Below are 104,945 nucleotides of genomic sequence, written 5' to 3' on the forward strand. Positions count from 1 at the left end.
AAGCGCCAGACCATCCAGACAAGACGCTTGCAGCACCACCTGCAAGCCGCATAGCCTTAAACCCAGATGAGCCAGAGCCTCCCTTCCTGAGGCCCGAAATCAGTCTCAAATCATCTGACGACGGACACTGGAGACCGACTGCAACGGCGTTGGCCGCGGATGCCGACACATCGGTGCCGATGCCGATGGCGCTCTGTGCGCTGGCGCCTGCTCCGAAGGTGCGCGAGCCGAGATAGATGGAGTTCAACCCTGACGCGCTCGCCGAGACGCCGACGGCGATCGCATTCGTGGCGCTGGACGCGGCGCCGATGCCGAGCGCGGTGCTGGCGATTCCGCTGGCATTGGCGCTGACGCCGGCAGCGAAAGAATTGTCTCCCGACGCATTCGCGCCGGACCCGAAGGAGGAGGCGTTCTGGCCGCTGGCAATGGCTGTGTTGCCAACCGCCGTGCTTGCAGCGGCAGTCGCGTTCGCGGCAGTGCCCATAGCGGTGCTGGCAGCCCCGGAGGAGACCGCGTTGGTGCCGACCGCGATGCTGTTGGGCAGAGCCGTGTTGGCCTGCACACCTGCGACCGCGCCGAGACCGAGGGCGATGGACTGGTTGCCCCAGGCGCTGGCGTTCCGGCCCATCGCCGTGGCGCTCGTGCCCGTCGCCTGGCTTTGCCGGCCGATTGCGGTGGCATCGACCTCAGACGCTCTCACATCCGTGCCAATGGCGATGGCGCTCTCTTGAAGGGCGCCTCCCCCCGCAACAGTCCGGTTACCAAGATTGACCGAGTTGATCGCGGTCGCTGTCGCCTGGAAGCCGATCGCGATGGCGTTCTGGCTGCTTGCGATTGCGTTATTGCCTTGGGCAAACGAATCCAGTCCGGATGCGGTCGCCCCATGCCCGAGTGCGGTGGCGCGCAGCCCGGTTGCCCGGGTGACATAGCCGATCGCCGTCGACTCCAATCCGTCGGCACGCGCGTTCAGGCCGAAGGCGGCCGAGCCTGCGCGTGCAACCGAGTTGACGCCGATGGAGCTTGCTCCCTCCCCAACGGCCTGGGCGTTTCCGCCGATAGCAAGAGCGTTGGTGCCGCTCGCGCCCGAAATGACACCGATAGCGATCGCATTGAGGCCATTGGCACTCATCGAATCGCCGATGGCGATCGAAGCGTTGCCCGTTGCACTGTTATTGGCACCCAACGCCACGCTGGTCGCACCATTCGCTTGGGTACCGGTACCGATGGCGACGGCGTTGCCGCCTGTCGCCGAACCGCCCCATTGTGCATTTTGCGCCTGCGCCTGCGCCGAGAAGGTCAGCACGGCGAGCGCGGCCAGGCCGCTGATCGCACCGGCCGAACGTAACCCTCCGCCAATCCCCAATGTCCCAAGCCCCAGCCCCTTGCGGCTGAGGCCGAGCACGCGATGGGCCATGCGCAGCACCGCCATCAGCCGGCGCCGCAGAGCGCGGCCGTCGCCGCCTGAAACCCAGTTGCCGGTGAAGCCGCCGCGCAATCCACCTGGCGTGCGTCTATTCGTGCAGTCGGTCATCAGCCCACGTGCTCCTTGGCCCCGCTCGAAAGCTCTCGATGTGCCGCATCGGCTTTGGCGTTGATCTGATCGGTTTGGTCGCGCTGTTCCTTCAGCGTCGCAGCAATTTTTGTTCCGTGCTCTTCCGCCAGATCGAAGGCTCGTTCGATCCATGGCTCGCCGGCTTTCGGCACGGTGCGCAAGGCCGCGTGAGCGCGCTCGGGCGGCAGCTTCCGCCCGACGAGGGCATTGCAGGCCGTGAAATGGAGAGCCGGCTCCCGCTCGGCGTAGAATGGGGCGGTCAGGCCAAGGACAAGCCGTGCGAAGAGGAAATCAATCTCCGGGGCTGTCAGCCGATCAGCGTATTGCCGCTGTAAAGCGGTCCATGCCATATCGGATTTCGAGCAAATTAATTCAAATTCTGAAGTTATTTCGCTCATATGCCAAGTCGACCGCCATGCAGATGACCATTTGGACATCTGTTGCTACTCATGACTGTGCGTCTGCGTAAAGCGCCAATTTTGCCTCTTTGAAGACACGAAATTAGCGCATTGCGCCGCAGCATAGGTTACGGCTCATGAAAAGCGGCAAACGTTAGCCGCGAGGCGCTTTGCATGCGCCTTGCGCCTGATTGCCATGCTTTATGCGCATGAATTGCTTCTCATCGACGGCGGGGTGAGCGCCTGCGCATGCCTCGCCATTTAGGCCTCAGCGGCTCGACTCTTCCTGATGCGCCGCGGAATCACCCGACGGTCAGGGTCTTTCCTTCCCCGTCTTTGCCGGAGCGGGATTCGCGTTGCTCGAACGCTCTCAAGGCATCGCATACGGCTGCAGCGAACGCCGCAGCGGCCGGCGACAGGTCGCGGTCGGGCAATTTGCAGCAGGCGAGCACATTCCGCGAAAGAAGAGCGTCGTCGATTTCGACATGGCTCAGTCGCCCCCGATCCTCCTTTTGCTCTCGCCCGGTCACGACGCTGACCCCGACCCCGCATTCCACAAGCGAATGGATCAGCTCGAAGGAGTTCGTCTGCACGATCTGGTTGACCCGTGCCTTGGAGCCGCCGAACGCGATATTGAATATCTGCCGTATAAACCCCGAGCCATCGGGCAAGATGAGATTGTGTCCGCCGAGGTCTGAAAGCGTGACGGACGGACGCGCCGCGAGAGGATGATCAGGCGAGGCGATCATATACATCTTGAGAGGGATGCTCTCCATGTATGAAAGCTCTGCTTCCGGGGAGAAATTATAAGCAACTGCGAAATATATATCGCCATCCTTCAGCCGCGAAACGAGCTCCCGCGTGCTGTCGACCTTGACGTCGAAGGTTATATTCGGATGGGCCTGATGAAAACCTTTGATTGCCTCGGGCAATATGGTGTTTACGATCACATCGTTGAATCCGACCGTCACGTGCCCGCGCCCGAGACCCTGCAGCGCAATAATTTCATCGTTTGCCATGCGCAGTTCGTTGATCGCCGAACGCAGGCGGGACTGCAGGATGCGTCCCGCTTCCGTCAGTTGCAGCCCGGCTCGACCGCGCGCCCTTTCGAACAATTTGACGCCGAGGTCGGTCTCGAGATTGCTGACCTGCCGGTTGATCGCCGACGCCGCGATGCGCAGGGATTCCGCCGCAGCGCGAAAGGAGCCACGCTCGGCCACCTCGGAGAAGTAGCGCAGCGTGGTCGAACCCACCAATTTAGGAATCACCGGATGCTCCGATAGCCATGCAACCGCCTGGTTTCCCGTCAAAAAGTCATAGGGATTGCGATCCTGATGGCGAACAGCTCTCGCCATTCCGTCCATAAGGCGCGATTACGTTAGGCGACTGTCAATCGGTGGGCTTGTCCCGGCACGCATCGGCGGGGCAGGTTGCAGTTTGAGGTGCGTCATCGCAATCACCGCTCGCTCCCTCGTCGGTGTCCGCTTCCGGGCAGTGACCCAATGTCTGGTTGTGGCGCTCGGTTCCCGGGAAATCGTTCTGTTGCCGTGGGTTACGCTTCCCGATGGCTGCCGTCGCAGTCCCTATCTTCGCCAGACACTCAGGTCGCGCCGACTTTCTGGAGGAATGCTCCCAGTCGTGACTGCGCTGCGCGACCCGCGAGTTCCGCCGGTTTACCACGCTCGATCACCCTGCCGGTTTCCATGAACCAAATCTCGTCCGCGACCTCGCGGGCGAAGCCGATCTCGTGGGTGACGCAGATCATGGTCATACCCGCGGCTGCGAGCCGCTTCATTGCGGCCAGTACCTCGCCGACCATTTCGGGATCGAGCGCGGAGGTCGGCTCGTCGAACAGCATGACTTCCGGGTCCATCGCCAGCGAGCGGGCGATGGCGACGCGCTGCCTTTGCCCGCCCGAGAGCAGGCCGGGCATCTCGTTTGCCTTCTCGGTCAGCCCGACTCGGGCAAGTTCCTCCATGGCGCGCTCGCGTGCCGCCGCCTTCGACAGGCCGTGCAATTTGGTCAGGCCGAGCGTGATGTTGCCGAGCGCGCTGAGATGCGGGAACAGGTTATAGGCCTGGAAGACGAAGCCGATGCGCTGGCGCAGGCGGTTGATGTCAAGGCCGCGTGCGGCGACATCGGCACCATCGACCAAGACGCGCCCGCCCTGGATCTTCTCCAAGCGCGTGACGGTCCGGATCAGGGTCGACTTGCCGGAGCCGGACGGGCCGACCAGCACCTTGACCTCGCCGCGGCTGACCTCGCCGGAGATTCCGGCGAGCACCTGGAGCGTCCCGAACCATTTGTCGACGTTTTCAAAGCGGATCATGGCTTCCTCACGCCGCGACGACGATGCCGGGCGCGCCGCCACGGCCGGCCGAGATGCGCCGCTCGATCAGGCGCGCCAGCGAGGTCAGCGCGAAGCAGAGCGCGAAATAGGTCAGCGCCAGGATGCCGTAGACCTCGAAGGGCTGGGTCAGCAGGACGTTGTTGACCTGCGCCGCCGCGAAGGTGAGCTCGTGGGCGCTGATGACATAGCCCAGCGAGGTCTCCTTGATGGTCGAGACGAACTGGCTGACCATGCTCGGCAGCATGTTGTGAAGCGCCTGCGGCAGCACGACCTTGATCGTCGTCGGCCAGTAGCGCAGGCCGAGCGAGGTCGCCGCCTCGGTCTGGCCCTTGGGCAGCCCCTCGATGCCGGCGCGGATGATCTCGGAGAGATAGGCGGCTTCGTAGACGACGAGCGCGATCACCAGCGTCTCGACCCCGCCGACCGCCCGACCGATGATCAGCGGCGAGAAGAAATAGGTCCAGAAGATGAACATGATCAGCGGCAGGCCGCGCACCGTGTGCACGATCGCGGTCGCCGGCAGGCGCAGCCAGCGATAGGGGCTGAGGCGCGCCAGCGCCAAGCCGATCGCGAAGGGAAAGCACAGCGCCAGGGAAAGCGCGGCCATGAACAGCGTCATGACGAGGCCGCCGATCGGCCCATGCGGATACTGCCCGACCAGGAAGAGCAGCCAGTTGTTCTGCAGGATCTCGAGCATCAGCGCGTCTCGAGCCTGAGGCGCTGGCCGGACCAGCTGCCCAGCGCCATGATACCGAAGGAGATGGCGAGATAGATCGCGGTCGCGACCGCGAAGGCCTCGAAGGTCTTGAAGGTGTAGCTCTCGACCTCGCGCGTCCGGTAGGTCAGCTCGCCGACGCCGATCGCCATGGCGAGGCTGGTGTTCTTGAACAGCAGCAGGGTCTGGTTGATCAGCGGCGGCACGGCGATGCGCAGCGCCTGCGGCAGCACGACATAGCCCATGGCGCCGAGATAGCCGAAGCCCATCGAGCGGGCCGACTCGTACTGGGCCTTCGGGATCGAGCGAATACCGCTGCGGATATCCTCGGCGACATAGGCCGCCGCAGCGAGGCCGAGCGCGATCGCCGCCAGCAGGAACTCGCCGTGATGGGCGTTGATCCACTGCCGGGCAGGGCGCGGCAGCAGCGAGGGCACGCCGAAATACCAGACGAAGATCTGGACCAGCAGCGGCACGTTGCGGTGGTACTCGACATACAGAGCCACGAACCAGCCGAGCGGCGGGAACGGAATCATCCGGACAAGCGTCAGGACGATCCCCATCGCCATGGCGAGGCACCAGGCGACCGCCGTCAGCGCCAGCGTTGTGGCGATGCCGATCAGGAACCAGTCGAGATATTTCCCGGTCAGCACGCTGCCGATATCGAAGACATAGCCCATCGATCGGCTCCCCTCCGATGCCCTGCCGTCAGATCAGCCCCTGATCTCTTCGATCTTGTAGTCGCGCTTGATGTCGAAGGCCGTGCCCGGGCCGAACCACTTCGAGAAGATCTTGTCGATCTCGCCGGAGTCTGCGGCCTTGGCGAGGGTTTCGTTGACCAGCGTCTTGAAGGCCGTTTCGCCCTTGCGCAGGCCGAGCCCCCAGGGTTCGACGAAAAGCGACTTCTCGATCACGACCATCGGCACCTTCGACTGCTTGGCGAGCTTCACCAGGATGAGCTCCGAGCCGCAGAAGGCATCGACCTTGTCCTGCGCCAGCGCCAGGAAGGCGGAGGAGGTGTCCTGGAAGGTCACGGTCTCGGCAGTCGGGATCAGCCGGCGCACGCCCTGTTCGGAAGACGAGCCCTTGATCGCCGTGATCTTCTTGCCGGCCAGCCCTTCCAGCGAGGTGATGCCGGTTTCCTTGGTGGTCAGCAGCTTCTGCTGGCTGACGAAATAGGAATGGGAGAAGTCGATCTGCTGGGCGCGCTCGGGCGTATAGCCGAGATTGGCGGCGAGGATGTCGACCCGGCCCTGCAGCAATTCGGGAATGCGCGCCTCGACGGCGATGCTCTTCAGCTCGAGCGGAACGCCGACCGCATCCGCGACCTTCTTGCAGATGTCGACATCGTAGCCGACGATCTCGCGGGTCTGCGGGTGCTGGAAGGAGAACGGCTCGGAGGTGCCGAGCGTGCCGCAGATCAGCTTGCCGCGCGCCTTGATGTCGGCGAGCTGGTCGGCCTGGGCGGCTCCGGAGAGGCCGGCGGCGAGGGCGGCCGCAAGGCCGAGAACCGAGAAGAGCTTCATCGTCATCCCCTGTTGTTATGATCGTTGCAATGCGTCGCAGGCCATCTTGATGCGGGCGCAAGCCTCCTCGATCGCGCCGAGCGAAGTCGCGATCGACAGGCGCAGATAGGGCGAGAGCCCATAGGCCGAGCCGTCGAGGACGGCGACGCCGGCGTCTTCGAGCAAGTAAAGCGCGACATCGAGGTCGCTCTGCAGCACCCACCCGTCCGGCCGGCGCCGGCCGATCAACCCGGTGCAGCTCGGATAGACGTAGAAGGCGCCGTCGGGCTTGCGGCAGCTCATCCCGTCGATCGCGTCGAGCAACTCGACCGCGCGGTCGCGCCGCTGTCGATAGGCCGAGCGCGCCTCGCCGACAAAGCTCTGATCGCCTTCGAGCGCAGCGGCAGCCGCCGCCATGCACATCGAGGCGGCGCCTGAGGTCGTCTGCGACTGGATGATGTTGATCGCGTTGACCAGCGCCTTCGGTCCGGCGCCGTAGCCGATGCGGAAGCCGGTCATGGCATAGGTCTTGGAGACGCCGTTGACGAGCAAAGTGCGCTCGCGCAGTTCGGGCGCAATCGCGACCGGGCAGACCGGCTCGCCGCCGTCGAAGCGGATATGCTCGTAGATGTCGTCCGTCATCAGCGCGACGTGAGGATGGCGCTTCAGCACCTCGGTCAGCGCCGTCATCTCGTCGGCGGAGTAGAAGGCGCCGGTCGGGTTCGACGGCGTGTTCAGGAGCAGCCAGCGCGTGCGCGGCGTGATCGCGGCTTCGAGCGTCTCGGCGGTGAGCTTGAAGCCGGCATTCTCGCCACAGGCGACGATGACGGGCGTGCCGTCGCAGGCGAGCACCATGTCGGGATAGGATACCCAATAGGGCGCGGGCACGATGACCTCGTCGCCCTCGCCGATGGTCGCCGCCAGGGCGTTGAAGATCACCTGCTTGGCGCCGCTGCCGACCACGATCTCGTCGGCGGCGTAGGTCACGCCGTTCTCCCGCGCGAACTTGGCGATGATCGCCTTGCGCAGGCGGAGCGTGCCGTTGACCGGCGCATAGCGGGTCTCGCCGGCCGCCATGGCGGCGGTCGTCGCTTCCCGGATATGGGCAGGCGTGTCGAAATCGGGCTCTCCGGTGGTGAGGTCGATGATGTCGCGCCCCTGCGCCTTCAGCTCCTGGGCTCGCAGTCGCGCCACCATGCTGGGCGAGGGCTTGATCCGCCCGACGCGCGCGGAAAGCGGGATGGCCGATACCGTCACGACGCAGCCTTTCCGGTCTTCATGTAGAAGCTGTCGACGCGCCCTTCCGCGATCGCGGCGAGCGCGTTCGCCTCGCGCTCTTCCTGCTGGCGCACCAGTTCGAGGAGCCCGGCCGCGTCGGTACGATCGAAGGCGACGATGCCGTCCGCATCGCCGACCACGACGTCACCCGGCATCACCACCATGCCGTCGATCGAGACCGGGACGTTGATCTCGCCCGGCCCGCTCTTATAGGGGCCGCGATGGGTCACGCCGCGGGCGTAACAGGGAAAATCTGCCTGCTGGAACGCATCGACGTCGCGGATCGCCCCGTCGATGACGAAGCCGGCGACACCCATCGCCCGCGCCCGGCTCATCATGATCTCGCCGACGAGCGCCTGAGTCAGGTCGCCACCACCATCGACGACGAGGATATCGCCGGGGCGCAGCAGCTCATAGGCGCGGTGCAGGGTCTGGTTGTCGCCCGGTCTCGTCTTCACCGTCACCGCCGTCCCGAGAAGTCGGCCGGAGCGATGATAGGGCCGCAGCGCCCTGGTCCCATGCAGGCGGTTCATCACGTCGGAGATGATCGAGACGGGGGCGGTCCGGAAGCCGTCGAGGATCGCCTCCGGCACCGCAGGGCTGTTCGGATTGGTACGGTGGCCGATCAACGACATGGAAGATTCCGTCCCCAAGAGCTTGGTTTCGGGAATCATGTGACATGGCGAGAATGACAGAAAGCGAATATATTTCTCACAAGCTATCGCTTTTCTTCATCATGAAGTGGCGCCGAGCGATGGGGGAAAGCGATGCCGGCGAGTCTGAGGCAGATCGAGGCCTTCTACTGGACCGCCAAACTTGGCGGCTTCACCGAGGCGTCGCGGCATCTCAATCTGGCGCAATCGACAGTGTCGAAGCGGATCATCGAACTCGAGGCCGTGATCGGCGGACCCCTCTTCGACCGCACGAGCCATGCCTTGCGCCTGACCCGGGCCGGCGAGGCGAGCCTGCCGATCGCCACAGAGATGCTCGCGCTGGAACCGCGCTTCCGTGAGGCGGCCGGCGGGGCCGCGACCTTCTCGGGGCCGTTCCGCTTCGGCACGACCGAGCTCGTCGCCCTGACCTGGTTGCCAAAGCTGATCGTCGCGATGAAGCACGACTACCCCAATGTCGTGCCCGTTCCCGAAGTCGCGGCCAGCGTCGACCTGTTCGGCAAGCTGGCGGCCACCGAGCTCGACCTCGTCATCGCGCTGGATCCCCCGCAAACGCCGGAATTCACGGCATTGCCGCTCGATACGGTTCAGCTCGAATGGGTGTCGGCGCCGGGCTTCGGCCCGGAGGAGAACCTGATCCCGCTCGGCGAGATGGCACGTTATCCGATCCTGACGCAGACCCAGGGCTCCGGCCTGCAGAAGCTGGTGCTCGACTGGGCGGTGGCCAATGGACTCGCGATCAACCACATCGTTCAATGCAACAGCCTGAACGTGCTGGCAGCCCTTGCCGCCGCCGGATTGGGCGTCACCTTCCTGACGGCCAGCTATTTCGGCCCGGAGATCGCCAACGGCCGGCTGCGCGTCATCCGGACCGAGCCGCCGATTCCACCGCTCCGTTACCATGCGGTGCACCGCAAGGGCGACATCTCGCCGCTCGCCGCGCGCATTGCGGCAATCGCTCAGCAATCCTGTGACTTCAGCGCCCGCAGCCTGCCGCGGGATTGAGTGCTGAGGCGGACGCCTTCGTCGCTCGCCTGCGAGTGAGAAATATCCGTCTAAATCCGACACCGACACCAGGGTGTGCCTGAACGAATGTCTGCTTCCGGGCATCGTGCCAATGTTTACATACGGCGCAAGATGGGAGCGCGCAGCGCGATGTGCTGGCGAGGGATGCCGCCTCCCATCGGAAACATGCAAGTTTATGTAGCGCCAAGATAGCTCGACGCCAGTCGCCTCATATAGATGCCGATCAAACCAGGCGCCCACGAGCGCACCGATGCCTCAGGTCGGGGCCATTGCGAAGGCGCCACGCCCCTGTGTGCCAGGATTATCTCGATGGCCCACCGCGCTGTGCATCGGCGCCGGCATGGACCGCATTCGCACAGATGAGGCCGATGGCGTCTGCCACCATCGGATTCGATCAGATGCTGACGAGCTCAGGTGCTGTTAGCTCCGCCTCCATCTCCTTCATATCCTCGAAGCGGTCGGCGATGCGCGGATGGGCGCGGCCGCCATCGGAGGCGCCGATCGCGACGACGATCTCGTCGGGGCCGGGCGCATCGGCGATCTGGAAGGTTGCCGTGATGAAATGCGAACGCTTGCCGGTCTCGCTCTTGTGGATCATCGGCAGCGAAATCAGCGCGCCCGGCGCGGTGCGCGTGTTGGTGAAGCTCAGGAAGGCGGTTCCCGAGACCGCCTCGCGGAAGGTGTTGCCGAAGCGCAGCGTATGGATGAGCGCCGAAGCGTGCTCGATCTCGCCATTTACGCCGACGATCGCGGCCTTGCCATAGGCTTCGACCCGCTCCCTCGGCAGCACGGCGATCAGCCGGCGCGTCATCTCCAGGCCGAGCGGGCGCGCGATGCGCATGATCTCGGGACGAAGGTTCTCGACGAAGCCCTGGCCGGCCCAGGGGTTCTTCACCACTGCCGCGACAACCGTCATGGTGATCGGACGCGGCGCCGCCTTGCCCCCCTCGATTATCGTCTCCTCGACGAAGGTCGCGATCTTGCGCACCCCGATATCCATGGCCCTCTCCCGACAGCTCAGTGGCGATGACGGCCGAGGCTAGTGTTCGTCAGCCGGATGTCTTCCTATGATTGCGAGGAAGCTTGGCCGTTGGAATGCTGCGAGGCTACGCAAGATAGGAAGGGGGCGAAGTGCTTACGCCTGTTTCGCAAATGCATTCGCTCAGGGAGGTGGCGAGCCGGATCAACTCCGGCGTCGATCTCCCCGGCATCCTGTTCGACCTGGTCAAGGCGGCCTGTGACCATGGCGGCTGGAGCATGGGCTCGATCATGTCGATCGACGTAGGGCATGGCTACGCCCATGTCTCCGTGCGTCATGACCCGACGCTGCTGCGACGCCAGCTCGAGGATCGCTGGGAACTGGCGACGAGCCCGGCGCTCTTGGCGTTGCGGACGGGAGAGCCGGTCTACATCCCCGACGCACGGGCCTCGGAGGAATTCCCGGGCTACCGGCGCGAGGCCTTCGAGCGCGACTACCGTTCGGTTCTGGTGATGCCGCTGACCAGCGTCGATGCCGAAGGTCGCCCGATGGTGCTGAGCCTCATCTCGCGCGACATCAAGCCGCTGCCCTCCGACGACCTCGCCTTCATGGGCATGATCGCCCATCTCGGCGCGATCGCAGTCGAGCGCGAGCATCGTTTATGGGCAGAGCGGCGCGCAGCAGAGGAGCAGCGTCGCGCGCTGCATGCCCAGGGAGCCTTGCTGCAGGAAGTCCTGTCGGGCGGATCGGCGGATGCCCTGGCGGCTCGGCTCGACGAGTTGCTGCGATGCGCGGTGCTTGTGGTGGATTTCGCCGAAAACGGACTCGTCGCCGCAGGTTCGCCAGCCCCCGTCTCCTATGACGAAGCTGCGTGGCGCACCTTGTTGGCGACGGGGCAGGCCGATCCCGTCATCGCCACGGTCAAGGCCGCGGTGGCCGACGGCGAGGCAAAAATTGGCAGCATCTCCATCGAAGCCAGCGGCGGAAAGCTGGTCTTGCCAGCCTTGATCGAGCCTTTGAGCGTCGATGCGGATATCGTCGGTGCCCTCGTCCTGTTCGACGCCGAGCCGGGCGACGATCTGCGGCGGCTCATGCTGGATAGCGCCAAATTCGCGCTGAGCGTCCAGATGATGCGCAGCGTGATCCAGTTCCGCTTCGAGACACGCACGCTGACCGAGTTGTTCTTCGAGATCGTCGAACGGCGCTGGCGCGATCCGGAGGACATCGCGCGCCGGGCGCGCCATCTCGGCCTGCCGCTGTCGCGCGCGCTGCGCATGCTGGTCGTGGATCTTCCCGGTGCCGCAGGCGGCGAGCGCGAGCCGCTGGAGGCCCATCAAAGCGTCCAGCGGCTCGCGCGGCAACATGGCCTGAGTTGCCATGTCATCACGATCGGAACCGGCTTGGTCTGCCTGCTCCCTGCGCAGGCGGGCGAGGAGCGAGAGCGGCTCGACCGTTTCGCGCAGCGCCTGGTCGAAACGCTGCGCCATGGCCCGCGTGGCGAGCCCATCGCCGTCATCGGCGGCGTCTGTGACGGGCTCGACGCCTATTCCGGAGAATGGGAGCGGGCCTGGCGAATGCTGCGGATCGCGCGCAGCTTCCGGCGCAGCGGCGTGCTTTCGGCGCTCGATTTCGGCCCTTTGCCGATGCTGATTGGCGCCGCCGATTCGGCCGAGGTGCGGGCCTTCGTCGAGGGCAGCATCGGCCGGGTAGCATCGCATGATCGCGAGCATGGCACGCCCTATCTGGAAACGCTGACGGCCTATCTGCGCGCCGGCTGCCGCAGCCAACCCTGCGCCGATGCGATGGCGCTGCATGTCACGACGCTGCGCTATCGGCTCGCGCGGATCGAGGAGCTGTTCCAGATCAATCCGGACACGCCGGAAAGGCGCTTTACTCTCGAACTGGCGTTGAAGATGCACGACGTCATTGAAGGCCGAACCGCCGCTTACCCCTGAAGCAGCGAATCCTTTTGCCTGCGTGTCCTCCGTTTCGGAGGAAGAAAGGCTGCGGGCGGCTGCCTAGCCTCATCCTCATTGGTGACGAGCACCGAAGAGGATCGCCATGCTGGCGACGGCGCCCCAACATTCCACCACGATCGACCCCGTCGCCTTGCGGCGGGCTTTTGGGACCTTCCTGACTGGCGTCACGATCGTCACGACGCACGACACCGAGGGTCGTCCGCGCGGCATGACCGCGAATTCCTTCACCTCCGTCTCGCTGGATCCGCCCTTGTTGCTGGTTTGCGTCGGCAAGGGGGCGTCGAGCTTTCCCGCCTTCGAAACGGCGGATTGCTTCGCGGTCAACCTGCTGCAGGAGGAGCAGAAGGACCTCTCGAACCTCTTCGCCTCCAAATCTCCGGATAAATTCGCCAACGTCGCTTATGACAGCGTCCATACCGGCGCGCCCGTACTCGGCGATTGCCTGACCTGGTTCGACTGCAGCCTGCACCAGCGCGTCGATGCCGGCGACCACATCGTGCTGATCGGACAGGTGCAGGCATTCGGCACCAGCCCCTCCGCGCCGCTGGCCTTCTGCCGCGGCCGCTATGCGGCGGTGAAGGACCCGCTGCCGCCGGGCTGGCTCGCGTCGAGCAGCATGATCGTCAACTACCTCGTCGAGTCCGACGGCAGGCTCCTGCTCTGCCGCGAGGGCGATGGCGGCTGGGCCCTGCCGCGAGCGACACGCCGCATTCTCGACGGAAGGCTGCCGCTCGCCAATGGCGAGAGCCTGCCGCTGCTGCCGGAGGACACCTTTCTCTATTCGGTGTTCGACGTCGCCGATGGCGATCCAGGCCATCTTGTCTACCGGGCGCGACTCGCAGGCGATGCCGGCGACATTTGCCTGCCCGAGGGCGTGCGCTTCTTCGGCTTCGACGAGTTGCCCTACGAGCAGATCCTGACGCGGGAAACCCGCAGCGTTCTTCGCCGCTATGTCAGCGAGAGCAACGGCCGCCGCTTTGGCATCTACATCGATTCCCATGACGGCGGGCGCTTCGCGATGGTCGAGGACACCCGGCCCTGGGCCGGCATTCCGCAACTCTGGGAGCGCGGCAGCGCATCATGAAGACGACGGTCGAAACCCTTCAGGGCTCGCGCATCGGGCATTTCATCGACGGCTCCTTCGTCGCGCCGCAAGGTGGCGTCTACGCGCCGAGCTATGATCCGACCACGGCCGAGCCATGGTACGAGTTCGCCCTGGGCGATGCCGGCGATGTCGACGCCGCCGTCCGCTCAGCCCGCGCCGCGCTGATCAACCCGGCCTGGCGGCGCATGACGCAGACCGATCGCGGCAAGCTGGTACGCCGGCTCGGTGAGCTCGTTCTGGCCCATGCCGAGGAATTGGCCCAGCTCGAATGCCGCGACAACGGCAAGCTGATCAAGGAGATGCGCGCCCAGATGCGGGCGATCCCGGACTCCTACGGCTACTTCGCGGGGATGGCCGACAAGCTCCAGGGGGACACGATCCCGGTCAACAAGCTCGACACGCTGAACTTCAACCTGCGCGAGCCGATCGGCGTCGTCGCGATGATCATCCCCTGGAATTCGCCGCTGATGATGCTGACGGGCACGCTGGCGCCCTGCCTCGCCATCGGCAACACGATCGTGGTCAAGCCCTCCGAGCATGCCACGGCCTCGGCGCTGGCGCTGGCGGAACTGGTGATCGAGGCCGGCATTCCGCCTGGCGTCGTCAATGTCGTGACCGGCGACGGCATGACCACCGGTGATGCGCTGACCCGCCATCCCGGCATCGCGAAATACGTCTTCACCGGCTCGACCGACACCGGCCGCAAGATCGCCGGCAACGCAGCGGGCAATCTCGTGCCCTGCCAAATGGAACTCGGCGGCAAGTCGCCCCATGTCGTGTTCTCGGATGTCGACATCGAGCGCGCGGTCAACGGCGTCGTCTCCGGCATCTTCGCTGCGGCCGGCCAGACCTGCGTCGCCGGTTCCCGCTGCTTCGTCGAGGCGCCGGTCTATGACCGCTTCGTCGAGGCGCTGGTCGAACGCACCAGGCGCGTCAAGGTCGGCCATCCCATGGCCGAGGACACCGATATCGGGCCGCTCGCGCTCGCGGCGCAACTCGACAAGGTCGAGCATTTCGTCGGCTCCGGCGTGCGCGAGGGCGCCAGGATCGCCGTCGGCGGCCGCAAGCCGCAGAACGAGGCGCTGGCGCGCGGCTGGTACTACGAGCCGACGGTGCTGACCGAAGCACGCAACGACATGAGCTTCATGCGCAGCGAGATCTTCGGCCCCGTCGTCGGTGTCGTGCCCTTTTCGAGCGAGGAGGAGATGATCTCGCTCGCCAACGACAGCGAATACGGGCTCGCTTCCGGTATCTGGACCCGCGATATCGACCGGGCCATGCGCTTCGCCCGCAATGTCGAGGCTGGCACCGTCTGGATCAACACCTACCGCTCGGCCGCCTTCATGTCTGCGAACGGAGGCACGAAGAAGAGCGGCTATGGCCGCCGCGGCGGCTTCGAGGTCATGCGCGAGTTCTCGCGCCTGAAGAACGTCGTCATCGACTACTCGGGTGCCATGCAGGACCCGTTCGTCATCCGCCTGCGCTGATGCGCTGTCCCGCACGTTTGCACGGAGGCAAGCCATGAAATTCGCTCTCTCGATCAATATGGAGCGCTTTTCACCCGATGAATCGATGCAGGACGCCATGTCCAACATGCTGGCGCTTGCCCGCATGGCCGACGAGGGCGGCTTCGAGACGTTGTGGACCGCCGAGCATCACACCATCGAATGCACGATCTCGCCGAATCCGTTCCAGACGCTGGGCTGGCTCGCCCAGCATACCAGCCGGATCAGGCTGGGCACGGCGACGCTGGTCGCGCCCTACTGGTCGCCGATCCGGCTGGCCGGCGAGGCGGCGCTCTGCGACCACCTGACCGGCGGCCGCCTCGAAATCGGCATCGCGCGCGGCGCTTATCAATACGAGTTCGACCGCATGGCTGGTGGCATGCCCCAGCAGGAGGGCGTCGCCTATATGAAGGAACTCGTCCCCGCGGTTCAAAAGCTCTGGGCGGGCGACTACGCCCATGACGGGCATTACTGGCGGTTCCCGCTCGCGACCTCGGTACCCAAGCCGCTGCAGAGCCCGCATCCCCGGATTTGGGTCGCGGCGCGCGATCCCGGCACCTTCGACTGGGCCGTCGGCCTTGGCGCCAGTATCCTCTCGACCCCGCTTTCGGCGCCGGTCGCGGAGATCGGCGTACTCGCCGAGAAGTTCCGCAAGGCCTGCACCGATCATCCCGAGCGCCCGCGCCCGAAATTCATGATGCAGCGCCGCACCTGCGTCTATGACAGCAGGCAGGATTGGCAGGAGATCGTCCGGTACAGCGTCGATTACGGGCGCTATTTCGAGAATCTGATGCAGAATATAGGCACGGTGAAGAACGGCTTCCCCGAGGCCGTGCCATTCGAGACGGTCGCCAATCGCGGCAGCTACGACCCAAAGGCGATCCGCGATAACCTGGTCTTCGGCACGCCGGAAGAGGTCATCTCCAAGCTCGAGGTCTACGAGGCCGCAGGCGTCGACCAGTTCTGTCTTGGCCTCTCCTACAATCTGCCCTTCGAGTTGCAGGTCCGGACGCTCAGGCTCTTCATCGACGAGGTGATGCCGCATTTCGCAGCCCGCGAACGCAAGGCCGCCCGTCCGCGCTTCGCTGCGGTCGGGGCCTGACGGCGATGGCGGATGCGGCTGCCCTGACACAGGCGCCTGATGTGAACGGCACGCTCCTTCGCGACGGCGTCGAGCTGAACTACCGGCTGAGCGGCTCGGGCGGTCTGCCGCTCGTGCTGGTCCATGGCGTCGGCTCCTATTGCGAGTCCTGGGACGGGGTGATCACGCGGCTGTCCGACCGCTTCCGCATCTTGAGCTTCGACCTGCGCGGCCATGGCCGCTCGGCGCGGGTCAAGGGCCGCTATGAGATCGACGATTTCACTGGCGACGTGCTCGCGCTTGCCGATCACACCGGCTTCGGCCGCTTCGATCTCGCCGGTTTTTCGCTCGGCGGCCTGATCGCGCAGCGCCTCGCCCTGACCCACCCCGAGCGGCTGCGGCGGCTGGTGCTGCTGTCGACGGTCTCTGGCCGGACCGACGAGGAGCGGGAGCGCGTGCTGGCGCGCCTCGCCGCGCTCAAGGCCGGCGATCGCGGTTCGCACTACGACGCCTCGCTGTCGCGCTGGCTGACCGAGGATTTTCAGGCGCGCAATCCCGAGCTGATCGTCGAACTCCGCCGCCGCAACGCTGAAAACGATCCCGATTGCTACGCATCGGCCTACCGCGTGCTGGCCGAGACTGATTTCGGCGGGTTGATCGACCAGATCCGGTTGCCGACACTGATCATGACCGGCGAGCACGATCAGGGCTCGAACCCACGCATGTCGCGCTACATGCATGAGCGCATTCCGGACTCCCGGCTGCACATCCTGCCGGGGCTGCGTCACTCCCTGCTGAACGAGGCACCCGGCCAGGTTGCTGCGCTGATGCGGGGCTTTCTCACCGAAGCCGCCGAGGAGGGCCGCGCGTGATCGTCGAGGAGCGCATCTACCGCATCCGAACGGGCAGGATGGGGACCTATCTCAAGCTTGTTCGCGAGGAAGGGCTCGCGATCCAGCAGCCCATCCTCGGCCGCCTTATCGGCTACTTCACCACCGAGATCGGTGCACTCAGCCAGGTCACGCATCTCTGGGCCTATGAGGATCTGGAGGACCGGCGGCGCAGGCGCCAGCAGCTTGCCGACGAGCCGCGCTGGCAGGCCTTCCTGCCCAGGCTTTCCGAGAACATCGAGCAGGCCGAGAACAAGATCCTGCTGCCGACCGACTTTTCGCCGCTGCGCTGACCGCGCAGCGCTCCTGGGAGAACGGGCGGAAGGTCGACCCCACCGGACAATGAGAAGGGGAACAGCGGTGAGCGAAAGGCTGCGTATCGAAAACCTCTACAAGGTTTTCGCCAAGGACCCGACCGAGGCGCTGCAGATCCTGCGCGGCGGCGGCACGAAGGACAGCGTCTTCGGGAAGCTCGGCCAGGTTGTTGGGCTCGATGGCGTCTCGCTCAGCGTCCCGTCCGGCGCGATGTACATGATCATGGGTCTGTCCGGCTCCGGCAAATCGACGCTCGCACGCTGCGTCAACCGGCTGAACGAGCCCAGCGCCGGGCGCATCCTGCTGGACGGTCAGGACATCGTACCGCTCTCCGAGAAGGCGCTGCGCGAGGTTCGGCGCACGCGGATGTCGATGGTGTTCCAGCACTTCGCGCTGCTGCCCAACAAGCGCGTCATCGAGAATGTCGAGTTCGGGCTGAAGCTGCGCGGCGTCGCGCCGGCCCAGCGCCGCAAGCGCGCCGAGGAGATTCTCTCCGTCGTCGGGCTTGCGCGCTGGGGCTATCACCTGCCGCACGAGCTGTCGGGCGGCATGCGCCAGCGTGTGGGGCTCGCGCGGGCCCTCGCGACCGATGCCGACATCCTGATCATGGACGAGGCCTTCAGCGCGCTTGATCCGCTGATCCGCACCGAGATGCAGGACGAGTTGCTGCGCCTCCAGCGCACGCTGAACAAGACCATCCTGTTCATCACCCATGATTTCCAGGAAGCGCTGAAGCTGGGCACCCGCATCGCGATCATGTCGGAAGGCAAGCTCGTGCGCGAGGGCACGCCGCAATCGATCGTGCTCGAGCCGGGCAGCGACTATGTCGCCGCCTTCACGCGCGAAGTCGACAGGGCACGGCTGTTCGACGCACACTCGGTGATGAAGGCGCCGACCGTGCTCTGGCGCGGTCCGAACGGTATCGTCGTCGGAGGCGCCGGGGGCGGCCTCCTGCTCGACCAGCAGGAGCATGTGGTCGCCGGACTCGGCGAAGCCCAGATCGCCACGCTGAAGCAGACCGGCGAATTGCCGGCCGGGCGTGGCCCTTATCTCTGCGTTCCCGAGGGCGCCAGGCTCGTCGATGTCGCGCGCAGCTACCGCTCCGATCACGCCATGGGCGTCGTCGACGACAGTGGCAAGCTCGTCGGTCTGCTCGGCGCCGAGCAGATACTCGCCCGTATCGCCAACCTGCCGAGCCCGGGAGAAGCCGCATGATCAAGGCTGACGATCTCGCGATCTTCCCGGTCGACCAGTGGATCCAGGACGGAGTCCGCTGGCTGGCCCTGAACCTGCGGCCGCTGTTCCAGGCGATCAAATGGCCGGTCGAAAGTCTGCTCGGCTTCAACGACTGGGTGCTGCATGCGATTCCGTTCCCGGTGATGCTCCTGCTGATCGGCTTGATCGCCTGGCGCAGCGCCGGCCGGGGCGTCGCGGCCTTCAGCGTCGTCTCTCTGGTCGTCATCGCCATGCTCGGCGTTTGGACCGAGGCGATGACGACGCTCTCGCTAATCACGACCGCGATCGTTTTCTGCGCGGTGATCGGCATCCCGATCGGTATTCTCTGCGCCCGCAGCGACCGGGTCTGGAACGTCGTCCGCCCAATCCTCGACATCATGCAGACTACGCCGACCTTCGTTTACCTCGTGCCGGTGGTGATGCTGTTCGGCGTCGGCACTGTCCCGGGCGAGGTCGCGGTGGTCACTGCTGCGGCTCCCCCGCTGATCCGCTTCACCAATCTCGGCATCCGCATGGTCGAGCACGAGATCGTCGAGGCTGGTCTCGCCTTCGGCGCGGACAGCCGCCAGTTGCTCTGGGAGATCCAGCTTCCGCTTGCGATCCCGTCCATCCTCGGTGGGCTCAACCAGACCGTTCTGACCGCGATGGTGATGTCGGTCGTCGTCGCGATGATCGGCGCCGAAGGGCTCGGCCTCGTCGTGCTCCAGGGCCTCGGGAGGCTCGATGTCGGCCGCGCCGCCATCGGCGGCATCGCCATCGTCCTGCTGGCGATGATGCTCGACCGCATCACCCAGAAACTCGCCGAGACGAAACGTGACCAGCGCACCTCCCTGTTTCAGGCGCTGATGCGCTTCCTGCGGGGAAGCTGCCGCGAGGAGATCACCGCGCCTGCGCCGCCGGAGGCCGGCCGACAGGCGGCGTGACCGACCGATTCCAACGAAGAACCCGCCCACAAAGGGCGGGCCGGGGACAAGACCAGCCATAACCGAAGAGGAGAACCCGATGATCAGCCTGTCAGCCAGACCGTTTATCAAGACTGTTGCCGCGGCGGCGCTCGCCGCAGTCACCCTGCAGGGAGCGGCGTTCGCCCAGGCCTTGCCGGGCAAGGGCAAGACCGTGCGCTACGCCCAGAGCGACAGCCTCGGCGCCAATTACGTGACTGCCCAAATCATCAGCCGGGCGATGAAGGAGCTCGGCTACGAGGTGAAGCTCTCGACGCTCAACACGACGCTGTTCTTCCAGGCTGCAGGGCAGGGCGATCTCGACCTCGCCACCGACGTCAACATGCCCCAACGCGAACCCGCCTTCCGGGCCGTCGAGAAGCAGGCCGAGCTGCTCGGCAGCGGCATGATCGTCGGCGGCGGCATCAACGGCTACCTCATCGACAAGAAGACCGCGACCGCACACAACATCACCACGCTGGTGCAGATGAAGGATCCCAAGATCGCCGCGCTGTTCGGCAAGGATGGGCGCGCGGACCTGATCAACTGCGACCCGGGCTGGAGTTGCGGCGACGTGGTCGACTTCCAGCTCGACAAGTTCGGCCTCAAGGACACCGTCCGCTCGGTGCGCGGCAAATACGAGACCCTGATGGTCGAGGCCGTGGCGCGCGTGAAGCGCGGCGAGCCCGCCTTCTTCTATGCGTGGAGCCCGTCCTGGGTGAACAACGCGCTGATCCCGGGCGAGGACGTCGTCTGGCTGCCCACGCCGGAGGATGCGCTGCCGCCGAACGTGCCGAACCGCGGTTCAGCCCTGGTACCGGGCGTCAAAGGCTGCGCCGGCGGAGCCGATCCCTGCCGCATGGCGATGTCGTCCTGGAACTGGGCCTCTGTCGCGAACAAGCAGTTCGTCGCGGCCAACCCGGCGATCAAGACACTGATCGAGCAGATCAAGTTCCCGCTCGCGAGCTGGTCGGCCTGGGAGTTCAACATCAACAAGAACGGCGCCAGCAGCGCCAACATCAACCGCATGGCCGATGAGTGGATCACCCAAAACAAGGCCATGTTCGACGACTGGGTGGCGAAGGCCAGAGGCGGCGTCTAATCGCAACTTGTAGGGAAAACGACAACAGTTCGGAATCGCATGCCCGGCTTGAGATGCCTCCAGGAAGGCTGCTGGAGGCATCTCGGCGCAAGGCACTCCCCATTCGCTCGCCCAACAGCCTCTGCTTCCTGGCGGGCGACAAGGTCAGCTATTGGCGCTTGCCGCTGATCGAGATCAAACTGTGCGTGCTCGTGCTATTTGTGTTTCACGTCGACTGCCAATGTGAGCTCGTCGATGCGCGGCTGGTAGAACACCTTGCCTCGCGTCGCCCAGATGTTCTTGAAGTGGTAGAGCGGGAGGATGGCGACGTCGGTGGAGACCAGCTTCACCGCGTCGAGCACGAGGGCCTCGCGCTTGGTGTCGTCGATCTCGGCGATGGCGCTGGCATTGAGCGCGTCGAGCTTCGAATTGGAATACTGCGCCCAATTGTAGAGGCCCCAGCCGGTCTCCTTGTTGCGCGTGCCGACGAGATCCCTGAGCAGGCCCGTGCCTTCCATGGAATTGTTGCTCCAGCTCCCGAGATAGGCGGTGAACTGGCTCTTGGCGCCTCGCGACGAGTAGACGCTGAAGGGGATGGCGTCGATCGCGGTGTCGACGCCGATGCGGCTCCACATCTGCGCGATCGCCTGCGCGACCTCGACGCTGTAGGGCACCCGGTCGTTTGAGGTCGAGAGCGTGATCTTGAAGCCGTTGGGGAATCCGGCCTCGGCCAGAAGGCGCTTGGCCTTTTCCGGATCATAGGCCGGGACCGGGGTCTTGGGATCGTATCCCATGATCCCGGGCGGCAGCCATTGGCCCGTGGGATTGGCGGTGCCCAGCATGATCCGCTCCGTGATGCCGGCACGGTTGATCGCGATCGAGAGCGCCTCGCGGACCTTCTGGCTGGTCAGCGGCGACGGATCGAGCTTGGCGCCCTTCTTGTCCGTTATCGGCGGCGCATCCTCGGCCGGCTTGATCATCGGGACGATGTAGTTGACGCGCATGCCAGCGACCGAGGCAACGTGGATGTTCTCGGACTTCTCGAGGCGCGGGAGATCGCTGGCGGAGGGCGTGTCGATCAGGTCGAGATCGCCGGACAGCAGGGCGGCCGTCCGTGCGGCGGTATTCGGGATCAGCCGGATCGTCAGCGTCGTCCAGGCGGGCTTCTCGCCCCACCAGTTGTCGTTGCGGGCGAATTCGACGCGCTCGCCGGGCGTATAGCTCACCAGCTTGAACGGGCCGGTGCCAATCGCCGCCTTGCCGCTGTTGTAGTCGGCCGTGGTCGCATCGGTGCCGGCGTGGCGCGAGACGATGGCGAGGCGGGTGAGGTCGCTCGGCAGGTTCGGCACTGGCGACGTGGTGGTCAGGCGGATCACGGTGGGGCCGACGACCTCGGTGTCCTTGATCGGCCGGATGATGCCGGCGAAGCCGCCGAGATTGTTGGGAACGTCGATGGCGCGCTTCAGGGTGAAGGCGACGTCGTCGGCCGTGAAGGGCCTGCCGTCATGCCAGGTCACGCCTTCGCGCAGCTTGAACTCCCACACGGTCGGCGAGATCGCGCGCCATTCCGTAGCGAGACCGGGAGTGAGCTTGCCCTCCGGGCTGCGATGCACCAGCCGGTCGAACATGTGGAACGCGACCAGGTTGTTGGGCGTCGTGCTGTAGAAATGAGGGTCGAGCGAATTGACCGCTCCGCCGATCCCCATGGTCAGCTTCTCGGCGAAGGCAGGCGCGGCGCCCAGGCACAGAAGGAGGGTCGAGGCGAGCGCGAGGCGCTTTACCGGCGAGGTGAGGGTGGCAGCCATACGCGATCCCCTTATTATTGGTATATAATAATTGATATTTGAGGACGATTTTTGCTGACTGTCAAGCGAGCGCGAGCCCGATTGCGCGCAAGCGACGCCCGCACGTTGAAACCCAGAGATTCCGACTGAGTGAGCGGGCGCCGAGGCCCGGCTCAGGAGGCGAGCGTTTCCGTCGCTTTCGTCGCGGCCTCGAGCACGAGCGGCGCGAGTTCGGCGATCGCGGTCTCGCGGCTGTAGCGCGTGGTCAGGGTCGAGAGGTTGATCGAGCCGATCGCGCGGCCGGCGCGATCATGAACCGGCGCGGACACCGAGATGCTGCCCTGTTCCATGTTCTTCTCGGTGACGGAGAAGCCGACCGCCTTGGCCGCTTCGAGGATGCGCATCATCTCGGCCGCGTCGCGCGCCTTGGTGCGCTGTGACACCGAAGAGGCGGACGCTTTCCAGACCTTCTCGACATGGCTCGGTGCGGAATGGGCGAGCAGCATCTGGCCGGACGAGGAGGAGAGTGCCGGAAACCGGGTGCCGATGGGGAGGTTGACCGACGAGATATGCGTGCTCGGTATCGTTGCGATGATGACGATGTCGGCGCCGTCGACCTCGACCCAGGAGATCGTCTCCCGGGTCTTCTCACTCAGGATGCGCATCTGCGGATAGGCCGCTTCCAGCCCTTGGTTCGACGAGCTGGCATTTTGCGCGAAACGGAAGACCTTCCGCGACAGGCCGTAGCGCTTCGTCTGGGCGTCGCGATCGAGATAACCGAGGCGCTCGAGCGTATAGATGAAGCGCTGCGAGGCGCTGCGGCCGAGCCCCGTACGGATCGCGATGTCCGACAGGCTCAGCGTCGCGGCCGTCTTGTCGAAGGCCTCCAGGACCTTCATCGCCTTGGCGACGGAGGCGACGAAGAGGCGCTCGTCGATCTCCGGCGCCCCTTCGCCGCGGTCGGCCAGGGGTGCGGCTGGCGCAGATTTCGACATCGACGACACCATGGTGTGCGGAGACCTTTCGCGGGGCTGTCCAAGCTGTAGCAGCTTCGTCCGGCGCCTCAACCCGCGCCCGGGCCGAACGTTCCGGCGAAGCGCTGCTTGAGGAGGTTCTTCTGGATCTTGCCGAGCGTATTGCGCGGCATCTCGTCGACCAGCTCGATGCGCTTGGGCACCTTGTAGCCGGCCAGCGAAGATCGGAGCGCCGCGATCGCTTGCTGCGGATCGAAGGGTGTGCGGCGGTTCGCCGGCTGCACCACGGCGACGACGGCCTCTCCGAAATCAGGGTGCGAAACGCCGATCACAGCGCTTTCGGCAACCGCGTCCAAGGCGTTGAGCGCCGCCTCGACTTCCTTGGGGTAGACGTTGAGGCCGCCGGTGATGATGAGATCGGCGCCGCGACCGAGCACGCTGACATGGCCCTCCTCGTCGACGCGGCCGAAATCGCCGGTCACGAACCAGCCGTCGCGGAAGGCGGCTGCCGTCTTCGCGTCGTCGCGCCAATAGCCGAGGAACGGAAAAGGCTGCTGCAATTCGATCATCCCGACCGTTCCGGCCGGCACCTCCTGCCCGTCCTTGTCGACGATGCGAAGCCGCGAACCCGGCAGCGGCAGGCCCGACGTATCGGGGCGGCGACGATCCTCGAAGCGGTTCGAGGTGGCGATCAGGGCCTCGGTCAGCCCGTAGCGGTCGAGGAGGCGATGGCCGGTGCGGGCCGCGAAGGCCTCGAAGGCATCGGCCCGCATCGGCGCCGAACCGGTGACGAACAGGCGCATCTCGGTGCAGAGCTCCCGGCCGAAACGCGGGTCGGCCATGAGGCGGCTGTAATAGGTCGGGACCCCGGCGAAGATCGTCGCGCGGGGCAAGGCGGCCAGCACCGCCTCCGTCTCGAATTTCGACAGCAGGATCATCGCGGCGCCTCCGGCAAGCGCCGGCGTCGTCGTGCCGAAGAGCCCGTAGGCCATGGGGTTGGCGTGGAGCAGGGTATCGTCCGGGCCGATCCGCCAGCAGGCGGCGAGCGCGCGCGCGTTCCAGATCACGCTGCCGGCCGAAAGCAGCGCGCCTTTCGGCCGGCCCGTCGTGCCGGAGGTGTAGACCATGGCGTTCGCGTCGGACGGCGAGACCGCCGTGAGTTCGTCCAGCCCTTCGATTCCGCGGCTCCCCTCGGTCAGCGTGCCTGCGCCCTTTGCGTCCAGCGTCAGCACGCGGTGCGTTCCGGCCGAGCCGACGCAGTCGCGCCGCGAGGGGTCGCAGACCACCGCCACCGGCTCGGCATCCCGGAGGATATGACCGATTTCAGCGTCGGTCAGGCCGATATGGACAGGCAGATAGACGGCTCCGAGCCTGCAAACCGCGAGATAGAGCAGGATGCCCTCGGGCGATTTCTCCAGAAGGCCGGCGACGAGCCGGCCTTTCGCGACGCCGAGTCCGGCCAGCAGGCCGGCGTAGCGGGCGGTGATGTCCGCCGCCTCGCCGAAGCGGAGCTGCCGCCCGGCCGCCGTTTCCATGAAGACGCGCGCCGGATCGTGCTCCCGGCCGAACAGGGCGCCAAACACGTTCGCGTCGGTGGGCACGGTGATCTCGGTCATCGTCGTCGTCCTGTCGGCGTTCCGGTTCAGCGCCCGGTGAAGACCGGCTTGCGCTTCTCGGCGAAGGCGCGCGTGCCTTCGCGATAGTCCTCGCTGCGATCGGCGGCGTCCGACAGCGCCGCGACATTGGCTGCAACATCGGCGAGGCGGCCCAGCTGAATCGCGTCGCAGGCGAGCTTGGCGGCCCGGATCGAGAGTGGAGCATTGGCGAGCATGGGCGCGGCGAAGCGTAGCGCCGCCTCGACGACATCGTCCTCGACGACGTCCGACACGAGCCCGCAGGACAGCGCCGCCTCGGCCCCGATCAGAGCGCCGGTGTAGAGCATATGCCGCGCCATCGAGAGGCCGGCCGTCGCGGCGAGGAGCTGCGTGCTGTCGGCTGGATAGACCAGGCCTAGCTTTGCCGGGGGCACGCCGAAACGCGCGGTCGCGTCGGCGATCCGGAAATCCGCGCGCAGCGCCAGGGTGCAGCCGCCGCCGACGCAGGGTCCACTGACGGCCGCGATCACAGGTACGCGTGCCGCCGACACCGCCGCGTAGCAAGCCATGATGCCGTCCCAATAGACCTGGCGCGCCGGAGGATCGTCGCGCACGGCGGCGAAGGCGCCAATCTCGTCGCCGGCGCAGAATGCGCCGCCACGGCCGGTGAGAATGATGGCACGCAGCGCATCGTCGGCATGAAGCTGCGTGAACGCGCCACCCAGTTCGCGCCAGGCCTCGCCGCTGAGCGCGTTGCGCTTGGCCGGACGATTGATCGCGACGATCGCGACCGCGCCGTGGCGCTCCAGTTCGATGTCGGACAAATCAGCCTCCGTGTCTCGCTCGCCCTGGCTTGACACATATCCGAACATAATATCAATATTCAATCACTGTTATTGCAATTCGATACTTCCTTGGCCGACATATGCGCGTCGACCGGGCGAGCATTCCGGGGTACGACATGCAGACCGACGCCATCACGATCGGGCAGCTCTGGGACAGGCGCGCTGCTGCGGATCCCGCACATGTCTATTGCCGCTTCGGGGAGCGCGACTGGTCCGTCGGCGAACTCGATGGCCGGATCAACCGGCTGGCGAACGCGTTGCTGGCGACGGGATTGCGCAAGGGCGACCGTGTCGCCGTGATGCTGCCGAGCCATCCCGATCACATCGTCACCATCTTCGCGCTGGCGAAGGCGGGACTGGTCCGCATCCCCGTCAATGTCCATCTCAAGGGCGCCTCGCTCGACTTCGTCTTCGATCGCTTCGCGCCGCATGCGCTCATCGCCGATCGCAGCCATGCCGAGTTGCTCGCGCCGATCACCGCGCGGCTGCCGGAGCTCAAGCTGGTCTGGCGCGGGGGCGACGGCCCGGGAGAGTTTTCCCGGTTGATCGATGCCGCTTCGCCTGGCCGGCCGCCCGTCGATGTGTTGGCCGACGACATCATCGCGATCACGCCGAGCTCCGGCACCACCGGCGAACCGAAGGGCGTGCTGAAGAGCGACCGCAGCCTGCGTGCGGGGCCGATGGGGACGCTGGCGCTGACCGGCGCCAGGGCTGGAGACGTCTTCCTGCTCTGGGAGCCGTTGCATCATGGGGCCGGCGTCGCCGTGCTGATCGCGGCGCTGATGGAGCCGATCACGCTCGCCATGGTCGAGAAGTTCAGTGCCTCGCAGTTCTGGGACCAGGTCCGGCGCTACGACGTCACGCATATCCACTATCTCGGCGGCGTCCTGCCGCTGCTCCTGAAGCAGCCGGAAAGTCCCCTCGACCGGCAGCACAAGGTTCGCATGGCCTGGGGCGGCGGCTGCCCGATCGATGTCTGGCGGGCCTTCGAGGAACGCTTTGGCGTCGTGTTGCGCGAGGGTTACGGGCTCTCGGAAATGACGACCTTCGTCACGATCAATCCGGAAGGCCGGCTCGGTTCTTGCGGGCGCACCCTGCCGTTCTACGATGTGAAGCTGCTCGGCGAGGACGGGCAGGAGGTGCCTGTCGGCGAAGCGGGCGAGATCGTCGTCAGGCCGCGCGAGGCCGAGCTCGCCTTCAAGGGCTATTTCCGGATGGAGGAGGCGAGCGCCGCGCTGGTCAGGGACGGCTGGTTCTCGACCGGCGACCTCGCCCGGCGCGACGAGGACGGCTTCCTGTTCTATGCCGGCCGCAAGAAGGACAGCGTGCGCCGGCGCGGCGTCAACATCTCGGCCTGGGAGGTCGAGCGCATCATCCTCACCCATGACGACATTGAAGAATGCGCGCTGATCGGCGTGCCGAGCGAACTCGGCGACGACGATCTCAAGCTGTTCATCCGCGCGGCCGGCGGACGCAGCCCCGATCCGCTGGCGTTGATCCGCTGGTGCGAGGGGCGGATGCCGTATTTCCAGATTCCGCGCTATATCGAGAGGATCGACGAGTTCCCGAAGACGCCGACGCAGCGGATCAAGAAGAGCGATCTCAGCCGCAGCACCGAGGCCGCTTTCGATCTCGAGCGCTCCGGGCACCGGATCGGCAAATAGCGGCCCCAGCCTGCAGATGAGCGGACGGCGCGAAATCAGATGAATGGCAGCACCACCGAGGCGCGTGAGATGGGCGAGCGCAGATCATGAGCGCCTGGCTGCTGCGGCGCCTGCTGCAGGCGATCTTCGTGGTGATCGCCATGACGGTGATCGTCTTCATCGGCATCAGCGTGATCGGCGATCCGGTCGAGACGCTGATCTCACAAGATGCCGATCAGGGCGAGAGGCTGCGCACCATTGCCGCCTTCGGCCTCGATCGGCCGCTCTGGGTCCAATATCTCTCCTTCCTGAACGGCGCGATCCACGGCGATCTCGGGCGCAGCTTCGTCTATAACGAGCCTGCCCTGCAGGTCATTCTTCAGCGCATGCCGGCGACGCTCGAACTGGCGGTCGCGGCGATGTTGCTGGCGATCGTGATCGGCATCCCGCTCGGCTTGTTCGCCGGGGTGAAACCGCATTCGCCGGTCTCCAAGGCGATCATGACCGGCTCGATCCTCGGCTTCTCGCTGCCGGGGTTCTGGGTGGGGCTGCTGCTCATCATGGTCTTTGCCGTGCAGCTCGGCTGGTTGCCCTCCGGCGGGCGCGGCGAGACGCGCGCGCTCCTCGGCATCCAATGGTCGTTCCTGACGCTGGACGGGCTGCAGCACATGATCTTGCCGGCGCTGAATCTGGCGCTGTTCAAGACCTCGCTGGTGATGCGCCTCGTCCGCGCCGAGGCGCGCGAGATCATCCCGCAGGACTACATCCGCACCGCCCGCGCCAAGGGACTTTCCGAGCGCGCGGTCGTGAGCAGGCATCTGCTGAAGAACATCATGATCCCGGTCGTCACCATCGTCGGGCTCGAATTCGGGTCGGTGATCGCCTTTTCCGTCGTCACCGAGACGATCTTCTCCTGGCCGGGCATGGGCAAGCTGATCATCGACAGCATTCATGTCCTGGATCGGCCGATGATTGTCGCTTATCTGATGATCATCGTCCTGCTCTTCGTCGCCATCAACCTCCTGGTCGATTGCCTCTACGCGGTGCTCGACCCGCGCGTGAGGACGAGCCGATGAGCGCGCCGGCCTCGCTCGATCAAGTCGTCCCGCCGCGCGCCTCGGGCTTCAATCGATTCGCACGCGCCTTCACCGCCTCGCGCACCGCCGTGGTCGGCCTGACGCTGCTGGCGGTCGTCGTCCTGCTCGCGCTCCTCGCTGCCTGGATCGCGCCGCAGAACCCCTACGACCTGACTCAGCTCGACATCCTGGACGGGCGCATGCCGCCCGGCTCGACCTCGGCGAGCGGCATGACGTTCTGGCTGGGCACCGACGATCAGGGGCGCGACATGCTCTCGGCCATTCTCTATGGCCTGCGCATCTCGCTGTTCGTGGGCGTGACCTCCGCCGTGGTCGCGGCCGCGGTCGGCGCCCTGCTCGGCCTCTTTGCTGCCTATGCCGGCGGGCGGATCGAGAGTGCCTTGATGCGCCTGGTCGACCTGCAGCTCTCCTTTCCGGCGATCCTGATCGCCTTGATGATCCTCGCCTTTCTCGGCAAGGGCGTGCTCAACGTCGTGCTCGCGCTCGTCATCGTCGAATGGGCTGCCTATGCGCGCACGGCCCGGGCCAGCGCGCTGATCGAGAGCCGCAAGGAATATATCGAGGCGGCCAGGGCGATGGGCGCCTCGCCCTGGCGCATCCTGCTGTGGCACCTGCTACCGAATTGCCTGACGCCGCTGATGGTGATCGCAACCGTCCAGGTGGCCCGCGCCATTGCGCTCGAAGCGACGCTGTCCTTCCTGGGGCTCGGGGTCCCGGTCACCGAGCCGAGCCTCGGCATGCTGATCGCCAATGGCTACCAGTACATGCTCTCTGGCAAGTTCTGGATCAGCTTCTATCCGGGCCTCGCCCTGCTGTTCACCGTCATCGCGATCAACCTTGTGGGGGATCGGCTGAGGGACGTTCTCAACCCGCGTGGAGCAAGCTGACAGGCTGGCAGCACCGCGGCTGAGGCGAGGCGGGCGGGAAGCGCTCGGCATCATCGAGACCCCGCCGGCTTTCATGCGGCGATGAGGTCAGCGGGCGCAATTCTTTTCAATGCGAGGCAACAAGAGCTGCCGCGGGCAGTTGGCTTGAGAGACGCATCCGAAAGAACATGATGTCGAAGCTGGTTGTCCTGATCGTCGAAGATGAGCCGCTGCTCCGGATGGACGCAGCCGACTTCATTGCGGAAGCCGGATTCGAGGTGGTCGAGGCTGCCCATGCCGACGAAGCCATCGCCATCCTGAAGATCCGCCCCGACATCGCGGTGGTGTTCACCGATATCGAGATGCCAGGCTCCATGGACGGCATGAAGCTGGCGCACGCCGTGCGCCTCGGCTGGCCGCCGGTCCTCATCGTGGTGACGAGCGGACGCGTCCTGCCCCCGGAAGGCGATCTGCCGGCGAATGCTCGCTATCTCAGGAAGCCGTACCGGCCAGCCGAGGTGATCGAAGCCTTCCGGGAAGCGGCTTGATCAGTCGGCGGTGAGGGCTTCGATGGGCCCACGGAGCGAAAAGACCACGCCGGCCGGCTGATAGTCCATTCCGGCTGTCCCGCTGAAGTATCCGGCCAAGGCCCGTTCGATCATCCGCGATCCGAAGCCACGGCGGCTGGGCGGCTCGACGGGAGGGCCGCCGCTCTCGCGCCACTCGAAATTGAACTCGCCCTCCAGGACCGACCACGTCACGTCGATGCGTCCGTCGTCCTGGCTGAGCGCGCCATATTTCGTGGCGTTGGTCGCCAGTTCGTGGAGCGCAAGCGCCATCGCCAGGGCGGTCTTCGACGAGAGCTCGACGGCCGGACCTTCGATCCGGAAGCGCGACAGGTCGCCATGCCCCTTCAACGATTCTGCGACGAGATACTTCAAGCTCGCCCTTGCCCAGGCGGTCTGTGTCAGGATGTCCTGCGCCGAGGCCATGGTGTTGAGCCGCGCGGTGAAGGCGTCCTTGACGGCGTCAATCTCGGCGCCGCCACGGATCGTCTGATTGGCGATCGCCTGGATCATGGCGACCGTGTTCTTCATCCGGTGCTTCAGCTCGAGCGCAAGCAGGCGTTGCCGTTGCTCGGCTTCCTTGATCGCCGTGATGTCGCGCGACACCGACAGGATCGCCTCGGGCTTGCCGTCCGGACCGATGATCGGGCCGACCTGGACATCCCAGAAGCGAGGATTTCCGGCAAACGTATTGGCGATGCCCTGGAAGCGATAGCTGCGGCCGGCCCGCGCTTCCTCGAGCGCGAATTTGGCGTCTGCGTTGCCCTCATCGGTCCAGAAATCAGGCCAGGGACATCCCTTGATCGCGTTGAAGTCGCTGACCTCCATGATGCGCTGGCCGCCCTCGCTCATGAAGGACAGCCCGCCGGCAAGATCGATGACCTTGATGCAGTCGTCGGACGCCGCCAGCAGGCTGCGCATGAAGCGTGCGTCTCGCAGTTCCGGCGTCGTCAAAATATCCCCGCTCTCGCTCCGCTTGGCGGGGCATTCCCAATTTACGCCATGTACGTGCCACGCGGCCAGATCGATGTCCCTGTCATTTGACATGCAGGACTGTCCGACTTGAACTCGGGAGCGGGCCTCGACGAGGAACAAAGAACAGCGCGGGCCGTTCGTCCTTGATGACCGATGCGATCAAATCCCAGGACGGCCAGACACACGCTGCGACACACGCCCCGGTTCACGACATGGATCGGTCGCTTCCGCTGGATTCGCCCAAGAATGTCACCCGCAAGAGCCAGCAACTGAAAGCGCGCGCCGTTGCAGGGCGGCATATCGACGAAGCGCTCTCCGACGTGCCGATCTCTGACGAAACCAAGGCTTCGCGGAAGGCGAAACTCATCGACATGCCGGCCGGCACCCCGGATAAGCGCCGCCGCAAGCGGCCGGAATAAAGCTCAGCTTCGTTCCCTGGCCGTGACGGAAGCGGGGCGGCTCGTCACGATGCCGGCTCCTCGTCACGATCGCCGGGTTGCGCGCGCCTGCAAGTTCCACGGGTGAAGCGTTCGATCTCGGCAAGCGCCTCATCCAGTGTCCGATAGGGTTCGAGCTTCATGCTCGCCATCGTCTGCACCGCATGACCGGCGGGCTGGATCCGAAACGCGCCTGGGCTTTCTTCCACAACCTGCCCCATCTCCCGGCCGAGCAGATCGGTCAGCAGCCACGCCGCCTCGCCCGGTTTAGACGTCACGTCGATATCCAAGACAGATTCCTTCGGTTCGTTACTTGCGACCGCGGCGGCCTTCGCCGTCATTTCGGGCGCTTGCCGGCCTTCGGCGTCGCTGCGGCGGTCGCGCGGTCGAGGGCTTCCTTCTGGAGCCGCTGTTCCTTCAGCCTGGCCGTATTGGCGTCGCGGGCCTGATTGACGCCTTCGGCTTCCGACAGGATGCGATTGCGCGACAGGGCTTGTGTCTGTGTCTTGAGGAATGCGGCTTCCGCCTGGGTGCGGGATTTCGAATGTTCGGTCATCTGCTTTCTCCTGATAGGCGGCTGCGGCCGCCCCTTCTGTCCGGTCGCTGATGCCAGCGAACCCATGATCGTCACCGGGAGCCGGATGCCGGCGATTTCGTTGTCGAAAGGACGATCTGGTCGTGACCGATCGCCCTCTCATGTCCGTCAGCGCCTCTGACGCGATACTGGCGCTCTCCGCTCTCGCGCACGGGCATCACGCGAAAGACCTCATAATCTCCCTCTCCCGACCGGTCGGCGAAGCCGAATGAGAGGTTCACGATATCGCCAACCTTGATGATCCGTTCGGTCATGGTTTTTCACTTTCGAGGGCAAGTTGCCCGGCGGGACGCCGTGCGTCTTCGCGACGGGTATCCAGGCGCGCGTCGCAAACGTCCATCGCATCCAGCAGCGCGGCGATACCAACGCACGACGACCCTCGACGGATCGGGATGCTGGTACAAGGCCTGCCTGTTCAGGAAACTGGGCTGGGACAAGATGTCCGCCGATCTGTTTGTGCAAGATCGCCGAAGGCTCAGGCGTGCAAGACCCGAAGCGGCGCCAGTTTCGGCCGATCCCCGCCGACGCGGGCAAACTGGCGAATCTCGGCGAGACTGATCAGACAGGATACCACGGATTCGCCGCCGCTGTTCTCATTTGACCGATCGCGATGCAGGCGGCCGCGGCAGGCGCCGGCATCGAGGTCGACCAGCGATAATGCGAGATCGCTATCGCCCCGGAAACCAGGCAAAGGCACGCGCGGCTTCAGCACACGCCCCCGGCGCGCTGTCCCGAAAGCGTCGCGACCGCTCGACCGATGTCGCACTGCGCGCGGAACGGTCGCTGCGATCGCCTCAAGTCTTCGGCATGCCGAGCCTTTCGGCACAGGCCTTGGCGACCGCCGAGTCGGGCGATGTGCTGCCGATCATCGTGGCCCAGCCACCCTTGGCGATGAAATCGCCCTGGCTCCACGAGCTGATCTTCTTCAGCTCGGAGAGCGCGGCATCCGCGTTTGGCTGATTTTGGAAGTTGCTCACGCAGATCGGAGACAAGGCGGCGACAACGGCGTTCTCGGCTCTGAGCTTCGCCAAGCGCTCGCTCGACGCGGCTGTCGACCAGCCGCCCCAGGAGAATCCGACTACGGCCAGGGCGATCGCGCCACCAACGGCACCCCAGATGGCAGGCTTGGTTTGTGAAGGAATCTTCATGATATTTTGTTCCGTTCTACGGAAGAAAATCTTTCCGTAGAACATAATATCATGCTTTAAAGAAATAATTCGCGATATTTTATTTTCAAGGACGATGGCGAATATTTTCAATTATGTAGAAATTATGCGCGATACTTCGCGCTAAAGCTGCGGCCGGCGCCGATCGAAAACAGTAAGTTCTGAATTTTTCGCAGCTCAAATCTCTCTGGAAATCGCAAATCGCCTGAAATCTCAGGGGGGAGCGATCCAGCGGCGATGGCGGTGCTCGGGCGCTATGGGCTTGTCCCGGATTCGGGCGGACCCCGGACACCGATCAGGGCGGACCTTTCTCCTCCATCCGGGCGCGATAGGGCGGCCAGAGCCCTGCATATCGTTCGCGGTCGCGCCGGATCGCCGACGCATCAGCCCGGGCGATCTTCACGGCATGGCAAGCGGCGCGGCCGGATGTGGCGGGGCACTCGAAAGATGCATTATAAGTCATATTTTCAATGTCTTACGTCATTCATATCTAACCTTCTGATATAGACCATATCCATCGTTGCTCCCCTTTTGGGCACCGCCTAAGCTCGCGTCATCGAAGGGCGAACAACGCCCCGTCTTCAGGGAGGTGACGATGACGCGTCTGCGCGCGTGGCTGCTTGCGGCTGCGCTCCTTGCACCCGCAATACCGTTCTTGCCGACGCTGTCGGCGGCCCAGGGCGTTCCGCAGAGCATTCCCCGCAAGGAGCTCCTGATCCTCGAGAATCCGGAAGGGACGATCAAGAACGCGGGCTGGTTCAACATCTGGGCGATCAACGCCGGCAGCCAGTCGAACGGGCTGCAGCAGGCGGCTCTCGACACGCTCTGGTACATCGATCCCGAAAAGGGTCTCGACGGCGCCTGGGACAATTCGCTGGCCGCCGAGAAGCCGGTCTACAATGCCGACTTCACCGAGATGCGGGTCAAGCTGCGGCGCGGCCTGTTCTGGAGTGACGGCGTCGAATTCACCTCCGCGGACGTGAAGGCCACGGTCGATATCCAGATCAAGAACCCGAACATGCGCTTCTCGGCGGTGCTCGCCAATAACGTCGCCTCCGTCGACACGCCTGACGCCGAGACGGTCATCTTCAAGCTCAAGAAGTCCAATTCGCGCTTCCACACCAATTTCACCGTGCGCTGGGGGGCGATCTGGATCCTGCCCAAGCACGTCTTCGAGAAGGTCGAAGATCCCGCGAAGTTCGACTTTAACAAACCCGTCTCGCTCGGGGCCTATACGCTCCACTCCTTCGACCCCGACGGCAAATGGTACATCTGGCAGCTGCGCGAGGACTGGCAGCGCAGCTCGCTCGGCCGGCACGGCAAGCCGGGACCGAAATATCTCGCCTATATCGACCCGGGGCCGCCGGACAAGCGCGTCATCGCGCAGCTCAATCATGAGCTGGACGTCATTCACGACATCGCGCCGGAAGGCATGTTCACGCTGGCAAAGCAGGACAAGGGCACCCGCGCCTGGTTCAAGGGCTTCCCCTATGGCCATCCGGACCCGACCTTGCCGGCGGTGATCTTCAACACCCAGCACGAGCAGCTGAAGAACCGCGACGTGCGCTGGGCGCTGGCGCTGATGATCGACGTCAAGGCCGTGACCATGGCCGCCTATCGCGGCGCCGCGACCATCTCCGCGATCGCCGTGCCGCCGACCGGTATTCATCCGGAGGCCTATCACAAGCCGATGGAGGCCTGGCTCAAGGATTTCGAGATCGATACCGGCAAGAGCAAGATCAAGCCCTACGACCCGACGGTCGGCAAGCAGATCGCCGACATGCTGCGTCCGTCCATGGGCGACCAGATCCCCTCCGATCCGGCGGTGATCGACAAATCCTTCGGCCTCGGCTGGTGGAAGACCAATGTCGCCGCCGCCGGCGAATTGCTGACGCGGGCCGGCTTCCGCAAGCAGGGCAACCAGTGGCTGACGCCTGACGGCAAGCCGTTTGTGGTCAGGCTCATGGTCGAGGGCGATCTTCGGCCGGTCATGACGCGGGCGGGCACGATGATCGTGCAGCAATGGAAGCAGGCCGGCGTCGATGCGCGCATCGACGTCGCGCAGGGCACGCTGCTGACGCGGCGCGCGGCCGGCGATTTCGACGCCTTCATCGGCTGGAGCGTCGAGACCTGGGGCGGCCATCAGGACCTGTCCTATTTCATGGACAGTTGGCATTCGCAGTTCGTCGCCCCGCCCGGCCAGCCGCAGCCGCTGCGTAACTGGCAGCGCTGGAGCCATCCGGAACTCGACAAGATCATTGAGGACATTCGCAAGATCGACTTCGACGATCCCAGGGGCGTCGAGCTCGGTCGCGACTACGTCAAGCTGATGACCCGCGAGATGCCGATCATTCCCTTGATGGCCTACAACGTCTTCACCGCGATGGATCAGACCTATTGGAAGGGCTACCCGACCGCCGACGATCCCTACGCGAACCCGGTCACGAACTGGGGTAACTCCCGCTACATGTTCGTGCGCTTGAAGCCGGCCAACTGAGAAACCCGGGCCGCCTCGCCGGGCGGCCCGCCTTCCTCCCAGGACAATCGCCAGCCGGTGACGTCTGCGTCGCACGGACCGGTGGAGCTTTCGGGATCGCATGAGCGCCTACCCCGCCTATCTCGCGAAACGTCTGGCCCAGTTCGCCGTGGTGGTTTTCATCGGGGTCAACCTGGCCTTCGTGATCACCCATGCCTCGCCGATCGACCCGGTCGAGCAGTCGATCTCGGCCGTGACCTCCTTCGGCAGCACCGCGCCCGAGGCGATCGCGGCGATGCGCGCCTCGCTGCAGGAGCTCTACGGGCTCAAGGGCACGCTGGCCGAGCAATACCTCACCTTCTGGAGCCGGGTCCTGCGCGGCGATTTCGGCCCCTCTCTCTCCGCCTTCCCGACCCCCGTCTCGACCCTGATCGGTCGCGCGCTGCCCTGGACGGCGGGTCTGCTGATCGTCTCGACGCTGATCACCTGGGTGCTGGGCAATTGGCTCGGCGGGCTCGCCGGCTACTACCAGCGCAACCGCACGCTGAAGCTGATGGGCGTCGTCGCCATGGGCGTCCATCCGATCCCCTACTACATCGTCGCGCTTCTGCTGCTCATCGTCTTCGGCTTCCTCTGGCCGGTGCTGCCGATCACCGGCGGGTCGGCAATGAACCTGCAGCAGGGCTGGAACTGGTCCTTCGTTTCGAGCGTCGCCCGGCACTCGGTCCTGCCGGCGCTCTCGCTGATCCTGATCGGGCTCGGCAGCTGGTTTCTCGGCATGCGCTCGCTCGTCTCGAACATCGTGACCGAGGATTATGTCGTCTATGCCGAGATCGCCGGGCTCGACAGCCGCAGGGTGCTCGGCTCCTACGTCATGCGCAATGCGCTGGCGCCGCAGGTGACCGGGCTCGCCATGTCGCTCGGCGGCATCTTCAACGGCGCGGTGATCACTGAGAAGGTCTTCGGTTATCCCGGTGTCGGAACCCTCCTGGTCGATGCGGTCTATGCCGGCGACTACGGGCTGGTGCTCGGCGTCACCACCGTCTCGATCATCGCCGTCTCGGTCGGGGTCCTGGTGATCGATCTGCTCTACCCGCTGATCGACCCGCGCGTGGAGCCGCGCTGATGCTGGCCATCCTGCGGGACCTGATCCGCTACAATCTCGAATTCCGGATCGGGCTCGTGCTCGTCGGCATCGTGGCGATGATGGCGGCGTTGTCCCTCGTCTCGCCCTATCCGGCGGGTGACGTCTATGTCGTGCCGCCCGACCTGCCGCCCTCCACCGCCTATTGGCTCGGAACGACCTCGCGCGGGCAGGACGTGTTCTGGCAGCTCACGGCGGCGATCCGCAACACGCTCTCCTTCGGCATCATGGTCGCGGCGCTGTCGCGGGTGATCGCGCTCGTCGTCGGGCTGCTCGCCGGCTACTGCGGCGGCTGGATCGACCGGGTGCTGATGTCGATCAACGACACCTTCATCATCATCCCGCTCTTCCCGATCCTGATCCTCTTCTACTTCGTGCTGCGCGACTCGATGTCGACGCCGCTGCTCGCCACCATCATGGCCTGCCTCGGCTGGGCCTATGACGCCCGCCTGATCCGCTCGGTCGCGCTTTCCCTGAAGACGCGCGAATTCACGCAGACGAGCATCTTCTCGGGGATGAAGACGCACGAGATCCTGGCGCGCGAGCACCTGCCCTATGTGCTGCCGATCGTCTTCTCCACCACGATGAACAACATGAACTGGTCGATCGGCATCGAGGTCACCCTCGCCGTGCTGGGCTTCACCGACATCAACACACCGACGATCGGCGGGATGATCTACTGGGCCAACCAGCATACCGCTCTCGTGGCCGGCATCTGGTGGTGGATAGCCTTTCCCGTTGCGCTGGTGGTGATGACCTTCGTCGGCCTGTTTCTGCTGGCTGTCTCGATGAACGAATATATCGACCCGCGCAGCCGTCTCGCCCGGATGGGAGGCAGCCGATGAGCGGCGGGGACGATGCGGGGCCGGTGCTCGAGGTTCGCGACCTCCAGGCGCATTTCCGCAGCCATTATTTCGGCGTCAACCGCGAGGTGAGGGCGGTGGACGGCGTCACCTTCGCGGTGAACCGCAACGAGATCTACGGACTTGCGGGGGAATCCAGCTCCGGTAAGACGACTCTGGTCAAGACGATCGCGGGGCTGCTGAAGCCGCCGCTCGAAATGGTCGGTGGTTCGGCCCGCTTTTCCTTCCTGCCGGGCTGGGACGCGATCGGCCGGGCGCCGCCGGATGTGGTGCGCGCCATCCGCTGGCGGCACCTGTCCTACATCATGCAGGGCTCGATGAACGTGCTGAACCCGCTCAGGCGGGTCAGGCACAGTTTTCGCGACTTCGCCTGGCGCCATCTCGGCGGCAGCAAGGCCGAATTCGACGCGCGGGCCGAAGCGCATCTGGAGCGCGTCAAGCTCGACCCGTCGGTGCTCGCCGCCTATCCGCACGAGCTGTCCGGCGGCATGCGCCAGCGTGTGACCATCGCGCTCGCGACGATCTGCAAGCCGGATTTCATCATCGCCGACGAACCGACCACGGCCCTCGATGTGGTCGTGCAGAAAGACGTGCTGGCGATGATCCGCGCGATCCAGTGCGAGATGGGCTCGAGCGTGCTGTTCATCACCCATGACATGGGTGTCCACGCCGCCCTGACCGACCGGCTCGGCATCATGTATGCGGGGCGCCTCGTCGAGGATGGCGAGACGCCCGAGATCTTCTCGCGGCCGCTGCATCCCTATACGCGCCACCTGATCGCGAGCCTGCCGCGCATCGGCGACACGCAGCAGCGCGACGGCCTCGAAGGATCCCCGCCCAATCTGGCGGCGCCTCCGCCCGGCTGCCGCTTCCATCCGCGCTGCCCGCTGGCCATGCCGATCTGTGCAACCACCGTGCCCGCCATGATCGAGAGCCTTCCCGGCCATCGCGTCGCCTGCCATGCCGTCAACGAGGGGGCGGCGGCATGAGCGCGCTGCTCGAACTCGACCGGGTCAGCAAGAGCTTCTCGCGCGGGGGGCTGTTCTCGACGCGCCGCGTCGAGGCCGTGAAGGAGGTGAGCTTCGCCCTCGCGGCGGACAAGCCCGAGATCTTCACCGTGATCGGCGAGTCGGGCTCGGGCAAGTCGACCCTGGCGCGGATGATCCTCGGCATCCATGCGCCCAGCTCCGGCCTGATCAGGCTCGGGGGCCGCGACGTCGCGGCCTATGAGCGACGCGCCTTCATGGCCGAGGTCCAGCCGATCTTCCAGAACCCGTTCGAGGCGTTCAATCCGCTGAAGCAGCTCGACCGCTATCTGTTCATGACGGCGGAGCGCTTCGGCGGCGCGGCCGGCAAAAGCGCCGTCGAGGAACCGGTCGACGAGGCGCTGCGGCAGGTCGGATTGTCGCTCCCGGAAATCGCGGGGCGGTTTCCGCACGAGCTTTCCGGCGGCCAGCTGCAGCGTGTCGCCATCGCGCGTGCCCTCGTCGCGAAGCCCAGGCTGATCGTCGCCGACGAGCCTGTCTCGATGGTGGACGCATCTCTGCGCATGTCGATCGTCAACCTGTTCGGCCGGCTGCGCGACGAGCTCGGCCTGTCGATCGTCTACATCACCCACGATCTCGCCACCGCCTACTACATCAGCGACCGGCTGATCATCATGCAGAAGGGCGTCGTGGTCGAGCAGGGACCGGCTCGTGCCGTGCTCTCGGCACCCACGCATCCCTATTCCCGCCAACTCCGCGACGCCGTGCTCACGCCCGACAGCGCCGGAGCCTTCCGTGCCACCCATCCACGCAAAGCGGTTGAAACATCCGGAGACAGGTCATGAGACAAGCCAGCATCACCTTCGACCGCGCCTTCGCCATCGGCGACACTGATCCGAGGCTCTTCGGCGCCTTCGTCGAGCATCTCGGCCGCTGCGTCTATGGCGGCATCTACGAGCCAGGCCATCCCACCGCCAACAAGCGTGGCTTCCGCAAGGACGTGCTCGAACTCGTCAAGGAGCTCGGGCCGACGATCATGCGCTATCCGGGCGGGAATTTCGTCTCCGGCTATAATTGGGAGGATGGCGTCGGCCCGATCAAGGACCGCCCCGCCAGGCTCGACCTCGCCTGGTTCACCACCGAGCCGAACAGCTTCGGCACCAACGAATTCGTGGACTGGTGCCGGGCGGCGAAGATCGAGCCCATGCTCGCCGTCAATCTCGGCACGCGCGACGGTGACGCGGCGCGCAACCTCGTCGAATACTGCAACCATCCCGGCGGCACGGCCTGGTCGGATCTTCGCATCAAGCATGGCTGGAAGAAGCCGCATGACATCAAGTTCTGGTGCCTCGGCAACGAGGTCGACGGCCCCTGGCAGATGGAGCACAAGACCGCGACGGAATACGGGCGCGTCGCCTATGAGGCGGCGAAGATGATGCGCTGGATCGACCCGTCGATCGAGCTCGCCGCTTGCGGCTCCTCCGGCCGCAACATGCCGACCTACGGCCGCTGGGAGGACGAGGTGCTGGAGCACACCTTCGACCAGGTCGAATTCATCTCGCTGCACACCTACTTCAACAACTACGCCGGCGACACCAAGGCCTTCCTCGCCAGCCCCGACCTGATGGACCAGTTCATCGAGGAGGTCGTCGCGATCTCCGACGCCGTCGCGGCCCGCCGCCGTTCCGACAAGCGCATCATGCTGAGCTTCGACGAATGGAACGTGTGGTACCGGACGCGGCGCGTGCGGGCCGACCGCGTCAAGGAAGGATGGCCGGTGGCGCCGCCGATCCTCGAGGAAATCTACTCCATGGAGGACGCCCTGGTCTTCGGCGGCGCCTGCATCTCGCTTCTCAATCACGCCGATCGCGTGAAGACCGCCTGCCTCGCACAGCTCGTCAACGTCATCGCGCCGATCATGACCGAAACCGGCGGTCCGGCCTGGCGCCAGACCATCTTCTGGCCCTTCGCGCAGATGAGCCGGCTGGGACGCGGGACCGTGCTCAAGGCGATCGTCAAATCCGAAAGCTACGAGGCCTCCTATTTCGACCCCAGGGGCAAGCAGGATCTCTTCTATCCGATCGACGCGCCCTATCTGAAGGCGTCCGTGGTCTGCGACGACAAGGGCGTCTCGCTCTTCCTGCTCAATCGCGACCTTGAACAGGGCGTCGAGGTCACCGTCGATGCGCGTGGCTTCGGCAAGCTCACGGTCTCGGAAGCGACCGAACTGCGCCATGCCGACCTGAAGGCGGTCAACAGCAAGGAGGAACCGCTCAAGGTCAAGCCGGCGACATTGAAGAAGGTCTCGACGAAGCCGGACAGCATCACCCTGGCCTTGCAGCCGGCTTCGTGGAATGTGATCAGGCTGGACAGCTGACAGAAGCCCGCGACGATGGACGAGAGCCCGCCACGACACCAGCGCGGCCGCCGCGGCAATCGCGGCGACACGTCGGGCGCGACCAAGCCGCGCGACCGGGGCTTCCTCGTCGTCAACGCCGACCGGCAGTATCAGGTGCTGCGCGGCCTGGCCTCTCCGGTCAGGCTGCGCATCCTGAGGCTGCTCAACCGGCAGGGCCCGAAGAACATCAATCAGATTGCGGAGATCCTCGGTCTGCCGCAATCGACGATCGTGACCAACGTCCAGGTGCTGGAGGAGGCCGAGCTGATCTCGACCTCGCTCGGCAAGGCCACCAAGGGCCAGCAGAAGGTCTGCGCCGCCCGCTATACCGAGATCGTCGTCAATCTCGACCCCGACGATCCCAGCCGCGAGAACAATGTCGTCGAGGTCGAGATGCCGCTCGGGCTGTATACGAATTCGGACGTCTCCGCCCCCTGCGGTCTGTGCTCGACCGAGCGCATTCTAGGGGTGCTCGACGTGCCCGAACTGTTTCTCGATCCGCGCCGCGTACAGGCGGCGCTGATCTGGTTCGGTCGCGGCTATGTCGAATACAAATTCCCGAATAATGCGAAGGTTCTCAACCGCAAGGTCGAAGCCCTCGAATTCGAGATGGAGATGTCGTCGGAAGTGCCGGGGACCAATTCCGACTGGCCCTCGGACATCAGCCTGTGGGTCAACGAGCGCAAGATCGGCACCTGGACATGCCCCGGCGATTATGGGGACCGCCGCGGCGCCTACACGCCGCACTGGTGGAAGCTCGAGGGATCGCAATACGGCATTCTGACGACCTGGCGCATCACGGCCGAGGGCACCTTCCTCGGCGAGCGCAGACTCAGCGATGTCACGATCGAGGAGCTCGACCTCGACCGGCACCACTCGATCAAGATGCGTGTCGGCATCGACGAAAGGGAGGGCAGGCCCGGCGGCGTCAACATCTTCGGCCGCGGCTTCGGCAATCACAACCAGGACATCAAGATGCGGCTGCACCTGCACGCGATGACCGCGCTTCCCCACGCCACGACGTGAGCGTCACCCGCCCAAACACGCCGTAGTCGGACCGCGAACTCAGGCTTTCGCGGCAGATGGCTTCCACGTCAGGAGCAGCTCGGCAGCTCCCGGCAAACCGTCCAGGGAAAAACCGTCGGGAGCCACCGCCTTATGCGGCCAGGGCCTTCTCCACCGATACGCAGGGTGATCGAAGGCTGGCGGCGACCGGTTCGTTCGTGATCTGGCCGCGGTGGACGTTCAGGCCGGCCGCGAGATGGGGATCGCTGCGAATGGCGTCGAGGCCCTTCGCGGCGAGCGCCAGTCCAAACGGGAGCGTGGCATTGTTCAAGGCGTAGCTGGAGGTCAGCGGGACGGCTCCGGGCATGTTTGCGACGCAATAGTGGATCACGCCGTCGACCTCGAAGGTCGGATCGGCATGTGTCGTCGGCCGCGAGGTTTCGAAGCACCCGCCCTGGTCGATCGCGACATCGACGAGAACCGCCCCGCGCTTCATCCGCGAGAGCTGCGTGCGTGACACCAATCGCGGTGCCGCAGCGCCGGGGATGAGGACCGCTCCGATGACCACGTCGGCGGCGACCACCTCCTCTTCGATGGCATGCAGTGTCGAAAACCGCGTGCGGACCCTGCCGCCGAACAACTCGTCGAGCTGCCGCAGCCTTTGCAGCGATCTGTCGATGATGACGACGTCCGCGCCCAATCCGGCGGCCATGCGGGCAGCATGCGTGCCGACGACGCCACCGCCGATCACGACGATGCGGGCCGGCGGAACGCCGGGCACGCCGCCGATCAGGATGCCGCGCCCGCCTGCGTGGCGTTTGAGGGAAACGCCGGCGGCCTCGATCGCGAGCCGTCCGGCGACCTCGCTCATCGGCGCCAGAAGTGGCAACCCGCCAAAGCGGTCTGTCACGGTCTCGTAGGCAATGGCGGTGACGCCGGACTGTACCAGGCCGGCCGTCTGTTTCGGGTCGGGGGCGAGGTGCAGATAGGTGAAAAGAATCTGGCCTTCACGCAGCTGCCCCCACTCCGTCAGCTGCGGTTCCTTGACCTTGACGATCATATCCGCCGAGGCGAACACCTCGGCAGCGTGGCCCACAATCCGCGCTCCGGCTGCTTCATAGGCTGCATCTGGGGCGGAGATACCAGTCCCGGCTCCTGCCTCGATCAACACCTCGTGGCCGGCGGCAACATATTCCCGGGCGGCTTCCGGCGTCAGCCCGACGCGATATTCATGGACCTTGATTTCCTTGGGGACGCCAACGCGCATGATTTCCTCCAACCGGCTTGCGGAATCGATGTGTCGTCTCGATCAGCGTCGAGATTCTACCAGGAAACACCGTATCGCTCCCGGCCCCTGTTCGCGAAGGCCTGCAAAATTGACCGTGATCTTGGGGGACGATTTGAGCGCGACGCGCAGCAGCTTTGGCAGCGACGGCAATTTCACGTCGGGCGTCGGGACCTCGACGCTCGACGGGCTGGGCGTCATCGGGAACGAGTGGCACTCGCCGCGCGAGCACATTCTCATATCGGCCCTGCCGCGCAGGGAAGCGCTGCTGAGGCACATGATCTTGCGCCTGCGCTGACGCCTCAAAATCCGATCGCAGGTCTCGCTGCTGCATGAGGGGCGGCGGCGAGAAGCTTTGTCGTCGGTCCTGCTGCGGATTGCGCCTCAGCGTTCCCAAGGGGGCGGATCGCCGAAGGCGCGGCGAAGGCAATCTGCGAAGGCGCGCAGCTTCGCCGAGGGGCGGCGACCTTCGGGATGGGCCAGGTGAATGAATTCGGTTTCGGGCTGAACGCCGATGTCGACGATGCGCAGACCGCCGCTCCGGATCTCGGCGCTTGCGATGAACAGCGGCAGCAATGCGATGCCCAGACCCGCCAGTGCGGCATCCCGCATCATGTCGCCGTTGTTGACCCGCAGCGCCGGGCGCCCGCGCACGCTGATAGCGCCTTCCGGCCCGCGGAACCGCCAGTCGCCGACGCCGCGGTTCGTGTAGAAGATGCCGTCATGCCCATCGAGCTCGGCCAATGAGCCGGGCGTCCCGCGCCGCGCGAGATAGTCCGGCGACGCGACGAGAGCCCGCCGGCTCGGCGCCAGGGTCCAGGCGACGAGGCGCGAATCCGCGATCGGCCCATGGCGCAGCACGGCATCAAAGCTGTCGGAGCTGGCATCGATACGGCGGTCGTCGAGGTCGAGCGTCAACTCGATCCGGGGATGCCGGGCCAGAAAAGGGTAGATCGCCGGGCCGAGATGCATCCGGCCGAAGGTGACCGGTGCCGAAATCCGCAACGCTCCGACGAGGGCGCCCCGCCGCTCCGCCATATCGGCCGCAGCCTCCTCGACATCACGGGCGATACGGGTGGCGCGGATGAGAAAGGCGGCTCCGTCCTCGGTGAGCGTGAGCCGGCGCGCGCTGCGATGCAGGAGGCTCGCGCCCAGGCCGCGTTCCAGCTCGGCGAGGCGGTCGCTCACCACCGATTTCGACAGGCGCAGCCGGCGGGCCGCCTCGCTCAGAGAGCCGGCCTCCGCGATCGCGACGAAGGTTGCGATGCCGTCGAGCTTCAACATCGTTCGGTTTTTCCGGATCTGAATTTCGCTGATGCGATCCTAATCCGAACGTGAGGCCAATGCTACGTTGCGTCACGCCAACGGGGCTGACAGCGACGGTCGCAGCGACCGCCCTCCCGACAGGCGGGAGATTTGGGATGTTGAAGCTCGCTTTAGCACTTGGAGCGATTGCCATGGCCACCCCGGCGGTCGCTCAGGTTTCCGACTTTCCGGCTTCCTTCAAGACACAGGAGATCGCGACCAACGGCGCGACCATCCATGTTCGTGTCGGCGGCCGGGGCCCGGCGGTGGTGCTGCTGCACGGCTATGGTGAGACCGGCGACATGTGGGCGCCGATGGCGGCCGATCTGGTGCGGGACTACATGGTGGTGGTGCCCGATCTGCGCGGGCTCGGCCTGTCGTCGAAGCCGGCCTCCGGCTTCGACAAGAAGACCCAGGCCGGGGACGTGGCCGGCGTGCTCGACGCGCTCAAGATCGAGCGAGCCGATCTGGTGACGCATGACATTGGCAACATGGTCGGCTTCGCCTTCGCCGCGCAATATCCGCAGCGCGTCGGCCGCTTCGCTCTCATCGACGCACCCGTACCCGGCGTCGGCCCCTGGGAGGAGATCCTCAAGAACCCGCTGCTCTGGCATTTCCGCTTCGGCGGGCCGGACATGGAGCGGCTCGTGGCCGGCCGTGAGCGCATCTATCTCGACCGCTTCTGGAACGAGTTCTCGGCAACGCCGGCGCGCTTCACCGAGGCGTCGCGCGAGCATTACGCCAAGCTCTACGCATTGCCCGGCGCGATGCATTCGGGCTTTGCCCAGTTCGCGGCCTTCGATCAGGACGCGATCGACAACCGCGCTTTTCTGAAGGCCGGCGGCAAGCTCACCATGCCGGTTCTGGCGCTCGGCGGCGAGAAGTCGTTCGGCACGACGATGGCGGTGGTCATGCGGGATGCTGCGACCGACGTGACCGAAGGCGTTATCCCCGATTCCGGTCATTGGATCCTGGAGGAGAACCCCACGGCCACGATCGCCATGGTCCGCCCCTTCCTCGACAAGGGGCGTTGATCCATCCGGGCACGGACGGAGGTCACGGCCGAAAGCGCCCGGCTGTGACCTCCCGAACCTCAGGCCTTTGCCGGCCGAGGGCCGATCCGCTCGCCATGGACGACACGCTCCGGCGCGCCGTGGACCATCGTATAGGCGTAGTCGACGCCCATGCCATAAGCGCCGGAATGCTCCTTCACGAGGGCCATGACCGCGTCATAGCTTTCGCGGCGAGCCCAGTCGCGCTGCCATTCGAGCAGAACCTGCTGCCAGGTCACCGGGACCACCCCGGCCTGCACCATGCGGTCCATGGCGTATTTATGCGCATCGACCGAGGTGCCGCCGGAAGCATCGGCGACCATGTAGATCTCGTAATCGCCTTCCAGCATGGCGCAGAGCGCGAAGGTCGTGTTGCACACCTCGGTCCAGAGGCCGGAGACGACCACTTTCTTGCGGCCATTGGCGGCGAGCGCGTCGCGGACGTTCTGGTCGTCCCAGGAGTTCATCGAGGTGCGCTCGAGGATCTTGTTCTGCGGAAAGACCGCCAGCAATTCGGGATAGGTATGGCCGGAGAAGCTCGTGGTCTCGACCGTGGTGATCGTCGTCGGAATGCCGAAGATCTTCGCGGCCTTGGCCAGGCCCACGACATTGTTCTTCAAGACCTGTCGATCGATCGACTGGACGCCAAAGGCCATCTGCGGCTGCTGGTCGATGAAGATGATCTGGCAATTCTGCGGGGTGAGGACTTCGAGATATTTCGTCATAGGGCTCTCCTGTTCGTGAGTGGTTGAATGGCGCGACCGCATCAGGCCTTCGTTCCTGCAGGGGCATCGGCAGGACGGGCCGGCGGATCGACATGGAGGAAGTGGCGGACGACCGGCCCTTCCTGCCCGGCATGGAAGCGCCTGACGTCCTGCTGGATATCGGCATCGGCCTTCGAGACGCGGCGATGCTGGCGCAGATGCTCGGCCCAGGACGAGACCATGAACCACTCCACGAGCTTCTCGGGGTCGGCCGTGTCCTCGGTGATGCCCCAGCCATAGGCTCCGTCGCGGCGCCGCTCGATCGACAATTCGTTGATCGCCCGCAGGAACACCTCCCGATCGGCAGCCGGCACGCGGTATTCGATCAGGATCAGAACGGGGCCGCGATCATTGCCGACCTCCGCCGCGACGAGCGGTTCTGGCCAATGATTGGAGGGCGCGAGATCGGCCTCGCCCGCGGGCAGCTTGATCCGGTGCATCACGATTCCGGCGACGAGCAATACGGCCGCGCCGATCAGCAAGGTGCCGCGGATGCCGGCTGCTTCCGCGACCGCGCCCCAGCCGAGGCTACCGGCGGTCATCGCGCCGTTGAACACGGTGAGATAGACGGCAAGCGCCCGCCCACGCACCCAGTTCGGCAGAATGGCCTGCGCAACGCCATTCAGCGTCGTCAGCGCCACGATCCAGGCCATCCCGAGTACGAGCAGGATGACGATCGCGAGCCATTGCGGTGGCGACAGCGTCAGCGCGGCCATGACCAACGCTGTGAGCACGGCCGAGAGCAGCAGCAGGCCATCGGCATCGAGACGCTCCCGCAAGCGCGGCAGGATGACGGCACCGCCGATCGCGCCTGCTCCAACCGCGCCGAGCAGGACGCCGTAGAAGCTGGCGCCGCCGCCGAGCAGATTGCGCGCGACCAGCGGCAACAGGGCCCAGACGGCGCTGGCGCAGCCGAAGAAGATCGCCGCGCGCAGCAGCACGCGATGGAGCTCCCGGCTCGCTTTGGCATAGCGCAGCCCGGCCCGGAACGCCCCGGCAAAGCGCTCGCTCAGCGCGTCGTCGGCGCCCACCGGGCGGCGCCACCAGAACAGCGCTCCGATCACCAGCACATAGCTCAGCACGTCGGCGCCATAGGTGAAGCCGGCGCCGAAGGCGGCGAGGATCAAGCCGCCCAGCGCCGGGCCGATGGCGCGCGAGATGTTGATGCCGAGCGAATTCAGCGCCACGGCGCTCTTGAGATCGGCCTTGCCGACGAGTTCGGGCACGATCGCCTGCCAGGTCGGCGCCATCAGCGCCGCGCCGATGCCGCCGAGAAAGGTGAGCCCGACCAGGGCAGGCACGCTGAGCTGGCCGAGGCTCGCCAGCGTCATCAGCGAGAGGCTGACGCAGCCGAGCAGGATCTGGATGGCGATCAGGAATTTGCGGCGGTCGAGGATATCCGAGAGCACGCCGGCCGGGATCGCCAGCAGGAAGATCGGCAGCGTCGCCGCCGCCTGCACCAGCGCCACCGCGGCGGGTGCGCCGGAGAGGTCGGTCACCAGCCAGGCGCTGGCGACGTCGCGCATGAACGAGCCGATATTGCCGATGATCGTCGCCGCCCAGAGGACTGCGAAGACCTTCTGGCGCAGCGGCGCAAAACCGGAGGCCTGAGAGGTGGTGCCGGTCATAACACTGTTTCCTTTTGCCGGCTAAAATCGTCGAGCGCCACGATGATGAAGCCGCCGATCAGGCCGAGATGCTCGAAGAAGGCGTTCATCGCCATCATTCGCCCCTGGCCGGCAGGCATTTCCCAGAAGCGCAGGGCGACGAAGGTTGCAGCCAGCGTGAACATGGCGAGCGCCAGCGCCGCGAGCCAGCGCCAGCGGCCAAGCAGGATGAGCGCGCTCATCGCGAGTTCGAAGACGATAACACCGATCGCGAAAATCGGCGCGGGCGACAGGCCGAAATGGGTCATCTCGGCGATGGCGCCCTCGAAATCGAGGATCTTGGTCACCGGACCCTGGATATAGGCGGCGCAGAGCAGCAGCAGTGCCAGCCAACGCAGGCCGCGCATCGGCTGCGAGTCGTGGTCGTTCGCTGTCATGGTCACACCGCCCAGCAGGCGCAGCCGAGCGCGCCCCAGAAGCTGCGGAGGTCACCGACCGGCAGCTTGCTCGACCAGGCGCTGGCATGGTCGTGGCCATGCACGCCGCAGGAACTGGCGCAGCCGCAATGCGTCATGGCCGCCCGCCGCAGCGAATTCTTGCCGGCGCCATCCGGCTCGCCCCAGGCGCCATAGCCCTTGAACGTCCTGACCGGCGACCAGTCCGGCATCGCCGGCGGTGGTGCGCTCTCGTCGAGCCCGGCGAAGTCCCGCGCGCCATAGACGACCTTGCCGCCGACGATGGTCAGGTCCGCCGAGATATGCGCGATGTCGTCTTCGGGGCAGCCGAAGAAATCGCGATCCGGCACGATCAGATCGGCGAACTGGCCCACAGTGATCCGGCCTTTCTTGCCCTCCTCGTTGGAGAACCAGGTGACGTTCTCCGTCCACATCCTGAGCGCGGTCTCGCGGTCGAGACAGTTGCGCTGCGGCGTGATGCGCAAGCCCCCGACCGTCTTGCCCGTGACCAGCCAGGAGAGCGCGACCCAAGGGTTGTAGGAGGCGACGCGGGTGGCGTCGGTGCCGGCCGAGGTCTTCACCCCCTTCTCCAGCAGGCGCGCCACGGGGGGCGTCGCTTCGGCGGCCGCCGCGCCGTAACGCTCGACGAAATACTCGCCCTGATAGGCCATGCGGTGCTGCACGGCGACGCCGCCGCCGAGCGCGGCAATGCGGTCGATCGAGCGCTCCGAGATCGTCTCGGCATGGTCGAAGAACCAGTTCAGATCCTTGAGAGGGATCTCCTTGTCGACCTTCTCGAACACGTCGAGCGCGCGCGAGATCGTCTCGTCATAGGTCGCGTGCAGGCGCCAGGGCCAGCGGTTCTCGGCGAGGATGCGCACGACGCCTTCGAGATCGCCTTCCATCTCGGGCGGCATGTCGGGCCGGGGCTCGCGGAAATCCTCGAAATCGGCGGCGGAGAAGACCAGCATTTCGCCAGCGCCGTTATGCCGGAAATAGTCGTCGCCCTGCTTGTATGTCGAGGTCTTCGTCCAGTTGAGGAAGTCCTCCTTCTCCTGCTTGGGCTTCTGCGTGAACAGGTTGTAGGCGAGGCGGATCGTAAGCTGGTTCTCGTCAGCGAGCTTCTGGATGACGGCGTAGTCGTCCGGATAGTTCTGGAAGCCGCCGCCGGCATCGATCGCGCCGGTGACGCCGAGCCGGTTGAGCTCGCGCATGAAATGGCGGGTCGAATTAACCTGATAGTCGAAGGGCAGCTTCGGCCCCTTCGCCAGCGTCGCGTAGAGGATGGCGGCGTTCGGGCGCGCCAGCAGCAGCCCGGTTGGATTGCCGTTGGCGTCGCGTGTGATCTCGCCGCCCGGCGGCTGCGGCGTGTCCTTGGTATAGCCGACGGCCCGCAGCGCGGCGCCGTTCAGCAGGGCGCGGTCATAGAGGTGCAGGATGAAGACCGGCGTATCCGGCGCGACGATGTTGAGCTCCTCGATCGTCGGCAGGCGCTTCTCGGCGAACTGGTGCTCGGTGAAGCCGCCGACGACGCGCACCCATTGCGGCGGCGGCGTCACCGCGACCTGGCGCTTGAGCATGCTCATCGCATCGGCCAGCGAGCGCACGCCGTCCCAGCGCAGCTCCATGTTGAAGTTGAGCCCGCCGCGGATGATGTGGAGATGGTTGTCGATCAGCCCGGGCAGGGCGCTGCGGCCCTTCAGGTCGATGATCTTCGTATTCGGCCCGGCATGAGCCATCACGTCGGCTTCGCTGCCGACGGCGAGGAAGGCGCCGTCCTTGACGGCAACTGCATTGGCGATCGGGTTGCTCCGGTCGAGCGTCGTGAAACGGCCGTTGCGGAGGATGAGATCGGCGGTCATGGGAGCGGTTCCTCGCTGCGGAGACTGGGCGGCGGCGGTGCCGAGCAGGCCCGACAGGGCCCCGGCGGCGACACCAAAGGTGGTTTGCCGGCGTGTCGGACTCATGACTCCCGCCTTTCATGGTTTTGATCGCCCGAGGGGCGGGACGGCAGCGTGCCGAAGAGATGTTCGCCGCATTCATGCCGCAGCCAGCCGAGCGTCAGGCCCTGTCCCGAAGCGAGGCGCTTTGCGACCGGAACGATCTGCTCGCCGGCGAGGATGCCCAGCAATCCGATGAGCGCGATCACGGGAGGCGCAGGCGAGCGAACGTTCAGCAGGCCGTAGACGACGCCGACGAGCAGACCGGCGCCCAGCGAGACCAGATAGAGTTTCATCACGTCTTCCTGTCGCGTGGAATGGCAGCGGCCGAGCAAGCTGGCGGCCGCTGCCCGCGGGATCTCAGGCCTCGACGAAGGCCAGCAGATCGGCGTTGAGCGTCCCGGCGTTCACGGTCAGCATGCCGTGGCTGAAGCCGGGATAGGTCTTCAGCGTGCCGTGCCTCAAATGCTTGATCGATTCATGCGCGGAGTCGGCGATCGGCACGATCTGGTCGTCCTCGCCATGGAGGACCAGCGTCGGCACGCCGATCGTCTTCAGATCCTCGGTCTGGTCGGTTTCGGAGAACGCCTTGATGCCGTCGTAATGGGCCTTGGCGCTGCCCATCATGCCCTGGCGCCACCAGTTCCAGATGACGCCCTGATCGACCTTCGCGCCCGGCCGGTTGAAGCCGTAGAAGGGGCCGGTCGGCACATCGAGGAAAAACTGGGCGCGGTTGCCGGCCAGGGCCTGGCGGAAGCCGTCGAAGACTTCCAGCGGCAATCCCCCGGGATTTGTCTCGGTCTTGAGCATCAGCGGCGGCACGGCGCTGACGAGGACTGCCTTGGCCACGCGCCCCGACGGCTCGCCGTGCCTGGCGACATAGCGCGCCACCTCGCCGCCACCGGTCGAGTGGCCGATATGGACGGCGTTCCGCAGATCCAAAGCCTCGGCAACGGCGAAGGCATCCGCGGCATAGTGGTCCATGTCGTGTCCGTCCGAGACCTGGGCGGAACGACCATGCCCGCGCCGGTCATGCGCGACGACGCGATATCCCTTCGACAGGAAGAACAGCATCTGCCCGTCCCAGTCATCCGAAGACAGAGGCCAGCCATGGTGGAAGACGATCGGACGGGCGTCCCGCGGGCCCCAATCCTTGAAGAAGATATCGACCCCGTCGCGCGTCGTCACGAATGGCATGGCAAGCTTCCTTCTCTAAAGTGGTCCGCGGGCCCGTCAGGTCGGGCATCGTCCGGGGCCGGTTGCGAAAGCGCGGGCATCCGCGCGCTGGTCGCCGCCTGGAGCGGCGAACGAATATGTGGCCTTGCCTGCCCGACGACCGGTATGGGAAACCCGGAACATCCGAACTCTGGCGGAACCTAGGGGGCGGGCGGCGCGAAATCCATTAGTTACCTGAGAGATACCGGTAGTCAGAGCAAAGCGCATGACCAGTTCGAATGATTCCGCAGACGAACACTGTCTGGCCGACGGCTTCCTGAAGTTCTTCTCGCAGGAATGGATGAGCCACATCGTGTTTTCACTGGCTCGTCACGGGCCCCTGCGTTTCGGAGCTCTGAGACGGCAACTCCCGCCGCGGATTTCGGCGCGGGTTCTCTCCGCCCGGCTGAAGGCTCTCGAGGCCGCCGGCTATGTCGAGCGCCACGATCTCAGCGGCCGGGTGTTGCATGTCGAGTACTCTCTCACGGCTTCGGGGCGCGCCGTCGACGTCGCGCTCGCGGGGAGCGAGCAACTGCTATCCGGCGGTGCGCGCCAGGAGCCGCGCTAACAAAATCTGAGCGGGTCTGGGCGTCGGCAATTCGTCCGTTCCGCCTGCGGCGTCGGACCGCCTTGCCGATATCTGGGTCATACATCTGCGACGGTCGAACACATCGACTGCGCCGCCTTCACGAGCCCAGGCCTGCTTCCGCTCGGCGGGCTTGGGCTGGGCTCGAGGGCTTCTGGATCGGACTGATCGTCAAGCTGCTGCGCGGGAACGGTTATCGCGACTCTCGCAGCGCGATACAGATCGTTCGAACTGGGAGCTGACGAGAAAAGGCAGGCTGCGTTGTCAGGGCGTGCCCGCTTCCCGACGGGGCGCCAGAGCCAGCTTCCGGCGCCACCACCACGGCCCGCGTCTTCGATCGCGGGCCGTCAATTCGATCGATTTCAGACGTCCGCGCGGAAGTCGAAGCAGCGGAACGGGGCGATCGCTTCGGCATCGACCACGGCACCGATTCCGGGATCGGTCGGGACGGAGAGGCGGCCGTTCACCACGGCTTTCTCCGGCGGGTTGGCAAGGACCTGAACGTAGTCGTTCGCGTCCGGGAAATAGGGATAGGTTTCCAGCGGCATGCCGATGGCGGAGGCGGCCCAGACCTGTATCGTCGCGGCCGTGCAGAGCGAGCTCGCGCAGTTATGCGGCGAGACGCGGGCGTTGTAGCTCTCGGCCATCGCGGCGATCTGGACGGCCTCGAAGATGCCGCCGCAATTGCCGACATCGGGCATGACGATGTCGACGCCGCCGGTCTCCAGCAGATTGCGGAAGCCCTGCCGGGTATAGACGCGCTCGCCGGCTGCGATCGGGATCGGCCAGCGCCCAGCGAGATGGCGCAGGCCCTGCAGGTTGAAGGGGTCGAGCGGTTCCTCGACCCAGGTCACGTCGAGTTCGGTGCAGACATCCATGAAGCGAATCAACTGGTCGTTGTTGAGACCGCCGCTCAGGTCGAACATCAGGCCGATATCGGGCCCGACGACCTTCCTGAGATTGCGTACGCGGTCGATCGCGCGCTTGAACTCCTCCGTGCTCAGAGCGCGGCGCTGAACATGCCGCAGCGTCCCTTCCTTCTGGCGCGTCGCGAGCGGATAGCATTTCAGGATGGTGTAGCCGTCCTTCAACGGACGTTCCGCGGCCTTGGCCCACTCCATGGCGTCGTCATGGGCGCTGTTCCAGCCATTGGCATAAACCTCGAGCGAGGTTTCGAACTTCGCGCCGAAGAGCTCATAGACGGGAATGCCGAGGGATTGTGCCTTGATGTCCCACAAAGCCTGATCGATGGCGCTGAGCGCTGCGAAGACGATGGCGCCGCCTCCCTTGGTCCAGAACGAATTGTCGTAGATCTCGTGCCAGATGTTGCGCGGATAAGTGGCGTCAGCGCCGACGACCTTGTGCGCGAGGTCGCTGAGCATGCCCGCTGCGGCATTCGCTCCGATGCCATAGGCCACGGCAGCCTCGCCATAACCCTTGAGCCCGTCCTTGGTCGAAAGCTCGACCAGCACGGGGTGAAGCCCGCCGCCCCGGATGTTGAAGACCCGCATATTGTCGATCGTGAGCAAGGGAATGTCCTTTCCGCTTGAGGCAAAGGTGTCCCGTCAGCGCCTTCGCATAGGGCGCCGCGGGCCTTCCGCCGAATGTGAAATCGTCAGTGAGTGAGGATGCGTTTCAGGAACAGCGCGAGCCGCTCCGACGAAGGCGAATGGAAGAGTCGCTCGGGCGGCCCGATCTCAGCAATGGCGCCCTGATCCATGAACACCATCCGGTCGGCGACCTTCTGCGCGAATCCCATCTCATGGGTGACGCAGACCATCGTCATGCCCGATGCCGCCAGTTCGATCATCGTGTCGAGAACTTCCGAGATCATCTCCGGGTCTAGGGCCGAAGTCGGCTCGTCGAAGAGCATGATCCGCGGCTGCATGCACAAAGCGCGGGCGATTGCCGCGCGCTGCTGCTGCCCGCCCGAGAGCTGTGAGGGGTATTTATGGGCGTGCTCGGCGATGTGGACGCGCCGCAGATAGTCCATGCTGCGCTCCTCGGCATCGCCTCTCGACACGCCGCGCGCCTCCATCGGCGCAAGCATGCAGTTCTCCTTGATGGTGAGATGGGGGAACAGGTTGAACGACTGGAAGACCATGCCGACCTCCCGCCGCACCTGCGACAGGGTCTTCGGCCCCAGTTCGACGCCTTCCACGCTGATCTGGCCGCCCTGGTGCTGCTCCAGCCCGTTGATGCAGCGGATCAGGGTCGACTTGCCGGAACCGGACGGGCCGCAGATCACGACCTTCTCGCCCTTGTCGATGGTCAGGGACACGTCCTTGAGGACATGCATGGCACCAAACCACTTGTTCAGCCCGTCGAGAGCGATGACCGCCTCGCGGCCGGCGGCCCCTGCCGTGATTTCAGCCTGCATGGTCCACCATCGCGAGCACACGCTCGCCCTCGCTCAGGACATGGTGTTCGCTGTGGCCGGCCGCGGCCTCGCCGTCTCCGGCGAGGATCGCGTCGACGATCGGCGAATGATGGGCGATGGCGACCGAGAGGTTCGGCGCCGAGGCATAGGTCGAGTTGATGAACAGCCGGATCTGCTGCTCAACCATCAGATACTGATCGAGCAGGCGGCGATTGCCCGAAAGCTCGACGATGGTCCGGTGGAGCGAAAAATCGGAGTCGACGGCGACGGCGACATCGGCTCGCTCGCAAGCGGCGAAGAACGCATCCCGGACGCCGGCCAGCCGTGCCCGGCCATCGTCGTTCATCCGCTCGGCTGCCAGCCGCGCGGCCAGCCGTTCGAGACTGCTGCGCAGCGTGTAGATCTCCCAGAGATCCTGTCGATCGATGGTGGCGACCGCCCAGCCCGTATAGGGGGTCAGGACCACGAGACGATCGCGGCTGAGTTGATGCAACGCGGTCCGGACCGTGCCGCGCGAGACGGCGAACTGATCGGCCAACGCGGCTTCCGTCAGCCGCTCGCCGGGCTTCAGGTCTCCGGCGAGAATGGATTCCTTCAGCGCCTCCGTCGCCAGTTGCTCTGCGGGCTGTCGCTTGAGGGCGGTCAGGCTCATTGGGTGCGTGCTTTCCTTGAATTCAAGCGAGCAGATCATGCCGCGGCCAGATCATAGAGATCGCGCCGCCCCTTGGCGAAGCGGCGTTCCAGCGCGCGCTGGACAAAGCCGTATGCGATCGCCAGCAGCAGGTACCAGATCGCGACCACCGCGATGACCTCGAAATATTTGAAGTTCGCGCTGAACAGGTTCGTGCCGGTCGCGAAAATCTCCGGGATGGCGATCGTGAACAGAAGCGAGGTGTTCTTGAGCAGGTTGACCGCCTGGTTCCCCGTCGGCGGAATGGCGATGCGGATCGCCTGAGGCAGGATGACCTTCATCATCATCGAGCGATAGCTCAGGCTCAGCACCTGCGAGGCCTCGCGCTGCCCCCGATCGACCGACTGGATGCCCGACCGGACGATCTCGGTCATGTAGGCGCCTTCATTGACGCCGAGCGCGATGATGCCGGCGGCATAGGCGGAAAGATTGATCGCGCCGCCGGTGAGCGCCGGCAGTCCGTTGTACCAGAACACGATCTGAACCAGCACCGGAATGCCGCGTATGGTGGTGACGTAGAGCCGCACGAGCCTTTGCAGCAGCGGCACGGGCGAGTTCAGGACGATGCCGCCCACCGTGCCGATCAGGACGCCGATCACCATGGCCGTCGCGGCCACGGCGATCACGATGGCGACAGGCTCGAAGAAGCGCGTAGAGAACAGCAGGCTCAGGAAATAGTCGAGATCGAAGCGCATCCTCGCCTTCCTTGTTTCGGGGCGTTGCGCCTCAGTTCACCTTGCGGACGTCGCCGTCAGCGAGGTTCCAGCGCTTCAGGATGTCGTCATAGGCGCCGGTGCTCATGGCCGCCTTGACCGCCGCCGCGACCGCGTCCTGCGTGGCGCTGTCGCCCTTGCGGATGACGATGCCGTTGCGGTTGCGCTCGGTATTGGGCCCCTTGCCGCTCAGCACGGGGCTGGCCTCGACGAAGTCCTTCGGGCGCTGCTGGATCAGATAGGCCGCGACGGGCCAATCGACATAGGCCACGTTGACCGTGCCCTTGGCGACTTCGTTCAGCGCCTCGCTCTGGTTGCTGAAGACCTTGAGCGTCATCGGCTTGCCGGCCGGGCAATCGCCCTTGACCTTGTCGAGCGCCGCCATCTGCGTGGAGCCCGCAACGATGCTCGCGGCATGGCCGCAAACGTCGCTCTCGGTCCGGAACTTCAGGCCGCTGTCCTTCTGCGTGACGAGACGCAGGCCACCGACGAAGACGGGAACGAAATCGAACATCTCCTTGCGTGGCTCGGTGATGCCGATCTGCGAGGCGATGACGTCGAACTTCCTGGCGATCAGTCCGGGAAACAGCCCCTGGAAGGTGACGTTCACGATCCTGGTCTTGAGGCACATCTTCTCGGCGACCGCCGCGATGAATTCTGGATCGAAGCCCGAGGGCTTGTCATCGTTCATGAAGCCCATTGGCGGAGCCGTCAGCGAGGTCCCGACCGTGAGGTAGCCGGCCTCAACGAGATTGGGTGGGGCAGACAGGCATTCAGCCTGGGACGGCGTGGCAGCGAGACCAAGAGCGGTGCCGCCGATAGCGAGGATCGCCTTCAAAATTGTCGAGCGCATCACGAAATATCCCCTCCACTTATGCCATGGTCGATTGCTGACAATCGACCATGGCATAATGCGCCGGCTGCATGCCTTGTCAACCCGGCGAACGGGACCGGCAGATCGCTGCGCCAAAGGCCGATGATGCCGTAGTGGCGGTCGAGGGCCCTTCGCGCGGTTGGAATCGCCGATGGCCTGTGTTCGGGCAGCGCAGACCCACAGCGTGACGGAACAGCGATTTCCGTCTGAAGCTCGGTGGTGGCTGCGGAAATTCTCTCGTGGGTCGGCCGTGCAGAGACCGGGACCTGCATCTGTCGGACCGGCTTCAGGTCAAGAAGCCGGTGGCCGGTCCCGTTATCCGCATCTCTGTGTCCCAAACGACGACATGCGGATCGAAATCCCGGCTGGCAAGCCTCGGTGGGTGATGACCGCTGCTTGCCGGGCCGAGCGAAGGAGGTTGATGCTCTCTACGACGATGCAGGCTGCGCCACCGGCAGCTTCCATGTGCCGTTCAGGTACGCGGCACGGGGTCGGTAGAGCCGGAATGTGTAGTTCCACCCCTCCGTGATCGGCAGGCAGTTCGCGATCTTGCCGTCGCAGCCGCCGAACTGGATGTCGATCGCTCCGTCAGCGCTCTTCGTGCCGGTGATGCTGTTGACCGAATAGGCGTCGTAATCGTTCTTCTGGAAGAAGCCCTTGTCGTTATAGACGCTGATCGACCAGAACGCGTCGACGGGAACATCCTTGAGCCTGAGCTTGTAGACCGTCTTGCCGTCGTTCTTGGCCGGGGTCACCGAGGGGTAGGATGCGTCCTTGTCCGGGTTGCCGCCCCAGCCGGACGCGGTGCCGAGCAGGTGCTTGACCGGATCGACCTTCCCCTTCGGGCCGAAAGCGTTGCTGAAATCGCCTGATGCAGCGGAGAGCGTTTCCAGCGCCTCGCGGATCTTCTTCTGCTGAGCCAGGTCCCAATTCGGGGCCTCGAACTTGCCGACCGACTTCTGCTGCACCTTCAGCGCATCCTGCAATGCGTGAACCTGCGCGAGGTCCTTGCTGTCGTTGGGATCGACAAGGATGCGAACCGCAACGAACACATAGCGGGTGCCGACCTTGTCCCGGGTGAGCGTCGTGCGGCCCGGCTTGTAGACCACCATCGGGGTGTAGTGATCTTCGCTGATGACCTGCATCGAGACGAAGCGCTTGCCGGCGTCTGGAAGGGTGATGGTCACCGGGCCGGCGTCGAGATCGAAGATCGCCTGGGAATAGAGCGTATCCCGGTTCATCCGGACCACGGGCTGCTTGTCGATCGGCGTCGGCGTCCTGTTATGGACGAACTTGCCGAGAGCGCCCGCATCGACCGTCTTGGCCATATAGAAATCGGACTCGGCTCGCTTGAAGTTGTCGACATTGACCGCAACCGGCTGGGCGAACGCCACGCACGGCGCGAGAACGAGGAAACTTAGGCTGGAGAGCAGCGTCATGCGCATCGAACGGTACCTCATTGGTGTCTTTGATCCATGTGCTCGTCGTTACTGCGCCGACAGCGCAGCCGCTTCCGCGGCGCATTCGGATACCGGGAGCGGCCGCTTCGCCTTCGCCGCCTTCACTTCTGCCTTCGCGGCCTTGAGATCGGCGAGGAAGGCCGGGTCGGTTTGCAGTCGTGCAACGGTCGCCGCGCCCATGATCCGGCCTGCATCGACATCGCTCTGCCAATGCGCGTCGCAGATCACGCGGCTCTGCCCGAACTCGATGCCACGCTTGAGCAGCGCATCCGCGTGCTCGGGGCTGATTTGCGCGAGGACGAGGGCCCAGCCCCAGCCGGCAGCCGTGTGCCCCGACGGATAGGAGCCGTCATTCCGCAGAATGGCCTCCTGATCCGCCCGGCAGGTCGCTTCGTTGTGAACCACGAAGGGGCGGACCCGGTTGTACTTGTTCTTCACGCCATAGGTGGAGAGGCCGAAATCCGACAGCACCTTCTGCATCATCGCGGAGAGGCGCGGCGTCTGCCGGCTGTCGATCTTCACGCCCAGTGCGCAGGAGAAGTTGTCGGCAGCCTGCGGAAAGGCGAGGTCTGCATCGGTACGGGCGAGGTTCCAGCGCGCGGTGTTTCGCAAGGGAAGCGTCGCCTTTCGCGCTTCCTCGTCCCGGGCGAGCGCAGCCGAGCCTGCTTCTGGAGGCGGGCCGAGCAGGACCAGGCTGTTCGGCAGATCGGATCGCTTCAGATAGCCGGGCGCGATCTTGAAATGCGGGTCGGTGACCTCTGGCCGGGCTTCGCCCGCCTGGGCCAGGGCCTGCCCGCAGAGCGCGACGAGCAGTGCAAGCGTGGTAGCCCCAGCGCTCCGAAGCGCAGTCCCTGTCATCGACATTCCCATCCCTTTCGACATCGCCGAACTCATCAAGGCCCCGGTCAGAATCGGTACGTTGCCGCGACCACAGGCCCGTGCTGCGTCACGTCGTATGAAAAGCTGCCGCTGCGATAATCGACATGAAGCGCGCGATAGCCGGCTTTCAGCGTCAGGTTCTCGCTCCACGCGTAGTTGACGCTGCCCAATGCCTGCCAGGTCAGGCGCGAGCCGGCGCTGAAGCCGCCGATGTCGCCCGCCACCGTCAGGCTCCACGGACCGTCGAGCTTCACGCCGAGCCGGGCGCCGAGAATCGGGTCGGCCCACATCTGCGATTGACGGTGGTCGATGCGAAGATTGGCGAGGCCGGGCAGGATTTCGAGCTTGGTGTCGAGGTTCCAGAACCGGACGCCAGCCCCCACATCCAGCGCAAGAACGGTGTCTTCATAGACGCGATAGAAGACCGAGCCCTGCAGGGTCGTAGTCTGCGAGCGCAGCTTCAGCGCGGAAAAGAAGGGGCCGGGCAGATTGCCACCCGTCGTCACCTGCGAGAACTGCCCGTCGACCAGGACGCTCCAGCGCTCGATGCGCATCTCGGCGGACGCCATCATCGCGCCGTTCAACTCCTTGAGCACGTCGCGGAAGCGCAGATTGATATCCGCGGGCGGCAGTGGCGGCAGCGTCGCGCTCCTGCCGTCGATCGCGGTCGCCCAGATGTAGCTGGTAACCGAGAAGCTCGGCGCCGATGCGAGGACAGGCCCTGGTGGCGCGGCGGGCTGCCGGAGATCGGACGCCAAAACGGGTCCGCACAACGCAGCCGACAGCCAACCGATGGCAAGATTGCGCGCCGTTGCGCCTGACATTGCTGCTTGTCCCCTGCCTAGCCTGCCTAACGGCATCTGCGCGAGCGCTTCGGCTCGCTGCAGCACGTGATCGCGGCCCGATGGGCCGGCGAATGTCGTCACGAGCATCTCGTGCATGGGCGGCCTGTCCGTCTTGCCATTTCGCGACAATCGCGACCGGTTGTGCTCCCTCCCCATGGGGCGGCGCACCAAATTGCTGAATCGTCAGTTCACCGCGGCGCGACAGAACCAGTGTTGCAGCGCCAACTGCGCCTATGTCGGAAACAGGAACGTCAACCCCACACGGGGGCCCCAGCCATGCGGCCCGTTCTTTGGCGCGGCCGCCCAATAGCGCACGCCTGCGGTGAGACTCACCGGCTGCTCGCCAAATTTCATAAGCTTCGAAACCTGGACGTTAATGGGCACCGACCATCGTTCAGCCTTCCAGTCATAGGTGCTCTCGGTATTGAGCGTGAACGTCCAGGCGTCCGATGTCCTGTAGGCGATGAAGGGCTGCAGGTAGGTCACGCTGATGTCGGACCTGTCTCCCCGCCCCGCAACGGACCAGATGTGGTTTGCAAGTGCGCCGATCGTCCATGCCCCTTCCTGCTTCAGAACGACGGCAGTCAGACCCATCCCGAACTTGCCGCCTCCGAGCAGATCGTCGGTCGCCGTCGGCAGCAGGAAGACAGGACCCGCGCCCCAGATGATCCCACCGGCGGTCGGCTGCGTCGGGGAAATGAAAAAGCTCTGCGTGATGTCGCCAAGGCCGGATTGGTAGCCGGAGGGCCCTGCTATGTCGTGCTGCCAGATGACGGGGACGATGGTCCGGGAAATGATGTTCCAGTCCGCGTTCAACGAGAATGGGATGACCGGTTGGATGTCGAGCGTTTTCCGGTCGCCACGGTTCGGTCCGAAGCCTCGGTCGTAGTTGAATTGGAAAGGCACGCTGATGAGCGACGACACGGGATTGCTGAGCTTTTTAGCCAGCTCAGCATTCGCATCCTGCGCCAGTGCAGCACCGGTACCAGTCAAGTCGATGCCCTGCCCAAGGAGTGCGAAGGCCGAGAGCACAGCCAGTTGGTCAATTCTCGACAGCATTCAAAAACTCCTCAATCTGCAATCTCAGAGGCCATCCGCAGATGGTCGAGCAATTCAATGGTGATCACGAGGTGGGATCTGGAGGTTTGCGGTGACGCTCACTTGATGAATTAGAACTAAAACGTACGAAAGCCCGGGATTTCCGAATAAGAAGGCCGCGTTGCTGAATCTCCGTGAGGCGGAAGTTTCCAGAAATGGACGCTCCATGCGACGGATCATCTTCGGCTCAGCCGACATGCTCTATTTTGAATACTTGGTGCATATGCGGGTTGTCGGTCTTGCCATTTCACGCCACCCGCAAATGGCTATTCTGCACTCCTCAGGCGATTCAGGGGCCTGCCTGAGGACGTGCAGATCCTGTGATGACGGTGGACCTGATGGCTGACATCCCGTTGACGCGCGGCCAGTTTCTGCTGCCCTTCGTCAGCATCCTGGACGATATCGGCGCGCCGACGGAAACTCTCCTGGAGAGGTCGCGGCTGCCATCGTCCCTGGCCGAGAAGAGCGAGCTCTACCTGCCGCTCCTGCCGGCCTTGCGCTTCGTCGAGACCGCCCAGAGAAGCCAGGGTATCGAGGATTTCGGCTTCCTCGCAGCCCGGCGCCTGCAATTCTCGCATATGCGGGAAAAGACGCGGGCCTTCATCGCGCATTCACCGACGCTGCTCGTCGCGCTCCGGCACGCCTGCCGCGAGGCGTCAGGAGAAGACACCATCCTGAGCATGTGGATCGAACATGACACGGATCACGTGCGGGTCTGCAGCAGGCTCACCGGGCCATGGCCCCTGCAGCTGAAACACGCGCAGTGGATCCAGAACATCTTCTCGGTCTACATCGTCCGGCAATTCGCAGGGTCCGACTGGATGCCGGCGGCGATCGGCTTTGAATCGTCTTATGGGCCAAGCCCTGCGACGCGATCCTGCTGGCCGAATGTGCGGTTTTTATCGGGCCAGCATGCCGCTTGGATCAGAGTACCGACCATGCTGCTCGGCCTCCCAAACCGTTCGGCCGCCTCGTTTGCGCCGCCACCCGACAATGAGGACGGCCCGTCCGCCTACAATATCGTCGATCTTCTCAAGCTGATGCTTCCGGCCTATCTCGACGAGGGAACAACCGCTCTTGCCGACGTCGCCGAGATCGCGGGTATCAGCATCCGGACGCTTCAGCGCAGGCTCGCCCATCTCGGTCTCTCCTATTCGGACCTCCTCGACACCGTCAGATACGAAAATGCGAGCAAGCTGCTGCGCGACACCGATTGCAGGATCATCGACGTCGCTTTTTCCTCCGGTTACACGGATCCGGCGCATTTCAGCCGCGCCTTCAGGAGGATGGCCGGCGTCACACCGCGTCAGTTTCGCGAGCAGTCGCGGCTCGGCTGAAGGTGGGTGAATGCGGCTTTCGGGAAAAGCCGATACGAAAACAATGGTGCGCAGCATCGGGCTGAATACGATATTCAGGTCGATGCTGTGGCGCTTTGCCGGCCCCTTCGGGCTCTCATCCATTTTCTCCCGCCAGACGAGGTCGATATGATCGGTTTCCGCATCCTGAAGCGTGAGCGTGCCGTGAGCGCCGAGGTCGTCGCGCGTTTCCGTTCGCTGCCCGTGGCCAATGTCAGCGATTCGATGTCGCGCATGACGGCGGGTGGGCCGCGGCTGCGCCCGATGCACAAGGGCGGGATGCTGGCCGGGCCGGCGCTCACCGTGAAGACGCGCCCGGGCGACAATCTGATGATCCACCGGGCGATCGACCTGGCGGCGCCGGGCGACGTCGTCGTGGTCGATGGCGGCGGCGATCTCACCAACGCCCTGATCGGCGAGCTGATGGCGGCCTATGCGCAGACGCGCGGCATTGCCGGCATGGTGCTCTACGGCGCGATCCGCGATGCGGGCTGGATCGCCGCCCATGACTTCCCGGTCTACGCCGCCGGAATCACCCATCGCGGCCCCTATAGGGACGGCCCCGGCGAGATCAACGTGCCGATCGCGCTCGACGGCATGGTGATCGAACCCGGCGATCTGGTCATCGGCGACGAGGACGGTCTGCTCTGCGTGCCCTACGACGAGACGGAGACGATCTTCGCTGCCGCGCAGGCCAAGCAGCAGGTCGAGCAGAAGCAGAGGCGCGCGATCGAGGAGCGCCGCTACGATCGGAGCTGGGTCGAGGAGACGTTGAAGCGGCTTGGCTGCGAGACACAAGGCTGATCCCGGCGCGCGGCCTTCACCGCCGATCCGGCCGGAATGGCCCGCGCTGGCCCGCGAGGCCGCGCTCGAGCCGGATCTGCCGACGTCGCTTCCCGGCCCGCGCGATCATCATCCAATAGTCAAACAATATGACTATTCCTCCGCCTCTGCGCCTGTGCCATAAGGAGGAACAACAAGCCGTATCAAGCGGCGTGGCTCACCCAAGGAGGATCATGATGAAGCTCAAGGGCATTTTGATCGCGTCTGCGATTGCGGGCGCCATGTCGGCCAATGCGCAGGCCAAGGACCTGACCGTCGGCTTCTCGCAGATCGGCTCGGAATCGGGCTGGCGCGCAGCTGAAACCACGGTTTCCAAATCGGAGGCCAAGCGGCGCAACGTCACCCTCAAGATCGCCGACGCCCAGCAGAAGCAGGAGAACCAGATTAAGGCGATCCGGTCCTTCATCGCCCAGGGCGTCGATGCCGTGTTCCTCGCCCCGGTGGTGTCGACAGGCTGGGACAGCGTGCTGAAGGAGGCCAAGGAGGCCAAGATTCCGGTCGTTCTGCTTGATCGCGACATCGATCCCGCCGGCAAGGACCTCTATCTCACGGCCGTCACCTCCGACAGCGTGCATGAGGGCAAGGTCGCCGGCGATTGGCTGGTGAAGACCGTCGGATCCAAGCCCTGCAACGTCGTCGAACTCCAGGGCACGGTCGGCGCCAGCGTCGCGACGAACCGCAAGAAGGGCTTCGAGAACGGCATCGCCGGTCAGGCCAACATCAAGCTCGTCCGCAGCCAGACTGGTGACTTCACCCGTGCCAAGGGCAAGGAGGTGATGGAGAGCTTCATCAAGGCCGAAGGCGGCGGCAAGTCGATCTGCGCCGTCTACGCGCATAATGACGACATGATGGTCGGTGCCATTCAGGCGATGAAGGAAGCCGGCCTGAAGCCCGGCAAGGACATCCTGACCGTCTCGATCGACGCCGTGCCGGACATCTTCAAGGCGATGGCGGCGGGCGAGGCCAACGCCACGGTCGAGCTGACGCCGAACATGGCCGGGCCCGCCCTCGACGCGCTCGTCGCCTACAAGGCCAAGGGCACCGTGCCGCCGAAATGGATCCAGACGGAATCGAAGCTTTACACGGCTTCCGACAATCCCAAGGCGATCTACGACAGCAAGAAGGGTCTCGGCTACTGAGCCGAAGTAGCGGCGCGCCGGTCTCGAGCCGGCGCGTCGTCATCCCCTTCTGCCTCGGCGCTTGCGGCTTTCAGCGTGGCATGCCCCGGCGGAAAGCGGCCGTCCTCCCGTTGCGCAAAGCCGTTTCATGGACCAGCCTCAAGCATCTCCTCTCCTGACCGCCACCGGCTTCTGCAAGTCCTTCGCCGGCTTCGTCGCGCTCGACCATGTCGATTTCACCCTGCATGCGGGCGAGATTCATGCCTTGCTGGGCGAGAACGGGGCAGGCAAATCCACGCTGATCAAGACGATGACCGGCGTGGTGCAGCGCGATGCGGGCAGCCTGACGCTGAACGGCGAGGAGATCGCGCCCCGTTCGGCGAAGGAGGCCGCGAAGGCGGGCATCGCCACCGTCTATCAGGAGGTCAATCTCGCGCCCAACCTCTCCGTTGCCCAGAACCTCTTCCTGGGGCGCCAGCCGACCCGTCTCGGCTTCGTCCGCGAAGGTGAGATGCGGCGGCGCGCGCGGGCGCTCATGGCCGAGTTCGGCCTCGATATCGACGTGTCGCTCCCGCTTGAGCGCTATTCGGTCGCGGTCCAGCATATCGTCGCGATCGCGCGAGCGGTGGACCTCTCGGCGCGCGTGCTGATCCTCGACGAGCCGACCGCGAGTCTCGACGCCCATGAGGTCGAGGTGCTGTTCGCCGTCATGCGCCAGCTCCGGGCGCGCGGCATCGGCATCGTCTTCGTTACCCATTTCCTCGATCAGGTCTATGCCATCTGCGACCGGATCACGGTGCTGCGCAACGGCCGGCTCGCCGGAACGGCTGCTGTCGCCGAGATGCCGCGCATGGACCTCGTCACCATGATGCTCGGACACGAGCTCAGCGAGGCAACCCATGTGCGCCCGCCCCATCGCGACGGCGGGGAGACCCTTGCGATCTTCTCCGGCTTCGGCAAGGCCGGCTATGTCGAGCCTTTCGACCTCACCTTGCAAAAGGGCCGCGTCGTCGGGCTGGCCGGCCTGCTCGGCTCGGGCCGTACCGAAACGGCCCGCCTCGTCTTCGGTGCCGAGCGCGCCGATCATGGCTCGGCGACGGTCGCCGGCCGTCAGGTCGGGCTCGCGAGCCCGGGCGAGGCGCTGCGGCTGGGCTTCGGCTATTGTCCGGAGGAGCGCAAGACCGAGGGCATCGTCGCCGAACTGAGCGTGCGCGAGAACATCGTCCTGGCGCTGCAGGCCCGGCGCGGCGTGTTGAAGCCGCTGTCGCGCCGCGAGCAGGATGCGATCGCGCGCCGCTTCATCGAATTGCTCGACATCCGCCCGCCCGACCCCGAACGTCCGATCGGCCTGTTGTCGGGCGGCAACCAGCAGAAGGCCCTGCTCGCCCGCTGGCTCGCGACGGAGCCACGCCTGCTGATCCTCGATGAGCCGACGCGCGGCATCGATGTCGGCGCCCATGCCGAGATCATCCAGCTCATCCGCAAGCTCTGTGCCGAGGGCATGGCGCTATTGATCGTCTCCTCGGAACTCGAGGAGATCGTGACCTATGCCGACGAGGTGATCGTGCTGCGTGACCGGGCCCATGTCGCGCGCCTGACGGGCGACGCGCTCAGCGTCTCCGGCATCCTGGGCGCGATCGCCGCCGACGCATCGCAGGCAGCCTGATGAGCGCCATGCCCTTCCGTCTGCCCCGTATCGGCACGTCGCAGGTCGCGGCGCTGCTGGCCATCCTCGCGCTAAACTGGCTGGTCTCGCCGCAATTCTTCGAGATCCGCCTGCAGGATGGCCGGCTGTTCGGGAGCCTGATCGACGTGCTGAACCGCGGCGCGCCGGTGGCGCTCCTGTCGCTCGGCATGGTCCTGGTCGTCGCCATGCGCGGCATCGATCTCTCGGTGGGGGCCGTGATGGCCATCGCGGGGGCCATCGCAGCCAGCCTCGCGGACAGCCATTCGCTGCCTGTGGTGTTGGCCGCGGCCCTGGGAGCCGGCCTTCTGTGCGGGCTGTGGAACGGCATCCTCGTGGCGGTGTTCGGCATCCAGCCCATCGTCGCGACGCTGATCCTGATGGTGGCGGGGCGCGGCATCGCCCAGCTGATCACCGAGGGGCGCATCGTCACCTTCACCTCGCCGTCGCTCGCCTGGTTCGGCGGCGGCTCGGTGCTGGGCCTGCCGCCGCCCGTGGTCCTGACTCTGGCGATGCTGGTGCTGACGCTCGTCATCGTGCGCGGCACCGCGCTCGGGCTGCTGATCGAAGCAACCGGCGCGAATGCCAAGGCGAGCGCTCTGGCGGGCGTCGGCACGCGATTGATCACCGTCGCGACCTATGTCTGGTGCGGCCTCTGCGCCGCGCTGGCCGGCGTCGTCGCCGCGGCCGACATCCTCGGCGCCGACGCCAACAATGCCGGGCTCTGGCTCGAGCTCGACGCCATCCTCGCGGTCGTGATCGGGGGCACCTCGCTGCTCGGCGGCCGCTTCAGCCTGGTGCTGGCGGTGGTCGGCGCGTTGATCATCCAGGCGATGAACACCGGCATCCTGCTGTCGGGCTTCCCGCCGGAGACGAACCTGATCGTCAAGGCGATGGTGGTGCTTGCCGTGCTGCTGGCGCAGTCGCCGCGGCTGTCGGGCCTGGCCATGTTTCTGCGCGGGAAAAGCCGATGATCCGCTTCATGCCGCTTGCCGCCACCACGGTCGTCTTCCTCCTCGGCTTCCTCGCCTGCGCGATCGCCTTTCCGAATTTCGCCTCGCTCCGGGTGGTGATGGACCTCCTGACCGACAATGCCTTTCTCGGCATCGTCGCGGTCGGTATGACCTTCGTGATCATCTCGGGCGGGATCGATCTTTCGGTCGGCGCGGTGATCGGCTTCACGACCGTGTTCCTGGCCCTGGCGATCGAGCGTGCCGGCATCCCGCCTGTGGCGGCCTTCGCGCTGATCCTCGTCATCTGCGCGCTGTATGGCGCCCTGATGGGGGCTGCGATCCAGTATTTCGAGCTGCCGGCTTTCATCGTGACCCTGGCGGGCATGTTCCTGGCACGCGGCGCGAGCTTCCTGCTCTCGACCGAGTCGATCCCGATCAACGCGCCGCTCTATGCCGATCTCGCGGACAACGCCTTGCGCCTGGGTGGGGGAGCGCGCCTCACCGTCCCGGCGATGATCATGCTGGCGGTGGTGCTCGCCGGCGCGGCGCTGCTGCATTTCACGCGCTTCGGCGCCAATGTCTACGCGCTGGGCGGCAGCCGCGGCTCGGCGGCGCTGATGGGCATCGATGCCGGCCGCACCACGGTCGCGATCTACACGCTCTCCAGCGTTCTCGCCGGTGTCGCCGGCATCGTCTTCTCGCTCTACACCTCGAGTGGCTATTCGCTCTCGGCGGTCGGGGTCGAGCTCGACGCGATCGCGGCGGCGGTGATTGGCGGCACGCTCCTGTCGGGCGGCTACGGTTTCGTCTTCGGCACCTTCGTCGGAGTGCTGATCCAGGGCCTGATCCAGACCTACATCACCTTCGACGGCACGCTTTCGAGCTGGTGGGCGAAGATCGCGACCGGCCTCCTGCTGTTCGCCTTCATCGCGTTCCAGCAGGCGACGCTCCATGTGGCGCGGCGCCGGCGCCCTGCCGGGGTCACCTCGCCATGAACCCGCTCCTCGTCATTCCCGCCAGGCGCGGGCATTCCAACCATGCCGAGGTGGCGCGCACCATCGGCATCGACATCATCGCAGGGCGCTACCCGGAAGGGACCAAGATCCCCGGCGATGCCGAGCTGATCCTGCGCTTCCGCGTTTCGCGCCCGGTCCTGCGGGAGAGCGTCAAGACGCTGGTCGCCAAGGGGCTGCTCAGCACCAAAGCCAGGATCGGCACGGTGGTGCGCGAGCGCGCCGCCTGGAACATGTTCGACGCCGATGTGCTGGCCTGGCATCTCGACGGCGGCATCGACAAGCGCTTCCTGCGTGACCTCGCCGATATCCGTCTGGCGGTGGAGCCGCGCGCCGCCGCGCTCGCCGCCGAGCGTCGGACCGAGGCCGACCTCGCGCTGATGGCCGCTGCGATCGACAGGATGCGGATCGAATCGGCACGGGAGGCGCCCGGCTTCGCCGAGGCGGATCTCAGCCTGCACCTGCTCGTTGCCAATGCCTCCGGCAATCCGTTCATGCGCTCCATCGGTGCGGTCGTCGAGGCGGCCTTGCGGGCGTCCTTCCTTTTGAGCGCGCCGGTCGACGAGAGCGAGTACGAGATTTCCGTGGCGGCGCATGGGCGCATCGTCGAGGCGATCGCCGCCCGCGACGCCGATGCGGCCGCCGCGGCGATGACCGGTGTGATCTTCGACGGTTTGCGCCGTCACGGCGCAGCCGAATGAATACGCAGACAGCACGACCCGCGCGCCCCGGCTTTGCCGGTCCGCACGACAACCCATGAAGGTGACAGATGCCGAAGCTTTCCGCCGCGCAGACCTACAAAGGCGTCTTTCCGGTCGCTCCCACCGTGTTCGACGCTGAGGGGCGGCTCGATCTCGAAGGCCAGAAGCGCGCCGTCGACTTCATGATCGATGCCGGCTCGCACGGGCTGTGCATCCTCGCCAATTTCTCGGAGCAGTTCGTGCTCACCGACGAGGAGCGCGAGCGGGTGATGGTCACCGTTCTCGAGCATGTCGCCGGCCGCGTCCCGGTGATCGTCACCACCACGCATTTTTCCAGCTTCGTCTGCGCCGAGCGCTCGCGCCGCGCGCAGGATCTGGGCGCGGCGATGGTCATGGTCATGCCGCCCTATCATGGCGCGACCTTCCGCGTGCCAGAAGCCTCGATCTACGATTTCTACCGCCACGTCTCCGATGCGATCTCGATCCCGATCATGGTTCAGGATGCGCCGGTGGCCGGCACGCCATTATCGGTGCCGTTCCTCGCCCGCATGGCCAAGGAGATCGAAAACCTCGCCTATTTCAAGATCGAGGTGCCCCAGGCCGCCGCCAAGCTGCGCGCTCTGATCGAAGCCGGCGGTGCCGCGATCGAGGGACCCTGGGACGGTGAGGAGGCGATCACGCTGATGGCCGATCTCGATGCCGGTGCGACGGGCGCGATGACGGGCGGTGGCTATCCCGACGGCATCCGCCAGATCACCGACCCCTATTTCGCGGGCCGGCGCGACGAGGCGATCGACGCCTATCAGCGCTGGCTGCCGCTGATCAACTACGAGAACCGCCAATGCGGGCTCGCCGCCTGCAAGGCGCTGATGAAGGAGGGCGGCGTCATCGCGCACGAGACGCTGCGCGCGCCGCTGCCGGCGATGCATCCCGCCACCCGCGCCGGACTGATCGAGATCGCCCGGCGGCTCGATCCGGTCGTGCTGCGTTGGGGGCGCTGAGCGTGAATCCGATCCGCCTCGCCATCGTGGGCCTCGGCAAGATCGCCCGCGACCAGCATCTGCCGGCGATCGCGGCGACGCCGGGCATCGCGCTCGCCGCCATCGCCAGCCGGAATGCCACGCTCGACGGCGTCGCCCATTTCGACACGCTGGAGGCGCTCCTGGCCGAGGCTCCCGAAATCGAGGCGGTGGCGCTGTGCACGCCGCCGCAGGGCCGCCGCGCCCAGGCGGCGCAGGCGCTCGCAGCCGGCAAGCATGTGCTCCTGGAAAAGCCGCCCGGCGCGACGGTGAGCGAGATTGCGCCGCTGGTCGATGCCGCAAGGGAGGCCGGGTTGACCCTGTTCGCCACCTGGCATTCGCGCTTTGCCCCGGCCGTCGAGCCCGCCCGCGATTTTCTGGCCGCCCATGCACCGCGCTCCGTCGAGATCACGTGGAAAGAGGATGTCCGCGTCTGGCATCCCGGCCAGGACTGGATCTTCGAGCCCGGCGGGCTCGGCGTCTTCGACCCCGGCATCAACGCCTTGTCGATCCTGACGCGCATCCTGCCGCGCCCGCTGTTCCTCACGGGAGCCACGCTCGCCTTCCCCGAGAACCGCGCCGCCCCCATCGCGGCCGAGCTGGATTTCACGGATGCGACCGGCCTGCCCATCCATGCCGTCTTCGACTTCCTCCAGACCGGCCCGCAGAGCTGGGACATCGCGATCGACAGCGCCGGCGGCCGGCTGCTGCTCTCCTCGGGCGGTGCGCGGCTGACGCGTGACGGCGCGGTGCTGGTCGATGAGAAGGAAGCCGAATATGCCGGCATCTACCGGCATTTCGTCGATTTGATCGGGCGCGGCGCCTGCGACGTCGATCTTGCCCCGCTCGGCCATGTCGCAGACGCCTTCATGCTGGGGCGCCGGACCAAGGCGGCACCGTTCTCATGGTGAAACCGACGCCCGCCATCACGCGAGACGGCTTCGGCACGCTTGCCGACGGGCGCGCGGTCGAGCGCGTGACGCTTCGTGGTGCCGGCGGTTTCGAGGCCCGGATCATCACCTATGGCGCGGCGCTGCAGGCGCTCTTCGTGCCCGACGCGAGGGGGGCGATCGCCGATATCGTGCTCGGCCATGACGATGCCGACGGTTATGAAGCCCGGCGGGATTTCTACGGCGCCACGATCGGGCGCTTCGCCAACCGCATCGCCGGTGCCGCCTTCACGCTCGACGGCGAGCGCATCGCGCTGCCGGCCAATGACGGCGCGAACACGCTTCATGGCGGTCCGGGCGGATTCGATCGGGTGCTGTGGTCGGTCGAAGCGATCGAGGAGAGCGACACTCCGGCCGTCACGCTTCGTCATGTGAGCCCCGATGGCGAGAGCGGTTTTCCCGGCTCGCTCGACGTGCGTGTGAGCTTTCGCCTGTCGGCCCCCGGTGAGCTGACGATCAGCTATGAAGCCGTGACCGACCGTCCAACCGTGGTCAGCCTGACCAATCACAGTTTCTTCAATCTCGATGGCGTCGCTGCGGGCGGGGACATTCTCGACCATGTCCTGACGCTGGCCGCCGACAGCTTCCTGCCGACGAATGCCGAGGCGATCCCGTTGCCGGGGCCACCGCGTCCGGTCGCGGGAACGCCCTTCGACTTCAGATCGGGCGCGGCGGTCGGCGCGCGCATCCGCGAGGACGACGCCCAGTTGCGCGCCGGGCGCGGCTACGACCATAATTTCTGCCTCGGCATATCAGCGCAGCCGCGCCTCGCCGCCCGTGTCGAGGCAACGTCTTCGGGGCGGGTCATGGAACTGCTGACGAACCAGCCGGGGTTGCAGTTCTATTCGGGCAACTTCCTCGATGGTGCCGCGCCGGGAAAATACGGGCGCCTGCACCGCCAGTCCGATGCGTTCTGCCTGGAGCCGCAGGCCTGGCCGGAGGCTCCCAACCGCGGCGACTTTCCCTCGGCGCGGCTCGATCCGGGCGAGACCTATCGCCACGTCTCGATCTATCGTTTCTCCACCGCCCGCGACGGAGGCATGCGCGCATGACCATGCTTCACACACCGCCTTCGCAGATGACCGCGCCCGAGACGGTTCCGGTCTCGGTGCTCTGCATGGAGCGCTGCCATCTTGGCGAAGGCCCGAGCTACGATGCCGGGAGCGACACGGCCTGGTGGTTCGACATCCTCGAGCGCCGTCTGTTCGAGGCGCATCTGGAAACCGGTCGCATCACGATCCACGATCTGCCGGTCATGGCCAGCGCGCTGGCGCGGATCGATGCCGGGCGCCAGATGCTCGCGGCCGAGGACGGGCTCTATCTGCGCGAGATCGCGAGCGGAAAGCTGAGCCGGGTCGCCGAACTCGTCGGCAAGGACGGTCCCATCCGTTCCAACGATGCGCGTGTCCATCACAGCGGCACCTTCTGGGTCAGCACGATGGGCCGTGCTGCAGCAGCCGGCGCCGGTGCGATCCATGCGTTCCGCGACGGGAAGCTGTCGCTGCTCTTCAGCGGCCTGACCATTCCCAACGCCATCTGCTTCTCGCCGGATGGCGCCACCGGCTATTTCGCGGACACCCGCGAGAACGCGCTCTATCGTGTCGTGCTCGACCCTGCGACCGGCCTCCCGGTCGAGGCGCCCGCGATCCTGCACAAGCGGGAGGCCGCCGGCGGCCTCGACGGCGCCGTCACCGATGCGCAGGGCCTGATCTGGTGCGCGATCTGGGGTGGCGGCTGCGTCGACGTCTATTCGCCGCGCGGCGAGCGGTTGCGCAGCATCGCGATGCCGGCGCGCCAGCCGAGCTGCCCGGTTTTCGTCGGGCCGCGCTTCGACCGCCTGCTGGTCACCTCGGCCCATGAGAACATGAATGCGGATGCCCGCGCCGCCGACCCCGACCACGGGCGGACCTTTCTGGCCGAGGTCGGGGCCATCGGACGTGCGGAGCCGAGTTTGCGCTGGGGAGGATCCTGACCGCGTCAGACGCAGCCAGCCCGCCCTGAACGATCAGCGGCCGACCCGCCGCCAAGAAACCGGTCCGCGAATGCGGCCGACCCTTTCACAACCCGGGAGTCCAGTATGAAACGCCTGACGACACTTCTCTCCGCTCTGACGCTCGCGGCCTTCGCCATGGGCCAGCCGCACTCCGCCGCCGCACAGAGCAAGCCGACGGTCGGCATCGCCATGCCGACGAAATCCTCCGCGCGCTGGATCGCCGACGGCGACAACATCGTGAAGGTGCTCAAGGAGCGCGGCTACGACACCGATCTGCAATATGCCGAGGACGACGTCCCCAACCAGCTCTCGCAGATCGAGAACATGATCACCAAGGGCGCCAAGGTCCTGGTGATCGCGGCGATCGACGGCTCGACCCTGTCCGACGTGCTGGCCCAGGCCAAGGCGCAGGGTATCAAGGTCGTGGCCTATGACCGGCTGATCAGGGGCACGCCGAACGTCGACTACTACGCGACCTTCGACAATTTCCAGGTCGGCGTGCTGCAGGCTCAATCCCTGCTGAAGGGGCTCGGCCTGCCCGAAGCCAAGGGCCCGTTCAACATCGAGCTCTTCGGCGGCTCGCCCGACGACAACAACGCCTTTTTCTTCTACGATGGCGCCATGTCGGTGCTGAAGCCGCTGATCGACGAGAAGAAGCTCGTCGTCGCCAGCGGCCAGATGGGCATGGACAAGGTTTCGACGCTGCGCTGGGACGGCGCCACCGCCCAGGCCCGCATGGACAACCTCCTGAGCGCCTTTTACGCGAACAAGAAGCTCGATGCCGTGCTCTCGCCCTATGACGGCATCTCGATCGGCATCCTCTCCTCGGTGAAGGGCGTCGGCTACGGGTCGGGCGGGCAGAAGATGCCGATCGTCTCCGGCCAGGATGCCGAGGTGCCTTCGGTGAAGTCGATCATCGCCGGCGAGCAATATGCCTCGATCTTCAAGGACACCCGCGAACTCGCCCGCGTCACCGCCGACATGGTCGATGCGATGCTGTCGGGCAAGGAGGTCAAGGTCAACGACACCAAGACCTACAACAACGGCGTCAAGGTCGTGCCGTCCTATCTGCTGACGCCCGTGGTGGTCGACAAGTCGAACTGGGAACCGGTCCTGATCGGCTCCGGCTACTACAAGGCCTCGCAGGTCAAGTGACGCCTGAGGCCCGGCTTCGCTGCCGGGCCTCATCCACCGGCCCGAAGGCGGGAGAACCACCATGAGCCCTGTGCTGGAAATGCGCGGCATCTCCAAATCCTTCACCGGTGTGAAGGCGCTGAACGATGTGTCCTTCACCGTCGAACCCGGGGAGATCCATGCCCTCGTCGGCGAGAACGGCGCGGGCAAGTCGACGCTGATGAAGGTGCTGAGCGGCGTCTATCCGCACGGCTCCTACGAGGGCTCGATCCTGTTCGAGGGGGAGGAGCGGCGCTTCCGCGACATCAATGAATCGGAAGCGCTCGGCATCATCATCATCCATCAGGAACTGGCGCTGATCCCGCTGATGACGATCGCCGAAAACATCTATCTCGCCGATCCTCCGACCCGGATGGGGATGATCGACCGCAGCGCCGTCTATCGCGGGACGCAGACGCTGCTGGCCAGGGTCGGGCTCGACGAGGCGCCCGATACGCGCATCGCCGATCTCGGCATCGGCAAGCAGCAACTCGTCGAGATCGCCAAGGCGCTGGCCAAGAACCTGCGCGTGCTGATCCTCGACGAGCCGACGGCGAGCCTCAACGAGCGCGACAGCGAGGCGCTCTTGGACCTGCTGCTCGAATTCAAGGCCCAGGGCATCGCCTCCGTGCTGATCTCGCACAAGCTCAACGAGGTCTCCCGCGTCGCCGACCGGATCACCGTGCTGCGCGACGGCCGCTGCGTCGACACGCTCGACTGCCGCGCCGGCCCTGTCGAGGAGGATCGCATCATCCGCGCCATGGTGGATCGCGATCTGGCGCATCGCTACCCGCAGCGCGAGCCGAAGATCGGCGAGACGGTGCTGGAGATCGAGGACTGGTCCGTGTTCCATCCGCTCGACACCCATCGCAAGGTCGTCCGGAACGTGAACTTCCACGTCCGGCGCGGCGAGATCGTCGGCATTGCCGGGTTGATGGGGGCCGGTCGCACCGAATTCGCGATGAGCGTCTTCGGCGGCTCCTATGGCCGCAAGGCCTCCGGCACGGCGCGGCTGGAAGGCCGGCCGATCGAGCTGTCCGACGTGCCCGGAGCGATCGCGGCCGGTCTCGCCTATGTGACGGAGGATCGCAAGGAACTCGGCCTGATCCTGGCGGAGGACATCCGCAAGAACATCACGCTGACCAACCTGCCCGAGGTCGCGCACTCGGGCGTGGTCGACGACATGGCCGAGCTGAAGGTCGCCAATGCCTATCGCAGCCGCATGCGGATTCGCTGCGCCAGCGTCTATCAGGAGGCCGGCCAGCTCTCGGGCGGCAACCAGCAGAAGATCGTTCTGTCGAAATGGCTCTTCACCGATCCCAAGGTGCTCTTCCTCGACGAGCCGACGCGCGGCATCGACGTCGGTGCCAAATATGAAATCTACTGCATCATCAACGAGCTGGCCGATGCCGGGCGCGGCGTCGTGGTGATCTCGTCGGAGATGCCGGAGCTTCTGGGCATCTGCGACCGCATCTGCGTGATGAACGAGGGCGCCTTCGTCGGCGAGTTCCCAGCCGCCGAGGCGACACAGGAAAAGATCATGCGCGCCATCATGCGCAACCGGGAGGCAAGAGCGTGAGCACCGACGTCCAGAACGACGGCATCGTCAAACCCGCCGCGGCCCGGGCCGAAACCGCCAGGCCCAAGGGCGGAAACCTGCGCGAATACGGCATGCTGATGTCGCTCGTCGCGATCATGCTGTTCTTCCAGGTCGTGACCGGCGGCAAGCTGCTGCTGCCGCTCAACCTGACCAACCTGATCCTGCAGAACAGCTTCATCGTCGTCATGGCGCTGGGCATGCTGCTGGTCATCGTCACCGGCCATATCGATCTCTCGGTCGGCTCGGTCGCCGGCGCGGTCGGCGCGGTCGCCGCCGTCCTGATGGTGCAGTACGGCATGCATTTCGTCCCGGCGACGCTGATCTGCCTGGCGCTGGGCGGCCTGATCGGGGCCGCGCAGGGCTACTGGGTCGCCTATTTCAAGATACCGTCCTTCATCGTCACGCTGGCCGGCATGCTCGTCTTCAAGGGGCTGGCGCTGGCGATCCTGCAGGGCCAGTCGGTGGGGCCGTTCCCGGCCGAGTTCCAGAAGCTCTCTTCCGGTTTCATCGTCGATCTGTTCGACAAGATTCAGGGCCTGCAGCCGACCTCGATGCTGCTGGGCGTGGCGCTGGCCCTGCTGCTCGTCGTCATCAACCTGAAGAGCCGCAGGCGCCAGCAGGAGCACGACATTCCCGTCGAGCCCTGGAGCTTCTTCATCGCCAAGACCGCGATCTTCGCGGGGATCGTCCTCTACGCCAGCTATCTGCTCGCCTCCTATCGCGGTCTGCCCAATGTTCTCGTGGTGATGGGGGTGCTGATCGCGCTCTACGCCTTCGTCACGACGCGCACGACGATCGGCCGCCAGATCTACGCCGTCGGCGGCAATGCGCGTGCCGCCAAGCTCTCGGGCGTCAGGACCGAGCGGCTGACCTTCCTCGCCTTCGTCAATATGGGCGTGCTGGCGGCGCTGGCAGGGCTGATCTTCGCCGCGCGCCTCAACACCGCGACGCCCAAGGCCGGCCTCGGCTTCGAGCTCGACGTCATCGCCGCCTGCTTCATCGGCGGCGCCTCGGCCTATGGCGGCGTGGGCCGCGTCTCGGGCGCCGTGATCGGCGCGCTGATCATGGGCGTGATGAACAACGGCATGTCGATCCTGGGCATCGGCATCGACTATCAGCAGGTCATCAAGGGCCTGGTGCTGCTCGGTGCCGTTTGCCTCGACGTCTACAACCAGAAGCGCGGCTAGAGCATTTTCGAGCGAAACGGATACCGGTGCGCGTGAAGAAAATGCGATAAAACAAAGAGATGGAGCATTTCCGCGATTCGGAGAAACGCGGAAATGCTCCAGGATTGGCGGCTTGGGTCAGCCCGACGCGGCGTGCGGATCGGCGGGGGCGAGCGTGGTGCGCCGCCCCTTCAGCGTGGCGTAGATCTGCCAGGCGATGAACAGCCCGAGGATGCTGAGCAGCGTCGCGCTGATCGGGTGTTCGAAGAAGGTCAGGAAGCTGCCGCGGCTGAGCAGCATCGAGCGCCTGAAATACTCCTCCAGCATCGGCCCGAGGATGAAGCCGAGCATCAGCGGCGCCGGGTCGAGGGACAGCCGCATCATGATGTAGCCGATCAGGCCGAAGGCGGCGGTGGTGTAGATGTCGTGCAGGCTGTTGTTGATGCTGAAGGTGCCGATGCAGCAGAAGAACAGGATCGACGGGAAAAGCACGTTGTAAGGAATCTTGAAGACCGAGAGCCAGAAGCGGACCAGCGGCACGTTCAGCAGCAGCAGGAAGCAGTTGCCGATCCACATGCTCGCGACCAGCCCCCAGAACAGGTCCGGATGCTTGGCGATCATGTTCGGGCCGGGCTGGATGCCCTTGATGATGAAGGCGGCCATCATCAGCGCCATCACCGCGTTCTCGGGGATGCCGATGCTCATCAGTGGGATGAAACTGGTGCGCGCCGCCGCCTCGTCGGCCGCGGCCTGGCCGGCGACGCCCTCGATCGCACCAGAGCCGATCTCGTCCTTGTATTTGCTGACCTTCTTGTCGAGGCCGTAGGCCGCGAACTGGGCGATCGTCGGCCCGCCGCCCGGCAGGATGCCGAGGAAGGAGCCGACCACGCTGCCGCGCAGGGCGCTCGGGATGATGCGCTTGAACTCCGGCCAGGTCGGCATCAGCTTGATCTTGCCGTTGAACGGCGTGCGTTCCTCTTTCGCATCGAGGTTCTTGGTGATCTCGGCGATGCCGAAGCAGCCGAGCGCGAGGCTGACCAGGCTGACGCCGTCGACGAGCGAGGGCAGGCCCATGGTGAAGCGCTCGAGGCCGGTCTCCAGATCGGTGCCGACCTGCCCGAGCAGCACGCCGAGCAAGCACATCGCCATCCCGTTCAGCAGGCTGCCGGTGGTGACGAAACTGACGCAGAAGAAGCCGAACAGCATCAGCGCGCAGTAGTCGGTCGGGCCGAATTTCAGGGCGATGGTGCCGAGCGTCGGCGCAAGCGAGGCCAGCACCACGATCGCGACGGTGCCGCCGATGAAGCTCGACACGCCAGCGGTGAACAGGGCGAGCCCCGTCTTGCCCTTGAGTGTCATCTGGTAGCCGTCGATGCAGGCCACGATGCTCGAGGCATGCGGGATCTTCATGGTGATCGCGCTGACGCTGTCGCCATATTGCGCGCCGTAATAGATGCCGGCGAGCATGATCAGCGCGCCGCCGGTCGGGATCGAGTAGGTCAGCGGCAGGAGCAGGCTGATCGTGGCCAGTGGGCCGAGGCCCGGCAGCAGCCCGACCAGCGTGCCGACGACGCAGCCGATGGCGCAGTAGAGCAGGTTCTCGGGCGTCAGCGCATGGCCGAAGCCGAAGGCGAGGTTGTTGAGCACCTCCATCACAGCAGCCTCAGATTCAGGCCGAGGAAGCGCTGGAAGATGAAGGCCACGACGATCAGGCCGATGGCGATCTTGAGGTTGCGCATCCAGGAATAGCTGTTGGCGGCGAAGCCGGCGACGAAGACCAGCACGATGATGCCGACGGTCACGTTCACATATTCGGAAGCGATGACGAAGCCGATGAGGCTCGCCATGATCAGCGCGATGTTCCGCGGGCTGAACTGGAGAGGCTCCGGATCGGCGAGGCGCGCCTGCACGATCGTCGCCAGGGCTATGATCAGCAGCGGCGCGCAGATCAGGAGCGGGAAGAGCCCGGGACCGGCATGGGCGAGGGTGCCGATCGGATAGCGCAGCGCGTTCACGGCAAAGAACAACGCGACGGCGGCCAGAAAGACCCCGCGCGCAATCTGTTGATTTGGCATTGTCTCTCCGCGTCTCGTCCCGTATTGGTCGGTATTCTTATTTATTGAAGTTCTTTGTCTTGCGTTTTACTGTCTTAATTTCGATGTTATTCGGTCGTTTAAGGAAAATTCCGGCCGAAAAAACGCCGCCATAATCAAATTTATAGTTACAAGTAACCGAAATTCTGAGGCGAGAGTTTGTTGATTGTTGCATTCCATTCTGCGGCAAGCTGCGTGTATCGTTACATGGCAGTATCAAATTATTGTATTTGAGTGAATGATTAAACGCAATAATCACATTTGCCAACCGCGTTTCCCGATGTCGAGCATGTCATTTCGGTGGCGGTCCAAGAGGCTCCGCGACCGCGCGGGGCGATCACCTGCATCCCGAGAGCGAGCGCACGCTTGCCGACCTCTTCGCCGATCGCGGCCATGCCGGCGATCCCCGTTTGGCGGTCAACCGATGTGAGCCGCCGCGACCCGCGCGGTGATCGAGGAGACGTCGCCATATCCGGCCGATCAGGGCGCCTGATCGGGCGCTTTTCATTCATCTGGTGGACGCGGCGCCCTCTCGCATGCGTCTAGCCTGATGAAGGGCACATGCGGGGATGTCTGATGGCTTATACGATGCAGACAGACCTGACGGGCATGCATCAGGTCTACAATGTCTCGTTCCCTGTCGGGCCGAGGATGCCGAACGCCCGTGACGATGTCCTGCTGGTGCAGACGCTCTTGAAGCTGGCAAATTTCGTGCGCTTCACGCCCGCTTTGGGGCCTGTCGAAAGGAGTGCCGAGATTGCTGTCGATGGCTATTTCGGGCCTCAGACCAAGCGCATGATCGTCGCTTTCGAGGATGATCAGAAGCTCCATCGACGCTTCTTCGTCGCTGATGGCATCGTGGAGCCATCGCCGAAGGACGGCTATACGCGCTCCGGCGTCCTGTACAAGATCATCCTCATGAACCGCTCGGCATTGGATGCCTCGGGCTGGAGGCATGAGCACCTGCCGTTCCACGAAACCACTCATCCTATATTGCGGCAGTCGTTGCAGAAGGGGGCGGTGAAGCCGCCGCCATCCCCGCACTTTTGAGGGTCGACAGAAGCGGCCGCCCGAAAGCCGAACGGCGCATCGTCGGGATCGCGTTCTGAAGCCGGTGCTCGCTTGCTCTATGGCTTTGCCGCCAGCGGTTCATGCGGCACGTGGATCTCGGATGTCGCCGCGCCGCTCCATTGCAGCCGCAACTGCTCCAGCACATGCCGGCCGAAGATCTCGTAGGGAATCCGGATCGAGGTCAGCCAGGGGGCGATCCAGTTGTTGATCGCGTTGCCGTCGACACCGACCAGCATGCAGTCGCGCGGGATCGCCACGCCCGACTCGGCCGCCAGCCGATAGGCGCCGTAGGCGATCAGGTCGCTGACGCAGAGCGCGCCTTGCGGCCAGCCGCCATCCCGAACGAGGGCCTGGGCCGCCGCATAACCGATCTCGATATGCGACAGGCCGGGCGCGCTTGCCCGGCGGATCGCGTCCGCCGGAACGCCGCGCGCGACGAGCCGCTCGATGAAGCCGGCGGCGCGCTCGGCGGTGCTCGAAATGTTCTGGGCCGCCATCAGCACGGCGGGGCGCTCGATCCCGCGCGCGAGCATGAAGTCGGCCGCATCGGCGCCGGCGCCGCGGTCGTCGATCCCGACAAAGGCGCCGCCGCCGAGGGGGTTGCGCCGCGCCACGAAGACGATCGGATCGCCGCGCCCGAGCGCCTGTTCCAGCCCCTGGCTGCGCACGGCACTGACCATGATGTAGCCGGCGACGAGCTGGTCGCGCATCGCCAGCAGATAGTCGTCCTGCAGCTCCGGGCGGTCATGCGTATCGCAGAGAATCATGACGTAGCCGGCATCGCGCAGCGCGGCTTCGGTCGAGACGGCGATCGCGGCCATGGCGGGGTTGTCGAGATTGGGCGAGAGCATTGCCACGACGCGGCTGGCCCGGCGGCGCAGCGCCCGTCCGATGGGGTTGGGGCGATAGCCGAGCCGCTCGATCGCCTCCGCGACGCGCGCGACGGTCTCGCTCGAGGCACGCCCGCTCTTGCCGTTGACGATGCGCGAGACGGTCGCGACCGAGACGCCGGTCTCGCGCGCCACTGTCGCGAGCGAGGCTGTCTCATGCCGGATCTTCCCCGGTTTCGCCGTCGTCCTGGCCGTCATTTCCCTGCCAGCCCTCCCATGGGGGTTCCCGCTACGCACCGGTGGAAAGCCGGCCCACGCAGCAATGCTGTCGCATCTCCCCGTTGACAAGCTAGGCAAACGTTTGCCTTAGTAGATGTCAAGACGCTCGTTGAGGCGTCGCGATTGCTCAGGGGATGGAGCCCATGCAGAGGAAACACTGGATTTCCGCCGTTGCCGCGACGGCCGGCTTCGCGATCGGCCTCATGGCCTCGACCGCATTCGCCCAGACCACGGTGCGCATCGCCTGGTATTCCGACGGCAACGAGGGCGAGGTCCTCGCCGATCTGCTGAAGCGCTTCGAGGCTGGCAACAAGGACATCAAGGTCGTGCTTGACCAGGTGCCCTACAAGGCGATCACCGAGAACCTGCCCGTCCAGCTCGCCTCGGGGCAGGGGCCGGACATCGCCCGCGTCGTCGATCTCGGCGGCGTCGCCCGCTACGCGCTCGACATGCGTCCCTATCTCAAGGACGCCTCCTACTGGGAGAAGAATTTCGGGCCGTTCCTGCCCTGGATGCGCCCCGAGGGCGATTCCAGCGCGATCACCGGCTTCATGACGCAGCTCACCGTCACCGGCCCCTTCGTCAACAAGACCCTGTTCGAGCAGGCCGGCACGCCGCTGCCGGGTCCGAAGGCGACCTGGGAGGAGTGGGGCAAGGCGGTGAAGGACGTGGCGGCCAAGGTCAAGGCGCCGTTCCCGCTCGCCATGGACCGTTCCGGTCACCGCTTCTTCTCCGTCGCGGTCTCGGAAGGCGCCAAGGTCTTCGACGACAAGGGCGAGCCGGCCGTGATCGACGAGGGCTTCAAGCGCGGCGCCAAGCTCGTCTATGACTGGCACCAGAACGGCACCATGGCCAAGGAGCTCTGGGGTTCGGTCTCCGGCACCGCCTATCGCGGCGCCAATGACGAGTTCAAGAACGCCCAGGTCGTGATGTACCAGTCCGGCTCCTGGCAGATCGCCCAGTTCGACAAGACGGTGGGCGACGCCTTCGACTGGGTCGCGGTGCCCTCGCCTTGCGGGGCGGGCGGCTGCTCGCCCATGCCGGGCGGCGCCGGCCTCGTCGCGATCAAGACGACCAAGAGCCCGGAAGCCGTCGCCAAGGTGATGGACTATCTGGCGAGTGAGCCGGTGCTGAGCGAGTTCTATGCACGCTCGCTCTTCGTGCCTGGCCATCTCGGCATCGCCGCCAAGGGGCTCGACTATGCCGGCGCGACGCCGCAGGGCAAGGCCGCGCTCAAGGTCTTCTCGGATCAGGTCGCGCAGATCTCGCCGGCGGCCTACAAGCTGCAGGGCTATGCCAACAACCGCGTGATCTTCAATGCGGTGATCAGCCGCCTCGGTCAGGCGATCTCGGGCGAGGGCAGCCTCGACGATGCCTATAAGCGCATCGAATCCGACGTCGCCCAGCAGATCGCCGAGCGCAAGAAGTAAGACTTATGGCCTCTGCTGAAACAAATCCGCGCCGGGATGGCGCGGGCGCCGCAGGCACTCTCGCCGCGCCGCTCGCGCTCGTCATGCGGCTCGTCGACTGGCCGATGCGGGCGCTCCAGCGCCTGATCGGCGAGCGGCGGATGGCCTATGTCTTCATCCTGCCCAATCTCGCCTTCTTCTCGCTCTTCGTCTTCCTGCCGCTCGTCATCAACTTCGTCTTTTCGGTGACGGGCGGGGCGGGGCTGTTCCCGAGCGAGCGCCCCTATGTCGGGGCGCAGCAATACGCCTATCTCTTCGATTGCGGCTCCTTCCTCGATCCCTCTTCCTGCCGCGAGGACCATTTCTGGCGCGGCGTCTACAACACGGCCCGCTTCACCGTCTTCCAGGTGACGGCGATGGTGCTGTTCTCGCTGCTGACGGCGGTCGTGCTGAACATGAAGATCCGCGGACGCGGCTTCTTCCGCGCCGTCTATTTCTTCCCCGTGCTGCTCTCGCCGGTGGTGGTCGCGTTGACCTGGAAGTGGATCCTCCAGCGCGACGGCCTGCTCAACGCCGCGCTGACCTCCCTCGGCGGCGAGCGCATCCTCTTCCTGGTCGATCCGAGCTGGGCGATGTTCTGGATCGTCTTCGTCTCGGTCTGGGCCCATATGGGCTTCTACACGCTGATCCTGCTCGCCGGCCTGCAGGCCATCCCCGCCGATCTCTATGAAGCGGCCGAGATGGATGCGACGCCACGCTGGCGGATGTTCTGGCGCATCACCCTGCCGCTGCTCTGGCCGAACATGATCGTCGTGATCGTGCTCGCGCTGATCAAGGGCGTGCAGACCTTCGACGAGGTCTTCGTCCTGACCGGCGGCGGACCCGGCACCGCGACGCTGATGATCGTGCACTACATCTACGAGACGGCCTTCGCCAATCAGGTCCAGAATTTCGGGCTGGCCGCCGCCGCCTCGGTCGTGCTCGGCGTGGTGCTCTTCGCGCTGACGCTGGCCCAGCTCGCGGCGAGCCGCCGCAAGGGGGCAGCATGAGCCTCGTGACCAAGCTCGCCACCGCCCGCCGCAAGCCCGGCCGCTGGCATTGGACCGATATCGCGGCCTATGCCTATCTCGCGCTCGGCGTCGTGCTGATGTTCGGCCCTGTCCTCTGGCTCGGCATGTCTTCGTTCAAGACGCAGGCCGGCCTGCTCGAATTCCCGCCTTCGCTGCTGCCGATGTCGCAGAAGGAGGTGACGGTTCCCGGCCAGTCCCAGCCGCTGCCGCTCTTCGAGGTGACGATGCCGGACGGCACGAAACGCGTGCTGGCGCAGGTCCGCCGCATCGGCATCCAGGCGCAGATGATCGACCCCGCCAATCCCGGCGAGACGATCCGCGTGCCGATCGAGGGCCGTGTGCCGGTGCGCGAGTTCAAGCTCGCGACCGAGAACTACACCGAGCCGCTGGAGCGCTTCGCCTTCACGCGCTTCCTCTGGAACTCGGTCTTCGTCACGCTGATCGCGACGATCATCACGCTGATCATCAACTCGATGGCGGCCTATGCGCTCTCGATCTACGAGTTCCGTGGCAAGACGGCGGTGATGCTGATGGTGGTCGGCACGCTGATGATCCCGATCACGATCATCCTGGTGCCGGTCTATCTCGTCATCACCAAGCTCGGGCTGGTCAATTCGCTCTGGGCGGTGATCCTGCCCGGCGCGGCCACCCCCACCGGCGTCTTCCTGCTGCGCCAGTACATGCTGACCCTGCCGCGCGACCTGATCGAGGCGGCGCGCATGGACAAGGCCTCGGAATGGCAGATCTACTGGCGCATCGTCATGCCGCTTGCCATGCCGGCGCTGGCCGTGCTCGCGATCTTCTCGATCATGTGGCGCTGGAACGAGTTCCTCTGGCCGCTGGCGGTGCTGACCAAGACCGAATCCTACACGCTGCAGATCGGCCTCAACGCCTTCCAGGGCGAGTTGCAGACGCAGTGGCACTATTTGCTCGCGATGACCGTGGTGACGCTGCTGCCGGTCGCGCTCGTCTTCGTCTTCCTGCAGCGCTTCATCACCACCGGCATTGCCAATACAGGTATGAAATGAGCGAAAAGGGTTCCGCATGGCCGGGCTGAAGCTCTCCGCGGTCCGCAAGGCCTATGGCGCCACGACCGTGCTCCACGGCATCGATCTCGATGTCGCGGATGGCGAGTTCGTCGTCTTCGTCGGTCCCTCCGGCTGCGGAAAATCGACGCTGCTGCGCTCGATCGCCGGGCTGGAGGAGATCACCGGGGGCGCGATCGCCATCGACGGGGCCGATGTCACGCATCTGCCGGCGTCGGAGCGCGGGCTCGCGATGGTGTTCCAGTCCTATGCGCTCTATCCGCATATGAGCGTCTACGCGAACATGGCCTTCGCGCTGGAGAATATGGGGTTCAAGCGCGACGAGATCGACAAGCGCGTGAGGCGCGCGGCCGAGATGCTGCGGCTGACGGACTATCTCGAGCGCAAGCCCAGGGCGCTCTCGGGCGGCCAGCGCCAGCGCGTCGCCATCGGCCGGGCCATCGTGCGCGACCCCAAGATCTTTCTGTTCGACGAGCCGCTTTCGAATCTCGACGCGGAGTTGCGCGTCGCCACCCGCAAGGAGCTCGCCGCGCTCCATGGCGAGATCGGCGGCACGATGATCTACGTCACCCATGATCAGGTCGAGGCGATGACGCTGGCCGATCGCATCGTGGTCCTGCGCGCTGGTCGCATCGAGCAGATCGGCACGCCGCTCGAACTCTATAACCGCCCCGACAACCTCTTCGTCGCCGGCTTCATCGGCTCGCCACGCATGAACCTGCTGCCCGGCCGCGTGACGGCTGCGGGCAAGGTCGCGCTGGGCGAGGGCGGTCATGAGATTGCCTGCGCCACCGGCGATCTTGCCGCCGGCGCGCCCGTGACGGCGGGCATCCGGCCCGAGCATCTGGAGCTGGCGCCGGAAGGGCAGGGCCTGCCGCTGACCATCGAGCTCGTCGAGCGTCTCGGCGGTGAGAGCTATCTCTATGGCTCGGCCGCTGGCTTGCCCCAGATCACGCTCAAGCTCGATGGCCAGAGCGAGCATGAACGGGGCCATTCGGTCCCGCTCGCCTTCCCGCAGCAGAAGCTGCACCTGTTCGACGAAGCCGGCCAGGCGATCCGACCCTAAGACTGCCGAGAGAGATTCCATGAAAGCCCTCACGCAAGGCCGTTATCTCGGCCGCGATGGCGAAGCTGCCCTGTTCGATGTCGGGCTCGGCCACACCCTCATTGTGCGCATCCTCGAAGGCGATATCGGCCGGGTGACGCTGAAGCCGCAGGATGGCTACCGCCTCGACCGCGGCTGGTCGATCGCGCCCGGCGGATTGGAGCCGGCCTATGAGGGCCGTCTGCGCGACAGCCTCGAGGGCTTCTCCTGCCCCAAGGCGAGCGTCAGCGAAGAGAACGGCACGGTCACGCTGTCGGCCGGCGGTCTTACCGCCGAGGTCACGCTCTCGCCCTTCGGCATCGCCTGGCGCCGGGCCGGCGAGGACAAGCCCTTCCTGCAGGACCGCACGACGCAAGCCTATCTGGTCTCGCCGCGCACCGGCGCGGTCGCGCATTTCATGGCCCGCGACTACACCGAGCGGCATTACGGCCTCGGCGACAAGGCCGGCCCGCTCGATCGCACCGGCCGCCGCTTCGCCATCGATGCGGTCGACCCCTGCGGCTTCGACGCCGAACTGTCCGACCCGCTCTACAAGATGCTGCCCTTCTTCATCGTCGACGGGCCGATGGGCGCGCATGGGCTGTATTACGACAACCTCGCCACCGGCAGCGTCGATTTCGGCTGCACGCTCGACAATTATCACGGCCTGTTCCGCTCCTGGAAAGGCGATGACGGCGATCTCGACTATTACGTCATGGCCGGCCCGACCGTTCCCGACGTCGTTCGCCGTTTCTCCTGGCTGACCGGCGGACAGGCCTTTGCGCCGCTCTGGTCCTTCGGCTTCGGCGTCACCTCCATGGCGATCGCCGACGCGCCGGATGCCGATGCCCGCATCAGCGACTTCATCGGCAAGCTGGAGACGCACCGCATCCCCTGCGACTCGTTCCATTTCGGCTCGGGCTACACGCAGATCGGCCATCGCCGCTACGCCTTCAACTGGAACCGCGACAAGTTCCCCGATCCGAAGGCGACGATGCAGCGGCTGAACGACGCCGGCATCTTCACGGTCGCCAATCTCAAGCCCTGCCTGCTCGACGACCATCCGCGCCTGAAGGAGACGCTCGACGGCGGCTTCCTGGTCAAGGACGGCAAGACGGGTGAGCCGGCGGTGGCCCAGTTCTGGGACGGGCTCGGCTTCCATCTCGACTACACGAACCCGAAGGGCCGGGCCTGGTGGCGCGACGGCATCGAGACCGCGCTGCTCGACTATGGCTTCACCACGGTCTGGAACGACAACAACGAATACGAGATCTGGGATGAGGATGCCGTCTGCGACGGCGACGGCCGCCCCTTCCGCCAGGCGCTGGCGCGTCCGGCCCAGCCGCTGCTGATGACCAAGCTCTCCTATGAGGCTCAGGTCGCGCGCCAGCCGGCCAAGCGCCAGTACTCGGTGACGCGTGGTGGCTGCGCCGGCATCTCGCGCTACGCCCAGACCTGGTCGGGCGACAACGAGACCGCCTGGAAGACGCTGCGCTACAACCTGACGCAAGGGCTCAATATGAGCCTGTCGGGCATGTTCTCGATCGGCCATGATGTCGGCGGCTTCCATGGCCCGACTCCCGGCCCCGAGCTCTTCGTGCGCTTCAACGAGTTCTGCTCGCTCTGGCCGCGCATGGTGATGAACTCCTGGAACGATGACGGCGTCGTCAACCTGCCCTGGATGTATCCGGAAATGGTGCCGCAGGTGCGCGAGGCGATCTCGCTGCGCTACCGGCTGATGCCCTATCTCTACACGCTGATGTGGCGCGCCAGCCGCGACGGCACCCCGGCGATCCGCCCGCTGCTCTGGGACTTCCCGCAGGATGCGATGGCCGTAAAGACCGACGACGCCTTCATGCTGGGGCCGGACGTGCTGGTCGCGCCGGTGCTGGAGGAGGGCGCGCGCGAGCGCAGCATCTACCTGCCGAAGCACGAAGGCGGCTGGTATGATTGGCATGACGGCAAGCATTTTGCCGGCGGCGCGGTCGCGACCGTGGCGGCTCCGCTCGGTCGCCTGCCGGTCTTCGTGCGCGCCGGCGCGCTGATCCCGCTCGGCAATCCCGAGGGCATCGACGACCAGCGCGAGGTGCTCGTCTGCGGTCTCGTCGAGGGCGCGACCGGCGAACTCTACGAGGACGACGGCGAGACGGTCGATTGGCGCGGCGCTGGCGGAACGGTCATCCGCTTCCGCGTGCGCGGCGGCGAGATCGCGATCGAGCAGGAGGGGGCGGACGCTCCCTTCGTCGACCGGATCGCCATCCGGCAGATCGGCGAGGCGGTCGGCCCGCGCTGAGGTCGATCGGAAACACTCCGTCATTCCGGACGCAGCGAAGCGGAGATCCGAGATCCATCTTAGAGCGCACTGCCTTACGATGGATCCCGGATCGACGCCGCTTCGCGGCTTGTCCGGGATGACGCGGAGTTTCATCGTGTTGGACCGCTGCGCCACGTCCGTCGGCCGCGGCCATGCGGCTTCGCGAACCGGCTCATGCAGCTTTGCTGTGGCGCTATGCGGACGCACCGTCCAAGAATAGCCGCCTATTCGCAGCGATCAGGCGCGGGAGCAGGACATGGACAAGGTAGCGATCGTCACCGCAGGCGGCAGCGGCATGGGCGCGAGCGCGGCGCGGCGGCTGGCGAAGGACGGCTATCGCGTCGCGATCCTGTCCTCTTCGGGCAAGGGCGAGGCGCTGGCCGCCGAGCTGGGCGGCATCGGCATCACCGGCTCGAACCAGTCCAACGACGACGTCAAGCGGCTGGTCGACGCCACGCTCGACCGCTGGGGCCGGATCGACGCGCTGGTCAACAGCGCCGGCCATGGCCCTCGCGCGCCGATCCTCGATCTCACCGACGAGGATTGGCAGAAGGGCCTCGACGTCTATTTCCTCAGTGCGGTCAGGCCGATCCGGCTGGTCACGCCGGTGATGCAGCAGCAGAAATCCGGCGCCATCGTCAACATCTCGACCGCCTGGGCCTTCGAGCCGAGCGACATGTTCCCCACCTCGGCCATGGCCCGCGCGGGGCTTGCGACCTTCACCAAGATCTATGCGGACAAATACGCGGCCGACAACATCCGCATCAACAACGTCCAGCCGGGCTGGATCGACAGCCTGCCTGCAACCGATGCGCGGCGCGCCAGCGTGCCGATGCAGCGTTATGGCAGCGCCGACGAGATCGCCGGCACCGTCGCCTTCCTGCTCTCGCCCGATGCCGGCTACATCACCGGTCAGAACATCCGGGTCGACGGTGGCGTGACCAAGGGGATTTGAGGCGCTTGACGAGCGGCGTCATTCTCGGGGCAAACCCGAGCATGACGCGCTTCACTGAATGACGGCGTTCTGCGGAGTTACGCCGCTTTCGCCAAAAAATCCTCGGCGAAGTGGCAGGCGACCTGCCGTCCGTCGATCTCGCGCTTCTCCGGGCGCTCGGCCCGGCAGCGATCGGTCACGAAGGGGCAGCGCGTCGAGAATACGCAGCCTTTCGGTGGGTTGAGCGGGGAGGGCAGTTCGCCGCGCAGCACGATGCGCTCGCGCTTGGCCCCGCCGACGCGTGGCGTCGAGGCGAGCAGCGCCTGCGTATAGGGATGCAGCGGCCGGGCGTAGATGCGCTCCTTCGGGCCATGCTCGATGGCGTTCCCGAGATACATCACCATCACGTCATGGGCGATGTGCCGGACGACGCTGAGATCGTGCGAGATGAAGAGATAGGCGAGCTTCAGCTCGTCCTGCAGGTCGGCGAGCAGGTTCAGCACCTGCGCCTGGATCGAGATATCGAGCGCCGAGACCGGCTCGTCCGCCACCACCAGCTTGGGCGAGAGGATCAGCGCGCGCGCGATCGCGATGCGCTGGCGCTGGCCGCCCGAGAACATATGTGGATAGCGGGCGTAGTGCTCGGGCCTGAGCCCGACCTTGGCCATGATCGCACGCGCCTTCTCGGTCCTCTCGGCCTTGGAGAGGTCCGTGTTGATCTTCAGAGGCTCTTCCAGGATCGTGCCGATCTTCTTGCGCGGGTTGAGCGAGCCATAGGGGTTCTGGAAGACGAACTGCACGGTGCGGCGCAGGCGCTTGCGCTCGCTCGCGGGTGGGTGCACCGCGTCGAGCCCGTCCAGCATCAGCGCGCCCGAGGTCGGGGCCTCGATCAGCGTCGCCATGCGGGCCAGCGTCGATTTTCCGCAGCCGGATTCACCGACGACGGCCAGCGTGCGCCCGGCCTCGACGGAGAACGACACCTTGTTCACTGCCTGCAACTGTGCCGGCGGACGGAAGAACCCTTGCTTGACCGGGTAGGTCTGCGTGAGTTCGCGGGCTTCGATGACGGGGTTGCTCATCGCGTCGCCTCCGTCGTCGAGCGGTCGTCGCGGGCGCGCTCCGCATCCCGGTTCGCATCGCCGAGCGGATAGTGGCAGCGCACGCGCCCATCCGCCCAGTTCCGGAGCTCCGGCTGGACAGCGCGCGAGTGGTCGGTCGCATAGGCGCAGCGCGGGCTGAACAGGCAGCCCTTCGGCCGGTCGTTCAGGCCTGGCACCATGCCGGGAATGGTGGCGAGGCGGCTTGCATGCTCGCTCCGCTCCGGCAAGGCGGCGAGCAGGGCGGCGGAATAGGGATGCTGCGGATCGGCGAACAGCGCGTCGACCTTGCGCTCCTCCATGATCTGCCCGGCATACATCACCATGATGCGCTGCGCCGTCTCGGCGACGACGCCCATATTATGGGTGATCAGCACCAGTGCCATGCCGCGCTCGCGCTGCAGCGACATCAGCAATTCGAGGATCTGCGCCTGGATGGTGACGTCGAGCGCCGTCGTCGGCTCGTCGGCGATCAGCAGGCGGGGATTGCAGGCGATCGCCATGGCGATCATGACGCGCTGGTTCATGCCGCCCGAGAGCTGGTGCGGAAAGGCCTTGAGGCGGCTTTCCGGGGCGGGAATTCCGACCTGTTCCAGAAGCTCGATCGCCCGGTGCTTCGCCGCCTTGCCGTCCATCCCCTCGTGCTTCCGGAGTGTCTCGGCGAGCTGGAAGCCGATGGTGAAGCAGGGGTTCAGGCTGGTGGTGGGCTCCTGGAAGATCATCGCCACGTCCTTGCCGGTGAGCTGGCGGCGCTGGCGCGCGGACATGGTGAGCAGGTCCTGGCCGTCGAAGCGCAGCTTGTCGGCGCGGACGCGGCCGGGATAGCCGACGAGGCCCATCAGCGCGAGCATGGTGACTGATTTGCCGGAGCCGGATTCGCCGACGACGCCGAGCACCTCGCCTTCGTCGAGGGTCAGGTCGATGCGGTCGACGGCGCGCAGCGTTCCCTGGGAGGTCGGGAATTCGACGCTGAGGTTTTCGATTTCGAGCAGGGGCATGGGATCAGCGCTTCAGCTTGGGGTCGAGCGCATCGCGCAGGCCGTCACCGAGAAGGTTGAAGGCGAGCACGGTGATGAGGATGGCAAGGCCCGGGAAGGTGACGACCCACCAGGCGCGCAGCACGAATTCGCGCGCGTCGGCGAGCATCGTGCCCCATTCCGGTGTCGGGGGCTGGGCGCCTAAGCCCAGAAAGCCGAGTGCGGCGGCATCGAGGATCGCGGTGGAGACGCCGAGCGTTGCCTGCACGATGAGTGGGGCGGCGCAGTTCGGCAGGATCTCGGAGAACATCAGCCGGACTGTCTGCGCGCCGCTGACCTTGGCGGCGACGACATAATCCTTGCTCGCCTCGGTGATGACGGCGGCGCGGGTGATGCGGACGTAATGCGGCAGCACGACGATGGCGACGGCGAGCATGGCGTTCATCAGGCCGGGGCCGAGGATCGCGACGATGACGATAGCGAGCAGCAGGCTCGGCATCGTCATCAGGATGTCCATGAAGCGCATGATGACGATGTCGGCGACGCCCTTGAAATAGCCGGCGATCAGGCCGAGCACCACGCCGACGACGATCGCCAGCGCCACCACGGCGATGCCGATGACCAGCGAGAGCCGCGCCCCGAAGATGAGGCGCGAAAGGATGTCGCGGCCGATCGCGTCGGTGCCGAGCGGGTAGGACAGCGAGCCGCCCTCCTGCCAGAACGGCGGCTTCAGGAAGACCGTATTATTGGTCAGGTCCGGGTTGTGCGGGGCGATCAGCGGCGCGAACAGCGCGCAGAGCAGCACCAGCACGATGACGACGAGCCCGGCGACCGCGCCGCGGTTGGCGCTGAAATAGCTCCAGAACTCGCGGACGGGATGCGGCGGTGCGCCGCTCGGCGCAGCGACGGCAGGGACTTCGAGGGTTTCGGCGCTCATGGGCGAAAATTCCTTGGGCGACGGCTCCGGCGGGCGCGGGACTCGAATGGAGTGCGGGTCATTTGGCGTGCCTGATGCGCGGGTTGATCAGGCCGTAGAGCAGGTCGACCAACAGGTTGACGCTCATCACCACCATTCCAAGAAGCAAGGTTCCGCCTTGCAGGACCGGATAGTCGCGCCGGCTGATCGCCTCGATCAGCCATTTGCCGACGCCGGGCCAGGAGAAGATCGTCTCGGTCAGGATCGCGCCGGTGAAGAGCGTGCCGACCTGCAGGCCGATGACGGTGACGACCGGGATCAGCGCATTGCGCAGCGCATGCAGGGCGACCACGCGGATCGGTGCCATGCCCTTGGCGCGGGCCGTGCGGATATAGTCCTCGCCGAGCACCTCCAGCATCGCCGAGCGGGTCATGCGGGCGATGACGGCGAGCGGCACGGTGCCCAGCACGATCGCCGGCAGGACGAGATGCGACAGCGCCGACCAGAAGGCGTCGGTGTCGCCGGCCAGCAGGCTGTCGATGGTGAGGAAACCGGTGACCGGCTCGATGAAGTACTGCACCGCGATCCGGCCGGAGACCGGGGTGATGCCGAGCTGCACCGAAAACAGCAGGATCAGCAGCAGACCCCACCAGAAGATCGGCATCGAATAGCCGGTGAGCGAGATACCCATCACGCCATGGTCGAAGATCGAGTTCCGCTTCACCGCCGCGATGATGCCGGCCGGCAGCCCGAGCAGCAGCGCGATCAGGATGGCGCAGAGCGCGAGCTCGATGGTGGCCGGGAAAAGCTGCCCGAATTCAGAGAGCACGTTCTCGCGTGTCACGATCGACTTGCCGAGATCGCCCTGGACGACGCGCTCGATATAGACGCCGTACTGGGTCAGCAGCGGCTTGTCCAAGCCGTATTCCTTGACGAGCTGGGCATGGCGGGCCGGGTCGATGCCGCGCTCGCCCGCCATGGTCTCGATCGGGTCGCCGGGGACGAGCCGGACAAGGAAGAAGGCGAGCAAAGTGATCCCGATGAAGGTCGGTATCACGAGGCTGACCCGGGTCAGGATGAAGCGGAGCATGGTTCTTCCAGCCTTATCGGCCGGCACGGTCGCGGTGCGCGGCGTTTTGTCTTGTCGTTTTATTCAAGTTCGAAATCCGGCGCAGCGCAAACACCAGATTGGACGAAAGATCAAGCCGGCCTTGTTGAAGAATCGCGGGCACTCTTAGTACCGCGCGGTACGTCGCGGCGGTCGGAATGCAAGACTTGCGAAGATATGGCCGTGCGTACGCAATAATATGATCGAGTCTTGTGCCGGCGCGGCAATGAATGCAGCGCCGGCACGATCTGTGAGGACAGGCGCCGCCAAGCGGCGCGGCGCCTCATTTCGCGATCGACACACCGTAGAAGGGCTGGCCGCCGAAGAAGTGGATCTTGTAATCCTTCACCTCCTTGCGCACCGGCGTGAAAGCCTGCGCATTGGCGAAGAGCAGCCCGGCCACATCCTGGTGGAACAACTCCTGGAAGCGCTTGTAGAGCTTGGCGCGCTCGCCCTGGTCGGTGATCGTGCTCGCCTTGGCGAGGGCGTCGGAAGCCTCCTGGTTGCACCAGCCGGCGCGGTTGGCGCCGGTCTTCACGCCCTCGCAGGTCCAGCCGCTGAGCAGGATCTGGCTCGGGTCGGGATAGTCCCAGGTGTAGCCGAACATGCCGACCTCGTGCTCGCCGGCCCGGCCGCGCTTGAGATACTCGCCCCATTCGAAGGTCTGGATCGTCGCCTTGACGCCGATCTTGGCCCAGTCGGCCTGGATCAGCTCGGCGGCGCGGCGCCCGTTCGGCATATAGGCGCGCACGACGGGGATGGCCCAGAGCGTCGTCTCGAAGCCGTTCGGCAGGCCCGCCTCCTTGAGCAGCGCCTTGGCCTTTTCGGGATCGTAGGCGCGCGGCTTCAGATCGTCGTCATGCGACCACAATGCCGGCGGCACGGCCGCCGCGGTCGCCTTGCCGGTGCCCTGATAGACCGCGTCGATGATCGCCGGGATGTTGGTGGCATAGGCCAGCGCCTCGCGCACACGCCGGTCGTCGAAGGGCTTCTTGCGCTCGTTGAAGGCGAGGAAGCTCTGGTCGGCGATGCTGCCCTGCGCGATGGTGAGGTTGGGGTCCGCCTTCATCGCCGGCAGATCGCCGGGATTGGGATAGCGCGCGATCTGGCATTCGCCGGACCTGACCTTGGCGAAGCGCACGGCGGCGTCCGGCGTGATGACGAAGATCAGGTCGCTGACCAGCGCCATGCGGTCGCGGTTGCCGGCGGCCTTGGTCCAATGGTCCGGCACCGCCTTGAAGCGGATCGTCGCGTCCTTCTGATAGGACAGCAGCGAGAAGGGGCCCGTGCCGATCGGAGCGAAATCGACCTGCTCGGGCGTGCCGGCCTTGCTCATCGCGGCGGCATATTCGGCCGAAAGAATCGACATGGGCTCGACGGAGAGCGCGCTGAGCAGCGGCGAGTTCGGCTTCTTCAGCGTGAGCTTGACGGTGTGGTCGTCGACCTTCTCGACCGAGGCGAGGCTCGGCTTCACGATCTCGTCGAAGAACTGGTAGTTGCCGTTGCTGACCTTGTTGTAGGGATTGGCGGGGTCGAGCATCCGGCCGAAGGAGAACACCACGTCGTCGGCGTTGAAGTCGCGGCTCGGCGTGAAGGCCTTGTTCGCATGCCACTTCACGCCCTTGCGCAGCTTGAAGGTGTAGGTCAGCGCGTCATCCGAGATCGTCCAGGATTCGGCGAGGCTGGGGATGATCTGCGAGCCGCCGCGCTCCGTCGCCGTCAGCCGCTCATAGACTTGCGCCGCCACGTCGTAGGCGGTGTTCTGGCTGCTGAACTGCGGATTGAGGAAGTCGGGGCTGGCCTCGGTGCAGACGACCAGCGCCTGCGCGCGAGCGGCGGCGGGAAGCAGGAGGGCGCTGAGCCCGAGGGCAAGGGCGGCTGTACAAGCGCGAACGGCCATGGCGGTTTCTCTCGATGGAAAAGGGCGGGATCTGGCGCAGGGCGCTCGCCCCGTCGTCTCCCGCCCGAAAAAGGATGCGGCCCGCCGGGCCGCATCCGTCATTGATGCATGACTTGCGCCAGCTCAGTTCGCGATATCGACGCCGTAGAAGGTGTGGCGGCCGAAGGGCGAGAGCTTGAAGTCCTTCACTTCCTTGCGGACCGGCTTGAGCTGGATCGCATGGGCGATGGTGAACCAGGGGGACTGCTCCTTGAAGATCACCTGCGCCTGCCGGTAGAGCTTCTCGCGCTCGGCCTGGTCGGTGACCGTCTTCGCCTTCGTCACCAGCTCCTCGAAGGGCTGGTAGCAGAATTTGGCGACGTTCGAGCCGTTGGTCTTGGCCGAGTCGCAGCCGAGCAGCGTGTGCAGGAAGTTGTCCGGGTCGCCATTGTCGCCGGTCCAGCCCAGCATGCCGGTCTGGTGCTCGCCCGCCTGCATGCGCTTGCGGTACTCGCCCCATTCATAGGTCTTGATCTCGGCCTTGACGCCGACCTTGGCGAGGTCCGCCTGCATCAATTCGGCGATGCGCTTGGCGTTGGGGTTGTAGGGGCGCTGCACCGGCATGGCCCAGAGGTCGATCTCCAGCCCGTTCGGGTAGCCGGCCTCGGCGAGCTCCTTCTTGGCCGCCTCCGGATCATAGGGGTCGTCCTTGATGGTCTCGTTATAGGACCACATCGAGGGCGGGATCGGGTTGATCGCCGGGATGCCGCTGGAGAGATAGACCGCGTCGATGATCGCCTTCTTGTTGATCGCCTTGTTGACGGCGTGGCGCACCTTGACGTTGTCAAACGGCTTCTTGGTGGTGTTGTAGGCGAGATAGCCGATGTTCAGGCCGGGCTGCTCGAGGATCTGGACATTGGCGTCCTTCTTCATCGCCTCGAGATCGGCCGGGTTCGGATAGGGCATGACATGGCATTCGCCCTTCTGGAGCTTGGCCCAGCGCACCGACGCATCCGGCGTGATCGCGAAGATCAGGTCGTCGATCTTGGCCTTGCCGCCCCAGTATTCCGGGAACGCCTTGTAGCGGATGATCGCGTCCTTCTGGTACTGCACCAGATAGAACGGCCCGGTGCCGAGCGGGTCCTGGTCGAGCTTCTCGGGCGTGCCGGCCTTGAGCATGGCATCGGCATATTCCTTCGACTGCACGCCGGCATATTGCATGGCGAGGTCGGCGAGGAAGGGCGCCTCAGGCTGGTTCAGCGTTACCTTGACGGTGTAGTCGTCGACCTTCTCGACCGATTTGAGCAGCTTCGGCATGCCCATGTCGTTGAAGTAGGAGTGGTTCGAGCTGGTGACCTTGAAGAACGGGTTGTCCTCCTTCCACTGCCGCTCGATCATGAACATCACGTCGTCGGCATTGAAGTCGCGGGTCGGCTTGAAGCCCTTGTTGGACTGCCACTTCACGCCCTTGCGCAGGTGGAAGGTGTAGGTCAGGCCATCGGCCGAGATGTCCCATGTCTCGGCAAGCGCCGGCTGCACCTTGGTGCCGCCGCGCTCGAACTGGACGATCGTGTCGTAGATCTGCGTGCCGGCGTCGAAGGAGGTGCCGGTCGTGTTGACGCTCGGCGCGAAATTCTCGGGGCTCCCTTCCGAGCAATAGACCAGCGTCTTGGCCATGAGCGGCTGCGCCGCCATGAGGGCGGACGCCGACAGCGTCGCCAACAGCAATGTCTTCATGTGAAACTCTCCTCAACCCTTCCCCGCCTCTGTCAGGCGGGGTTATGGCCCCGTTGCATCGGAAGCTCCGTGGGCGGAATTCCCCGGGCCGCCTTGTTCACAGCTTATTGAAAGAAAAGGGTCGGGAACAGTCGTTCTAAAGGTGGGAGGAAATTCTCCGGGAATGACAGTAAACGACAGCGTTGTGCTATCTGAAGCCGTTGCGTCCGTCCGTCATTCGCTCTCATAGGCGGCGCGGGTGATGCCGTAGCGCGCGAGCTTGTCGTAGAAGGTCTTGCGCGGAATCCCCAGCGCCTCCAGCGTCGCCCGAACATCGCCGCGATGGGCCTCGAGCGCCTCGCGGATCAGGTTCGCCTCGATGGCGTTGAGGCGCTCGGGCAGGCTGAGCGCGCCCGCATCCTCGTGCGCCGCCGTGATCGGCAGGTCGCCGGCAAGGCCGAGCGCGACGCGCTCGGCGAAATGCACGAGCTCGCGGACATTGCCCGGCCAGTCGTTCTCGACGAGGTGGCGCTCGACCGAGCGGTCGAGCCGGGGAACCTCCCGCCCATATTTGCGCGCGGCGCGGCCGAGGAAATGCGCGAAGAGCAGCGGGATGTCGCGGCGCCGCTCGCGCAGCGGCGGAAGACGCAGCGTGACGATGTTCAGCCGGTAATAGAGATCCTCGCGGAAATCGCCGCGCTGGGCGGGGTCGCCGAGATCGACCTTGGTCGCGGCCACCACCCTGAGATCGACCTTGCGCGTGTCGTTGGAGCCGAGCGGCGTGATCTCGCGCATCTCCAGCACGCGCAGGAGCTTGACCTGTGCGCTCGTCGGCATGCTCTCCAATTCGTCGAGGAAGAGCGTGCCGCCGCTGGCATGCTCGATCCGGCCGATGCGCTTCTTCTGCGCGCCGGTGAAGGCGCCGGGCTCGTAGCCGAAGAGTTCGCCCTCGATGACGCTGTCGGGCAGGGCGCCGCAGTTCAGCGCGACGAAGGGCTTGTCGCGGCGCCGGCCGAGCCGGTGCAGCAGATTGGCGACGACCTCCTTGCCGGTGCCGGTTTCGCCCAGCACGAGCACGTCGACCTCGACATCGGCGAGGTCGTGGATGGTCTGGCGCAGCCGCGAGATCGCCGGCGTCTCGCCGATCAGCCCCTCGTCCTTCTCGGCCGATGCCGTCAGCGCGCGCAGCCTGCGATTTTCGAGGACCAGTGCCCGTTTCTCGACGGCACGCCGCAAGGTCTCGCTCAGCCGCTCGCCGGCATAGGGCTTGGCGATGAAATCATAGGCGCCCTCGTTCATCGCGGCGACGGCCATGGCGATGTCGGCATGGCCGGAAATCAGCACGACCGGGATATCGGCGTCGAGGGCCTTGAGGCGGCGGAACAGTTCGATGCCGTCCATGCCGGGCATGCGGACGTCGCTGACGACCGCGCCGGCGAAGCCGGGCCCGATCTCGGCCAGCAGCGCGCCCGCCGAGGCGAAGGCGGCGGCCTTGAAGCCGGCGATCTGCAGGGCTTGCACATTGGCCTCGCGCAGATCCTCGTCGTCGTCGACGAAGGCGATGTCGAGGCCGGCGAGATCGGGCGCGCGTGTCATCGAAGCTGGGGTCATGGGTTGGAGCCGGACGAGGCTTTCCGGAGGGTGATGGTGAAGACGCAGCCGTCCCCCGGCCGCGACGACGCCGTCAGCGTGCCGCCGAAGGCGGTGACGATGTCGTGCGAGATGACGAGGCCGAGGCCGAGGCCGCGCGGCTTCGAGCTGCGGAACGGGGTGAACAGCGCCGCAAGCGCCGCTTCGTCGAGGCCGGGGCCGCGATCGGCGACGGTGATCGCAACCTCCTCGCCCACGTCGCGGATGCCGAGCGAAAGCAGCGGCGGCACCGGTCGCGGGTCGGCGGCCTCGACAGCCTCCACGGCATTGCGCAGCAGGTTGACCAGCACCTGCTCCAGCTCGACATGCCGGGCGAGCACCCGCAACCCTGGCGGGCTCGCATCGACCTGCGGCGCGATGCCGGCCTGCCGCAGGGGCGCGTCGAGGATCATCAGCGCACCTGCGACCGCCTCGCTCAGCAGGACCGGTTCGAGCCTGCCGTTGCCACGCCGGGCGAAGCCGCGCAGGGTCTCCGTGATGGCGCCGATCCGTTCGGTCAGGCCGATGACCTTGCCGAGCGCGCCTGCCGCGGCGCTCTCGTCGCGCGCGGCGACAAAGGCGCGGGCGTTCTCGGCATAGGTGCGCAAGGCTGCGAGCGGCTGATTGATCTCATGGGCGACGCCGGCCGTGACCTGCCCGAGCGTCGCCAGCCGGTTCGCCTTGGCCAGCTCCTCGCGCGTATCCGCGAGCCGCTCCTGGGCGCGGGCGCGCTCGGCCATCTCCTCCACGAGCTTGCGGTTGCTGCCCGCGAGTTCCGCCGTGCGTTCCGCGACGCGCCGTTCGAGCTCCGCTTTCGCCTGTGCCGCCGCCAGCATCCGCATTGCCGCCTGCTGGCGGCGGCGCAGCAGGAACGCGGCCAGCATCAGCCCGAGCAGCAGCACGAGCGCGACCAGAGTCTGCAAACGCGATTGCTCGGCGCGGATGGCCTGGTCGACCGGCAGCAGCATGTCGATGTGCCAACTGGTGGTCGGCACGTCGCGACGGGTCATCACGTTGAGGCCGCGCGTCGGGGCGGTGCTCTGGACGAGGTCGTCATCCGGCGCCAGCGGCAGCGGCTTGAGCGGTGCCTCGCCGAATTGCAGCGAGCGGCGGATGTCCTTCTGCGTGTCCTCGTCGAGCGGGGCCTCGACATGGAAGCGCCATTCGGGGACCGTCGAGAGCAGCACCACGCCGCGCTCGTCGGCGACGTAGATCTGGCCGCCGAGCGCCCGCCAATCGGCCTCGACCCGGTCGAACTCGACCTTGGCGACGATGACGCCGAGGAGCCTGTCGCCGTCATTGATCCGGCTGGTGATGTAGAGGCCCGGGCGCTGGCTGACCGTGCCGAGCGCGAACTGCTCGGCCGAACCCTTCAGAATCGCGCCGAGATAATAGTCGCGGAAGGCGTAGTCATTGCCGATGAAGCTCGTCGGCTCGTCCCAGTTGCTCGCCGCGATGGTCAGCCCGGTCACATCGAGCAGGTAGATCACGGCCGTGCGCGTCTCCCGCGCGATGCTCGCGAATTTGAGGTCGAGCGCATGACGGCTGTTGCCCGAAAGCGCGCTGCGGACATCGGGATCGCGGGCGAGGATCATCGGCAGGGCGCGTTGCTTCTCCAGTTCGCCGCGCAGCACCGCGATGGCCAGCGTGGTGCCGTCCTCCGCGCGCGCATTCACGGCCTCGATGGCGCGGCTGCGGCCGAGATCGCCGGCGGCGATCAGCCCGATGGCGAGCAGGATCGCCGCCGCGAGCCCGAAGGCCAGCCAGCTCCAGCCGCCCGGTGAAGCGGCGGTTCCTGCTTGCGGTGGGGTGCGGTGCATGAAGCCCATGCCCGATCATGAGCGGATTTCCGCATTGCGCAACAAAAGATTGTGCGGATTTTCGCATAGATGGCGCGGTGGCAAAAGCGAAGAAGAATATACGTATCTGATATCGTTATATTTTTTGAGTTCTGTCCGGCTGGCACGCGGCTTGCGAAAAAATCACTCGCTTAGATCAAGCCAAACAAAAGCCCACCGGAGGAAGCGATGGCTGCCCATTTTGAACCCGCGACGGCTGCGCCGGCGCGCCCGAAGAAGCTTTACCAGCAGCTCTATGTCCAGGTGCTCGTCGCGATCGCGCTCGGCATCGCGCTCGGCCATTTTTGGCCGGAAACCGGCGCCTCCATGAAGCCGCTCGGCGATGCCTTCATCAAGCTGGTGAAGATGATCATCGCGCCGGTGATCTTCCTGACGGTCTCGACCGGGATCGCCGGGATGACCGATATGCAGAAGGTCGGGCGCGTCGCCGGCAAGGCGATGATCTATTTTCTCGTCTTCTCGACGCTGGCGCTGATCGTCGGCCTGATCGTCGGCAACCTCATCCAGCCGGGAACCGGGCTTCACATCAGCCCCGCCAGCCTCGATGCCAAGGCCGTTCAGAGCTATGCGGCCAAGGCGCATGATTCCAGCGTCGTCGGCTTCCTGCAGAACATCATCCCGGATACGATCGTCGGCGCCTTCGCCTCGGGTGACATCCTGCAGGTGCTGTTCTTCTCGGTCCTCTTCGGTCTTGCGCTCTCGATGGTGGGCGAGCGCGGCAAGCCGGTGCTCGATTTCCTGCAGGCGCTGACCTCGCCGATCTTCAAGCTGGTCGCGATCCTGATGAAGGCGGCCCCGATCGGCGCCTTCGGTGCCATGGCCTTCACCATCGGCCGCTACGGCATCGGTTCCGTCGCCAATCTCGCGATGCTGATCCTGACCTTCTACCTCACGGCGGCGATCTTCATCCTCGTCGTGCTCGGCGCGGTCGCCCGCTACAACGGCTTCTCGATCTTCGCCCTGATCCGCTACATCAAGGAGGAGATCCTCCTCGTCGTCGGCACCTCGTCCTCGGAGGCGGCACTGCCGAGCCTGATGGAGAAGATGGAGGCGGCCGGCTGCAAGCGCTCCGTCGTCGGCCTGGTCATCCCGACCGGCTATTCCTTCAATCTCGACGGCACCAACATCTACATGACGCTGGCGGCCTTGTTCATCGCGCAGGCCATGGACATCCATCTGCCGCTCGGCGACCAGGTGCTGCTGCTGCTCGTCGCCATGCTCAGCTCCAAGGGCGCAGCCGGCATCACCGGCGCGGGCTTCATCACGCTGGCCGCGACGCTCTCGGTCGTCCCTGCCGTCCCGGTGGCCGGCATGGCGCTGATCCTCGGCATCGACCGCTTCATGTCGGAATGCCGCGCGGTGACCAACTTCATCGGCAACGCGGTGGCGACCATCGTCGTGGCGCGCTGGGAAGGCGAGCTCGACCAGAACCGCCTGCACGCGGCGCTGAGCGGCGCGGTCGTCACCAGCGAGGATGGCGCGCCGCTGCCGCTGCCGGCCGAATAAGGCACGGCGGTTCTTCGGGCATCACGATGCGCCGGTCGGACCAGAAGGTCCGGCCGGCGTTTCTGTTCGGAGCCTCAGGCGGCGCGGGAAGGGGCGAGCGCCGCCTCGATCGCTTGTCCGATCGCCAGGATGCGGCGATCCTGCCCGCCGGCGCCGGCCACCATCAAGCCCACCGGCGCCTCGCCTTGGCGATGGCAGGGCAGGCTCGCCGCGCAGCCGTCGAGGAAATTGATCAGCGTCGGGTTGCGCAGGATCAGCAGATTCGTCGCGCCATAGGCGGCCTCCTCCGCGAGATCGGCGATGCGCGGCGCGATCACCGGCACGGTCGGCATCGCCAGGGCGTCGAAGCCGGCGATGCGTGCCTCGACCGCGGCGATCCAGGCTTTGCGCGCTGCGACCAGATCGAGATAATCCGCCAGCGCCATCTCGGCGCCGCGCTGGATACGGCCCAGCACGCGTGGGTCGTAGCGGTCGCCGGCCCTGGCGATCAGCGCACGGTGCCAGTGCCAGGCCTCGGCACCGGCAAAGCTGCCCTTGGCCTGAAGGCTGCCGAGCGTGGCGAATTCCGGCACGGCGATCTCGCTGATATGCGCCCCGGCGCGCGACAGCGTGTCGAGCGCGCGGCGAAAGCTGGCGGCGACCGCGTCGTCCAGACCGTCGAGCGCCAGCGTCGTCGGCACGGCAAGGCGCAGTCCGGCGAGTTCGGCCGGGACCGGGACGCTCTCGCCTGAGCCGGACAACACGGCATCAAGGAGCGCGCAGCAGGTGAGGCTCGGCGCCAGCGGGCCGATCGAATCGAGGCTGGTCGAGAGCGGCACGCAACCCTCGCGCGGCACGCGGCGGGCCGTCGGCTTGAAGCCGGCGATGCCGCAGAGCGCGGCGGGGATGCGCACCGAGCCGCCCGTGTCGGTACCGATGGCGGCGGCCGCCATGCCGTCCGTCACGGACACCGCCGCACCCGAGGACGAGCCGCCGGGAATGCGCGCGCCGGCGCGGTCGAAGGGATTGAGCGGCGTGCCGTAATGCGGGTTGATGCCCAGCCCCGAGAAAGCGAATTCGGTCATATTGGTCCGGCCGACCAGCACGGCGCCCGCTGCCAGAAGCCGGTCGACGATCGGCGCATTCGCCGTTGCAGCCGGTGCGTCGTCCAATGCGACGCTGCCGGCCTTGGTCGTCTCGCCGGTGACGTCGAACAAATCCTTGATCGAGATCGGCAGCCCTTCCAGCGGTGAGCGGACGAAGCCGGCCTTGCGCATCAGATCGGAAGCGCGCGCCGCAGCCAGCGCCCGCTCGCCATAGAGACGGGTGAAGACGCGCGGACCTTCGCCCGTGCCGGCGCAGGCGAGGGCCGCCTCTGTCAGGGCCTCCGAGGTCGTGCGGCCCTTGGAAAGCGCGTGCTGCAGGGCGGAAAGGGTCTCGGTCATCGTCAGCTCGCCGTGGTGCCAGGTCGGTCGGTTCGAGGCTCGACGCCTAGCAGAGTCCCGCTGGACGGGCGATTGATTTCCGCTACGGACATGGTTTGCTGCGCCGCCCGACGCGGGGGCAGGACATCGCGGGGCTTTGGGGAGTCATACGGATTTGGGCGCAACGATAACGGGCCGGCCGATCGCCGGCATGAAGCCCAGCCTGATCGGCTTCGGCGGCGCGCCGCTCGGCGATCTCTACCAGCATCTCGACGAAGGGGTGGCGCAGGCGACGGTGGTCGCCGCGCTCAAGGCCGGCATCAATCTGGTCGATACCTCGCCGCTCTACGGCCATGGCCTTTCCGAGCACCGCATCGGCGCGGCCTTGCGAAGCGTTCCGCGCGAGAGCGTGATCCTCTCGACCAAGGTGGGTCGCTGGATGAAGCCGGGCGAGCCGAAGGCGGATGGCTCCGGCTATCGTGGCGGCCTGCCGCATCCGGCGGTGATCGACTATTCCTATGACGGCGCGATGCGTTCGTTGGAGCAGTCGCTGCTCAGGCTCGGCACCGACCATGTCGATATCCTGCTGATCCATGATGTCGACATCTGGACCCATGGCGAGCGGATGGAGCAGCGCTTCGCCGAGGCCATGGACGGCGCCTACCGCGCCTTGGATCGCTTACGGGCCTCCGGCGCGGTGAAGGCGATCGGCGTCGGCGTCAACGAAGCCGAGATGTGCGAGCGCTTCGCCCGCGCCGGCGATTTCGACGTGATGATGCTGGCCGGGCGTTATTCGCTGCTGGAGCAGGGCGCGCTCGACGGCTTCCTGCCATTGGCGCTGGAAAAGAACATCGCGGTGATGCTGGCCGGCGTCTTCAATTCCGGCATCCTCGCGACCGGCGCCCGCGAAGGCGCCTATTACAACTACAAGCCCGCCCCGCCCGAGATCCTCGGCAAGGTCGCGCGGATCGAGGCGGTCTGCGCCGCCCATGGCGTGGCATTGCCGCAAGCGGCGTTGGCCTTTGCCGGCGCCCATCCCGCGGTCGCGACCGTCGTGCTCGGCGCCGTGACGCCGGACGAGGTCGCGCGCAATCTCGACCTCGTGGCCCGCCCCGTGCCGAACGCTCTCTGGGTGGATCTCAAGGCCGAAAAGCTCATCCCCGATCACGCCCCGGTGCCGGCATGCTGAAGACCATCGATCCGATCCTCGGTCCCGATTTGCTCTGGCTGCTCGCAGCGATGGGCCATGGCGACGATCTCGCGGTGGTCGACGCCAACCATCCGGCCGAGACGATCGCGCGGGCGACCACCTCGGGACGCATCGTCCGCCTGCCGGGCCTCGCCATGGCGGAGGTCGTGCGCGCGATCCTGACCGTGCTGCCGATTGACGATTTCGAGCCCGATCCGATCCGCCGCATGCTCGTCGTCGGCGATGCTGCGGCCGTGCCGGCGGTGCAGAAGGAGGTCGAAGCCGTGGTGGCGCAGGCGGCAGCGGCACCGACGCCATTGCCCGGCATCGAGCGCTTCGCCTTCTACGAGGCGGCCCGCAAGGCTTTCGGCGTCGTGCAGGTCGGCGATGCCCGCCCCTATGGCTGCTTCCTGCTCAGGAAGGGCGTCATCGCGGGGTAAACCACTCCGTCCGCCCCGGAGCCGTGGTCGTCATTCCGGACAAGCGGCGAAGCCGCGCCGATCCGGAATCCATCGAAGGGCGGTGTGTCCCGCGATGGAATCCGGGCCTACGCTTCGCTCCGGCCGGAATGACGGTGGGTCTTCGGAGGGAGCCAGATCACTCGTCGTCGTCTTGGGCCGGACGCGCGACATCACCGAGTATCTCGCGTTTCCCGGCATGGTTTGCCGGCCCGACGATGCCCTCGTTCTCCATGCGCTCCATGATGGAGGCGGCGCGGTTGTAGCCGATCTGGAGGCGGCGCTGGATGTAGGAGGTCGAGGCCTTCTTGTCGCGCAGCACGACCGCCACCGCCTGCT

General features: G+C 65.7%; 99 protein-coding genes. 49 read left to right on the forward strand and 50 right to left on the reverse strand.

What is annotated here, in order from left to right:
- From IED13_RS22515 to IED13_RS22555, 9 genes are all read right to left on the reverse strand, one after another.
- Positions 1–1,531 (reverse strand): hypothetical protein (locus IED13_RS22515; RefSeq protein ID WP_191125528.1); only part of this gene is annotated, 1,531 nt, incomplete at its 3' end.
- Positions 1,531–1,950: a hypothetical protein gene (locus IED13_RS22520; RefSeq protein WP_112762618.1), complete on the reverse strand. Its 420-nt coding sequence runs from the start codon at positions 1,948–1,950 to the stop codon at positions 1,531–1,533. The genes IED13_RS22520 and IED13_RS22515, both read right to left, overlap by 1 nt.
- 302 nt (positions 1,951–2,252) lie before the next feature.
- On the reverse strand, positions 2,253–3,305 hold the full coding sequence (locus IED13_RS22525) for a LysR family transcriptional regulator (protein WP_191125529.1): 1,053 nt from the start codon (positions 3,303–3,305) through the stop codon (positions 2,253–2,255).
- A 245-nt stretch (positions 3,306–3,550) separates the two neighbouring features.
- On the reverse strand, positions 3,551–4,279 hold the full coding sequence (locus IED13_RS22530; RefSeq protein WP_112762616.1) for an amino acid ABC transporter ATP-binding protein: 729 nt from the start codon (positions 4,277–4,279) through the stop codon (positions 3,551–3,553).
- 7 nt (positions 4,280–4,286) lie between these two features.
- Positions 4,287–4,997, reverse strand: a complete 711-nt coding sequence (locus IED13_RS22535) for an amino acid ABC transporter permease (protein ID WP_038367065.1) — start codon at positions 4,995–4,997, stop codon at positions 4,287–4,289.
- The gene (locus IED13_RS22540; RefSeq protein ID WP_191125530.1) at positions 4,997–5,695 is read right to left on the reverse strand and encodes an amino acid ABC transporter permease; all 699 of its coding nucleotides are present in this window, start codon (positions 5,693–5,695) and stop codon (positions 4,997–4,999) included. Before IED13_RS22540 ends, IED13_RS22535 begins: the two co-directional genes overlap by 1 nt.
- Before the next feature lie 33 nt (positions 5,696–5,728).
- Positions 5,729–6,541, reverse strand: coding sequence for an ABC transporter substrate-binding protein (locus tag IED13_RS22545; protein WP_191125531.1), 813 nt, complete (start codon positions 6,539–6,541; stop codon positions 5,729–5,731).
- 15 nt (positions 6,542–6,556) lie between these two features.
- Positions 6,557–7,777 carry an aspartate transaminase gene (locus IED13_RS22550; RefSeq protein ID WP_191125532.1) on the reverse strand — a complete coding sequence of 407 codons (1,221 nt, stop codon included), beginning with the start codon at positions 7,775–7,777 and terminating at the stop codon, positions 6,557–6,559.
- Complete coding sequence (locus tag IED13_RS22555) at positions 7,774–8,433, reverse strand: RraA family protein (RefSeq protein WP_133565758.1); 660 nt, start codon at positions 8,431–8,433, stop codon at positions 7,774–7,776. Before IED13_RS22555 ends, IED13_RS22550 begins: the two co-directional genes overlap by 4 nt.
- A gap of 132 nt (positions 8,434–8,565) precedes the next feature.
- Between IED13_RS22555 and IED13_RS22560 the strand changes: the two genes are divergently transcribed.
- Entirely contained in the window at positions 8,566–9,474 is a 909-nt protein-coding gene (locus IED13_RS22560; RefSeq protein ID WP_191125533.1) for a LysR family transcriptional regulator, read from the forward strand.
- Between the two features lie 415 nt (positions 9,475–9,889).
- On the opposite strand, the gene IED13_RS22565 is transcribed toward IED13_RS22560, so the two are convergent.
- The gene (locus IED13_RS22565; RefSeq protein ID WP_133565760.1) at positions 9,890–10,495 is read right to left on the reverse strand and encodes an amino acid synthesis family protein; all 606 of its coding nucleotides are present in this window, start codon (positions 10,493–10,495) and stop codon (positions 9,890–9,892) included.
- A gap of 131 nt (positions 10,496–10,626) precedes the next feature.
- On the opposite strand from IED13_RS22565, the gene IED13_RS22570 reads away from it, so the two are divergent.
- The 9 genes from IED13_RS22570 (at position 10,627) to proX (ending at position 20,628) form a co-directional block, all read left to right on the forward strand.
- Positions 10,627–12,429, forward strand: coding sequence for a helix-turn-helix domain-containing protein (locus IED13_RS22570; protein WP_318652307.1), 1,803 nt, complete (start codon positions 10,627–10,629; stop codon positions 12,427–12,429).
- 106 nt (positions 12,430–12,535) lie between these two features.
- On the forward strand, positions 12,536–13,537 hold the full coding sequence (locus IED13_RS22575; RefSeq protein ID WP_191125534.1) for a flavin reductase: 1,002 nt from the start codon (positions 12,536–12,538) through the stop codon (positions 13,535–13,537).
- Positions 13,534–15,045, forward strand: coding sequence for an aldehyde dehydrogenase (locus IED13_RS22580; protein WP_191125535.1), 1,512 nt, complete (start codon positions 13,534–13,536; stop codon positions 15,043–15,045). The genes IED13_RS22575 and IED13_RS22580 overlap by 4 nt, the downstream gene beginning before the upstream one ends.
- 34 nt (positions 15,046–15,079) lie before the next feature.
- Entirely contained in the window at positions 15,080–16,165 is a 1,086-nt protein-coding gene (locus IED13_RS22585) for an LLM class flavin-dependent oxidoreductase (RefSeq protein WP_191125536.1), read from the forward strand.
- Positions 16,166–16,206: 41 nt separating this feature from the next.
- The gene (locus IED13_RS22590) at positions 16,207–17,016 is read left to right on the forward strand and encodes an alpha/beta fold hydrolase (protein ID WP_248311256.1); all 810 of its coding nucleotides are present in this window, start codon (positions 16,207–16,209) and stop codon (positions 17,014–17,016) included.
- Positions 17,013–17,327, forward strand: coding sequence for an NIPSNAP family protein (locus IED13_RS22595; RefSeq protein ID WP_038367094.1), 315 nt, complete (start codon positions 17,013–17,015; stop codon positions 17,325–17,327). Before IED13_RS22590 ends, IED13_RS22595 begins: the two co-directional genes overlap by 4 nt.
- A gap of 67 nt (positions 17,328–17,394) precedes the next feature.
- Complete coding sequence (locus tag IED13_RS22600; RefSeq protein ID WP_038367095.1) at positions 17,395–18,564, forward strand: quaternary amine ABC transporter ATP-binding protein; 1,170 nt, start codon at positions 17,395–17,397, stop codon at positions 18,562–18,564.
- On the forward strand, positions 18,561–19,508 hold the full coding sequence (locus IED13_RS22605; protein ID WP_191125537.1) for an ABC transporter permease: 948 nt from the start codon (positions 18,561–18,563) through the stop codon (positions 19,506–19,508). Before IED13_RS22600 ends, IED13_RS22605 begins: the two co-directional genes overlap by 4 nt.
- A gap of 79 nt (positions 19,509–19,587) precedes the next feature.
- Positions 19,588–20,628 carry a glycine betaine/L-proline ABC transporter substrate-binding protein ProX gene (gene proX, locus IED13_RS22610; RefSeq protein ID WP_191125538.1) on the forward strand — a complete coding sequence of 347 codons (1,041 nt, stop codon included), beginning with the start codon at positions 19,588–19,590 and terminating at the stop codon, positions 20,626–20,628.
- 194 nt (positions 20,629–20,822) lie between these two features.
- Here proX and IED13_RS22615 read toward each other — a convergent pair whose 3' ends face one another.
- The 4 genes from IED13_RS22615 to IED13_RS22630 all read right to left on the reverse strand — a co-directional run bounded on the left by IED13_RS22615 (position 20,823) and on the right by IED13_RS22630 (position 25,784).
- Positions 20,823–22,412, reverse strand: a complete 1,590-nt coding sequence (locus tag IED13_RS22615) for an ABC transporter substrate-binding protein (RefSeq protein ID WP_038367104.1) — start codon at positions 22,410–22,412, stop codon at positions 20,823–20,825.
- A 152-nt stretch (positions 22,413–22,564) separates the two neighbouring features.
- Positions 22,565–23,386, reverse strand: coding sequence for an IclR family transcriptional regulator (locus IED13_RS22620; RefSeq protein WP_162737722.1), 822 nt, complete (start codon positions 23,384–23,386; stop codon positions 22,565–22,567).
- A 68-nt stretch (positions 23,387–23,454) separates the two neighbouring features.
- Entirely contained in the window at positions 23,455–24,981 is a 1,527-nt protein-coding gene (locus IED13_RS22625; RefSeq protein ID WP_191125539.1) for an AMP-binding protein, read from the reverse strand.
- Between the two features lie 26 nt (positions 24,982–25,007).
- A complete protein-coding gene (locus IED13_RS22630) occupies positions 25,008–25,784 on the reverse strand; it encodes an enoyl-CoA hydratase/isomerase family protein (protein ID WP_038367273.1) in 777 nt (258 codons plus the stop codon).
- A gap of 137 nt (positions 25,785–25,921) precedes the next feature.
- On the opposite strand from IED13_RS22630, the gene IED13_RS22635 reads away from it, so the two are divergent.
- From IED13_RS22635 to IED13_RS22650, 4 genes are all read left to right on the forward strand, one after another.
- Positions 25,922–27,469 (forward strand): AMP-binding protein, encoded by a 1,548-nt coding sequence (locus IED13_RS22635; RefSeq protein WP_191125540.1) that lies wholly within the window; start codon positions 25,922–25,924, stop codon positions 27,467–27,469.
- A gap of 86 nt (positions 27,470–27,555) precedes the next feature.
- Positions 27,556–28,524 (forward strand): ABC transporter permease, encoded by a 969-nt coding sequence (locus tag IED13_RS22640; protein ID WP_112762604.1) that lies wholly within the window; start codon positions 27,556–27,558, stop codon positions 28,522–28,524.
- Entirely contained in the window at positions 28,521–29,432 is a 912-nt protein-coding gene (locus IED13_RS22645; protein WP_191125541.1) for an ABC transporter permease, read from the forward strand. Before IED13_RS22640 ends, IED13_RS22645 begins: the two co-directional genes overlap by 4 nt.
- A gap of 170 nt (positions 29,433–29,602) precedes the next feature.
- A complete protein-coding gene (locus IED13_RS22650; protein ID WP_191125542.1) occupies positions 29,603–29,959 on the forward strand; it encodes a response regulator in 357 nt (118 codons plus the stop codon).
- On the opposite strand, the gene IED13_RS22655 is transcribed toward IED13_RS22650, so the two are convergent.
- On the reverse strand, positions 29,960–30,898 hold the full coding sequence (locus tag IED13_RS22655) for a sensor histidine kinase (RefSeq protein ID WP_162720020.1): 939 nt from the start codon (positions 30,896–30,898) through the stop codon (positions 29,960–29,962). It abuts the gene before it with no gap.
- A 200-nt stretch (positions 30,899–31,098) separates the two neighbouring features.
- On the opposite strand from IED13_RS22655, the gene IED13_RS22660 reads away from it, so the two are divergent.
- Entirely contained in the window at positions 31,099–31,371 is a 273-nt protein-coding gene (locus IED13_RS22660; RefSeq protein WP_038367116.1) for a hypothetical protein, read from the forward strand.
- 44 nt (positions 31,372–31,415) lie between these two features.
- Here the strand turns inward: IED13_RS22660 and IED13_RS22665 are convergent, their stop codons facing one another.
- From IED13_RS22665 to IED13_RS22685, 5 genes are all read right to left on the reverse strand, one after another.
- On the reverse strand, positions 31,416–31,730 hold the full coding sequence (locus IED13_RS22665; RefSeq protein WP_133565771.1) for a hypothetical protein: 315 nt from the start codon (positions 31,728–31,730) through the stop codon (positions 31,416–31,418).
- Complete coding sequence (locus tag IED13_RS22670) at positions 31,727–31,945, reverse strand: hypothetical protein (protein WP_038367119.1); 219 nt, start codon at positions 31,943–31,945, stop codon at positions 31,727–31,729. The genes IED13_RS22665 and IED13_RS22670 overlap by 4 nt, the downstream gene beginning before the upstream one ends.
- 71 nt (positions 31,946–32,016) lie before the next feature.
- Positions 32,017–32,238 carry a hypothetical protein gene (locus tag IED13_RS22675; protein ID WP_038367122.1) on the reverse strand — a complete coding sequence of 74 codons (222 nt, stop codon included), beginning with the start codon at positions 32,236–32,238 and terminating at the stop codon, positions 32,017–32,019.
- 221 nt (positions 32,239–32,459) lie between these two features.
- Positions 32,460–32,696, reverse strand: coding sequence for a hypothetical protein (locus IED13_RS22680; protein ID WP_191125544.1), 237 nt, complete (start codon positions 32,694–32,696; stop codon positions 32,460–32,462).
- An 82-nt stretch (positions 32,697–32,778) separates the two neighbouring features.
- Positions 32,779–33,243 carry a hypothetical protein gene (locus IED13_RS22685; RefSeq protein ID WP_248312721.1) on the reverse strand — a complete coding sequence of 155 codons (465 nt, stop codon included), beginning with the start codon at positions 33,241–33,243 and terminating at the stop codon, positions 32,779–32,781.
- Between the two features lie 502 nt (positions 33,244–33,745).
- Here IED13_RS22685 and IED13_RS22690 point away from each other — a divergent pair.
- From IED13_RS22690 to IED13_RS22720, 7 genes are all read left to right on the forward strand, one after another.
- Complete coding sequence (locus IED13_RS22690) at positions 33,746–35,647, forward strand: ABC transporter substrate-binding protein (RefSeq protein WP_191125545.1); 1,902 nt, start codon at positions 33,746–33,748, stop codon at positions 35,645–35,647.
- Between the two features lie 100 nt (positions 35,648–35,747).
- Complete coding sequence (locus IED13_RS22695) at positions 35,748–36,752, forward strand: ABC transporter permease (protein WP_191125546.1); 1,005 nt, start codon at positions 35,748–35,750, stop codon at positions 36,750–36,752.
- Entirely contained in the window at positions 36,752–37,615 is an 864-nt protein-coding gene (locus IED13_RS22700) for an ABC transporter permease (protein WP_191125547.1), read from the forward strand. Before IED13_RS22695 ends, IED13_RS22700 begins: the two co-directional genes overlap by 1 nt.
- Positions 37,612–38,622 carry an ABC transporter ATP-binding protein gene (locus IED13_RS22705; RefSeq protein WP_191125548.1) on the forward strand — a complete coding sequence of 337 codons (1,011 nt, stop codon included), beginning with the start codon at positions 37,612–37,614 and terminating at the stop codon, positions 38,620–38,622. Before IED13_RS22700 ends, IED13_RS22705 begins: the two co-directional genes overlap by 4 nt.
- Entirely contained in the window at positions 38,619–39,464 is an 846-nt protein-coding gene (locus tag IED13_RS22710) for an ABC transporter ATP-binding protein (protein WP_051988417.1), read from the forward strand. Before IED13_RS22705 ends, IED13_RS22710 begins: the two co-directional genes overlap by 4 nt.
- Positions 39,461–40,996, forward strand: coding sequence for an arabinosylfuranosidase ArfA (gene arfA / locus IED13_RS22715; protein WP_038367143.1), 1,536 nt, complete (start codon positions 39,461–39,463; stop codon positions 40,994–40,996). Before IED13_RS22710 ends, arfA begins: the two co-directional genes overlap by 4 nt.
- A gap of 15 nt (positions 40,997–41,011) precedes the next feature.
- Positions 41,012–42,043, forward strand: a complete 1,032-nt coding sequence (locus tag IED13_RS22720) for an ArsR/SmtB family transcription factor (protein ID WP_081925606.1) — start codon at positions 41,012–41,014, stop codon at positions 42,041–42,043.
- Positions 42,044–42,173: 130 nt separating this feature from the next.
- On the opposite strand, the gene ald is transcribed toward IED13_RS22720, so the two are convergent.
- On the reverse strand, positions 42,174–43,289 hold the full coding sequence (gene ald, locus IED13_RS22725; RefSeq protein ID WP_191125549.1) for an alanine dehydrogenase: 1,116 nt from the start codon (positions 43,287–43,289) through the stop codon (positions 42,174–42,176).
- A gap of 133 nt (positions 43,290–43,422) precedes the next feature.
- On the opposite strand from ald, the gene IED13_RS22730 reads away from it, so the two are divergent.
- Positions 43,423–43,605, forward strand: coding sequence for a hypothetical protein (locus IED13_RS22730; protein WP_191125550.1), 183 nt, complete (start codon positions 43,423–43,425; stop codon positions 43,603–43,605).
- Positions 43,606–43,691: 86 nt separating this feature from the next.
- Here the strand turns inward: IED13_RS22730 and IED13_RS22735 are convergent, their stop codons facing one another.
- Positions 43,692–44,591, reverse strand: a complete 900-nt coding sequence (locus tag IED13_RS22735; RefSeq protein WP_191125551.1) for a LysR family transcriptional regulator — start codon at positions 44,589–44,591, stop codon at positions 43,692–43,694.
- 137 nt (positions 44,592–44,728) lie between these two features.
- Between IED13_RS22735 and IED13_RS22740 the strand changes: the two genes are divergently transcribed.
- Positions 44,729–45,646 (forward strand): alpha/beta fold hydrolase, encoded by a 918-nt coding sequence (locus tag IED13_RS22740; RefSeq protein WP_191125552.1) that lies wholly within the window; start codon positions 44,729–44,731, stop codon positions 45,644–45,646.
- Positions 45,647–45,705: 59 nt separating this feature from the next.
- On the opposite strand, the gene IED13_RS22745 is transcribed toward IED13_RS22740, so the two are convergent.
- The 6 genes from IED13_RS22745 to IED13_RS22770 form a co-directional block, all read right to left on the reverse strand.
- Positions 45,706–46,389: a hydrolase gene (locus tag IED13_RS22745; protein WP_191125553.1), complete on the reverse strand. Its 684-nt coding sequence runs from the start codon at positions 46,387–46,389 to the stop codon at positions 45,706–45,708.
- Between the two features lie 41 nt (positions 46,390–46,430).
- A complete protein-coding gene (locus IED13_RS22750; protein WP_191125554.1) occupies positions 46,431–48,056 on the reverse strand; it encodes an MFS transporter in 1,626 nt (541 codons plus the stop codon).
- A complete protein-coding gene (locus IED13_RS22755; RefSeq protein WP_191125555.1) occupies positions 48,053–48,472 on the reverse strand; it encodes a DoxX family protein in 420 nt (139 codons plus the stop codon). Before IED13_RS22755 ends, IED13_RS22750 begins: the two co-directional genes overlap by 4 nt.
- 2 nt (positions 48,473–48,474) lie before the next feature.
- Entirely contained in the window at positions 48,475–50,457 is a 1,983-nt protein-coding gene (locus IED13_RS22760; protein ID WP_404801907.1) for an amidohydrolase, read from the reverse strand.
- Positions 50,454–50,726, reverse strand: coding sequence for a XapX domain-containing protein (locus IED13_RS22765; protein WP_038367164.1), 273 nt, complete (start codon positions 50,724–50,726; stop codon positions 50,454–50,456). Before IED13_RS22765 ends, IED13_RS22760 begins: the two co-directional genes overlap by 4 nt.
- A 64-nt stretch (positions 50,727–50,790) precedes the next feature.
- Positions 50,791–51,627 carry an alpha/beta fold hydrolase gene (locus tag IED13_RS22770; protein WP_191125557.1) on the reverse strand — a complete coding sequence of 279 codons (837 nt, stop codon included), beginning with the start codon at positions 51,625–51,627 and terminating at the stop codon, positions 50,791–50,793.
- Positions 51,628–51,871: 244 nt separating this feature from the next.
- Between IED13_RS22770 and IED13_RS22775 the strand changes: the two genes are divergently transcribed.
- Positions 51,872–52,213, forward strand: coding sequence for a winged helix-turn-helix transcriptional regulator (locus IED13_RS22775; RefSeq protein ID WP_051988418.1), 342 nt, complete (start codon positions 51,872–51,874; stop codon positions 52,211–52,213).
- 380 nt (positions 52,214–52,593) lie between these two features.
- Here IED13_RS22775 and IED13_RS22780 read toward each other — a convergent pair whose 3' ends face one another.
- From IED13_RS22780 to IED13_RS22820, 9 genes are all read right to left on the reverse strand, one after another.
- On the reverse strand, positions 52,594–53,760 hold the full coding sequence (locus IED13_RS22780) for a mandelate racemase/muconate lactonizing enzyme family protein (RefSeq protein WP_248312723.1): 1,167 nt from the start codon (positions 53,758–53,760) through the stop codon (positions 52,594–52,596).
- 86 nt (positions 53,761–53,846) lie between these two features.
- Positions 53,847–54,611 (reverse strand): amino acid ABC transporter ATP-binding protein, encoded by a 765-nt coding sequence (locus tag IED13_RS22785; RefSeq protein ID WP_191125558.1) that lies wholly within the window; start codon positions 54,609–54,611, stop codon positions 53,847–53,849.
- Positions 54,601–55,263: a GntR family transcriptional regulator gene (locus IED13_RS22790; RefSeq protein WP_038367297.1), complete on the reverse strand. Its 663-nt coding sequence runs from the start codon at positions 55,261–55,263 to the stop codon at positions 54,601–54,603. The genes IED13_RS22785 and IED13_RS22790 overlap by 11 nt, the downstream gene beginning before the upstream one ends.
- A gap of 35 nt (positions 55,264–55,298) precedes the next feature.
- Positions 55,299–55,997, reverse strand: a complete 699-nt coding sequence (locus IED13_RS22795) for an amino acid ABC transporter permease (RefSeq protein WP_051988420.1) — start codon at positions 55,995–55,997, stop codon at positions 55,299–55,301.
- A 31-nt stretch (positions 55,998–56,028) separates the two neighbouring features.
- Positions 56,029–56,868: a transporter substrate-binding domain-containing protein gene (locus IED13_RS22800; RefSeq protein ID WP_162720016.1), complete on the reverse strand. Its 840-nt coding sequence runs from the start codon at positions 56,866–56,868 to the stop codon at positions 56,029–56,031.
- 449 nt (positions 56,869–57,317) lie between these two features.
- On the reverse strand, positions 57,318–58,349 hold the full coding sequence (locus IED13_RS22805; protein ID WP_248312724.1) for a DUF1254 domain-containing protein: 1,032 nt from the start codon (positions 58,347–58,349) through the stop codon (positions 57,318–57,320).
- 27 nt (positions 58,350–58,376) lie between these two features.
- Positions 58,377–59,207, reverse strand: coding sequence for an acid phosphatase (locus tag IED13_RS22810; protein WP_038367304.1), 831 nt, complete (start codon positions 59,205–59,207; stop codon positions 58,377–58,379).
- 47 nt (positions 59,208–59,254) lie between these two features.
- Positions 59,255–60,169 (reverse strand): outer membrane protein, encoded by a 915-nt coding sequence (locus IED13_RS22815; protein WP_191125559.1) that lies wholly within the window; start codon positions 60,167–60,169, stop codon positions 59,255–59,257.
- A gap of 135 nt (positions 60,170–60,304) precedes the next feature.
- Positions 60,305–61,132 carry a transporter gene (locus tag IED13_RS22820; RefSeq protein WP_112762584.1) on the reverse strand — a complete coding sequence of 276 codons (828 nt, stop codon included), beginning with the start codon at positions 61,130–61,132 and terminating at the stop codon, positions 60,305–60,307.
- Between the two features lie 377 nt (positions 61,133–61,509).
- Between IED13_RS22820 and IED13_RS22825 the strand changes: the two genes are divergently transcribed.
- The 14 genes from IED13_RS22825 (at position 61,510) to mmsB (ending at position 76,760) form a co-directional block, all read left to right on the forward strand.
- Entirely contained in the window at positions 61,510–62,508 is a 999-nt protein-coding gene (locus tag IED13_RS22825; RefSeq protein WP_191125560.1) for a helix-turn-helix transcriptional regulator, read from the forward strand.
- A 147-nt stretch (positions 62,509–62,655) separates the two neighbouring features.
- On the forward strand, positions 62,656–63,330 hold the full coding sequence (locus IED13_RS22830; protein ID WP_142023298.1) for an RraA family protein: 675 nt from the start codon (positions 62,656–62,658) through the stop codon (positions 63,328–63,330).
- A 215-nt stretch (positions 63,331–63,545) separates the two neighbouring features.
- Positions 63,546–64,508: a galactofuranose ABC transporter, galactofuranose-binding protein YtfQ gene (gene ytfQ, locus IED13_RS22835; RefSeq protein WP_113251885.1), complete on the forward strand. Its 963-nt coding sequence runs from the start codon at positions 63,546–63,548 to the stop codon at positions 64,506–64,508.
- A gap of 127 nt (positions 64,509–64,635) precedes the next feature.
- The gene (locus IED13_RS22840; RefSeq protein ID WP_191125561.1) at positions 64,636–66,153 is read left to right on the forward strand and encodes a sugar ABC transporter ATP-binding protein; all 1,518 of its coding nucleotides are present in this window, start codon (positions 64,636–64,638) and stop codon (positions 66,151–66,153) included.
- Positions 66,154–66,161: 8 nt separating this feature from the next.
- Entirely contained in the window at positions 66,162–67,145 is a 984-nt protein-coding gene (locus IED13_RS22845) for an ABC transporter permease (RefSeq protein WP_191125581.1), read from the forward strand.
- Positions 67,142–68,119 (forward strand): galactofuranose ABC transporter, permease protein YjfF, encoded by a 978-nt coding sequence (yjfF, locus tag IED13_RS22850; protein ID WP_191125562.1) that lies wholly within the window; start codon positions 67,142–67,144, stop codon positions 68,117–68,119. Before IED13_RS22845 ends, yjfF begins: the two co-directional genes overlap by 4 nt.
- On the forward strand, positions 68,116–68,838 hold the full coding sequence (locus tag IED13_RS22855) for a FadR/GntR family transcriptional regulator (RefSeq protein WP_038367182.1): 723 nt from the start codon (positions 68,116–68,118) through the stop codon (positions 68,836–68,838). Before yjfF ends, IED13_RS22855 begins: the two co-directional genes overlap by 4 nt.
- Before the next feature lie 68 nt (positions 68,839–68,906).
- The gene (locus IED13_RS22860; RefSeq protein ID WP_133565791.1) at positions 68,907–69,839 is read left to right on the forward strand and encodes a dihydrodipicolinate synthase family protein; all 933 of its coding nucleotides are present in this window, start codon (positions 68,907–68,909) and stop codon (positions 69,837–69,839) included.
- A gap of 2 nt (positions 69,840–69,841) precedes the next feature.
- Positions 69,842–70,768, forward strand: a complete 927-nt coding sequence (locus IED13_RS22865; RefSeq protein ID WP_191125563.1) for a Gfo/Idh/MocA family protein — start codon at positions 69,842–69,844, stop codon at positions 70,766–70,768.
- Positions 70,762–71,859 (forward strand): aldose epimerase family protein, encoded by a 1,098-nt coding sequence (locus tag IED13_RS22870; protein WP_191125564.1) that lies wholly within the window; start codon positions 70,762–70,764, stop codon positions 71,857–71,859. Before IED13_RS22865 ends, IED13_RS22870 begins: the two co-directional genes overlap by 7 nt.
- Entirely contained in the window at positions 71,856–72,779 is a 924-nt protein-coding gene (locus tag IED13_RS22875) for an SMP-30/gluconolactonase/LRE family protein (RefSeq protein ID WP_248312725.1), read from the forward strand. The genes IED13_RS22870 and IED13_RS22875 overlap by 4 nt, the downstream gene beginning before the upstream one ends.
- A gap of 105 nt (positions 72,780–72,884) precedes the next feature.
- Positions 72,885–73,955, forward strand: coding sequence for a multiple monosaccharide ABC transporter substrate-binding protein (gene chvE, locus IED13_RS22880; protein WP_191125565.1), 1,071 nt, complete (start codon positions 72,885–72,887; stop codon positions 73,953–73,955).
- 61 nt (positions 73,956–74,016) lie between these two features.
- Positions 74,017–75,552, forward strand: a complete 1,536-nt coding sequence (gene mmsA, locus IED13_RS22885) for a multiple monosaccharide ABC transporter ATP-binding protein (protein ID WP_191125566.1) — start codon at positions 74,017–74,019, stop codon at positions 75,550–75,552.
- Between the two features lie 92 nt (positions 75,553–75,644).
- On the forward strand, positions 75,645–76,760 hold the full coding sequence (gene mmsB / locus IED13_RS22890) for a multiple monosaccharide ABC transporter permease (RefSeq protein WP_191125583.1): 1,116 nt from the start codon (positions 75,645–75,647) through the stop codon (positions 76,758–76,760).
- Between the two features lie 117 nt (positions 76,761–76,877).
- Here mmsB and IED13_RS22895 read toward each other — a convergent pair whose 3' ends face one another.
- Together IED13_RS22895 and IED13_RS22900 are read right to left on the reverse strand one after the other, a co-directional pair.
- Positions 76,878–78,392, reverse strand: coding sequence for a tripartite tricarboxylate transporter permease (locus IED13_RS22895; RefSeq protein ID WP_038367197.1), 1,515 nt, complete (start codon positions 78,390–78,392; stop codon positions 76,878–76,880).
- Positions 78,392–78,814, reverse strand: coding sequence for a tripartite tricarboxylate transporter TctB family protein (locus IED13_RS22900; protein WP_191125567.1), 423 nt, complete (start codon positions 78,812–78,814; stop codon positions 78,392–78,394). The genes IED13_RS22895 and IED13_RS22900 overlap by 1 nt, the downstream gene beginning before the upstream one ends.
- Positions 78,815–79,408: 594 nt before the next feature.
- Between IED13_RS22900 and IED13_RS22905 the strand changes: the two genes are divergently transcribed.
- The gene (locus IED13_RS22905; RefSeq protein ID WP_191125568.1) at positions 79,409–79,882 is read left to right on the forward strand and encodes a peptidoglycan-binding domain-containing protein; all 474 of its coding nucleotides are present in this window, start codon (positions 79,409–79,411) and stop codon (positions 79,880–79,882) included.
- Between the two features lie 77 nt (positions 79,883–79,959).
- On the opposite strand, the gene IED13_RS22910 is transcribed toward IED13_RS22905, so the two are convergent.
- The gene (locus IED13_RS22910; RefSeq protein WP_051988423.1) at positions 79,960–80,991 is read right to left on the reverse strand and encodes a LacI family DNA-binding transcriptional regulator; all 1,032 of its coding nucleotides are present in this window, start codon (positions 80,989–80,991) and stop codon (positions 79,960–79,962) included.
- A gap of 164 nt (positions 80,992–81,155) precedes the next feature.
- On the opposite strand from IED13_RS22910, the gene IED13_RS22915 reads away from it, so the two are divergent.
- The 6 genes from IED13_RS22915 (at position 81,156) to IED13_RS22940 (ending at position 88,890) form a co-directional block, all read left to right on the forward strand.
- Positions 81,156–82,442, forward strand: coding sequence for an ABC transporter substrate-binding protein (locus tag IED13_RS22915; RefSeq protein WP_191125569.1), 1,287 nt, complete (start codon positions 81,156–81,158; stop codon positions 82,440–82,442).
- A gap of 5 nt (positions 82,443–82,447) precedes the next feature.
- Positions 82,448–83,470 carry a carbohydrate ABC transporter permease gene (locus IED13_RS22920; protein WP_038367217.1) on the forward strand — a complete coding sequence of 341 codons (1,023 nt, stop codon included), beginning with the start codon at positions 82,448–82,450 and terminating at the stop codon, positions 83,468–83,470.
- Positions 83,467–84,519, forward strand: a complete 1,053-nt coding sequence (locus IED13_RS22925; protein ID WP_112762571.1) for a carbohydrate ABC transporter permease — start codon at positions 83,467–83,469, stop codon at positions 84,517–84,519. The genes IED13_RS22920 and IED13_RS22925 overlap by 4 nt, the downstream gene beginning before the upstream one ends.
- Positions 84,520–84,535: 16 nt before the next feature.
- Positions 84,536–85,603, forward strand: a complete 1,068-nt coding sequence (locus tag IED13_RS22930; protein WP_142023312.1) for an ABC transporter ATP-binding protein — start codon at positions 84,536–84,538, stop codon at positions 85,601–85,603.
- A gap of 19 nt (positions 85,604–85,622) precedes the next feature.
- On the forward strand, positions 85,623–87,914 hold the full coding sequence (locus IED13_RS22935; RefSeq protein WP_191125570.1) for a glycoside hydrolase family 31 protein: 2,292 nt from the start codon (positions 85,623–85,625) through the stop codon (positions 87,912–87,914).
- A gap of 277 nt (positions 87,915–88,191) precedes the next feature.
- Entirely contained in the window at positions 88,192–88,890 is a 699-nt protein-coding gene (locus IED13_RS22940; RefSeq protein ID WP_113251833.1) for an SDR family oxidoreductase, read from the forward strand.
- A gap of 77 nt (positions 88,891–88,967) precedes the next feature.
- Here the strand turns inward: IED13_RS22940 and IED13_RS22945 are convergent, their stop codons facing one another.
- The 8 genes from IED13_RS22945 to IED13_RS22980 all read right to left on the reverse strand — a co-directional run bounded on the left by IED13_RS22945 (position 88,968) and on the right by IED13_RS22980 (position 100,011).
- On the reverse strand, positions 88,968–89,948 hold the full coding sequence (locus IED13_RS22945) for a peptide ABC transporter ATP-binding protein (protein ID WP_038367230.1): 981 nt from the start codon (positions 89,946–89,948) through the stop codon (positions 88,968–88,970).
- Positions 89,945–90,964, reverse strand: a complete 1,020-nt coding sequence (locus IED13_RS22950) for an ABC transporter ATP-binding protein (protein WP_112762567.1) — start codon at positions 90,962–90,964, stop codon at positions 89,945–89,947. Before IED13_RS22950 ends, IED13_RS22945 begins: the two co-directional genes overlap by 4 nt.
- A 4-nt stretch (positions 90,965–90,968) precedes the next feature.
- Positions 90,969–91,880 carry an ABC transporter permease subunit gene (locus IED13_RS22955; protein WP_038367235.1) on the reverse strand — a complete coding sequence of 304 codons (912 nt, stop codon included), beginning with the start codon at positions 91,878–91,880 and terminating at the stop codon, positions 90,969–90,971.
- A gap of 58 nt (positions 91,881–91,938) precedes the next feature.
- Positions 91,939–92,949, reverse strand: coding sequence for an ABC transporter permease subunit (locus tag IED13_RS22960; protein ID WP_038367236.1), 1,011 nt, complete (start codon positions 92,947–92,949; stop codon positions 91,939–91,941).
- 301 nt (positions 92,950–93,250) lie between these two features.
- The gene (locus IED13_RS22965; protein WP_191125571.1) at positions 93,251–94,867 is read right to left on the reverse strand and encodes an ABC transporter substrate-binding protein; all 1,617 of its coding nucleotides are present in this window, start codon (positions 94,865–94,867) and stop codon (positions 93,251–93,253) included.
- Between the two features lie 123 nt (positions 94,868–94,990).
- A complete protein-coding gene (locus IED13_RS22970) occupies positions 94,991–96,583 on the reverse strand; it encodes an ABC transporter substrate-binding protein (RefSeq protein WP_191125572.1) in 1,593 nt (530 codons plus the stop codon).
- Between the two features lie 213 nt (positions 96,584–96,796).
- Complete coding sequence (locus IED13_RS22975) at positions 96,797–98,158, reverse strand: sigma-54-dependent transcriptional regulator (protein WP_191125584.1); 1,362 nt, start codon at positions 98,156–98,158, stop codon at positions 96,797–96,799.
- Between the two features lie 11 nt (positions 98,159–98,169).
- On the reverse strand, positions 98,170–100,011 hold the full coding sequence (locus IED13_RS22980) for a sensor histidine kinase (protein WP_210323724.1): 1,842 nt from the start codon (positions 100,009–100,011) through the stop codon (positions 98,170–98,172).
- A gap of 207 nt (positions 100,012–100,218) precedes the next feature.
- Between IED13_RS22980 and IED13_RS22985 the strand changes: the two genes are divergently transcribed.
- Complete coding sequence (locus IED13_RS22985; RefSeq protein ID WP_142023318.1) at positions 100,219–101,556, forward strand: dicarboxylate/amino acid:cation symporter; 1,338 nt, start codon at positions 100,219–100,221, stop codon at positions 101,554–101,556.
- A gap of 74 nt (positions 101,557–101,630) precedes the next feature.
- On the opposite strand, the gene IED13_RS22990 is transcribed toward IED13_RS22985, so the two are convergent.
- Positions 101,631–102,980: an amidase gene (locus IED13_RS22990; RefSeq protein WP_191125574.1), complete on the reverse strand. Its 1,350-nt coding sequence runs from the start codon at positions 102,978–102,980 to the stop codon at positions 101,631–101,633.
- Between the two features lie 190 nt (positions 102,981–103,170).
- Here IED13_RS22990 and IED13_RS22995 point away from each other — a divergent pair, with 190 nt between their 5' ends.
- Both IED13_RS22995 and IED13_RS23000 read left to right on the forward strand, forming a co-directional pair.
- A complete protein-coding gene (locus tag IED13_RS22995) occupies positions 103,171–104,148 on the forward strand; it encodes an aldo/keto reductase (RefSeq protein ID WP_191125575.1) in 978 nt (325 codons plus the stop codon).
- Positions 104,142–104,588 (forward strand): RbsD/FucU family protein, encoded by a 447-nt coding sequence (locus IED13_RS23000; RefSeq protein ID WP_191125576.1) that lies wholly within the window; start codon positions 104,142–104,144, stop codon positions 104,586–104,588. Before IED13_RS22995 ends, IED13_RS23000 begins: the two co-directional genes overlap by 7 nt.
- A 157-nt stretch (positions 104,589–104,745) precedes the next feature.
- Here the strand turns inward: IED13_RS23000 and IED13_RS23005 are convergent.
- The coding region (locus IED13_RS23005; RefSeq protein WP_191125577.1) for a DNA translocase FtsK at positions 104,746–104,945 on the reverse strand (200 nt) is incomplete at its 5' end.

Source organism: Allobosea spartocytisi, assembly GCF_014764685.1.
Lineage (GTDB): Bacteria > Pseudomonadota > Alphaproteobacteria > Rhizobiales > Beijerinckiaceae > Allobosea > Allobosea spartocytisi.

Excerpts from the sequence above, each read along its gene's own strand:
- IED13_RS22585 (WP_191125536.1), top strand. The coding sequence starts at position 15,080 with ATGAAATTCGCTCTCTCGATCAATATGGAGCGCTTTTCACCCGATGAA.
- IED13_RS22940 (WP_113251833.1), top strand. The coding sequence starts at position 88,192 with ATGGACAAGGTAGCGATCGTCACCGCAGGCGGCAGCGGCATGGGCGCG.
- IED13_RS22745 (WP_191125553.1), bottom strand. The coding sequence starts at position 46,389 with ATGACGAAATATCTCGAAGTCCTCACCCCGCAGAATTGCCAGATCATC.
- IED13_RS22935 (WP_191125570.1), top strand. The coding sequence starts at position 85,623 with ATGAAAGCCCTCACGCAAGGCCGTTATCTCGGCCGCGATGGCGAAGCT.
- IED13_RS22975 (WP_191125584.1), bottom strand. The coding sequence starts at position 98,158 with ATGACACGCGCGCCCGATCTCGCCGGCCTCGACATCGCCTTCGTCGAC.
- IED13_RS22705 (WP_191125548.1), top strand. The coding sequence starts at position 37,612 with ATGAGCGGCGGGGACGATGCGGGGCCGGTGCTCGAGGTTCGCGACCTC.
- IED13_RS22985 (WP_142023318.1), top strand. The coding sequence starts at position 100,219 with ATGGCTGCCCATTTTGAACCCGCGACGGCTGCGCCGGCGCGCCCGAAG.
- IED13_RS22665 (WP_133565771.1), bottom strand. The coding sequence starts at position 31,730 with ATGACGGCGAAGGCCGCCGCGGTCGCAAGTAACGAACCGAAGGAATCT.
- IED13_RS22905 (WP_191125568.1), top strand. The coding sequence starts at position 79,409 with ATGGCTTATACGATGCAGACAGACCTGACGGGCATGCATCAGGTCTAC.
- IED13_RS22870 (WP_191125564.1), top strand. The coding sequence starts at position 70,762 with ATGGTGAAACCGACGCCCGCCATCACGCGAGACGGCTTCGGCACGCTT.
- IED13_RS22530 (WP_112762616.1), bottom strand. The coding sequence starts at position 4,279 with ATGATCCGCTTTGAAAACGTCGACAAATGGTTCGGGACGCTCCAGGTG.
- IED13_RS22525 (WP_191125529.1), bottom strand. The coding sequence starts at position 3,305 with ATGGCGAGAGCTGTTCGCCATCAGGATCGCAATCCCTATGACTTTTTG.
- IED13_RS22775 (WP_051988418.1), top strand. The coding sequence starts at position 51,872 with ATGACCAGTTCGAATGATTCCGCAGACGAACACTGTCTGGCCGACGGC.
- IED13_RS22750 (WP_191125554.1), bottom strand. The coding sequence starts at position 48,056 with ATGACCGGCACCACCTCTCAGGCCTCCGGTTTTGCGCCGCTGCGCCAG.
- IED13_RS22540 (WP_191125530.1), bottom strand. The coding sequence starts at position 5,695 with ATGGGCTATGTCTTCGATATCGGCAGCGTGCTGACCGGGAAATATCTC.
- IED13_RS22860 (WP_133565791.1), top strand. The coding sequence starts at position 68,907 with ATGCCGAAGCTTTCCGCCGCGCAGACCTACAAAGGCGTCTTTCCGGTC.
- IED13_RS22790 (WP_038367297.1), bottom strand. The coding sequence starts at position 55,263 with ATGAGCCTGACCGCCCTCAAGCGACAGCCCGCAGAGCAACTGGCGACG.
- IED13_RS22925 (WP_112762571.1), top strand. The coding sequence starts at position 83,467 with ATGAGCCTCGTGACCAAGCTCGCCACCGCCCGCCGCAAGCCCGGCCGC.
- IED13_RS22785 (WP_191125558.1), bottom strand. The coding sequence starts at position 54,611 with ATGCAGGCTGAAATCACGGCAGGGGCCGCCGGCCGCGAGGCGGTCATC.
- chvE (WP_191125565.1), top strand. The coding sequence starts at position 72,885 with ATGAAACGCCTGACGACACTTCTCTCCGCTCTGACGCTCGCGGCCTTC.
- IED13_RS22640 (WP_112762604.1), top strand. The coding sequence starts at position 27,556 with ATGAGCGCCTGGCTGCTGCGGCGCCTGCTGCAGGCGATCTTCGTGGTG.
- IED13_RS22965 (WP_191125571.1), bottom strand. The coding sequence starts at position 94,867 with ATGGCCGTTCGCGCTTGTACAGCCGCCCTTGCCCTCGGGCTCAGCGCC.
- IED13_RS22655 (WP_162720020.1), bottom strand. The coding sequence starts at position 30,898 with ATGCGCAGCCTGCTGGCGGCGTCCGACGACTGCATCAAGGTCATCGAT.
- IED13_RS22840 (WP_191125561.1), top strand. The coding sequence starts at position 64,636 with ATGGACCAGCCTCAAGCATCTCCTCTCCTGACCGCCACCGGCTTCTGC.
- IED13_RS22820 (WP_112762584.1), bottom strand. The coding sequence starts at position 61,132 with ATGCTGTCGAGAATTGACCAACTGGCTGTGCTCTCGGCCTTCGCACTC.
- IED13_RS22875 (WP_248312725.1), top strand. The coding sequence starts at position 71,856 with ATGACCATGCTTCACACACCGCCTTCGCAGATGACCGCGCCCGAGACG.
- IED13_RS22700 (WP_191125547.1), top strand. The coding sequence starts at position 36,752 with ATGCTGGCCATCCTGCGGGACCTGATCCGCTACAATCTCGAATTCCGG.
- mmsA (WP_191125566.1), top strand. The coding sequence starts at position 74,017 with ATGAGCCCTGTGCTGGAAATGCGCGGCATCTCCAAATCCTTCACCGGT.
- IED13_RS22605 (WP_191125537.1), top strand. The coding sequence starts at position 18,561 with ATGATCAAGGCTGACGATCTCGCGATCTTCCCGGTCGACCAGTGGATC.
- proX (WP_191125538.1), top strand. The coding sequence starts at position 19,588 with ATGATCAGCCTGTCAGCCAGACCGTTTATCAAGACTGTTGCCGCGGCG.
- IED13_RS22845 (WP_191125581.1), top strand. The coding sequence starts at position 66,162 with ATGCCCTTCCGTCTGCCCCGTATCGGCACGTCGCAGGTCGCGGCGCTG.
- yjfF (WP_191125562.1), top strand. The coding sequence starts at position 67,142 with ATGATCCGCTTCATGCCGCTTGCCGCCACCACGGTCGTCTTCCTCCTC.
- IED13_RS22660 (WP_038367116.1), top strand. The coding sequence starts at position 31,099 with ATGACCGATGCGATCAAATCCCAGGACGGCCAGACACACGCTGCGACA.
- IED13_RS22635 (WP_191125540.1), top strand. The coding sequence starts at position 25,922 with ATGCAGACCGACGCCATCACGATCGGGCAGCTCTGGGACAGGCGCGCT.
- IED13_RS22830 (WP_142023298.1), top strand. The coding sequence starts at position 62,656 with ATGATCGGTTTCCGCATCCTGAAGCGTGAGCGTGCCGTGAGCGCCGAG.
- IED13_RS22535 (WP_038367065.1), bottom strand. The coding sequence starts at position 4,997 with ATGCTCGAGATCCTGCAGAACAACTGGCTGCTCTTCCTGGTCGGGCAG.
- IED13_RS22825 (WP_191125560.1), top strand. The coding sequence starts at position 61,510 with ATGGCTGACATCCCGTTGACGCGCGGCCAGTTTCTGCTGCCCTTCGTC.
- IED13_RS22895 (WP_038367197.1), bottom strand. The coding sequence starts at position 78,392 with ATGGAGGTGCTCAACAACCTCGCCTTCGGCTTCGGCCATGCGCTGACG.
- IED13_RS22555 (WP_133565758.1), bottom strand. The coding sequence starts at position 8,433 with ATGTCGTTGATCGGCCACCGTACCAATCCGAACAGCCCTGCGGTGCCG.
- IED13_RS22740 (WP_191125552.1), top strand. The coding sequence starts at position 44,729 with ATGTTGAAGCTCGCTTTAGCACTTGGAGCGATTGCCATGGCCACCCCG.
- IED13_RS22805 (WP_248312724.1), bottom strand. The coding sequence starts at position 58,349 with ATGAGGTACCGTTCGATGCGCATGACGCTGCTCTCCAGCCTAAGTTTC.
- IED13_RS22560 (WP_191125533.1), top strand. The coding sequence starts at position 8,566 with ATGCCGGCGAGTCTGAGGCAGATCGAGGCCTTCTACTGGACCGCCAAA.
- IED13_RS22755 (WP_191125555.1), bottom strand. The coding sequence starts at position 48,472 with ATGACAGCGAACGACCACGACTCGCAGCCGATGCGCGGCCTGCGTTGG.
- IED13_RS22575 (WP_191125534.1), top strand. The coding sequence starts at position 12,536 with ATGCTGGCGACGGCGCCCCAACATTCCACCACGATCGACCCCGTCGCC.
- arfA (WP_038367143.1), top strand. The coding sequence starts at position 39,461 with ATGAGACAAGCCAGCATCACCTTCGACCGCGCCTTCGCCATCGGCGAC.
- IED13_RS22945 (WP_038367230.1), bottom strand. The coding sequence starts at position 89,948 with ATGAGCAACCCCGTCATCGAAGCCCGCGAACTCACGCAGACCTACCCG.
- IED13_RS22695 (WP_191125546.1), top strand. The coding sequence starts at position 35,748 with ATGAGCGCCTACCCCGCCTATCTCGCGAAACGTCTGGCCCAGTTCGCC.
- IED13_RS22520 (WP_112762618.1), bottom strand. The coding sequence starts at position 1,950 with ATGAGCGAAATAACTTCAGAATTTGAATTAATTTGCTCGAAATCCGAT.
- IED13_RS22995 (WP_191125575.1), top strand. The coding sequence starts at position 103,171 with ATGAAGCCCAGCCTGATCGGCTTCGGCGGCGCGCCGCTCGGCGATCTC.
- IED13_RS22810 (WP_038367304.1), bottom strand. The coding sequence starts at position 59,207 with ATGACAGGGACTGCGCTTCGGAGCGCTGGGGCTACCACGCTTGCACTG.
- IED13_RS22760 (WP_404801907.1), bottom strand. The coding sequence starts at position 50,457 with ATGAGTCCGACACGCCGGCAAACCACCTTTGGTGTCGCCGCCGGGGCC.
- IED13_RS23000 (WP_191125576.1), top strand. The coding sequence starts at position 104,142 with ATGCTGAAGACCATCGATCCGATCCTCGGTCCCGATTTGCTCTGGCTG.
- ytfQ (WP_113251885.1), top strand. The coding sequence starts at position 63,546 with ATGAAGCTCAAGGGCATTTTGATCGCGTCTGCGATTGCGGGCGCCATG.
- IED13_RS22930 (WP_142023312.1), top strand. The coding sequence starts at position 84,536 with ATGGCCGGGCTGAAGCTCTCCGCGGTCCGCAAGGCCTATGGCGCCACG.
- IED13_RS22720 (WP_081925606.1), top strand. The coding sequence starts at position 41,012 with ATGGACGAGAGCCCGCCACGACACCAGCGCGGCCGCCGCGGCAATCGC.
- IED13_RS22960 (WP_038367236.1), bottom strand. The coding sequence starts at position 92,949 with ATGCTCCGCTTCATCCTGACCCGGGTCAGCCTCGTGATACCGACCTTC.
- IED13_RS22970 (WP_191125572.1), bottom strand. The coding sequence starts at position 96,583 with ATGAAGACATTGCTGTTGGCGACGCTGTCGGCGTCCGCCCTCATGGCG.
- IED13_RS22645 (WP_191125541.1), top strand. The coding sequence starts at position 28,521 with ATGAGCGCGCCGGCCTCGCTCGATCAAGTCGTCCCGCCGCGCGCCTCG.
- ald (WP_191125549.1), bottom strand. The coding sequence starts at position 43,289 with ATGCGCGTTGGCGTCCCCAAGGAAATCAAGGTCCATGAATATCGCGTC.
- IED13_RS22910 (WP_051988423.1), bottom strand. The coding sequence starts at position 80,991 with ATGACGGCCAGGACGACGGCGAAACCGGGGAAGATCCGGCATGAGACA.
- IED13_RS22620 (WP_162737722.1), bottom strand. The coding sequence starts at position 23,386 with ATGTCGAAATCTGCGCCAGCCGCACCCCTGGCCGACCGCGGCGAAGGG.
- IED13_RS22735 (WP_191125551.1), bottom strand. The coding sequence starts at position 44,591 with ATGTTGAAGCTCGACGGCATCGCAACCTTCGTCGCGATCGCGGAGGCC.
- IED13_RS22980 (WP_210323724.1), bottom strand. The coding sequence starts at position 100,011 with ATGCACCGCACCCCACCGCAAGCAGGAACCGCCGCTTCACCGGGCGGC.
- IED13_RS22950 (WP_112762567.1), bottom strand. The coding sequence starts at position 90,964 with ATGCCCCTGCTCGAAATCGAAAACCTCAGCGTCGAATTCCCGACCTCC.
- IED13_RS22800 (WP_162720016.1), bottom strand. The coding sequence starts at position 56,868 with ATGCGCTCGACAATTTTGAAGGCGATCCTCGCTATCGGCGGCACCGCT.
- IED13_RS22990 (WP_191125574.1), bottom strand. The coding sequence starts at position 102,980 with ATGACCGAGACCCTTTCCGCCCTGCAGCACGCGCTTTCCAAGGGCCGC.
- IED13_RS22580 (WP_191125535.1), top strand. The coding sequence starts at position 13,534 with ATGAAGACGACGGTCGAAACCCTTCAGGGCTCGCGCATCGGGCATTTC.
- IED13_RS22770 (WP_191125557.1), bottom strand. The coding sequence starts at position 51,627 with ATGCCATTCGTGACGACGCGCGACGGGGTCGATATCTTCTTCAAGGAT.
- IED13_RS22625 (WP_191125539.1), bottom strand. The coding sequence starts at position 24,981 with ATGACCGAGATCACCGTGCCCACCGACGCGAACGTGTTTGGCGCCCTG.
- IED13_RS22670 (WP_038367119.1), bottom strand. The coding sequence starts at position 31,945 with ATGACCGAACATTCGAAATCCCGCACCCAGGCGGAAGCCGCATTCCTC.
- IED13_RS22855 (WP_038367182.1), top strand. The coding sequence starts at position 68,116 with ATGAACCCGCTCCTCGTCATTCCCGCCAGGCGCGGGCATTCCAACCAT.
- IED13_RS22920 (WP_038367217.1), top strand. The coding sequence starts at position 82,448 with ATGGCCTCTGCTGAAACAAATCCGCGCCGGGATGGCGCGGGCGCCGCA.
- IED13_RS22675 (WP_038367122.1), bottom strand. The coding sequence starts at position 32,238 with ATGACCGAACGGATCATCAAGGTTGGCGATATCGTGAACCTCTCATTC.
- IED13_RS22815 (WP_191125559.1), bottom strand. The coding sequence starts at position 60,169 with ATGCACGAGATGCTCGTGACGACATTCGCCGGCCCATCGGGCCGCGAT.
- IED13_RS22545 (WP_191125531.1), bottom strand. The coding sequence starts at position 6,541 with ATGAAGCTCTTCTCGGTTCTCGGCCTTGCGGCCGCCCTCGCCGCCGGC.
- IED13_RS22710 (WP_051988417.1), top strand. The coding sequence starts at position 38,619 with ATGAGCGCGCTGCTCGAACTCGACCGGGTCAGCAAGAGCTTCTCGCGC.
- IED13_RS22615 (WP_038367104.1), bottom strand. The coding sequence starts at position 22,412 with ATGGCTGCCACCCTCACCTCGCCGGTAAAGCGCCTCGCGCTCGCCTCG.
- IED13_RS22765 (WP_038367164.1), bottom strand. The coding sequence starts at position 50,726 with ATGAAACTCTATCTGGTCTCGCTGGGCGCCGGTCTGCTCGTCGGCGTC.
- IED13_RS22565 (WP_133565760.1), bottom strand. The coding sequence starts at position 10,495 with ATGGATATCGGGGTGCGCAAGATCGCGACCTTCGTCGAGGAGACGATA.
- IED13_RS22900 (WP_191125567.1), bottom strand. The coding sequence starts at position 78,814 with ATGCCAAATCAACAGATTGCGCGCGGGGTCTTTCTGGCCGCCGTCGCG.
- mmsB (WP_191125583.1), top strand. The coding sequence starts at position 75,645 with ATGCTGATGTCGCTCGTCGCGATCATGCTGTTCTTCCAGGTCGTGACC.
- IED13_RS22690 (WP_191125545.1), top strand. The coding sequence starts at position 33,746 with ATGACGCGTCTGCGCGCGTGGCTGCTTGCGGCTGCGCTCCTTGCACCC.
- IED13_RS22955 (WP_038367235.1), bottom strand. The coding sequence starts at position 91,880 with ATGAGCGCCGAAACCCTCGAAGTCCCTGCCGTCGCTGCGCCGAGCGGC.
- IED13_RS22650 (WP_191125542.1), top strand. The coding sequence starts at position 29,603 with ATGTCGAAGCTGGTTGTCCTGATCGTCGAAGATGAGCCGCTGCTCCGG.
- IED13_RS22795 (WP_051988420.1), bottom strand. The coding sequence starts at position 55,997 with ATGCGCTTCGATCTCGACTATTTCCTGAGCCTGCTGTTCTCTACGCGC.
- IED13_RS22915 (WP_191125569.1), top strand. The coding sequence starts at position 81,156 with ATGCAGAGGAAACACTGGATTTCCGCCGTTGCCGCGACGGCCGGCTTC.